This window comes from Bdellovibrionales bacterium (assembly GCA_019750295.1).
GTDB lineage: Bacteria > Bdellovibrionota > Bdellovibrionia > Bdellovibrionales > JAGQZY01 > JAIEOS01.
In genome coordinates this window covers 115,343-230,685 of sequence record JAIEOS010000008.1, presented here as the reverse complement: position 1 = coordinate 230,685, position 115,343 = coordinate 115,343, and the positions used below count along the sequence as shown (strand labels likewise).

The following is a 115,343-nucleotide window of genomic DNA, read 5'->3' as shown; positions in this document are numbered from 1 at the left end:
ATTTATTTTATTGAATGTCACTAAGACCGCCGAGCGAAGCCGATTTGACGCTGCTCACGAACTTGGTCACCTTGTGTTGCACCAACATGGCAAACCACAAGGCCGCGACGCTGAGCTAGAGGCTGACCGCTTTGCCTCAGCATTTCTAATGCCGAGGGCAAGTGTGCTTGCGCTTGGGAGCAGATTCATAACTCTCGATCAAATGATCAAAATAAAAAAGAATTGGAATGTTTCTGTGGCGGCACTCAATCACCGACTCCATTCGGTGCAAATGTTGTCAGACTGGTTGTACCGAAAGTTTTGTATTGAGATTTCAACCCGTGGGTATCGAAAGTCGGAGCCGAACGGAATTGCTCAGGAGATTCCGCAAATCTTCCCAAAGGTGTTTGCTGCCTTGAAAGAGGCCGGTATCAACAGAAACGACCTCTCTCGTGATCTCAACATCCACACCGATGAACTGAGCTCTCTGATGTTCAGCCTTTTGATGACTGCCATTCCCGGCGGACGGCCAACGGGCTCAACCAAAACACCATCGGCAAATTTACGGCTGGTCTAGTGGGCCAAGCCAAGAATCGAAAAAAAGAAATAGAAGATTTTATTTCATCGCTCTCTAGCGAAGAGCGAATCATCTTCGATCTTTCAAAGAAAGCCTACGATCGAATCATCCGTGCCCACGACTTTCAAGGGGCCTGTTACCACATGACATTTCTTCTCAAAGCGATTCTTCACCGAGAATTCAACATTGAAATCGATGCGGTGATTGGATTTGTAAATGACGGCACCGATGATCTTATGATCTCGCATGGCTGGCTTGAGTATCGAGGGCGGAAGATAGATGTCGCGCTTGCAAATCCAAATAATGGACAACTTCCTGGCCCCGTATTGATCCTTGATCAAAAATTCCAAGAGCACGGCTCCGCAAATTACACATACCATCGAGAACGCGGTGAGGCTGGTGAGCAGGCCATCTTGCGACTTCTGAATTCCGAACATCCGCAGGCTCAAATGCTGGCCCAACAAAAGGAACGCGAACATAGTTTCATGACCGAAGTTGCCAATTCTGAAGAAAAAATAATGGAATACCTGAACAATGCGCCGAATGGGGCAACCTATGAACGACTTTTTGAGCTTTTGTCTTCAGGCGAAAAGGCATGACAGCTAAGCCCCTACCACCCAAAAGAAAAGCAATGATCGATTCACTTCAGCCCACTGAGTTCAATCTTCTAATGAAGCTCTCATACTTGGCTCGCAGAGCAGATACGACAAAACAGGCAGTAACGTCACTTCAGAATGACTATCACAAGCGTGTCATTGCTCGAGCTGTTTACCTTCAAGTGGACTCCTTCATTGAGCTTGGTCGGCGGCTAAAGAACTCACTTTTCAAATCGTCGTTGATAGACAAAAAAATAAGAGACCAACTCGATGAGAAGTTTGCGCGTTTAGATGCTGACTACAGAGGCGTTTATGAATCAGTACGGGACAAGGTCTCCGCCCATCGCCAAGAAGAAACTATAGATTCTATTATCGACAACTGGAACTCTGTGGATCTCCTTAGTATCAACGTCTTTGTCGATGACATGATCGCAGTCATGTCGATTTTGTCTGGACCATTACAATTTCAATGGCAACGTCCCGATCACGCAGCGATTGATTCCGTAATTGGAGAATTTAATTCTGCTGCCAACCTCGGATCTGGTTCGCCGACTATGTCATCGGACTCTCTTGCAATCACTCGCGGCAACACACTGGGTATGCTTGCTTGTCATCCTGACCAAGAAAAGGCGATGGCGATTTTGAGCGTTATAGATTTTCTGGATATGCTCGCAGGGTTGGCTCATTACTCTCATAAAAATGATCTTTTGCACGAAATTGTTTGGTCTCTGATCGTGGTTGATTCCTTCAGTTTGCTCGACAATCTGTATGATGATTCAAGGCACGAAAGTCTTTTAACGAAATGGATGAACGGTAAATATAAGGGGCATCCCATTTTGTTGGCGGCTTCCAGCACTGTGGATCCTCAACATGAGGCCGGTGCGCGGGAGATTCGCAATAAATTTGCCGCGCATGTTGATGCAGCTCTGCCTTATCGCGATTTGAAAAAGCTAGTTTCAGACTACAACTTAACAGATTTTCTTATATATGTGGGCAGCCACATTGATTCTTTTCATCAGGCTTGTAGCCACGACATACGCACACGTCTGTTCAATCTTCGGAACGTTCCCCTAAGCGGGGTCATTGCTGTTGAAGAAAAAGCTGTGAAAAAATTTGAAGACTAATTCAGATTAGAACGGTTCGAGTTGGTTCGTCACAGTGCCAATTAAATCCCTTCCAGTGAAGATAAGAAGAACCGGATCAATTCGGCAAACCGGATTTTTCTGATGGTCGGTTCCTTTTGAGCCGATTGATCTGGCTGGAGGAGTTCGCCTGTGTCCAAGCCAACCCGAAAGAAAGTTCAAAGCCCATTCTCTAAGAATCTAAAAGCGATTCTTGAGGAGCGCGGGCTTTCTCAAAAGACAGCTGCCGACATTGCCGGAACTACCGCATCGACAATCAACGACTGGCTGGCTGGATCACAACCCGCAGACCTGCTTTGCGTTCAGAAATTGGCTCGCGCCCTAAAAACCGACTTTGAGTGGCTACTCACCGGCAATCAAAGCCAGATCAACCCAAAAGATATTTCAATGACTGAACTCTTTGAGGGCGAACCAGATCCAAGCTTCTCCGGCATCTTTGAGATTTCAGCCCGTCGACTCAAACGGAAGAATTAGGAGAAACCATGAGAGCAACTTTATTGATTATTGCAGTGTTTGCATCCGTTACCGTGACAGCCAAAGAGTCCAAAAAGAAGTATCTTGGACCAATTGAATCACCGCCCGGTGGGGCGAGAGCAGATCACGATCTTTGGAAGCAATGGGAAGGTATGGTTAAGCATCAGCACTTCCCACCGCTGCCGCACTCATCAAAGCTAGAGAAGAACGACGACAAGCTCGGCCCTCAAGTCACGCGCAAGCGATACATCATGCAAATTGCAACGGACATGGTGGATTTGAAAAATGAGATTTACGACGAGGGCTATTATTACTTTGCGTATACCGACAAAGAGCAAGGCAACCTGATGCTCGTCGTTCACCCAAAATACCGAAAGTGCTTTGATGACCTCCGCAAGAAGTTCGATTTCATGCAGGCCGTGGTTTATCAGGGGGGCGCTCTCGTAGGCCGAATTCAAGTTGTATTGGAGTATCCTCGGCAGTGTCTTGGGCAACTGAAAGATACTGGATCGAAACTGCGGGACGCAAATTAAGGGCGAATAATGCGGTCAACTCAGGACATAACCGGACACGACCGGACATTTTCAGGGGCCCCCCAATAATAGCGTGATTTAGCACATGCCGACCTTATCTAAGAGCGCCATAACTCATTGAATTTACATGAGTTCAGTTGGGCATATCAAAAAGCCAGATAGCGTGTGAAGAACGTGCCTAAAAACACCCGGGATCTCGCCCTATTCATGTCCGGTTTGATTTTAGGGAACTTGGGCGAGGGCAGCAGTTCAATCGTCGTATTCGCTCTCTCCTGCGAGCCAAAAGCACATCTCTAGTGTCTCCGATGCCTCATGAAGTGGTTCCCTTTGAACCGCTGAACCATTCCGTAAACGTTCGTTTTCAATAAACGCGGTGCCGTCCCTTCACATAACGGTGAAGATAGTAGATATGGGACAATACGTTTACGCGAGGGTAAGCACCTCAAACCAAGAAACCGACAATCAGGTCATCAATCTTCGCCGGATCTATCCCGACGCAATTTTTATTGAAGAGACCGCAGGCGGTGCTAAGGCGCGACCTGAACTTGAGAAATTGGTTCAGCAACTTCAACGTGGAGACGAACTTATCGTTTCAAGCCTTGATCGACTCGGCCGTAAAACAAGTGAAATTCTGACCTTGATTGAAAGTCTTGAAAAGCGTGGTGTGATCTTGAAGAGCCTGCGCGAAGGGCTGGATTATTCAACCATCAGCGGTCGGTTGGTAACTCAAATCCTTGTTTCAGTAAGCGAACTTGAACGGTCTCTTATCAGTCAGCGAACAAAAGCTGCTCTTGCCGCAAAAAGAGAAAAAGGGATCGTCGGTGGCAGACCAAGAATTCATAGCGAAATAAAAGTCCAAAAAGCCCGCGTTCTAAGGGCGGAAGGTAAATCACTTGCGGTGATCTCCAGAGAGACTGGTATATCGACTAGCCGTCTCCACCAATTACTGAAATAGCCCCCGGAGTGTCTTCTTTTAGGAGTCACTGAGACTGGATAGTCTCACTTTAGGCTGTCGGTAAAATTCTGTCCGGAGACCAAAAGGACATGGGGTTACGGACTAAACTTTTCGTTTAGCAAAGGGGACCTACTCGTACGATTTCTTTGATTCTCGCGAACCTGACGAGTCCACTTTTTATGCTCAAACTTATCTCGGACTTTGAATCCAAGCGATTGAAGATCTGACGCGAGATGGTTGACCAATTCAGTAGCCTTAGATTTTGAGCCAAGTAAGGTGATTAAAGAACCGTAAAGATTCTCAATCAGTTTTTCGTCCCGCTCGATTGTCTGTGCATAATGATTAATCGAGAATGAGAATTTTTCGAATGAGGTTTTTGCATCCAAGAACTGAAGATGAATTTCTTCCGGTAGTTGGGATGAATCCAGGCTATCCGACAATTTTTGAAAGCCGTTCTCAAGTTTTAGCGTTGGAGCTAAGACCTGATCTCGATCCTCTTTGGAACGCGAACCAAATGCCTTTTCAGGGTCATGTCGGCGCATCAAGTTTGAAAGTAAAATCAATTTTGCAATGAGGTCGTCGGGATCATACCCCAGGTCGTTGTTGATTCTTAGTTGAAGCCAGATACCGGTCATGCCTCGAACCAGGTCGTCCAAAAGGAAGTTGTCGGATTCGAGAGTGCCGAGTTTTTTCAGCGATTCCTGTTCAGCAACTTTTTTGATTGGGAGAAGTTGGCCGCGCGTTGTTGACATCATGTCGTCGCCAACCAGTTTCTGCACTTGAGATTCAAATCGGTCCTTGAAGTCCCTTATGTCGGATGAAGCGATAGCAGGGGGTGGAGAAATTCCCAAGAACTTCCCTAACTTCTCCAGCTCACGACTCTTGCTCACCTTGATATACATCGACAGCAATAAACAACACTTGCCGAAACTAGGCAACACGGAGGCTTACATAATGGAGAAACTAAAAGAAGCTAAACTGATGAACACCTCGGAAGCCGCGTCGTACTTGGGAGTTAAGGTATCTCGCCTTCGTACCGCCACGCGCCGACGTGAGCTGCCCTTTATGAAGGTCGGCCGGCTTGTTCGCTTCGAGAAGCAACATCTCGATGAGTGGATCGAAAGAAAGCATCACGCAGAGGTACACCATGCATAAGGCTGTGCTCTCAGACCTGGACAGGGATCAAGACGTAGTAACTTTTTTGACCAAAGAACCAAATGACCTTTTAGCGGAAGCTCAGATTCCGACCCTTCAGACGGTTCACGGCTTTATCAGTGAATACCGAAGGGTGGGTCGAGAGCTAAATGGAATCGTCGTAAAGAAGAAGATTAGTGAGCGTGATCTCGACGATTTTATCTTTGCTACAAGGGTGTCACGACAGCATGGATTCGCTCCTCACGAATACATTGAAGCAATCTCACTTTGGCATGAGCAAAAAGAGCCTGGCAAATTTGTTCCTCCCCACCAACTTCATTCCGAACACGCGCTTCAGGTGGCTATCAATACCGGACGGCGAGCCATCACTCCAGCAATCAAGGCGCAGAGACAGCTTCGTCTAAATTGCTACGTCAAGCCGGATGATGACGGTACTTACTACCGGTCTTATCAGAATCTCAAACAGGATGATTCTCCCGAAACATTCGATTTCGATCTCGAATACGTCTATCACAAACAGATTAACTTCAAGGGTGAAGCGGACACCTGGATACAAAAACTATATGAGGATTTTCAGACCCAAGCGGCGATGGCGGACTTATGAAAAATGATAAGAAGTCCGCGCCTTCACAGCCGCCAAAAGAACATCACGAGATAGAAGACCCAGTACCCAAACTTCTCCACATTTTCGTAAATCACGGGATCGGCGGATTGAAGTCACCGGCGCACAGGGTTTACGGAGCCATCTTGGAATCGTGGAACCTCGAGCTAGTGAATAGGCAGAAGCGATTCTGTTCCGTTGGGTGGGATGTCCTTTGTCTCAGAGCAAAAATGGATCGAAAGGCCCTCAAGCGTTGGGTTCGAAAATTGGCGGATGTTGGCTTGGTCAATCTTCAGTACATCATTCACCGAAAGCCCTTACGCGACGAAGGATACGACAACATTCCGCTTATCTTTTCAAAGTACGACGATGCTTCTGCGAAACTTGAAGAACTCAGAAAAGAGGGACGTGACGGCAGTCGCAATGTTGGTCCTTACATAACTTCTCCCAAGAAACTTCCTTCTCCAGAAAGTTACGGGCTCCACTTAGCAAATAACAAAGACAGGTACTACATGAGACGGATAGAGGGGCAGAACGTTCCCGGGACAGGGGTCAACATGGCTCACAAGGGGGGTCCAAATGGACCACTTCTGGGTGCAAGTGTGCTTGGGGGTGGCGGTCCAAGTGCCTCACTAAATGGAAGTAACTTAAATGAACCCGATCTCAATGATTCAAATCTCAAGGAGAACAATTCAAAAGGTACGGAGGGAATGAGTTTTATTACTACTAACGGAGAAGTAGTAGAACCAACCTCATCCCACCTGAAAATAATAAATTCCTTACCGCCGGACATTCAGCAGGTTGCCACAGAGTTTATGGCGGAGCACGTCCGTCGATTCGGCAACTTGCCCACATGCGAGGAGCTTCGGCCAATTTCGGACAGTGAAACTCAAAATAGTGTGCGCGGTCACATGACAGATTTACTTGCGGCAGGCGGTGAACTCGATGAATGGATGCAGGTTGAACACGACCGGCTACTAAAGCATAAAAACAAAAAGGGGTCCGACTTCAACCCCCCTCGCATCGAGTTCCTCGGCAATTCAGCTTCGTTCAGCAAATATATGGCGGTCCTCAAGAAACGCCTGCTTGAAAGCCAAACTCCGTTACTCGTCAAAGAGTTGGAAGACAGGGAGGTCATCGACCTACTCAACATCTCTCCCGATGCCGACCGTGCATTTGTTCGATCGCTATCGGTAATCAAGACTTACAGGGAGGCAGATGATCGAAGAGATTATAAATCAATTCGTCGGTTAATCGGTTTGGACAGAATTGATAGTCTCAAGCTGCGGCGGAACATCTTTGCTTATGCAGCATTGAAGTATCAGGTTCACGCCGACGCATTACCCGAATGGGTCTATGCCTCGGCAATGAAATTTGCGGATGAAATGTTCGACGAACTTCTTGAGGAGTCACTGCTTCCCAAACAAATGGCAGAGGCGGCTGACTACATCAAATGCAATTATCAGGAACAGTAATTTCGTTACCCCCTCAGTGGGGAGATAGATTCATCGCCCCGGTCCGACTTCTCGTCAAGGTTGGGATCGGAATGTCGTTTATTCTTGGTACAATGAACCCCACAGAAATCAATGGGTTCGAGAGCCGACAAGTCCGGTGTTCTAATGGAGCGACGTGGGATAAGATAGCCGCACCCGCAGCATTGGTGCGGCAATGCAGGCGCTGCCGTCAGCACTTTGAGCAATCTGCATTTGCAAGCAAAGGGCGTGATCGTCCGAGCGCATTCTGCAAAAGTTGCGACAACAAACGACGGCGAGCAGCCTACAACCCAAAGTTTGTCGCTCCCGACTGGGATCATGTGATTGTTCACTATGAAGTTGCAGCGGCGAGCGCGGAGCACACTGCTCCACTGCTTTGGGAGATGTTAATCGAACAACAGCTTTGGGTTGGCGCGAAAGCCAAAGAGGAAGAGACGCTTGATTCCCTGCTCAACCGGAGGAGTGCCATTGATGGAATCATAACGGAGGTTTGATATGAAAAAAGTCGGATTGATCGCCAGAGTGAGCACTGATGAGCAGGCACGAAATGAAGAGGGCTCGATTAAAAATCAACTCACCGCCTGTCGTCGTCATGTTGAAAAACTCAACAATGATCTCGGGCGATGGGGCAAAGTTGTGGATGAGTATGTGGACGAAGGTTACAGTGGCAAAGATTTGAACCGTCCCGCTCTTCGCCGACTACTTGTGGACATTAAAAAAGGTCTGATCGACACGGTCATAATGACCGAAATTTCAAGATTGAGTCGAAGCAAAAAAGACTGGCTTGATCTTCTTCAATTTTTTCAAGACCTGGGCGTTGAGTTCATCACGCTCCGACAGAAATTTGATCTTTCAACGGCAATGGGCCGAATGGTTCTGAGCTTAATGATCGAGTTCAGCCAACTTGAACGTGAGCAAATTGCAGAAAGAGTTACTGCCGGAGCTAAAGAGCGCCGTCGTCGCGGCCTATACACTGGCGGTCCAATTCCTTTCGGACTTGAAGCGACTGATCGCTCGGGTCACTTGGTCCGAAGTGAGTCCAAAGGTGTAATTGCAAATTCGATTGTCGATGTGTTGTTGAATGAAGGCGGCGGGCTCAAACAGACGTGCCGAATTATCAATGAGCGCGGGTGGCATCGAGAGGGCGACAAGCCTTGGAATTTTCAGGCGCTTGCACATTGGATTCATAATCCCCACATCGCGGGACACGTCGAGATGAATCCGAAGAACAAAGGTAAAGATCAATCAAAGCTCCAGGACAACGACCAGTATCAGCTGCTTGAAGCTGTGTGGGAGCCGGTTGTTGACCGCGACAAGTTGATGGAAGCTCGCAAACTGCTTCAAGAGAATTTCACTCGTCTCAAAGTTGCAACTTGGAAGGACCACGAATACGTGCTGACCAACCTTTTGGAATGTCATCACGGCAACAAGTTCACGGGTGGAAGTGGCAAAGGTCGGAGCGGTCAGAAATACGCGTATTACAAACACAGCAACGCCACGAAGTGTGACTGCGGAATCGGCAGAGTGCCGGCCTCAAAGATTGAGCAGCATATCTTGCGTGAGCTTGCGCGGTTTCTGAAATCTCCAAAGCTCATCGAAGAACTTTGCGATGAGGCCAATCGGCAAGCAGCGTCTACTCAACCAAACTATGACGATCTGATTCGTAACGAAAGGAAGCGCATGGACAACATCACTACCCAGCTCGACAAAATCACGGACGAGGTACTCAACTCTCAGTCAGCCGATGAAAAACAAATGTGGCGGGACAAAGCATTTCGACTACAGAACGAGCGAGCCAACATCGAAAAACAAATCGGACACCTTGAGAGCCTCAAGCGACACAAGCCTGAGCAAGTTTCGCATTCTGCGATCTTGAGTGCCTTGGACAAACTTGCTGGCGGTTTCAAAGGACTCCCCGTAGCCGCCCGGTTGCGAATCATCAAAGGTGTGTTGGCGAGCGTTCGGATCAATAAGGATTACTCGCTCACCCTGAGGGTGAAGAATCCGAACTTGTTAGATTTTAAGGAATGCGGACAATCGGTAATCAAGGGGGCGGTTGGTTTGCCCACTTTCAAAAATGGCTCAGGAGGAGGGATTCGAACCCCCGACCAAGCGGTTAACAGCCGCTTGCTCTACCACTGAGCTACTCCTGAACTCGAGAATCAGTGAACCCTAATAATTATATAAAAAACCGTCGCGAGGCAATAAAATCTCTTGGAAAGATTTTAACGCGAAGGGATGATCGCGGGAATCCAGTGTTGAATCGCGGCATTAAAAACCTCGATAGCTTTGGCTTCGTCGACCGGCTCGTCGGGGAGAAAGGTGACCAACCCATCGTTGTGTTTCATCACGGTGCGAACCACGTTGATCGGTTCGCCGGTTTCGGGATTGAGATAAAAGTGCCACTGCTCCACGATAAATAACATTCCCTCTTGATGGGTCCAAGTTTCGCTAGTGAGTGCCGATTGTCTTGGCGTGAAAAAGCCAAATTCGTTGGTGGTGCCGAGGACACTGACGTAATTGGCCACGCGAGAGACCGTGATGTCTTCAGGGACCACATGGGAAAACGATCGAACTTCGCCAATGCGCAATTCCATTTTGTTACCGTCAGCAATAATTTTTTGAACGAGTTCGGTCCATTGACCCTGAGTGATGGCTTGTGCCAATGAACTCATGAAAAGAAACGAAAGAACCAAGAATGCTTTCATAAAAACCCCTTTTTAATGAATGACCCTGGGAAAAGATGTAGCACAAAGGAGTTCAGTCCCGCGATGCAATAGCGGCGTACGGAAAATTTTATAGGAAGTTAAACTCGGCGCTCCAAGCTACAGAGCTTGGAGGTGAGTTTTATAAAAGCTTTGCTGGTTCGGGTTGGGATCGAGAGAAATACACTCTTGAAACGCCTGTTCCGCCATAACAAAAAGATGGTTCTTTTTGTACGCCATGGCGAGACTTACCCAGGCTTTGAGGAAGGACGGGCGCAGCTCTACCGCCTTTTCCAAGTGTTGGATGGCCTCTTGAGTGCTACCGGTTTTCCATAAGAGATGATTCCCTAAAAGGAATAAAGCGAAAGCATTTTTAGGATCTTTCTTAAGGAGTTCTCCTAGTTTTTCTTCGCAGCTGGCATAGAGCCCATCGCGAAGCTCATCGTGAAGCGCAAACAAATTTTGAAGTTCTGTTGCCGAAGACGCTTGAGGGTCCAAGATGAGAGCTTGTGACAACTGGCTTTCGGCCGTGTAGCCAAAACCATGAAATTCAATCAGAGCTTTAGCGTGGAGAACGAAGAGCTCTGGCGTATTTAAAAGGTCGGAATTGTTTTCGATCACACAATCGATCAAGTGCAAAACTTCGGCGGTCTGATTCTGCAAATACAAAGCTTCGATCTGTGACAAAAGATGATCTGGATTTTTGTGATTTTTGACAAACAGAGATGTCGTGCTCCCTTGTCTGTCCTCAGTGCTATTGAATAATTGACGAGCGCCTCTACTCGAACCACGTCGCGAGCTCATATATTCTCCCCCATACTTTTTCCCCGGTGCCTCCCTGAGGCAGAAGACCATTTTTAACGGTTTTCATAAGGAAATAAAGTCTAATTTCTTTATACAAAACATAAGAACATGATGGCCAAAGGAGTCATTTTCCGGTAGAAGATGCGTAGCGTTTTTATATTTGCTAGGAAATTGAACTAATTAGAATTGTATGTGGGCTTTTCCGAGGCCAATAAGCTGTGTCTTTCTGTTCGGATTGTGTAGAAAAGCATGTATTTTTTATACTCGTTGAAGGTGGGGCCCGCTGCAATTAATGCGTAGAAAACGCGACGTAAATGGTAGGAGCCGAGATGACCACATTCGAAATCATTCTCATCGCATCAGGATGGCTAGTTGCAGTGGTGATCTTGTTCTTTATGTATCGCCAAAAAGTCCGACAAATCGAAGCCGAAACTCAACGTCAAGCCGCTCTCTCCACAAACGCCGAGCTCGCACAAAAATTAAATTCTCTCGAATCGCAGAACAAAGAACTTCAACAAAAGTATTTTGAGGCCGAAGGTAAGAACCGCAACGCTCAAGAAGTCACTCAACAGATGAAGGATGCGTTTCAAGCTTTGTCTCATCAAACGCTCGAAGGGCAAACGCGACAGTTTATAGAGTTTGCCCAACAGACTTTAAGTAAACACACGGAGCTCGCTAAGGCGGATCTCGATAAACGTCACTCTTTGTTTGATGGGACATTAGCTCCGCTCAAAGCCACCTTGGACTCTTTGCAAAAGCAAACGAGTGAGATGGAAAAAGAGCGGCTTCGCTCTTATCAAGCGGTGGAAGAGGAATTGCGCCGAGTGGTTGAGGGGAGCGCACAACTCACTCAAGAAACTCGTTCCCTTAAAAATGCTCTTAAAAAGCCACATGTGCGCGGGCGTTGGGGCGAAGTGCAATTAAGAAACTGTGTGGAGCTGGCCGGAATGTCAGAGTACGCCGATGTCAACTTTCAAGATCAGAGCACAGTAGATGGGCAGATTCTGATTCCTGATATGACGGTGAAAATGCCCGGCGGTCGTATTGTGGTCGTCGACGCAAAAACGCCGATCGACGGCTTTTTAGCCGCGCTCGAAGCCACCACGGAAGAGCAAAAAAACTACGAGATGGGTCGTCACGGTCAGCAAGTGAAAGATCACATCAAAAAACTTTCTTTGCGTAAATATAATGAGTTCCTCAAAGAGTCGGCCGACTTTACCGTCATGTTTCTGCCCAACGAGTCTTTCCTTTATGCCGCTTTAGAAACGCAGCCCGATCTGGTGGAATACGCTCTTGAGAAGAAAATTCTCATCGCCACGCCTCCAACGTTTGTGGGACTTTTAAAAGTCATTCGTTTTGGCTGGAACGAAGAGCGTCTCGCGAAAAACGCCGAAAAAATTTCGGATGCAGGGAAAGAGCTCCATAAGCGTATCGTGGAGTTTGTGGAAAACTTTGTGAATATCGGTAAAAGTATTTCGAAAGCCAGCGATCAGTACGATAAAGGTTTACGGCAATTGAACTCAAAAATCATTGTGCAAGCCAAGCGTATGGAAAAACTCGGGGCTAAAAGTGTGAAAGATCTCCCCGAATTGTTAGACGCTGCCAGTGAGGCTCCTGATGAAGAGGGCCAAGAAACACCTCAACTCTCGGAAGTCTCGACGGCGCCCGAGCCGACGGATAACGACTCCGAAACCGAGGCGGAAATCTAGGATTTGATAGTGATGACTTCTGAACAACTTCGCCAACATTTAAAAGCGAACCCTTTTATCCTTGCCCCTATGGCGGGGATTACGGATCAACCGTTTCGCACTGTCATGCGCCGAATGAAGTCGGGTGTTGTGATTAGCGAATTGGTTTCGGCCAATGGACTCAAATATGGTGGCGATAAAACTTTTAAACTGATGAGCTATAATCATTCGGAACGCCCGGTAGGAATTCAGCTCTTTGGAGAGACTCCCGAAGTCTTGGCGGAAGCGGCCAAGCGCGTGCAAGATCACGGAGCGGACTTTGTCGATCTTAACTTTGGATGCCCGGTGAAAAAAGTCGTTTCTAAAGGCGCAGGAGCCGCACTTTTAAAAGATCTGATTCAGATGCGCACCGTGATTCGTACTGCAAAGTCCGCAATTACAATACCTCTCACCATTAAAATTCGAACCGGTTGGGATCAGACCCAGCGGAACGCCATGGACGTTCTTCATTTGGCGAATGACGAAGGAGTCACGTGGGTGGCCATTCATGGTCGTACGCGCAGCCAGGGATATTCAGGCCTCTCCGATTGGGACTATATTAGCGAACTGGCGCAGAAAGCTCCTCTGCCACTCATTGGAAATGGAGACATTCTCACGGCTCGCCAAGCGGTCGAACGCTTAAAGCAGAGCCAATGTGCCGGGGTGATGATTGGCCGAGGATGTCTTAAAGACCCGTGGATTTTTTGGGATGCGCTCAATTTGTGGAATGGTGTGGGAGAAATCCCAAGAAAAGACCATGTTCAGTTTTTTAAAGAGCTTTACGAGGAGCTCGTGGCCTATGGTGAGGAACGCTATATTTTAATTCAGTTAAGAAAGTTTGGAATGTGGTACTCCGCGGGTTTTCCAGACTCTTCTCAGTTCCGAAAAGAGCTATTTTCTACTCGCACAGCAGAGGAAACTTATGCTAGTATCCTCGCTTATTATTCTAAAATTGATTTAAACGTCAAACTAGACACAAGCCATGAGGAATTTCTCATGGGAGGACATGGTTAATTTATATGAACGACTTGCAGCGACCCCCCGAAAAAATCAGAAATATTGCGATTATTGCTCACGTGGATCACGGGAAAACGACCTTAGTGGATCACCTCCTTCGTCAAAGCGGAATGTACCGCGATAACGAAAAGCTCGACGAGCGAGTGATGGATTCCATGGATCTCGAAAAAGAGCGCGGGATCACTATCGCTGCCAAGAACGCTTGCGTGTTCTACAAAGACTACAAAATTAATATCGTCGATACTCCCGGGCACAGTGATTTCGGTGGAGAAGTTGAGCGTGTTCTCAACATGGTGGACGGAGCAATTCTTCTTGTGGATGCTTCCGAAGGTCCACTTCCTCAGACCCGTTTCGTTTTACAAAAAGCGATGGCTCAGGGAATTAAAGTTTTCGTATGTATGAATAAAATCGATCGTAAAGATGCTCGTATTCAAGAAGTACGAAACGAGATCTTTGATCTTTTTATCGATCTTGATGCTCCGGAAGAGCAAGCGGACTTCGACTGCATCTACGCCATCGCGCGTGAGGGTATGGCGACCGAAGATCCCGAAGTCATTCCTGAGAACAAATCTCTCGAACTTCTCTATAAGTGGATTATCGAAAAGTTACCTCCCCCCAAAGCGAAGGTGGATGGACCACTTCAAATCATGATTTCCAACATTGGCTATAACGCCTTCGTGGGTCGTTTAGGAATTGGTCGTGTTCGCCAAGGTAAAGTTCGCGTGGGCGAGGAAATTTTGATCGCCCAAGAGAACGGGAATAAAAAAATTCGCGTTACTGCTTTATTTGTGTACGACGGGATGAAGCAATCAGCAGTGGATGAAGTCTCCGCTGGCGATATCGCTGTCGTTGCCGGATTTGAGGATTTTAACATTGGCGACACCTTAACGTCTGTCGCAGAACCGTCTCCGCTTCCTCGTCTAAAAGTGGATGAGCCGACCGTGGAAATTACGATTTCTGTGAACGATGGGCCCTTTGCAGGTAAGGAAGGGAAGCATGTGACGTCTCGTAAGATCCTCGAGCGTCTTGAAAAAGAACTTCTCACCAACGTGGCGATTCGCATGATGCCCACGGATCGTCCCGAAGTTTGGCGTTTATTGGGTCGCGGAGAATTGCAGCTCGCGGTTCTTGCCGAACAAATGCGTCGTGAAGGCTTCGAATTCATTCTTGGAAAGCCTCAAGTTCTCTTTAAGAAAGATGAGAATGGAAACGTTCTCGAGCCGATGGAAAAAGTATTTATCGATACTCCTGATCAATACACAGGAATTATTTCGGAAAAACTGGGACCTCGTAAAGGTGTGATGATGAATATGAGCCCGATTTTGGGGAACCGTATGCGTCTGGAATTCTTGATCCCATCTCGTGGTCTTATTGGATACCGTTCCGAATTCCTCACGGACACAAAAGGGATGGGTTTGCTCAACCGTGAATTCGCTGGTTTTGAACCCTTTAAAGGCGAAATTGCACATCGTTTGAACGGCGCTTTGGTTTCTGATCGCATGGGCAAAACCACTCCTTACGCCATCTTCCACCTTGAAGATCGCGGTCGCTTCTTTATCAATGCGGGAATGGAAGTGTACGAAGGAATGATCGTCGGTGAGCATGCTAAGGAAAACAACCTTGTGATCAACTGTGTTCGCGAAAAGAAATTATCTAACGTTCGTTCATCAGGCGCAGACGAAGCGATTCGCTTAACGCCAGTGAAGCTTCCAACCATCGAAGAAGCGATGGAATGGATCCGCGACGGCGAGATGATCGAGATCACTCCGCTGAACGTGCGTATGAGAATGAAAAATCTAAATTCAAAACAGTAGTGAGGTTTTAATGACAGCTCTCTTCAATAAAATTTTAATTTTTGCGGGAGGGTTGTTATGGGTGAGTGGAGCTTTGGCGAATATTCGACCTGTCTATCCGCTGCCAAACACATTAGTTGAAATCTCTAAACAAGACGCCAAGGACAATAAGCTTCCTCCGCTCAATATTAAAGTGGATTACGGGGAAGCTCCTGTCACTGCCTCAAAATTTGCGAGCTCGTCGACCTACCTCAAACTGACGGGCGCTGAAACCACAATTTACAACATGGGTATGACGATTGATGCGACGACAAAGTCGGTCGAGACAGATTCGGAATTCCGCGACTACGTGAAGAGTACTTTTGTGGACGCTCGGGATTTGGAGCTGGGTGAATTAGAAACTGCGGACTTTAAGGGTAAGTCTCGTAAGATGATCGCCATTGAGCAGGGTGACACATCAACGCGAAAAACAACCTGCGTGATCCTCTACGCTCCCCAGTTTCAGCCCAATCATAGCCTTATCGTTACGTTTTCTGTAGCCAAGCAAGATCAACGGACCTGTTCGGCGGTTTTTGCCGGCGGTGCTTTTAATCCGATTATTAACTCTTTACTGATTACTCAATAGGATCGTCGCTCATTTCGTTTTCATCCGGAGCGGGCGGCTCTTGAGATTCATTTTCCTGGAAGTAAATGTCTGAAAAATTTCCGGTCTCTACGTCTTCGGGGAACTCGGGCATTGGCGTCCAAAGACCATTTTCGATCCGAGCCGACTCGTAATCAAACTCAGGCTCACTCAAGTTCCCTTGAAGTTTAAGGAGATGCAGGATTTTTTGGGATCGCTTCTTATTAAATGAACTGAGCTCTTTTTTGCTACGATAGGCACGGGAGTATTTCACCGGGCTGGGCAGGAGAGAAACTAAGTACGCACTCTCGGCGGCGCTCAGTTGAGACGGTGCCTTTTGAAAGTAATAATTCGAGGCTCTTTTAATCCCATAAATTTTTTCACCAAATTCTACGACATTTAAATACTTTTCGATAATTTGGGGTTTAGTGAGAACTTTTTCGATCTTACCCGCCACGTAGAATTCTTTAATTTTGCGGGTGAGAGTTCGATCTTTACTAAGATACAAATTTTTTGCCAGCTGTTGAGTTAAAGTAGATCCGCCGCGAACCCATCGACCAGCATCGAAGCTTTTTTGTAAACTGTCTTCGATCTCATCCCAATCGAAGCCTTTATGAAAGAAAAAGCTAGAGTCTTCGGAGGCGATCAATGCGCTGACAAGATGTTTAGGAAGTTGATTGTACTTCACATAATTTGGTCCACTAGGACAGAGTTCTACCTGGTACATGGATGTCGTAAAACAGGAATTAATATTTTCGACCGAGGGAAGATTGGCGTAAGCCACCGCCGCGGTAATTCCTAGTGATATCAGCCCTAAGAGTAAGATGAAACCGAGGGTTCTAAAAATCTTTTTTAACAGAGATGTTTTTGAGGGATTCTCAGTTGAGATAGCCATGGGTCTTCATCCATTGTACGCTTTCGTTAATTGCTGTTTGAGCTGGCGTTACATTTAAGCCGAGTTCTTTTTGTGCCTTTTGGGAAGAAAACCAATGGTACAGGGTAGAGGTCCAAGCGGTCTCTTTGCTCAAGGGTCCTTTCAGTCCAAAATTCTCGAGAACATCCCCGACGACTCCTAAAAGTTTAATCGCCGCCTTGGGAAGTCGATATTTGGGAGGCTCTACTCCAGCCGCGTTGGCAATCATGGTAAAAACATCTTTCAGCAAAAGGTTTTCGCCGGCAACGATATATCGCTCACCGGGTCGGCCGCGCAGGGGCACTTGCTCTAAGCAGTACAGCACATCATCGATATGAACCACGTTCACCCCACCCGGAGTGTAGAAGGGGAATTTCCCTTTGGCGACTTTCCGTTGAACGCTACGACTTCCTTTGGTGGCATCACCGGCCCCATAAACCGTCGATGGGTTGAGAATAAAAACATTCAGTTTGTTATGTGTAAATGCGGTTTTTACGATCTGCTCGGCCTTATGTTTCGTCTCGAAATAACCAAGATTGAGCTGGGCAATATTGTAGGGAGATTCCTCGTCTAGGACAGTCTTATCAAAGCTGGCTCCAATCGCCACAACGGAGCTCATGTAGATCACCTCAGGAGTTTTGTGGGTCACGCAGGCATCCATGACTTTTTGGGTACCTCCCACGTTGACCTTTTCCATCTCACTGCGCTCGGAGGCCTTATACGCGATTTTGCCGGCCAAATGATAAACTCGCTCTTGCCCTTCTATGGCATTAAGAAGGCTTAAAGAGTCGGTCACGTCTCCCATGCAGGAGCGAACGGGGCCGTTAAAAGTGTTGGGGGGGAGAGGGCGACGGGTGAGGACGCTCACCTGATGTCCTTGAGCCAGCAGACGGTTGACTAAATGTTGACCGATAAAACCTGTGGCTCCAGTGACAAGGACTCGCATTTAGATTACATAACAAGCCGCTCACCAGATAGCAAGCGGCGTAAAGTAAGCCGAGAGCTTACATGGCAAGCTGCTGCTTACACCACTCGATAAGTTTAGCTAAGTTGTCGATTCCTAGGACTTTTGTAAGTTCATCGACTTTCAGTTTCGCTAAAGTCTCGTCTTTAAGCTCTAATTCGCTCACGCGGGAGAGGATATCTATGGCGCTTTTTACTTTATCGAGGTCGACTTTAGACTCTGTCGCTTTCGCAGCATCTTCGACCACCATTTTTAAAACGTTCACCATCATTGTTTGAGACGCTTCAACAAGTTGTCTTCCAGAATTACTAATTTGGCTTCCTTCGGCTTCTACTGAAGTTTTGATCACAGATAATTCAGCAAGATTTAAAGAGCGCTCAACGATATCGCGGATTTCTGCTTTTTCTTGAATTGTTTTTTTATTGGCATCGAGAACTTTCGCAAGAGTCTTCATAGGCTCGATGAGGCCGGACTTCTCTAGTTTTTCGGCAAGTTTCTCGTTGATGCCTAAACCTTTAAGGGTGGAACGTAAGCCTCTTCCCGCTTCAACCACGCGAGGATTTGTTTCTGGACGATCGTTACGGCCAGGAGCTGCATTTGCAGTCATGTTTATTGCCAAGATGGATAATGCGAGTACTAGTATTTTCATAGGATCTCCTAAAAAGTTCTATTCCTTATCTATTGATTATCTTTATCGAATTTATAAAGTTCATTTAAATAAATGTAGTTGTAATAATAGCCATTCACTTCTTCAAGAAGGTTCATTAAGTGTGAAATTATTAGTAGTCCGGTATAAATTTTATATTCCTCGTCGGTAAAGGCAGAAACCTTCTCCGGAGTCGCCTCTAAGTACTTTGCTTTGTCGGCGGCATTGTTAAAACGCTCGAAACGCTTACCAAGCCAAATTGCACTGAGAACATTGATTTTTTCTCGGAGAGCCACAGATCGTTCAGTCATATGAGTTCTGGCTTGTCCAAATACGGATGTGGTTAGGTTGGCTGATAGATTCCTTAACGAGATATCACCTTTGCTCGTGAGTTCGTTCAGAGCCGACTCGATTTGGGTGTCAACCTTTGAAGAGTCGAAATCCATCTTGAGTAAACGTGTGTGCTGCGCAAACTCGAGTTCGATTCCTTTGATGGTCTCGAGGACGAGCTCGTTTTCCTGTCGTTGAGCTGTGGGCTGACTCATAAAGATCAGTTTCGCACCTTCCAGAACAACTTGCATTTCGCCAATCAGAGATTGATTGAGGGGGACCGTCCATCGACTGGACAGATAATGCAATGGATTCCAGCTGTGAGTGATGTTGGTCATCTTCCTAAACCACTCTGCAGGTTGATTAAACGGCCAAGATTTTTTAAGCAGTTCAGAGGCGGGAGAGGTGTCCACCTTTGTCATTAAATTTTCGCGGATCATTCGTTGATACGCTTTAATAAAATTTCCGTAGAATTGAATCACTTCTTTATCAACGTGAGTTTTCCACCAGGCGTTGACCTGATCTTGATGAGAGCCAACAGCCAATGGGATTTGAGGGTCTGCTAAAAGCATGAGCGGATCCACATAGTAGCCGGTGGTCGTCGGCAAAAAGCGAAGAATGCGGAACACCGGTGAGTTGTCCTTGTCGTCGATATAGTACGGGAACGGAATGGCGTAAGTTCCATAGGTCGAACAGGCTTGTGTGAGAGCAGGATCTGCTTGAGCTAATATATTAGGGAAGCGGAGTTCACTGCCCGAACCCGAAAGTATATTAGTATTCGTGGCGGTCACTTTTTTGTCGGTTCCGCAAATCATTTGCGAAAGAATTCGCCGCGCGACTTGATTTTGATTCATCGATTCAAGTGTGGCGGTATTCATTAGGAGATCTGCCACTTCGCTATGACCGATTCGGTTGGTCAAATCTTGAGGCATTTGTAGCGTTAGCATAAGAACGCGCTTCGTGAGAGGATGATAAGAGTAAGTCGGTATACGGGTAATGTGGCCGTAGGTTTTTGCGGCGTGATCCCTCAGATCCTTGAGAATATCTACCATTTCCACTTCGTTTTCACGATTGTAAGTAATGCTCTGGTCTAAATCCCGAAACTTTTTATTAAGATTAAACTTTTCAGAACGCGCTAAGATTTGATTGAGTTTGATATCAGTGGGCATGACTGGAATTGCCGCCTGCCAAGCGCGATTTAAAATGTAAAGTAAAAATGGATTGGAAACTTGCGGAGATTTACCGTCCTTCAGCAGTTTTTCTCGACTTGCAAACGACTTGTGAAGGATATCTTTTCCGATGATGTAAGATTGAATATGGGCTTGCCATTTGGCCCGGTAATTGGTGGCATAAGTTTCGAGATCGCTGATGACGACTTTCTGACGATACCGATTTCCATGTTTTAAAAGTTGAGCGAGTGCCATGGCCAGGGGTTGTTCGCGTTCGCAGCGCTCCACCATTTCCAAAGGAAAGTCCCCCATGGCATTGTACCCAATAGCCTCGCCGATATCTTTAGGCACCAGCTGGCAATTTTGTTGAGTGCGGGCACGAGTGAGCCCATTATTTTTGATGTAGGCCGCAGACTTCATGTAATTCGCTATGGCTGTACGGATATTCCCCTTATCCCAAGCGTGATAAGACCATCGAAATGAGGGAGCTCTAAAGACATGCTCCCAAGCGAGGAAAAGCACCATGTGCCCCATGGGATGACTGATAACAACCACACTTCCCCAGCGCGCTCCGATTCTCACTAGATTCGGCAATATTTTTAGACTTTTGATATCTGTGCTTCTTAAGGCTGCACCGAGTCCTTCAGTTCTAATTTTTTGATCGAGTCCTTGGGACACGAACAATGTGGTGAAGCGGTCTACGGATCTTTGCGTGGCTGTGGCGACGATCGCAGATCCAATCAATGCCGGTAAGCCTGCAGCGAAATCATTCCAAAAACGATCAGCGCTGGCAAAGTGTTCGATCATGTCTTTGCAATGCTGAGAGTCTGGCAACTCCCCACGCGACAAAGAGCCCAAACACTTTCCTGCCGTGGGAAGGTTCGCAATGTGCGAAATCACTTGAGACGCTGCGGAACCAAAAGCCATTCCGATATAACCGACAAGAGGTCTTAAAGTTCGCATGTGCGAAGGCGTAAGGCGTTGTTGTCCTGCGAGAGTATAAAAAGAAACTAAGGCGTTATTTAAATATTTTGAACTGATTCGATTGGCGACGACGAATCCAAAGAATCCGACGATTCCGGCAGGATCGGTGAGTGTTTTTATCAAATTATCAACACAAACGGGATCGGAAGCCTCAAGCCCCGCTAAACCCGAGCCAAAACAAGCCGTCATCTGAATAATGACTTGAGCCCCGGAGAACTGAATAAGATCCGCTGGAAATATTCGAACGGCATTTTTTAAAATAGTTCGGAGATTATCATTCTGGATATATACAGCCCGGATGTCTTCGGCCGTTGCGGTTTCTAAAAGAACTGGCCGATGAGAGCCTGTTTCTTTGTCGGGAATCATTAGATAGTTTTTTCCGTCGGAAATCTTTCGCATCACTCCAGGTGAGGATGTGGGCACAAACTCTAGTCCTGCCGCGGTGATAGGAATGTCGATAGAGCCTTGTGTTTCTGGTGTTCCCAGTTTTTCGGGGCCTTGTCCAAAATCAAATTCGAGCTGTTGAGGTTCACCGATGGGATTACTTTGAGCGTGCGAAAAATTAATAGCCAACAATGAAAATAATAGGCACACAAGCACGCTCAAATAGAAGGATCTGCATTTCAACATCATACGCGGGAAATACTGCAGAAAAGGTACCAATGCTTTTGGGTCATTGGCGGAGACTCAGGATGACACACAAGGTTTATCAGCTGTCTAAACTTTAGACGGCTATTTTCCTCGAATTAAACGGAGATAGGGAATGAGCGCTGGCACTCCGCTTGCTCATACCGAAGATAGAGAATCTTTTTGGGGGAATACTATGAAGCTCTTTTTTTATATTTTAACCAGCCTAGCAATAATGGTGGCGTTTCAGAATTGCGGAGAAAAGGGCTTTTCGGCGAACGGAGCGAGCGGTCTACCTTCCGATGACATTGGCCTTGATGTAGATCTTGGAGATCCTTCGGATGACCCGCTCAATTGTCCTCGGTTTGATGTGGTTTTTAAATCGGTTCATTCATCGAATCCAACTTTAAATTATGTCTTTAAATTTAATGGCGAAGTGACTCACACAAGTACGCAAGGTGTAACGACCGTTCAATTTTTACAGGATGCTTCGGGCAAACGTCTCACACAATGCTCGGGAAGCTATAACAACAGCTCAATTCTTGCTTCGATGAAGCCACTAAAAGTTGTGGAAGAATTAACGGCGAACGTCGCGATTAATCATACGGCCACATGTTCGTCGCAAGCTCGTACGACTTATATCACTATCGTTGATGGGGCGACCGGAGAACTTCTTTATGACGAAAACCAACTCCGTTCTGAGTTGGGCTGTCAATTTGAATATACTTCGACCGGCGACGCCCTCTACAATCAATTGAAAAGCTTAGCGGATGGCGTTGTGAACGCTATGGCTGCGAGCTGTAATAAATAAAGCTGTAATTTCTAAGACCGCCGTCACGACGTTCTTTATTCTTGTCGCGACGGTAGGACCAATACCGATCATCGGTCATCGTATTTCTCTCTAATAATTTGACCTGTTCTGGGCGTATTCCAAAACGAAAAAGTTGCCACAAAGTCATTAAATACAAATTGATGTGATATTTATCGTTCTTCTTGTGGATCAGTAAAGATTCTTGATATTTGGTCGTCAATTGAAACTCTTCGAACAAATTGGAGAAGTCTGTTTGCATTTGGAAAATTGAATTAGGTATGGAGTTCGATGAAAGAAGCGAGCGAGCGACATCTTCTTGAACTTCGAAACTTTGCATTAAAATATGGGGACCTACAAAAACATAGATCCCACTGGGATTCCACGACAATCGACGTAGGGTTTTAAGCGTGACTTCTTGTTCCACTCCTCGCCAACCCGCGTGAATGGCCGCAAAAGCGCCGGTGGTTGAATCCAACATAAGAATGGGTTGGCAATCGGCCGTTTTAATGATCAGCAGATGATCTTTCTCTTGCGACCAATGAGCGTCGGCGACCGAAATCTGCGACGGTGAGGCGTACACGAGCTGATCGCCATGAACTTGTTTGAGTGAGCAAATTTGTTTTCCGGTGATTTTTTGAATCTGGCTCAAATCAAGATCGCGATGGCCAAAACCAATGCGGAAGTCACCACAGGAGTACATCTCCGCGAGATGCGAAAATTCATTAGGAATCATAGGATTGTCTCATCCCGTTGGAAATGACAGAGATCAAAGAGAGCGGTGAGATCTTTGGGCCAAGGGCATTTAAACTCTAAGCGCTGATTCTTAACGGGTTGAGTGAAGCCTAATTCTTTGGCGTGAAGAGCGAATCGCGGCATTGAAAGAATTAGTTTCTTGAGCTCTTGCGAGGCGAGATTATTGGCCCGCTTTTTTCCGTTGTAGGTGTCGTCTCCAACGATCGGATGACCAATGTGAGACATATGTACGCGAATTTGATGAGTGCGACCCGTCTCTAACTTCAGTTGTACAAAAGCAAAGTGAGGTGCCTGTTGTAAAACTCTGTAGTGAGTGATGGCATGTTTCCCCAAGGATTCCTCGGTGGCCATAAATTTTTTGCGATCGCTATCACTCCGAACGATATTTGTGCGAATAGTTCCTTCCGCCTCTTTAAGATTTCCAAAGACAATGGCAAGATAAACCCGGTGTACCGTTTTTTTGATAAATTGCCGAGCGAGGCTGTTGTGTGTCTTCTCGGTTTTGGCCAAGACTAAAAGTCCGCTGGTGTCCTTATCGATGCGATGGACAAGTCCCGGGCGAAAAGCTTCTGACCCCGTTGAGAGTTTCTTTTGGTAAGCCATGAGTGCGTTGATCAAGGTGTCGTTGTAGTGCCCATGTGAAGGGTGAACGACAAGACCTGCAGGTTTGTTGACCACAATCACTTCGTCATCTTCGTAAACAATATCGAGAGGAAAATCATAAGGCTCAAGCGAAAGCTCCTGAATCTCTGGAAGTTCGACTTCGATTTGATCTCCCACCTTCAGAAGATGGGAGGGTTTTATCTTTTGTGCATTGAGAGTCACTTTATTGTCGACAAAGATTTTACGAAGTTGGGACCTCGTCGCCAATTGAGTACTTGCCAGCGCGATATCCGCACGTTGACCAGCTAGGTTTTCATCAATCTTAATTAGAAATTTTTTACTCTCGGCCATTGGCAAAGAGTTTCATAAACGATGATACAACTTTGTCAACATCGAGATCGAGAAGTTTGCAATATTGGCAAATATATCCTCGAGTGAAAACCGGCACAGGAAGTGCGGCATAGTTATTTGATTCAATCGCGTACAAATACTTTTGATTAATGCATGTTTTTTTACTGAAATCTTCGATAGAGATTTTTTTATATTTTCGAATCTTTCCTAGGAAAATTCCATCGAAGAAATCTTGCGACGAAATGACGATTTCAAAGTTTTCGTCGATGTCATAAGTGCTGAGGGGAGTAGATCCTTTCCCCTCGCGATCGATCTCTTCAGTTTTTTCTAAGACGGCTTCCACCAGCGCCTCTTTTGCACTTTCGGCTTCGGTTTTAAGTTCCGGAGCGGGGTCTTCGATTTCGATAGGTTCGGGTGGCGGGAAGGCCTCCTGGAATTTTGCATCGTAGATTTCACGCATCACTTGGTTGCCGATCGTCGCGTAAGCTTCTTCGATCATAAAGGTGAGTTGCTGAACTTCCTCGAGAGTAAAATTGGCGAAGATCTCCGGGTTTTTGAGCGAATAGGTCTTTTTAACCTTCTGATAAGACTGATAAATCTCGTGTTGTGAAGCCTTCGGGCTCACTTCGAGAATTTCGTAGAAGTTGATGATTGGTTCGCTTGTTGTTGTACCCACTCTTTAATCATAGGGCAAAAAGTACAGGGCAGGAACCTTGGAGATAGATGCGGAGCAGCAGAGATGAGATCGCGTCAGCTCTGCTGACTCAGATGATTCTGTAAGATCGATGTGTTGAGAAACTTGATAACTATTCGGAGTGAGAGTGAAGGATCTTTGGAGTTATTTGGGTTTGGGGGCCGCTTGTTTTGCAATGAGGACTTCTTCGGCGGCGGAAGCTCTGAGATAGAGAGGGAGAAGGTCTTTCCAGGTTTGTGTTGGAAATTGATCGAGGTTGTTGAGGAGATATTCGCTCATGTTTTTTGCGGAGGGGTGGTCGGCGATCTCCTGATTTCTACTCAGCTTCGATTTTGTTTCTTCGGAAAAGTAAGGAGCGTAGTGAAGATAACCATCACCTAGACAAAGGTACTGTGGGGCGGTCAGGTGTTTTTCTAGATCTGAGAGAGAGACCAGTGTGGGTTCTTGAGTGAGGACTAAGCGATTCTGTTTCCATTCGTAGGTGGCACAGAAGACGGAGTTTTTTTGCGCATCGATGATTACGGCGATGGGGAGTGAGTTGTCATGATCCAGGCTATTGATCGCGATATTAAAACAGTCATCCGGCGCAATGATAGGTAAGTTCCTGATATATGCGAGACTTTTGATAACGCTCAGACCGACACGGATACCCGTAAAACTCCCTGGACCTTTCCCGCAAATGAGGAGGTCGAGGTCGTTAAGAGAATGATGATTAAAAAAAAATGCTTCTAAGGCGGGTGTTGCTAGTTCACTGTGGGAAAGATTTTTCTCCTGATCTTTTTCCCACTCCGTCCCGCGCAAAAGTTTTTTGTTTTCGAAAAGAGCCAACGAGCCTTTGGTACTGCTAGTGTTGATAGCCAGCGAAAGCACTTACGAGGCTCCGAATAATCGAGACACATCGTTAAATAACGAGAACGCCAAAAGGGACAGCAGCAACAGTGCTCCAATTTGCTGGGCGACCTCGAGCTTCTTTAAACTTAACGGAGCCCCTTTGATGGCTTCGATCGAGAAGACCAGGATGTGTCCCCCATCTAGAACAGGAATCGGAAGCAAATTAAGAATAAATAAGTTGAGAGAAATGATCGCCATAATTCTTAAAAACGCATCGAGTCCCATTTCCCAACTCTTCTGGGCCATTTGACCGATTGAAATAAAGCCACCTAAATTTTTTGGTGAAACTTTATTTTGAGCTAACAAAACAAAACTCATGATCGTCGCATGAGTCCACTGCCACGTTTTTTTAGCTCCCCAACCCAAAGCGCCACCCAACGAGTCTGCGTGCCATGTCGCATATTCAACGTAAGGTGATTTTAGAGGAACAATTCCCATGGCAAAACGTTTTTCTGGTAAACCGATGTCGGATTTGATTTCCGTCATCTTAGGGCGAAGAGAAAAAGACTTTGTTTCACCATTACGAACGATTTCGACACTGAGTTCTGGATCCGTCTCCTTGTAGGAACTCACCACTTTGACGATGTCGTTGAAGTACTGAATTGGAGTGCCGTTAATTCTCACGATCCGATCATTAACTTGGATGCCAATAGTTTTTGCGGGAGAATCCTCGGAGACATTTCCGATAAAAGTTTCTGGAGGCAAGAAGCCGAGCTTCTTCGGAGAATCTGGAAACGGAATTTTGGCCAAGTCCCAAGTGATTGTGACGGGTTCAGGCTTTGTGTCCGGTTTGGTTCCGTAGCGTTCAATTTTAAATACTATTTCTTTATCCGAACTCTCATTGAGCAGAACGTCTTCGACGTTTCTGAACGTATTCACTTCGAAATTGTTTATTGTAACTATACGATCGCCAGTTTGAAATCCCAATTGACCGAAGATTGAAGCCGGGTCCGAAACTGCGATCAAAGAAGAATTAGAGATGAACTCAAACCCTTCAATGTCGCCCACTGTGTCACCTAATCTAAATGGGTTTTTGCTCTCGGTAGCAGTAGGTGTAGCCGTAACGGTGACCGGCTCGTCGGAGTTTTCTCTTTGGACTTTAAACGTTAGTGGCTTTGCATTACTGCCTTCGATGAAATTGTCGACATCTTCCCAGCGACCAATCGGTTGGTCGTTGATGGTTAAAATTTTATCTCCAGAACGAAAACCTGCAGAGTGAGCGGCGGTGTTTTCGGAGATATCCCCCAGCTGGGGAGCTATAACTCGCTCGCCGGTGAGACCAATGATGACGAAGAGTAAAAAGGCGAGTCCCAAATTCATGATGGGACCAGCAAGAGCGATCAGAATTTTCTGATAGATGGGTTTGTGGAGAAAGGAGCGCTTTTGCATTTCCGGGGCGACTTCTTTCCCGAGTTCGTCCCCAAACATTTTGACGTATCCACCAAAAGGGATCGCCGAGATACAATATGTGGTTTCTCCACGAACATATTTCCAAATTTTAGGACCGAATCCGAGGCTAAAGGTCTCTACCTTCACATTAAAATATTTCGCCACGAGAAAATGTCCGAGTTCGTGGATAAAAATCAACACGCCCAAAAGTACAATCATCGGAACGATAAAAGAGATAATCATTTGCGGATAATAAAGGAGTTGTGTCATAGACCTCTATTTTACGTGCGATCGCAAGTCATTGTCGAGGCCTTTAACGAGACGGATGGGGCTAGAAAAGTGAGTGGGAACCAGCAACGGTGAAAAAGAAATAAAGCAGTGCTGAGGCGAAGTAGACGCCATCGAGTCGGTCCAAAAACCCGCCGTGGCCCGGCATAAGCTGGCTCGTATCTTTTTTTCCCGACACACGTTTAATGAGGGATTCGAAAAAATCACCGAATTGTGCAAAGAAACCCAGCCCAAGGGAGAGGAGTAAAGCGAGGAGGAGACTGGCATCGGGCTTGACGCAATAAATGTAAGTTGCGCCAGAGAGAGCCGAACCCAGGAGGCCGCCGACGCCCCCGGCGATGGTTTTCTTCGGCGAAATATTAGGGAACAGTTTGGTGTTTCCAAAATATTTTCCTGCGAAAAGTGCGACGGTGTCTCCGACAAACACAGTGACGAGAAGAAACAAGAGAGGATGAGCTCCTCGTGTGAGAAGTAACCCAACGCCAAAAGCGGGGAACAATCCTGTGTAGACCACGCCCCATAGAGTCCATTGAATTTTTGCGAGAATTTGCTCAGGAGTTAAATCTTTAAAAAGTAAAATTCCAAACGCTGCCAGATTAACAAAAGAAAAAACTAAAACCGCCAGCGCCCACGCGGGAAATAATAATTGTGTGGTATAAACAAAAGAGTTGAAGCCAAGAAATATCCAGAGCCAAACATTTGTGGCGTCAAAAAGCCCAGCGTATTCAATGGCGGCAACAAGAACGATAAGGCTTGAGATAATCACTAAACCCACAGGACCAAAAAAGTAGAGCACGCTAAACAAAAGTGCGAGTCCACATAAGGCGGAGATCCAGCGATTGAGCATACTAAAGGGTTTTTGCCGCGACGACGGGAGCCGCCGCTTTGACTAAGCCGAAACGACGTTCGCGAGTGCTGTAATGTCGAATGGCAGCGTAGAGATCGTTGATGGTAAAATCGGGCCAAAGCGTCGGAGTGATATAAATTTCGCTATACACCGACTGCCAGGGTAGGAAGTTAGATAGGCGAGATTCACCGCTGGTGCGAATGATCATATCTGGGTCAGGATTAGGATACGTATTTAAATATTTATTGAACGAGTCGATGGTCAAAGAATCCACCTGAGTTTGATTTTCGATCACGTCTCGCGCAAAAGCTTTTGCGGCATTGACGATTTCCTGACGTCCACCGTAACTCAATGCAAAGGAGAGTTTCAGTCCAGTATTGTTCTGAGTAGCGGCGATCGTCTTCATGATCTCCTGTCGAGCGATCGCCGGAAGGCGATCGAGCTGACCTATACAATTAAACTGAACATTATAGTCGATGAGGTTTTGACGTTCTTTGTTGAGATATTTCGAAAGCAACGTCATTAGGAAAGACACTTCAGCTTCGGGGCGATGCCAGTTTTCGGTGCTAAAAGCGTAAAGAGTCAGGTGTGAAATTTTTAGACGTGCACATTCTTCAATGATTTTTTTAGCCACTTTGGTGCCGCGAATATGTCCAAAAAAACGGTTGTGGCCACGGTTTTGTGCCCACCGACCGTTGCCATCCATAATGATAGCAATATGCTGAGGTGTATTCGCAGACAAAGTATCGCTCATACCGTCATGATCTCTTTTTCTTTTTCAGCGGCTGCCTTATCGATGTCGGCAGTGTACTTATCTGTGACTTTTTGGATTTCGTCGAGGTACTGTTTGTTTTGGTCTTCGCTGATGAGTTTATCTTTAAGAGCCACTTTGAGTTCTTCGTTCGCATCTCGACGAGCTAAGCGCACTGCGACTTTAGCGTCTTCAACCACTTTTTTAGCATCTTTAACCAAAGCTTTTCGGCGATCTTCAGTAAGGTCAGGAAGACGTAAACGAATTCCCTTACCATCGTTAATGGGAGCCATACCAATATCGCTCTTAACGATCCCGTTTTCGATAGCCTTTAGTACAGAGGCTTCCCACGGAGTGATTAAAAAGCTACGAGCATCGGGGCAAGTGATCGAAGCCACTTGGTTGAGAGGAGAGAGATTGCCGTAGTAATCAACACGAACCGAGTCGAGCATCGAAATCTGAGCGCGACCTGTGCGAATTTTTTTAAATTCATTAGAAAGCCCTGTCAGAGCGTTCTTCATTTTGTTTTCGGCTTGGGTTTTTAAATTTTTAATATCAAACATGCTGTGACCCCTTCACAATTCTATTAGGTGATAAGTGTTCCGACCTTTTGGCCTTGAAGCACCTTTAAAATATTTCCTTGTTCCATCAGTTTAAACGTAATGATGGGAAGTTTATTGTCCATACACAAGCTAATCGCGGTGGAATCCATCACCTTAAGTCCCTCGTTGAGAGCATCACGATGAGTGAGTGTTCCGTACTTAACAGCGTCGGGATGCTTATTAGGATCTTTATCGTAGGTCCCATCCACATTTGTGGCTTTGATCAGAACCTCCGCATTAATCTCCATACCGCGAAGTGCGGCCGCAGTGTCTGTCGTAAAGAACGGATTTCCCGTACCGGCCGCAAAAATAACCACGCGACGTTTTTCCAAATGGCGCACGGCTTTTCGGCGAATGTAGGGCTCAGAAATCTGTTCCATCTTAATTGCGGATTGAACGCGCGTTTGAATCCCCAACTTTTCCAAAGCATCCTGAAGCGCCAGCGCGTTGATGCAGGTCGCGAGCATGCCCATGTAATCGGAGCTTGTTCGGTCCATACCACTGGCCGATGCAGCAACACCGCGGAAGATATTGCCGCCGCCAATCACGAGGCCGAGTTCGGCACCCGCATTGTGAGCGTCAGCGACGTCTTTTGCAATTTGTTGAATGGTCGGTAAGTGGATACCGAAGCCCTGCTGTCCCGCAAGAGCTTCGCCACTGAGTTTAAGTAAAACGCGTTTGTACTTGAGTGAACTCAAAGCTCAATCTCCTTATTGTTTCAATTGAGCTGCAACTTCGTCCGCAAAGTTTTCGGACTTCTTCTCGATACCTTCGCCAAGTTCGTAACGAACAAAGCGGCGGACAACGATGTTTTCTCCGATGGTCGCTATAATACCTTGGAGGTGATCATTTACAGTAATGTCAGGATTCATAATGAATTTCTGACTGAGGAGGCAGCTCTCAGAGAGCCACTTCTTGATCTGACCATCCACGATTTTATCAACCATTTCTGGTTTTTTGCCAGCCTCTAAATTGGTTGCGCGGAGAACCGCACGCTCTTTTTCAACGATGTCGGCGCCGATGTCCGCTTCCGAAACCGAAAGTGGGTTTGCAGCGGCAATGTGCATCGCTAAATCGCGAGTGAGTTTTTTAAAGTCTTCGTTCTTAGAAACGAAGTCTGTTTCTGAATTCACTTCGAGGAGAACACCGATACGGCCTTCTCCATGGATGTAAGCAGTCACAAGGCCTTCCGCAGCGACGCGGCCGGCTTTTTTCGCAGCTTTGCTCAACCCTTTTTGGCGAAGCCAATCGATGGATTTATCAAAGTCGCCACCATTTTCTTCTAAAGCTTTCTTGCAGTCGAGCATTCCAGCGCTAGTTCTGTCGCGGAGTTCTCGTACCATTTGTGCAGTCACAGTCATGTTCCAGTCTCCTTAGTAATTATTCTGCTGTTTCGTCGTCTTTAGGCTGAGAAGCTTCTTGCTCAACTTCTGCCATGATTTCCACTTCTTCTGCTAAGCCGGCAGCAACAAGTTTACGACCTTTGCTGGCTTTAACGACGTTAGGACCAGCAGCTTTTTCAGGAGCTGGAGCCGCCGGAGCGGCAGCACCTTTTTTAGGTGCGCGGCCTTTGCCTGCGTCTTTCATTTCTTTTTGTTCTTTTTCGACGTCAGATCTCTTATCCGTTTGAGTGCGGATTTTCTGCTCGTACTTCTTCGCGCCTTCGAGATAAGCATCGGCGACCATTTCACTGAAAAGCTTGATCGAGCGAATCGCATCGTCGTTTGCAGGAATTGGGTAGTCGATAAGGTTAGGGTTAGAGTTGGTATCACACATACCAATCACTTTTAGACCTAACTTACGAGCTTCGAGAACCGCGATGTGTTCTTTGTTGATATCGACAACGAAAAGCATTGCCGGAGCTTCTTTCATCTCGCGGATACCTTGCATGTATTCATTGAGACGAGCGTATTCTTTTTCCATGCTTGAACGCTCTTTTTTAGAGAAGAGTTCAAGTTCACCTTTTTCACGCATCTGATCGATCTTTTTGAGACGATCAATGCTCGCTTTGATGGTGATGAAGTTGGTGAGTGTTCCACCGAGCCAACGTTTTGTGACGTAGTATTGTCCACAACGAGTGGCTGCCGCCTGAACAGTTTCTTCCGCTTGTTTTTTTGTAGCTACAAAAATCATGCGATGACCTTCTGCCGCCATTTTCTCAACGTAAGCACAAGCTTCTTTCGCTTTAATTAAAGTTTTTTGTAGATCGATAATGTGGATCCCGCCGCGTGATGTGTACACGTAAGGCTTCATTTGTGGATTCCAACGTTCTTTTTGATGGCCGAAATGCACTCCCGCATCCAGCATGGACTTCATGGTAAGACTCATAATGTTCTCCTTCTGGTTAAACCGCCTTCTCGGATGCCGCAAAATTTGCGGACCAGTGGAGCCCGAGAAGTGAGTTATAGTTTTACTCATAAAAAATTAATCAATTTATGAGCAGAAACGGTGGTAACACACCTAAAAGCACCTGAGCAAATGAATTTAAATGTAGATAATTAAAGACCTTAACGCTTCGCAACTAAATCGTTGCTGGCATCTCCGTAAGCTCAACAACGTTGGGGGGAGGATTAAAGTTCATCGTTGAAAAATCCCCAGATAATCCGTGGCTTTGGCTATAGAAACGGCCTCCCAAAAGGAGTTGAGGGGTTTTGGGAAGTTGGTGGCGTTCATCGAGAATTCCGCTTTGGATCTTTCCATAAGCATTTGCCGAGACGGAAATGAACTCCTTCTCGACACTCTCTTTGAAGTTGGGATACATGCGCTTTATCTGGTGTTTCATTTCCCGCAAAATCCCTCCGAGGGCTTCGCTCTCAGCGCCGATTTCTCCGTTGGCAAAGCTCAGCCAGTGCGACATGGGCTGGCCTTTTTCTACTGAAAAACGACCGAAGCACATCTGCTCTTTGGCTCCGCTCAGCACATGCATGGCATGAGTTTCTGTGAGGGGATGTTTATGAATATAGGTTAGAGTGACTGCGGTCCAGAGATTGGTTTTTCCTAACTTTTGGATGGCCGACTTTGGAGTGGAGTGTTGGCCTTTTTGGAGGAGTTCGGAGAGCCATAGTGGATTTTCGAAGAAATAGAGATTCTGGCAAGTGATGGTGTCCGCAATATTGAGCTGAACTTTAACAACGCCGTCGACAAAATCGATACGTGTCACTTGAGATTTGAGAAGGATGTCTCCGAGAAAACGTTGTTGGAAGGCCGAGATAATATCAGCGGTGGTGATGTTGAGCACGTCACGTGTAGGGCTCGTTAAGTGCACCCCTTCGTCAATAGCATCAAAAGATGTTTCGCCAAATCCAAGGAAAGGCTGAACTTGTCCGTTTTGAAAAGTAATGGGACCGATGTCTTCGGTTTTCAGTTGAGCTTCGGGGACAAGTGCGGTGAGTAGGCCCATAAAATCTTGGGTCTCACCGGCGATGAATTCAAGATGCGAGGACAGAGTGTGTTCGCCAAAAATTAAAGGACGGAACACACCTCCCAGAAAGTCATTGGCGTCCACGACGGCGCAGGATTTCCCTTGCTGTTGAAGGTCAAAAGCGGTCAAAAGCGCGGCGGGCGAAGTGCCGATAATCAATGCATCGTAGGATTTCTTCATGCCTGTACTGTAAAATTCTTTAGCGATCTTGCAAATTGAAAAGTCGTTTTAGACACGCAGCGATTGGCGGCAAAACAGCTCTGAGTACGAATTTGGCCATGGGCGAATATTTGAGTCGAAAGGCCAAGGCCGGAGAGTAGCGGTAATAAGTGGCAATAAAAATTCGACCCGGGACCGATTTTTTTAACACTTGTGCGCGGAACTGTCGGAGTACTTTGACCGTCGGATCATTGCGATCGGGATAGGCGGCTGAGGCAATAAAACATTGGGAGCTATCCACATTGGCTGATTTGAGAAATATCTTAAAGGCCCTTGGATTTTTAGCATGTTTACTTTTGAAATGGGCCATCTTCACGACGGATGTGAAAAGGTTGGTGTAGCTGATGAACTCGCCAAGTTTATGAGCGGCTTCCTCCTGACGTCCGTAGTAGTTAGGATGAAGATCGTAGATTTCGACGAGGGCCCAGAGTGCACTAGCGACAAGTGTGACTTCGCGAGGTTTGTCTTTGAACATTCCCGGAGAGAGTTCGGCTCGTTTTTTCTCGTACACGTATTCCAATGTTTTTAAATATTTTTCGTAGTTGGCCGCGGCATCCGCGTGCTGGTGCAGCGACATTGAGTTTCGGGCCTGTCGAAAAAGAGATAAGCGAGCTTTCCAAAGATTTTTCTTAAAGTTTTCTTGAATTTGTTTTTCGGCCTGCAAGTAGGACGCGTTGGACACGGTTTTCGAAAGTGATTTGAAGCAACTGGTGCAGATGGAATCAAACTGCACGTCGATATTTTCCTTCGCGAGACGTAATTTCATACCGCTATCGATCGGATGGAGCAGCGAGGTGCTGTTTCCACATTGCGGGCAGTGTTCGACGGTCTGTTGATACGACGGCATCTCTCAAGGGTACCAGGTACCTTTTGCGGATGCGATGTATAAAAAACAGGTCTGGATTTTTACACGTCGCTTCCGCAAAAGGTACCGGGTACCTACAGGAGGTTGTGGGGGTCGACGTCGATGAGGATTTTGACTCCGGAGTATTTTTTCTCCAGATTCATTACGTATTGAGTAAAAGCGTGGAGATCTTTAAAGGACTCGGACTTCAGTAGAATCTGGTATCGAAATTTATTTCGAATTTTTAGCAAAGGGGCGGGGGCTGGTCCTAAAATGTGCAGTTGGTACTGTGGTTGTTGTTGCTGAATCTCGCGCAAAATTTTAGCGATCTCACGACTGGCGTTGAGCACTTTCTTCTGGTCTAGGCCCGACAAACGCAAGCAGGCCATTCGCGTATAGGGAGGATAAGACAGTTCCTGACGCTGCACTAACTCTTGATTTAGAAAATCTTCGGTCTGGTACTTCATGGCGTGCACGAGGCTGGGATGGTCCGGCCGATAGGTCTGGATGAGGACTCGGCCGGGTTCATGTCGCCCGGAGCGACCGCTCACCTGTGTGAGGAGTTGAAAGCTCTTTTCTCCGGCGCGAAAGTCAGGAATATTAAAGCCAATGTCTGCGAGAACAATTCCGACGAGTGTTAGTTTCTGAAAATCGAGCCCCTTCGCGATCATCTGAGTTCCTACTAAAAAATCCACTTCGAGGTTTTGCATTTTTTCAACGAACTCATCGAGTTTGGCGCGTGAATCAATCTCATCGCGATCCACCCGCAGCACCCGCGCCGAAGGGAAAAGTTTTTTAAGATCTTCCTCAACTTGTTCGGTTCCCATCCCGAGCGGCTTGATTTTATCGTCTTTACAGTCCGGGCATGTCGTCGACATCGTTTGCGAATAATCACAGTAGTGGCAAACTAAATGAGATTTTCCATGGAGCGTGAGAGAGATTTCGCAGTTGGGGCATTTATAAATAAATCCGCAGCTGGAGCAAAGAACAGTCTGGGCAATGCCGCGACGATTTAAAAATAACGCCGACTGATTGCCGCGCTGATAGTTTTCGGTGAGCGCATTGAATAATTCTTCGGAAAGCCAAAAAGGGAGTATTGGATTGGGGAATTCGGGCTTTTTTGTGAGATCAACCACCTCGATCTCGGGAAGTTCCTCGGATTTTGCACGACGAAGAAGTTTGTGCAGTTTAAATTTTCCATCCACTACATTTTTCCAAGATTCTAAACTGGGTGTCGCTGTCCCTAGAAGAATAGGGCAGTTTTCAAACTGCGCGCGCATGATCGCGGCGTCGCGGGCATGGTATTTTAACTTCTCGTCTTGCTTAAAGCTCGACTCGTGCTCCTCATCCACCACAATGAGTCCCAACTTCGGCACGGGACAAAAAAGAGCAGAGCGTGCACCGATCACCACCTTACGCTGTCCATCGACCATGGACCACCATTGATCGGTGCGTTCGCGATCGGTCAATTCCGAATGAATCACCGCCACCGTATCTCCGAGCTTTTCGCGAAATCGAGCGACGAGTTGAGGTGTGAGCGCGATCTCTGGCAGAAGTACGATAGTGGCTTCGTCTTTTTTAAGACGCTCGCGAATCAGATCAATATAGATCTCGGTTTTTCCAGACCCTGTGACTCCCCAGAGAAGATGAGTTGAAAAACTTTCTTCTGTTTTGAGAGAATCGTAAACAGCCTTTTGTTCCTCACTCAGAATGACCGATTGCAATTCATCGGGAGTTGAAAAGAGACTCCGAGGTGCGGAGCGCCCCTTTTTTGAAAGCGGCGGGAAAAAGAGATTTATCACTTCGCCGATAGGATGATGGTAATAATTGGACAACCACTTGGCCCAACTGACCTGTTCGCTGGACAGTGCAGGTCGTTCGGAACTGACTTCGACGATCTCTTTTATGGGATAATCATTGGAGGGCGCAGGATCCGTCTCGAGAATAACGCCGGCGACTGTTCGCTTCCCCAAAGGTACAGACACAGAAATACCGGGCTGAAGATTCGCCAATAGCGACGAATAGGTGAGCGGGCGATGAATGTGCGCTTCAACAGCAATTTTCCAGTACTGCAAAATACAACCTAGCGAAAACGTGAATAGAATTCTTTAATATTTTCATTGGCGGGCAAACGTGGCGTCAGCTTTTGTATTTTAAAGGCACTGGCAATTTTCCCGCTGGGAACGACGTCGACCGATGTGGTCTCGATGAGTATCGTTGCATTCTTCCAAAACACAGTTTGGAGGGCGGGTTGTTTTATTTTGTCGGAATCATAATTTTTGTAGTTTTCAAATTCGATTTCGATTTGTGAACCCATGCGAAGTTTTCGAACCAAAAAGCTATCCTGCTCTACCCATAAGCGCGGGGGCTGCTGAGTATTGTTAGAATTGTTGGCGCCCATCGCATAAACAATAGCTCCCTTGAGGCGATCCAAGGTTATAAAGTCCTGCTGTTTAGCGGAAGACGAATCGCGCTCGGAGAGTTGAGCGCTGGCCCAAGTGGGCAAAACTTGCATAGTGATGAGTTTACTTGCAAGAGCGCGGCTGCTTCTAAAATGGAAGAGAGGTTCAAAAAATTCAGAGCTGAGCGGGTAGCTTTTAGGTGTACCCTCGAGAGTAGTGGTCGTGCGTTTACCGTCTTTATAGAGAATTTCGACGTTCCAAGTGGATTGATCGGGATTGGTTCCGCTCACCTCGAGCTTCATCAAATCTGCGTGGGCCACGGTCCACACTTCCTGCCAAGAGATGTTCTCATCTTTGAGCTCCAGTTTACGTTTGATGATCAGCCCTTGAGTGGTGCCATTGTTCACGGCCATTTTATTAAGGATCGTGATCAATTTTGGAGTGTAGGCCAAAGCGCTGACTGTGGTCAGCAAAACCAGAGTGCTTATAAAATATTTTGCTAAAATTTTCACGACAGTCCCTTACAGTTTGAGCTGGCGAAGATATTTTTTAAGGGCTTCACCAATCTGTGGGTGTTTCATACCCATTTCAATATTGGCGATAACATAACCTAATTTATCGCCGGCGTCATAGCGTATCCCATCAAAGAATCGGGCCAGAAGGCCCTCGTTCTTTGCGAGCTTGACCATAGCGTCAGTCAATTGGATCTCACCATTTTTTCCAGCCGGAAGGTTTTCTAAATAGCTAAAGATTTTCGCGTCAAAAACATAGCGACCCGGTAAAGCCCAGCGACTGGGCGCGGCTTCCAGCGAGGGTTTTTCAACCACATCAGACACGCGAATGTAATCATTTTCCCTAGTCCCTGCGATCATGCCGTATTTCGACACGTCCTCAGCCGGCACTTCCATAATCGCCACGGTTGATAAACCTGTTTCTTGGTAAGTGGTGGCCAACTGTTTAGTGACGGATGGAGTTGTCGGAGTTGATGGAATCATAAGTTCATCACCAAGAAGAACGGCGAAGGGATCATCACCGACGATATGTCGACCCACATAAACCGCATGTCCTAGCCCTAACGCTTCTTTCTGACGAATGCTGATGATGTTGACCATGTTTCGGATGTCGCTCAGTTGCTTGAGCAGATCCAACTTGCCGGTTCGAGCTAATGTTTCTTCGAGTTCAACATGACGATCGAAGAAATCTTCAATGGCCGTTTTTCTTCGACCGGCAATGAGAATGACGTCTTCGATTCCAGCCATCGCTACTTCGCGAACCACATGTAAAAGCAAAGGTTCGTCGACGATCGGGAGCATTTCCTTAGGTACCGAGTTTGTAATTGGTAAAAATCTTGTACCTAGACCAGCGGTGGGGATTATGGCTTTTCGTATAGGGCGCATCGTCTCAATCTGGAACAAAAACTCATTATTATCAATCCCAAAATCCCGAGTATGCTATGATTTTATTGTTATGGCACGTTCTGGGGGATTCATGAAAAAGCGAATTTCGATGGCTCTTTTGAGCTTTCTGACATTATCGCCGCTTCTTTTATATCAAAACTGCGGGAATGAACAAACCGGGAGTTTGTATAACAAATCCAATCAATACGATTTCCCGTATCAACTCAAATTAGATCAAGTCGCTTACATGTCCTGCGCTGAGCAGAACGGAATTCCGAACGATCCCGGAGTGTTCTTTACATTTAGAGCAGGTGCCTATGGTGATACCTCTGGACTTCGCATCACCGATAAATTTAATTACGATCTCCGACGCGAAAAAAACGAAATTAAGATGATGGAGTTGCAGGACGATCTCGCGAGCCAAAACACTCGTATTCAATTCTCTCTGCGCAAGCAAGGCTCGCTACAGAGAATGTTTATTACTAATAACAGCCGAGATGGTCTCGAAGGTGAAGATTATGATTATACTTTCGGTGTGATCAGCAGCTCGGAGATGTTAGCCTCACTTTTAACACTTCCTCAACCCGGCTGGTTGAATTACTGGGCGGCGGGTGGAATTAATATCGATGCATACTTCGAGGGCACTTTGGAATTTAACGACGGTGAGAAGCTGGCTCAAGATACGAGAAACTTTCTCACAACCGGCGGGGGCGTTTTGGTCGCGGGCTTTGTCGATCCTGCAAAGCCGGAGACGTTACGAACGCCCTACAATTACACTAAAGATGAAAATGACGACGAAGATGAGCCCTCAGTCATTCCCTCGAATGTGGGTTTTGGGACCGCTTTAAGAGTCACTTTTAAGCAACCGAATCCTCTTTTGCATTCGTTTTCCGGCGTACCGCATTTAAAAGTTCCGAAAAGAATTTTGTCGACAGTTCAAGAATTTGATTTAGCCAGTCCAGCAACGGCGCAGTCGGCATGGACCTGTCCGCAGACGATGCAGTTGATGATTGTTTTTCCGGAGGACATTGGGATCATCGATTCCAACATTTGCACACTGGCCGACGACTCGGATACGGTAGCGAATCCGCCGGCTCTTCTCGAGATTGCTCGTCGCTCCTTACCCGTTTCTGACTGGTATATTAACTTACAAAAGAGATGTATTGTTCCTAAGCGTTACACCAATGGTAGCTGCTATGGAATTGACACCGCGGTGACTAAGCTCACGAATAATATTGAATATGATTTTAACAAAGAGTGTAGCCCCGACGTCCAATCCAATCGTACGAATCCCGACGGTACATTTATACGTGAACCGCCTCCAGATGGTTCACCGCCAGGCACGGTGGGTCCCGTCAGTCGTCTTAAAGTTTGTCCCCATTTTGCAAGCATCTGCTACAAAACCGAATAGTTCCAAAGGTTCCAGGTACCTCAATGACAAAAGAACCAACTGTGCAGCAGTTGGTTCTTTTGTCATTGAGGTACCTGGAACCTTCTTGTCAGTTGGGTACGGATCTTCTAACATCATTCCATGTTGAAATACTTATTATCCTTTTTGTTTTCGATAAGTTTGATCTCAGTGTCCTCGGCTCAGGTGGGTCCCACCGTTGATGCGATGGGGGGATCCGGAATCGCAGGGCGAAACCCCGTGGATGCGGCGGCTTTAAACTCGGCAGCGCTAGCGACCTTTCAGCAATACTATTTTGGTGCGGGTTACTATCGCGGTGAACTCCGCTCTTCAGAGCTGGATCAGTACGGAGTGACACTCGCGGATTCGATGCCGGGCGGGATCATGCCCGGATCTTTTAACTATAAGTACAAAAAATATGATGGAGTTGACGTTAAAGAGCACGCTTTTCGCTTAGGATTAGCCCTTCCGCTCTCCGAAAGATTTGCGGGGGGAGTGGCACTTTATAAAACCAAAACGGATTTGGGAGTAGGTCAGGACTACAGTCAGCAAAATGCGGATGTGAGTTTCCTTTGGGCCGTTTCCGACGCGTTTTCCTTTGGAGTTCTCTCGAAGGCGGTGTTCGGGTCCAAAGACGAAGCTGTCTTCTTAGAGTCTAAGATCATGCCCGCCACTGGAGTGGGGGGAGAGTTTTCTACGCAATATATCAAGCTTCGCGGCGACGCCTATTACTACTACGAAGCCAATCCCGAAGATCGCATGTCCTACCATTTTGGGGCAGAGACCATGTCCCGAGGAAGTTTTAGGCTGCGCGCCGGCTTCAGTCTGGATGATTATCGCCGCGAGAACCGTTATACGGTGGGCCTAGGCTGGGAAGGGCCCCGTTTGAGGGCGGCCTACTCCTATCAACATGAATTTCGGCAAGATATTGGGGATGCTCACTCCATTGACATATGGCTCGACCTTTGATAACTCACTGCATACTTAATTGAAGGAGATTCTCAATGGCTTCAGCTACAAAACGCACCAGCTTACGTCGCAAAAGAAAAACAGCAGCTCGCGGAGCAAAAAGAAAAGCAGCTCTTCGTAACAAAGGAACGACTCCTTCTCGCGCTCAACTTTTTGGTGACGAAAAATAATTTTTTAGAAATCGATCGTTAGATTCAGAGCCACTCTTCTTTGTGGCTCCGGATATCCAAAGTTCAATTCTCTTCGGTGATCCAAAATATTGTAGATTCCTAAAAGCGTCGACATTTTCGCGCTCCAATTGTATTCCCAGAGAATATCAGTTCCATTCCAGGCGCTTAAATTGATTCTCGTTCCAGAAAAGAAATCGTTGTCTTCAAATTCAGACCAATACGTGTGTTGCAAGTGCATCTGCCAAGAATTTTGCCGATAGCTCAGCATCGTAAAGAATTGGTGCTGAGGCGAAAACAAAATTTCGCGACCTCGGCCGACCTCGCGAGTAAGAAGTAACGAGTGATCAAAAGTCCAAGCCCATCTTTGCCATTCGCTTTTAAGCACGGAATGAATCCCCGAGGCTCTCGCTTCACCCGAATTGACTTTCGTCGAAACGCCAGGGCTCACATTAGAGGATTGGATGAGATTGCGATAGTTCGTAAAAAAGACAGACGACTTTGCGGTGATCGGTGCGTTTTCCCACGCTCCTCCGAATTCGAATTGGCGAGAGGATTCTGCACGGAGTTCGTCGTTCCCTTGGTAGTACGGAGTATTCGCGTACAGATCGATCAATGACGGAGGACGATATCCTTCGGCATAACTGGTCCACAGATGAGAGTCCTGTGAGAGATCGTACTTTACGAGGAAGTAAGCCGTACCTCGTTTGTAGCGAAAGGCGTGGCGAAAACTCGGCTCAATTGTTAAGTCCGAAGTTAATCGATATACAAAAATTTGTGCAAGATCGAATTCATTGCGATCGTAAAGTTGATTGTTGGCAAATGAGGCTTTGTAGGTGTTCCGCGAAGCTTCGATAAAAGTTTGCGACATCAGTGAATCCAGAATTGCTACAGAAAAGCTATGACTCGTCCAAATTTTATCCGAGAGCGCATCGGCGCGCGATGAATCCAAAAATTCGGACTGCATTCTCGCGTAACTCAATCGAGAGTTCCAACGCCCCCACTGCGAAATCTTTTTATCAAAGTGGGTGGCGGCGAGAAGTGCATCGGACGACTCATCGGTAACAAAAGGCGAAGGCTCAGGACCCGGAGTCGCCTTGTTTAAATGTGTGTAGAGTAAAAACTCCGAAATTTTATAATCTTCAAAGTTATGTTGTCCGTACAGAGTCCAACGATTCTGTTTGCTGCTATTATTCGTGCGAGATCTTTTTTCGTCATTGGTTCTTTCGTAGCGAAAATCTCCTCGATCGTGATCTCCGCGGCCACTGACTTGAACGTAATGCCGATCATTTTTAATGACGGGCACCACGGCGCTGACATGAGCCGTAGTGACCGGAGAAGAGGTGATGGAGCCGTCGCTGTCACTCACTCCTAAGTTGAGGCGAGGAGAATTTAATTTTTCGGGAATAAAGTGCAGAGTGCCGCCCATGGCGTTGGAGCCATAGGCCGTCGACGAAGGACCTTCGATCATTTTAACGTCGCTGATAATTTCGGTGGGAACAAAAAGGGGAGATCCTCCAAATCCATCTAAAAGATTGAGCGGTATATTATCGAGTAAAAATAAAACGCGGCCGGCCTGCGCGGAACCACGAATCGAAACTCCGGGTGAGCCCGAATTGCGAGATTGAATGGATGAAGAACGAGAAAAAATATTTTCGAATGAGGGCGAGGTTCTTTGGAAGTTATCGAGTTTGAGCTTGTGAGCGGGAGAAGAAAAAACTCTTTCGGAAAAGTCTTCGTTCCATTCGGTGCTTATAATGTTTTGCCGGGGAAGGTCTTCGCTGGATACAAAGAAGCCCACAAAAAGGAAACCGATGAATAGCATGGCCAGGATTTAGCTTAGCTCCCAGGGAACTGCAATGTTTCGCTAGCTTATTCTTCGTTAGCGCTATGAAGGTACTTTTCCACGTCCCCAGAGGCGAGAGCTTGTGAAAAATCTTTATGGTCTTTTCGATCTAGGACTTCCAGGGCTTTATCTAAAGGGAATGGATCGTAGGGAGCGACGAGATGTTTCTTTTTAAAAGCAAGGATATCAGAATAGTTTCGATCGATGAGAGAGTTAGGAATTTTCTTATCCTTGAGAGCTTTGGCGATCGCGTTTAAGGCTTTCATCGGAGAGTTAAAGTCGTTGCAATAAAGCAAGATATTCGCCCCGGCAATGAGGGCCTGCACCGGAATCACGTCCTTGGGAAAATGTTTGGCTAAAGCCTTCATATCGAGATCATCAGTAATAATTAAACCGCGATAGCGGAGAACGTCCCGAAGAATTTGCTGTAAAAATGTCGGAGAGAGCGTCACCGGCCACTGAGCATCAATCTTCGGGAAAGAAATATGCGCCGACATGACGAGCTCACAACGCGATTTAAAAATCTTTTTAAAAGGCTCGAGAGCGCGACTGTCGTCCAAAGATTTAAGAGTATCCTGTGAAACGGGTAAATCAAAGTGACTGTCGATTTCTGTTCCTCCATGACCGGGAAAATGTTTTCCGCAGGGGATCACGTCGGCTTTGATATATCCGCGAACCAGTGCTGAAGACAGCTGTGTCACAATTTCGGGGTCGGAGCTCAGGGCTCGATCACCGATCACGGTGTTCTTAGGATTTGAAAAAATATCCACGCTGGGTGCAAAATCCAAATTGATTCCAAAAGCTCGCATCTCCTCGCCCATGTTCAAGGCGAAGCGGAAGGCTAATGTGGAAGACCCTTTATCTCCGAGTCGCGCGACCGCAGGCCATTTGGTAAATGGAGCCTTTAAACGATGGACGCGTCCACCTTCCATGTCGATCGAAATAAAAAGGGGAGTTTTATCGGTAGTTCTATGGCGTAAAGCTTGAATTTCAGAAACCAGCGCATGAATTTGCGCCGGTGACTCGAGATTGCGATCAAATAAAATGACCCCACCAATATTGTACTTAACAATAAATTCTTTCTCTTCGTCCAAAAGCGTTTTGCCTTGGATTCCGATGATTAATTGTTGGCCTATTTTTTCAATCACTCAAGAACTCCAGATCTCATTATCCTATCATACCCTCATCGGCTTGCAAGGAATCGAAGGTTTTCTGGAGGTTTTGCTATTTTGCGGATTTGGGATCTAAGATATCGCGAAGTCCATCACCCAATAGATTGAATCCCAAGACAAGTAACATAATGAATAGTCCTGGGAATAAACTAAGGTGGGGGGCTTCTATCAAATATTGCCGTCCCGAATTGAGGAGGGATCCCCAAGTGGGGGTCATCGGCGAAACACCCAGGCCCAGAAAACTTAAGCTCGATTCGGTGATAATCGTGACCGCCATGCTGAACGAGACTTGGACCATGAGGGCGCCAAGGAGATTGGGCCAAATATGAATGACTAAGAGTCTCCACCAGGGAGCCCCTAAGGATTTAGCGCTAAGGACGTGTTCGCGCTCTTTCAGATGGAGAACTTCGCCGCGGACCAGTCGTGCGTAGGAAGCCCAGCCCGTGCAACTGAGAGCAATGACCATATTTTTAATCGAGGCCTCTTGCATAAACGCTACGATGGAAAGAACCAATAGGAAACCTGGGAATCCGAAGATGAGATCCACCGCACGCATGAGTAACATATCCCACCAGCCGCCCATAAAGCCGGCCACAGAGCCGATGATCATTCCGGTGATCACAGTTAAGGTGGCCACACTGATAGCAATGAGCAAACTGATTCTTGCGCCGTAAAGAATGGCGCTAAAAATATCTACTCCATTTTGATCGGTTCCGAAAAAATGAGTGGAGTTGGGTGGAACGAGTCGTCGTTGCAGATCCAATTGCTGAGGCTCAAATGGAGATAGCAGTGGAGCGACCACGGCGATCAGTATCATCGCTAGAATAATCGTGCCGCCAATTTTTAAGGAAAGGGGGAGGGCTCTCATTATTCCATCCTCATCTTTGGATTGAAGTAGGCGTAAGCGAGATCCGTCAGAAAGTTCGCTAAAAGATAAATCATCGAAACAAATAAAACGCAGCCTTGCACCAGCGGGTAGTCTCGATTTTGAATACCTTGGTAGATAAGGAGTCCTAAGCCGGGCCAGTCAAAAATGGTCTCGATGATTACGGCGCCTGTAAGAAGAGCGCCGAGCATAATTCCCACCAGTGTTAAAATGGGAATCATGGCATTCGTTAAGGCATGGACAAAATAAATTTTAAAGAAAGACAGGCCTTTCGCTCGCGCCACGCGGATATAATCTTCTCGAAGCACTTCGAGCATCGATGTTCGCGTCATTCGAATGATCAACGCGGTGACCCCCACACTGAGTGTGATCGCGGGAAGAACAATACTTAACGGTTCATCGGCTTCACCCAAAGGAAACCATCCGAGTTCGAGGGAAAAAAACCAAATGAGTAAGGGTCCGGTCCAAAACGACGGGAGCGATAAAGCAAGAACTCCCCCACCGAGCGTCATGCGATCCAACCAAGATCTTTTGTAGATGGAGGCGAGAACTCCGAGAGGTAATCCCACACAGAGCGCGATGACCAGTGCGACTCCCCCCAATTTGAGGGTCGCCGGTAGTCGGTTTAATATTTCGCGAAGAACCGGTCTTTGTGTTTGTAAAGAGCGTCCGAGATCGAGGCGAGTGAGATTGAGAACGTAGTCCTTAAACTGAGAGAGGAGAGGTTTATCTAAACCCAATTCACGCGAAAGAGCTGCTCGATCTGCGTCAGTCGCATAGTCTCCCAACATGATATCGATCGGATCACCGGGAATCATATGGATTAAAAGAAATGTCAAAGCCATCACTCCAAAAACGACAGGTAACAAGGAGAGGAGACGGCGGAGTAAATAAGCCATACTTTATTTTTTACTCAACATATTGTCGGTTCCCTTAGGGATGTCACCAAACAGTAATTTTACGCTGGTATCGTTTGATGGGAATCCTTTAGTCGCTTCTTTAGGATCTGCGACCAACTCTAAGGTAAGATCTATGTGGGGAAAGTGCGCCTTGATCGATTCCCCTTTAATGTTCATCCAGTTGACATACTCTTCGCCTTTGACTTTGTAGAGGATGCGAAAGGTATCCATGCCCTTTTCTTTGACTTGTTCCTTGACGAAGGCTTCTCCCCCCTGGAGTTTCCCATCTTCTTCCGCAAAAGCTTCGAAGGCATATTTATTACCAACTTGGATCCCTTTAGGATTTTTAAGCATCAGGTGAGAAAGAAAAGTACTTAAAAATGTTTTATCCGTGAGTGGAACTTCTCTGGAGGAAGCTTTCCCGTTTTCCACGGTTTTAATAACAAATTTATTTTTCTTTCCATCTTTTTTTGTAATCGCGTCGATGACCTTTGAATTTTTTCCCTCGAGCCGAGTGAACTGATAGGAAAGCGGCAATAGCTTGTCGTCGGCTTTTGCATTCAAACTTTCGGTGGTCGTAGAGCCATCGCTACTTTTGGTGTAGACAAAATACGTAGAAGTAAAAGTTTTGTCTTTGGCATCGAGATCATACCGTTGGATCACGTAGCCGAGCGGTGTTCCTGCCATTACCACTTTGTAGTACCCCTCAAAAAGAGCTCCGAATGCGGAGTGAGAGAGGGTCAGTAGGACGAAAGTCGTGATGATTTTTAATTTTAGGTTCAAAGTCATACCCTAGGGTGTCTTATCGGGGTGATAGCTGTCAATTAATGAGTGTCTCCTAGTGACGACACTCAAATTCGGTACTAAAATAATTCTACATGAAGCGCCGATCAATTTTTCGCTCTGAAAAAGGGCAAATGTCTATTTTTCTTGTTCTGATTTTTCAGGTGCTTTTTGTTTTGTTTGCGATGGTGATCAACATCGGTCTCGTCGTGCATGATAAAATCAATTTACAAAACAGCACAGACATCGCGGCTTACTATGCAGCTCAAAGACAAGCCGAGCTGCTCAACCAGATTGCGCACATTAATTACCAAATTCGCCAAGCTTATAAATTGTTGGTGTTTCGATTACGCGTTCCGGGATCGGCGGCCATTGGTATTCCTTTTTCCACAATGCTCACAAAGCATCCTATATTTCTTCCCCCGAATCCAGGTGAAGAGACCACGCCGTTTTTTAACCCGCCCAATGGTCGACGACCGCCAGCCGTTTGTGTGGGAAGTACGTTATGGAAAGAGTATGCAGATACCGAAGGGTCTGATACGGTTTCACTTTGCAAAGATCTCTTCCAGTTCTCCACACCAGTAGCGAATGGAACAGGTGGAGGACCATTAGCAGGGTTAGTCGGTTCTTTAAATAGTCTCTTGCAGGCGGTGTCTGCTGAGATTTCATTGAAGTGCCGACAGATTGGCGCTTTAAATTATGTCTTGCTCGCACGTTGGCTTGCGGCTTACCAATTGGAGGCGGATAAGAGAGGAGCCATGATTGATAAACTGACCGCAGAGTTGGTTAAGCCTGGCGATGAGATGGTAGATATGCGAGGTCAGTCGATTAGAACCGGTGTTGAAAAAACGTTACAAAGAAACCTCACCTACGCGCAAAAGACGAGTTATTCGATGACTCTCCAAAATTCTTTGAATGGCGAAATCGGATCTGCGGCCTGCGCTGATCCCACATTCGTTTTTCCTAAGGTCGAAATTTTTCCTCGGGCTTACTACGTCCACATGGATTTTGCGAATAATACATGTACGACTCAGGCGCGCAGTAGTGGTGACGGAAGTAATTTACCCTCAACCGCAAATCGCACTTTAGTTGCCGATTATGGCGGAATGGATGGTCAGCTAGCGAGCGTATTCTCCAATGGTGGGCCAGTGTCGATGGGTATAGAAAAAAACCCTTGGTGTATGCCCTACATGCGCGTCAGGGTGACAAGTGCACCTCGAAAAATCTTTGCGCCGTTTGGTGGAACTGTAAATCTCCAGGCGGAAGCTTTTGCAAAGCCTTTCGGGGGACGAATCGGTCCATGGTATTCCAAATCGTGGCCGAGTGGAGCCGCCACGTCTCAAGGCACTGAGCGCACAGATCCTTTACTTCCGGCACGATCCATTGCCGGTTCCATCGGCGCCGGCGATCCAGCAGGAAACGTCGTGAATCACTCGAAGTATCCTGGAGACCAGCTAGGAATGAACTCTAAATACGCGTTAGCGATCATGCATTCTCGATGGATAACTATTGCGGGAAATAATGAGGCGGCGTTAGTTCCCGGAATGGCTTTAGCTCATTACAATCATATTGGTAATCCTGCTGTTTTTGAAAGCGACGCAGATTCGCTAGTGAGAGATAACGGAAGTATTAGCGCCGAATCCATGAGACGGATGGAACAGATGGCGATTGCTCCCGATCTATTTGATCTCACTTATTATTCCATTGAAGCGCGCTATGATGACAACTACGTCAATCCCAACTTACCTAACTTTAGAACATTCATTAGCGGGAATGAGCTTTACGCGGATTTGGGATCGCAAAATCGGCAGCGCTATAATGTAGTTAATCAAATCCAAGCGGCGCAAACTGTGGCGCCTTTGTCGGGTGTGTTTTATTTGGCAGATGATCCAAGTCAATTGCTCACGGGCTGGACACAAAATAAAGCCGTCAACTATGAGTTTCCTGTTTCCACCTTTGGCCGATGTGTCGGTAGAACTGATGACGAGAGCCCCGCTCTCCCGGCCCCGGGCGGCTGTCCTGTCGGTGGACGAAGTGGATACTCGGTGAAAATCGTATCCAAAAATTATCTGCAAAATGTAAGTGCTGCCTTAGGCGGTCCCGGAGTAGTTGGCCCTATTCTTAATCCGCCCTCGGATTAGTTCTATGATCTCGCAATAGTTCCCCGCTAAATATTTTGTCTCAAAATGGGAATCTCCTAGGGTACCCGGTACCTTTTGCGGATGCGATGTGTAAGAAGGATTGCAATGCCCTCTTACACATCGCCTCCGCAAAAGGTACCGGGTACCCTGGTGTTTCAAACTGATATTCTTTTCACAAATCATTAAGGGTTTAAGTCTAGACTCCGATAGAATAAGAAGACGGGGGGACTATGAAAAAACTAATTATCATAGCCGTTTGCTTACAGTTAACTTTGCAGCCGATGGCTCAGGCCAATAATGGCTGTGAGACTGCGATCACTTGCGCGGTGACCTCGACGAATCGTGGAGATCGAGATGCGGTGAGTGCGGGCGGTGCTGTAAATACCGGAAGCACTACCACAACAACGACAACTCCAGGAAGAACGTCCTCCTCGCGCGGTGAGTCCTCTAACGGATCAACCGCTGGAACTTCTGGGCTTACCGGTAACGGAACGGGAGCTTTTCAACAGGCACAAAAAGCAAAGGATGATGCCAATACAAAAATGATCATGGGTGCTGCGATTGCGGCAATGAGTTTGCCCGGTTGTATGGCCAAACAAGTCATGTCTTGTGTAATGATGGCCGCAGGTATTGCTTTAGCTGCCTTTGCCAAAGGTAAAAAAGATGAAGCCCAAGATCTTCAGAATAATTTAGGAGTCGCGTCTACTGGAGGATCAGGCACTCCCGGTTCCACAACAACGACAAGCACATCAGGTAATGAGACCGAAGGTTCAAATGCCGAAGGCCAACTGAATACACTTCGTGGTCAACTGGCGGGTGCAGGTTATACCGTGGGCGCCGATGGCACCATCACAGGTCCCAATGGAAGCCAAGCGAATGCCTTTGGTTTAAATCCGGCAGCTCTCAAAGGAATGGGAATGAGTCAGAGTGATGCCGATCGATTCGCTAGTGAATTTGAAAAAAGAGCGGCAGAAGCTGCCAAAAAAGCACCGATCAATGTCGCATCGTCTGAAGGTGGTGGCGGCAGTGGTGGTGGAAGTGCGGCCGGTGTTGGCGGAGATCCTTCGAATGCTCCCGGCGCGAACACCGCGAAGTCCGAAAGAACTTCGATCGATCGCGATCCAGCAGCCTGGGCGGGATATTTCAAACAACATGGCGATTCATTAATTGGTGTTTCACAATCCGATATTTTTTTAATGGTTCACAATCGCGTGCAAATTGAACGTAAGGCAATGGGGCATTAGTATGAAGTTTTTATTTTTTATTATTCCTCTCACGTTACATCTCCATGCAAATGCATCGGGTCAGTGTCAACAGGCGAAGGCGACGGCGAAGAGAGATTGCTCTCCAGCCATGTTAGAGCAAGCCCGTGTCGCTTTAGATGGCGGCTCTGCAGCCATCAGTGGAACCGGGCAAGGGGCAGCGAATACAACTCAAGATTCTATCTCGAGCGTCCAGGCAGCGATGGCAAAATCAAATATTGATAGCGCCAAATGTAAGAAATCCATCGAGACCTGTAGCACCCAATGCAATCAACAAGCTCAGCAGGAAAATGCTCAAATGCAGGCTGCACTCGCGCAGCAAAGTCTAGCTGCCGCCAAGGAATGCACTCAAGGCGAACCTCAGAGAAATTTGCAGGCTGCAAAAAAGAACGAGATGGACATGAGCAAAATGCTTGCGGCATTGATGCAACTTTTAGCCGCACTGATGGGACAGGACAAAGGACAGAATCCACAAACTGCCGCTCAAGATACAAGTTGTCGCGGAACCGGAGCTGGAACTCCGGCGTGTACGCAGACGGCCAACAATACGACAAGCGATTTTACGACAGGCGGATATCGTGATGGCGAAGGCGCGGCGGGAGAGGGCGATCTTGCGATGGCAGCGAATGATCCCGCAGCGGGAACTGCAAAAGGCCTGGAGTATTCAAAAGGCTTTGGCGGTGGTGGTCCTGGGGGCGGTGGCCTCGGCGGTGCGGGCGGAATTTCTCCCTCCTCTTCCAGAGCTCGCGATGATATCGGTAAAGACAACAGCCCACGTATTAATTTTGGCGCGGGTGCCGGCGGTGGCGGAAGTGGTGGTGGTCGCGGCGGCGGAGGCGGTGGTGGTCCGATGATGGCCAATCATAACAACGCACCTTCGACGAAATCTTCCGAAGGCATCGATAAACAAGTTCAAATTGCAGCCGACAAAGCCTTACAAGCTCGTGGTTTGGCTTCCGATGGTCCTCTTGGAGGAATCACTGGTGCTCACTCACTCGATAACTTCACCAAGGTGGAGCGTCGAATTAATGCCGAACGCAACGGACTCCGAGAGCATTAAAATTCGCAAATTTGCCCGTGCAATCCATCTTTTCCACCTGTGATGGTGGAAAGGTTCACGCGGATTTTTTTATAGCGAAGGTAGGCGAGAAGCGCGAAGGCTCCGCCCTCGATCGTTTCGGCGGGCCAGCCTAGATCTGCAGACGTTTTCACATCCACTTCCGGAAGATTAATTTTTAAACGCTTCATCAAGTACGTATTGTAAACTCCTCCACCCGAGAAAAAAATGGTCTTGGGAGTTTTCGGTGTCATCTCGTAGGCCTCGGCAATGCTTTGAACCGTGAGCTCTGTTAATGTGGCCAATTGATCTTTAAGATTCAATTTCGCAAATCGAGTGCCGCCATATTTTTTGATAAAATCTAAGTTAAATTCTTCGCGTCCGCAGCTTTTAGGAAAAGGCTTTTTAAAGAAGGGGTGCGAAAGAAATTTATTAAGCATCGCACTGTCGGGCAAACCTTGATGAGCCAATACGCCGTTGCGATCCATTTTTTTCTTACCTCGAGTTTTATACTCGATCCATGCGTCGAGCAGTATTGAGGCGGGCCCAGTATCGAAGGCGATAAAATTTTTGGCGTCAAAATAAGTGATATTACTGATGCCTCCTAAATTATGAAAAGCGGCCCCGTTTTTACTAAAGGGTTTTAACAAAAATTTATGAAACACCGGCGCTAACGGAGCTCCCTGGCCACCCGAGGCGATATCTGCAGCACGGAAATTAAAGACGACGGGGCATTGAGTGACTTTCGCAAGATAAGTCGACTCCCCAATTTGCAGTGTCGCTTTCGTCCCTTGGTGAAAAATAGTTTGTCCATGGAGTCCCACCAACTGGGCTTTGTAGGTAGAGTTCGACGCTGCTTTTGCATAAAAGCGCCCGAGAGCGTGGTGAAGTTCGCCCACTTCGTGGGACGAAGCTTTGCCTATGGTGGCTTTTAATAAAGCTTTGCGAAGAGCGTTGGGAAAAGGCACATATTTATGCTTTAGAAGTTTCATCGTTACCTGAGATGTCCCTTCAGCTTTGGTCCAAACGCAATCCACGCCATCTAGGCTAGTTCCGCTCATCATTCCAAGTACGATCATAGGTTCTCCTCTCAAAATAACAATTTTTGAGTCTGCGATTCGGTCACAAGGGCCCCGGGGCTAACGATCACATTGTTTAATACAATATTTTTATGGAGTTGCGACTCGGGAGCAATAAAAACTGTATTTTCCAGACGTAGGCTTTGTACGTCCATCTGAGATGGAAACGCCGTCTGGAGTTTGTCATTAAAGATCACCTTGAAATCAAATTTCAAATTAAAGCTATCGTAGATCTTTTGGATCGGATTCGACTTCGGGGACTGAGATGCAATCTGGATGAAATCTCGGTGAGCATGGATCAAATTATTAAAATTACCAGTTTCCCACCACTGACAACTGTCCTTAAGTGTACTCACTCTCTCGCCCTTGCGTAGCGCCGGAATCACCGCATCTTTAAAGATGTGAGATTCTCCCTGCGGCAGATAATTAAAAATTCGACGATTGTAGATTTTGTATCCGGTGAAGTGAACAGGTCTAGCGTCTTTGCCCGCAGGAGGAGTTTCACCAAAACCGAGTACAAAGCCTTCGCGGTCCACCCAGATGGGTTTGAGAGTTTTGAGCAGATCGGGGTGATCCGTGACAAGAAAGGTGGCTAAAGAATTGGTGCGCAGATGATGATCTTGAAGAGAGTTGAGAATACTCTCTTGAGAAGGAATCATCACTTCATCTCCGTTAATCACTAAAAAGTTATCACTAACTTCGAGCAATGCTTTTGCGTTCCAGATCGCGCCGCCGCTTCCTAATATTTTTTCTTTTTCCCAAGAGTATTCTACAGAAAAGTCTTTGAGGGCCTGGGCCTTAAACAAGGCCTGAATTTCGTGGGGCAAATGATGGAGATTTGCGATGACGCGATAATGATTAATTTTTTTTAAAAGATAGAGACTATAGTAGACGATCGGTATCCCAAACATACAGATAGCGGGCTTGGGTTTTCGATGGGTGTAAGGGGCTAAACGAGTCCCTAAACCTGCGGTGAGAATCAGAGCCTTCATGGGAGAGTGTCGGTCGGAGGAACCTGGAGCGAATCCATAATTTTACGCAGTGTCGGATACTCATTAAACTGCGTAAGGGTCGCGTTCACCTTGCCGAGTGTTCCTGGTAAATATTTAAGATATCTTTTGTCTTTTCGTTGCTGGTAAACCGCCGAAAAGGTTCCACAAGCTTTAAAGCATCGCTGCAAAGTCTGGAGTTGGAAGAAATACATAAATTCTTTTTTATCTTTAAACAGCTTTAAACCTTCTGGAAATTTTTCGAGGTAGTAATTGATGAGATTCTGCGAGGTTTGCTCACTCAGTTGCACGTAGGAATCGTGAATCAGGCTCACCAAGTCGTACTGAGGCGGACCCAATCGTGCATCCTGAAAATCAATAAGTACAGTGTGATCACCCTTAATCATCACGTTGCGAGAGTGGAAATCTCTATGGCAGATCACTTGGGGGAGTCGAGCGAGTCTTTCGGCGATACTTTTAAATTCGGCCTGGAGCTGGGCTTCGACGTCAGCGTTGAACGTGAGTTTACAGAGACCCTGAAGCAGATTTTTAAAAGTGTAATTGAGCTCCCATAGAAATTTTTCGACATCGAATTCAATCTTATAGGCGGTACAATGATCTTGATTCTTTTCGGTGAGATAGAGTCTATGAACTTTTATAAGCTCGTCGAGCGTTGATTTGTAATAGGGAAGGATATTTTCCTGGTTATGAAATTCCCAGAATTTTCGCTCCAAGGTTAAATCACCGAGATCCTCTAAAAGAAAGTAGCCTTTACTTTCATCATACGAAAAGATCTCGGGGACAGCGATATCATTGTTCTTGAAATATGTTTGGATGGAAATGAAGGGGAAAGTCTGTGGAGAAGTGAAGGGCTCCCACTCCATAAGTACCCAACTTTGGTTTCCTTCGAGAACGCGATAGTATTTTCGCGAAGACACATCGCCCGCCAGAGGAATGATGGAAGAAGGTACTTTTTTAAGCGCGTCCTTCAAAAAGGATTCAAATTTATCTGCATTAGGTAATGCAATACTAGCGACCATTGCTTAATGGTGTCGGAAAACGACACGAAATGCAAAGGTTTAGTGGAGCAGGGTCGGTGTCGCCTTGAGTAGCGGAACAATATTATAGCTCCGAGTATAAGGAGCCTTGTCTTTCTCGTTCCGGTCCCGACTGGTCACCATTTGCACAATGGTTTCCGCGCAGAGCTGTAGAGTTGCGAAGTTTGCGCCATGAGACTCGCGTTGATCGGAAAGAACATAAAAGAAGTGGAGTTGTTTTAAAAAATCGATGATCATCTGATCTTTGATCATGTCTAAATTTAATGAATCAATGGTGGCCACGATGAGTAGGTCTTGTTCCTGATGTATTTGCGACTTTAAGGTTTGGGTGAGAGTTTTCAGCTGCTGGTCTGATAAACTTCTTATGTTTGGAATAGCAATTGTGGTTGAGTTCAGTTCAAGTATGTCTTCCTTTGAATTTAGGAGTGCCGTAGAGTTTTCATCGAGAGTCAGTAGGCTTTGATTTTTAGAGACCTCATGGAGATGAACGAAAAGCTTTTGCAGATCTCCTCTATTGCGACCAAATAAAAGAATTTCGCGATTGAGAACCTCGACCGTATCGAAAATCCCATCTTTTTCTGGCTGAAGCATTTTTGACCAGTCGAGAGTTGTGAGTGGTTTTCGATGCCTATTGAGCGGGATAATTTTGCTTGGCGTGGCTTCAATTTGCATATGTTGGAGGATGTCTGTGGTTAAATCGAGTTTTGTCATAAGATCTAAGTAGGACTGTAAAGTCACATGGACGAGGTCGTTAATATTCTCTACGGTTTCTGGAAGTGGGGAGTTGACGTCGGTGACTTTGAATGTGGCGATCACCTTTTCTTTTTTATTATCGAAGATGGGGACTAAAACTTGTTTGTCTTTGGCAATGTATCCAAAGAGGGAATTGACATTCACTTTGTCATCCGCGCTGACGAGATCGAGTTCACTTTCGAATCCGAATTGAGACTTAATCATTTTTTGTAGCTGTCCAAGAATATTTTGCATCACATTTCTCTGTTTTCTTGCGTTGGTAATGTTGCTCTTATTTACAAAACACGTGCCGCTTTTGGGCTTTTAATGCGTGTTGAGTGCCAATCGGGTTTACGTCAGGTCTGTGTGAAATTCTAAGCACTTAATGGTTGCGGTGAAATGGTTTCAGAAGTGTATATGATATGGACAGGGGGAATTCGGGGTAATTGTTACAGGAATGGAAACCAAGCTCACAATTTTATCGTTTCCCTTTTGAAAGAGGACTGCGCGGACACGGGCTCCTGCCCTCGCCCGTTTCGCCGACGGGAAGTCGGCGATCGCATCACGCTAACGGGAGGTCCTTTCAGTCCTCTTTCAAAAGGGAAACGATAAAATTGTGAGCTTGAATGTACTAACTGAAATGACCCGCCTGAAGCTTTGGGTTTTGGGGTGGGGGTGGTTATTTTTTGGGCATTGGTGGGTTTAGCGATGCGGTAGGGGTTCCTTTCTGTTGATTTTGGGTGTTAGAGTTACTAATACAACAACTTCGGATGATTTGAGACCTAGTGGGGGATTCATGAGATTTGTGGCTTTTGATTTGGAAACGACGGGTACCGTGCCCGGAGTTGATAAGATCGTTGAGATTGGGGCTGTCCGTTATTTAAATGGTCAACCCGAGGCCACGTTTTCGACATTGATCGACCCTCGCCGTTCCATTCCTCCCGGAGCTTCCGCCGTCAATGGAATCACCGATGACATGCTTGTCGGCAAACCTTTTATCGAGAACATTCTGGATGCTTTCGCTGAATTTTGTGGCGACGCTGTCATGGTGGCTCACAATGCTCCCTTTGATTCTCAGTTTCTCACCGCGGATATCAAGCGCTTCGAATCGGAAAGTCCGCGAGGAATCGTCCTCGATACCTTACCGATGGCGCGCAAAATTTTCCCAGGGTTAGCCAATTATAAGTTGGGAACTCTGGTTCAACATCTTAAGATTGATGCGGGAACTTTTCACCGCGCCGAAGAAGATGCTTCGTATTGCGGACAGCTGTTCATTAAAATTACGGAAAGAGTATTTCAATCTCATCAAGACGTCGTCGTGGATAACTTAGTGGCTCTCACCGGAAAACCACCTTTCCGCTTCCCCGTCATCGAACGCCAACCCAAACAACTCAACCTCCTCGAACTCTAAAACCGCCATCCCGACCGAACGTAAACGGTAACCCAAAATGAATCTTCTCATCCTCTCTGGGTCATCAGAGGGATTCTATAAATGGTCGAAGTCGAGGCGCGCAGAAGCGCCCCGCGGAGGCGTACGTCAGTACGCCGCACAAGGGAAGCGACTAAGCAACGAAGGATTCGACCATTTATAGAATCCCGACCCTATCGGACGTAGAAGTTGTTAGTATAGATCCACGGAATCCAACGAATCTCGCCGGGGATGGGGAACTGGACGCGAACACGCACATAGACACGGTAGTTTCCAGTTTTATCGATATCAAACGACGAGTTTGGGCTTTTGCTCGTCGCAATTTCCTGACCGTTTCGCAGCAACTTCACTTCCAAATCTTTCGACGAGATGGGAGGTACATCGATCAGTAATTTGAGAGATTTGGTTAAAGGAATTTTTTCGCCCATCAGATAGGTGGCACCATCATTGGTCGACATGTAAGCGGCGAAGCCCTTAGGATTAGCCAGCGCATCTATAGAAAAATAGGAGTGTCCGTTCATCAATGCCGACTGAACTTTTTCCGAATCAATACTCTCTACGCCCGTGAGCTCCGATTTGAGTAAAATATGATTGCTAGCAAACTTAAAAGAGTCCTCGTAGGTGGGAAAAGAAATCGAAAATAGTCCAAGACTAAAAATTTTTCCGGTGGCATGGTTTCCCAGAAAACCGACAGTTTTCCTCTTCTCATTTAAGCTATCCCATAAGATCAATTCTTGAGTAGGGGCATCGACCAGGCGGAGCAATGCCACTTTGGGATTAAAGATATAAATGAATAAACTCCAAATGAACGAAGCTTTTTTGTTATTCCATGAGGACTGCCACATGTGCCGGAGATTCATAACCTCAATACCATTGAGTCCCTCTGGATAGGGGCCTTGCCATTGAAATCCTTGCTTAAAGGGGTGGGCCAGGACAATCGTCATGTGCTCGGCTTCGGTGGGAATGCGATTGAGAAAATCGTTGCTGACGGCGTTTGCCGAACCGATGGAGTCCATCTTTTTAAAAGCCTCGTGGCCGTAAAGTAATAAATGAGAATCGAGGTAGCTTATCTTTTTGCCGGTAAATAGTAAAACATCCTGACTATATCCATGGCGTTGGTGGAGAAGGTCGAAGTCATTCAGATCGGTGATGTAGACAAAGTTGAGATCTGCTTGAGATGCAGACGTCGCGATCTCGTTGATATCTGCACTCCCCTGGGAATATTTAGAGAGAACATGTGTGGCCCCATGATAATCAAAAAAGCGGGGGTGATTTCTTAAGGAGATATCTCGACGAATAAAAACATCATAACGGCTCAGAAAAATTCCAAAAATTAATGTGGCGACGATAATACTCGTTAAACTATAAAATAAAAATTTTGATAATTTCATAGTTCCCTGATTTCAACAGCGCCACCTATTCAAAAGCCAGAGTGACTTCCTGACCCAATTCGCCGGGAATTCCCACTTTGTCATTCGCCGTTACAATATTTACTCCGCCCGCATTGTCGATTTTAAGAGAAATTTTATCGGAATAATAAAATGTGTGCTTGCGGTTGGTTTTAAGATTTATCTTTTCTTTTTTACCTGTGCTCCATTCTGCTGCGATACTTACGGTTTCGAAAGCCTCGACCACGACCATCTTAGGGGTATTAATGACGGCCTCGTCTTTAACTTCCTCTTCCTCTTCTTTTTTTTCTTCTTTTTTGTCGTCTTCTTTTTTAGCAGTTGTAGTGGCCGCTTCCTTTTTTTCCTCTTTCGGAGGTGTCGAGTTGTCGGGTTTCGACTGAACAGCTTCCACGACTTCGGGTTTTTTCTCGATCGGTGGGGCGACCAGTGTGGTCAGCTCAGCCGGGGTGGCGGTTTCGGTCTCGGCCTGGGGCTTATGATAAGTTTCTTCGGAGTAAGAGATCATTTTCACACTAAAGAAGTAGATGGCTCCGATCAAAATAACCACGGTTCCGATTCCGAGAAGAGTTACAAAGCTTGAGGAAGTTCTAAACCACAACAGGTTCGTTTTATCGCCGATGGTGTTTTGCGCTGGGTTGGAGGATTTTTGCGGAACTGCGACGGTTGCGGCCACGACAGGAGCAGGAGCGCTCGACATTTCACTATCGTAAAGAGCGATGACTTCATCGACATTCAGCTGAATGCATTTGGCGTAGTGCTTAACGAATCCACGCACGATCGTTTTGTGAGGAAGTTGTGATGATAGACCCTCTTCCATTTTTCTCAAAATAGAAACTTGGATTTTAGTCTGAGCCGAAAGTTCCTCGAGAGATAAATTTTGCTCTAATCGACTTTTCTTTAATAATTCGCCAGTTGCCTTCATACGTTGCCTTACATTTTATTGAGTTTCATCACATCGACCATATTTTTCGCGCGATCCTGATACTCGCCATCAGGGTAGAGCAAAACGGTCTCATTCATCAAAGCTATGCCCTTCATGCGGTCGCCCGCTTTATAGTAGGCCATAGCAGCATAATAGTGGGCTTCATCAAATTTTTCCCGTTTACAGAGAGGAAGAGCCGAATCAAATATCGGAAGTGCGGCTTTGTAGTCCTTCATTTCGTAGAGGGCGCGACCATAATAACTGTAGGAGATACAGTTGTCCTTGAGAAGTTTAATAGACTTCTGAAAATGAGGAACGGCCGCGAGATAATTTTGATCTTTAAAATACGAAATTCCAAAATTAAGATGGGTCTTTGCTTGGCCGACATAAGTCAAATCTTGGGCGACGAGTTGTAATTGCACGCGCGCTAACTTGGTGTTTCCGATTTCAATCAGTGAGCGCGCCAAATTGTTGCGTGCCTCAGTAAAGTTCGGATCAAGATCTATGGCGTGTTGAAAGTGCGAGATCGAATCGTTGTATCGCTCCATCATAAAATAGGTGACGCCCAACTGGTTTTGTATCATTGGATTCTTCGGATCACTCTTCTGGGCTTGTCGGAGTGATTTTAACGCGAGAGCCGGATGCCCTTGCTCTAATTGAGAAGTTCCGAGCTGGAGATAGAGATGAGCCGTTTCTTTATCGCGGGTAAAGGTATTACAAGCCGTGAGAACAAGTGGGATGAGAATGGAAAGAAACAGCTTCATGCCTGCAATTATAGACTCAATTGCCTATGACATGAAGCTGTGGTGCGCAAATTACTGCTTATTTACGAATTCAGTTTCTTTGAAGAAAAGATTGAGTTCGCGAAGTGCGCTTTCAGGGCTGTCAGATCCGTGGACAGCGTTCTCACCCATATTGTCCCCGTAAAGAGCGCGAATGGTTCCTGGAGCCGCTTTAGCGGGATCAGTAGCGCCCATGATTTCGCGATTTTTGAGAACAGCGTTTTCCCCGTAAAGAGCCATCAACATCACAGGCCCAGATGTCATAAAGCTCACCAATTCGCCAAAGAAAGGTCGTGCTTTGTGCTCGGCATAGAACTCTTCGCAAAGTTTTTTGTCGATGGTTTGAAGTTTAGCCGCTGCGATTTTAAGACCATTTTTTTCGAAAATGGCAATGATCGATCCGATTGCATTTTTCTTAACCGCGTTGGGCTTAATAATACTAAAAGTAAGTTCTTTAGACATGATTTCTCCTATTTCCTATTTAAGACTGTTTTTAAGTGTTGTTCCAAGATCGCCAGGGCTACGAGTAATACTGCAACCTGCAGACTGTAGAGCCTCGAACTTACCTTCGGCCGTATCAGAGGCACCTGTGGCGATCGCGCCCGCGTGACCCATACGTTTTCCTTTAGGTGCCGTTGCTCCCGCGATAAACGCAGTGACTGGCTTTTTGAATTCGCGTTTGATGTACTCAGCGGCATCCACTTCCGCCGTTCCACCGATCTCTCCGATCATAATGACCGCATCAGTATCTTTATCTTTATTGTAGAGTTCTAGAACATCGATAAAGTTTGTTCCGTTCACGGGATCTCCACCGATACCTACACAGGTGCTCTGACCCAGACCCAATTGAGTCAATTGGTGAACGGCTTCGTAGGTGAGCGTACCGGAGCGAGAAAGTACACCAATGCGACCTGCTCTATGAATATGACCGGGCATAATTCCGATTTTGCACTGATCCGGAGTGATCACACCCGGGCAGTTCGGTCCGACAAGGCGAGTTTTTTTGCCTTTCATAAACTGGCGAACCTTAACCATGTCATTAATTGGAATCCCTTCGGTGATACAGATCACAAGAGGAATTCCTGCGTCCACAGCTTCCATGATCGCATCGGCAGCCATGGGTGGCGGAACATAAATCACAGAAGCGTTCGCTCCCGTTTTTTCAACAGCATCGTAGCAGGAATCAAAAACCGGAAGATCGATATGTTTAGTACCGCCTTTTCCCGGAGTCACTCCACCCACCATTTTTGTTCCGTATTTGATGGCCTGTTCGGTGTGAAAAGTTCCTTGGGCGCCAGTTAAACCCTGGCAAATGACTTTTGTATTTCTGTCGATAAGAATAGCCATTAGCGACCTCCTTTTACAGCAGCAACAATTTTCTGAGCGGCATCGTTGAGATCATTGGCTGGAGTGATGTTTAAACCGCTCTCGGATAAGATTTTTTTACCGAGCTCGACATTAGTTCCTTCAAGGCGAACCACCAATGGAACTTTAAGACCTAAGTCTTTAGAAGCCGCAATAACGCCCTCGGCGATGATGTCACACTTCATGATTCCACCGAAAATATTAACTAAAATTCCCTTAACATTCTTATCTTTAAGAATGATCTTAAATGCGGCCGTTACTTTTTCTTTGTTAGCGCCACCGCCCACATCTAAGAAGTTTGCCGGAGCTCCGCCTTGAAGTTTAATAATATCCATCGTGGCCATAGCTAGGCCTGCACCATTCACCAAGCAACCGATGTTCCCGTCGAGCTTAATAAACGCAAGGTCGTACTTGCTGGCTTCCAGTTCCGAAGCATCTTCTTCGGTGTCGTCTTTCAACTCTACTAGTTTAGGATGTTTGAAAAGAGCGTTGTTATCAAACGCCACTTTCCCATCTAAAGCCATGACATCGCCTTCTTTGGTCAAAACCATGGGATTGATTTCGATCATTTCGCAATCGAGATCCATATAAATGTTGTAGAGGCCTTTAAAATAAGTCGCTGCTTTTAAAGCCGACTTTCCGGTAAATCCTAACTTAAAGGCAAGATGTCGCGCTTGAAAGTCCGTCAGCCCGGTATTGGGGTCGATGGCGATGCTTTGGATTTTATCGGGATGCTTTTCGGCCACCTCTTCGATATCCATTCCACCTTCGGTGCTGGCGACCATTCCTACTTTGCCTTCAATCCGGTTTAAAAAGAAAGCCACGTAGTATTCTTTTTGAATATTACAGCCTTGCTCGATGTAAACCTTATGAACTTTTTTGCCTTCAGGTCCAGTTTGCGGAGTGATCAACTGCATTCCGATGATTTCCGAAGCGAGTTTTTTAACTTCCTCGACAGATTTGGCGAGTTTTACTCCGCCCCCTTTACCACGTCCACCCGCGTGGATTTGCGCTTTTACCACCCAAACAGGGCCACCTAAGTTTTTCGCAGCAGCCTCTGCCTCGGCCGGTGTGTGAGCCAATTGTCCTTTAAGGACGGGCAAACCATATTCTCTAAAAATAGATTTGGCTTGATATTCGTGAATGTTCATTCTAGCTCCTAGTAGTCTAACTTTTTAAGGGCGTTAACGAGTTCTTCCACTTGCTTTCGGGAATGCTCGAGGCCCGCTTTTTCTTCATCGTTCAATTTCAATTCGAAAACTTTTTCCATACCGTCGCCACCGATCTGGCAGAGAACCCCAATAAACAATCCTTTAATACCGTATTCTCCTTCGAGAAGGGCGGCACAAGGGAGGACTCGCTTTTGATTCTTAAGGATCGCTTCGGCCATTTGCACGGCACTGGCTGATGGGGCGTAGTAGGCCGAGCCCGTTTTTAACAATTCAACGATCTCCGCTCCGCCCTTGCGCGTGCGCTCCACCAGTTGATCAATTTTTTCTTTAGGAAGCACTTCAGTGAGTGGAATTCCTCCCACGGAGCAATGGCGAGGCATTGGAACCATCGTGTCTCCATGTCCGCCGAGGACAAAAGCGTTAATATCTTTGACGCTAAAGCCAGTGGCCTCAGAAATAAATGTACGGAAGCGGGCGCCATCAAGAACTCCGGCCATACCGATAATGCGGTTGCGCGGGAAGCCCGTCACTTCTTTGGCCACAAAAGCCATCGCATCGAGCGGGTTACTAACGATAATGACCACCGAGTTCGGTGCATATTTCTTAACACCTTCGCTGGCGGCCTTAACAATTTTCGCATTAGTCGCCAAGAGGTCGTCACGGCTCATGCCCGGCTTGCGAGGCATTCCGGCGGTGATGATCACCACATCAGAATCGGCGATATCTTTATAATCCGAAGTTCCCTTGACCACAGAATCGAAGCCTTCTACGGGAGAGGCTTCGTACAAGTCAAGAGCCTTACCTTTAGCGGCCCCTTCGTTGATATCGAGAAGGACCACGTCGCCGAGCTCCTTTGTCGCCGCCCAGTGGGCGCAGGTTGAGCCGACAAAGCCGGCGCCGATAACAGATATTTTCTTACGAGTGTGTTTCATAGAATTTCTCCTGATGTACGTCATGCTTAGGCAGTGTCATCCCTCGCTTTCGCTGAGGAGGACTTCTGTCGGGCGACGACTAAATTTATATGAAGTATACTTCTCATATTTTCACTCGCAAAACAGCTAAATTTTGGAAATTTTCCGAGCGGACATTAACGCTCTGCTCAAGCCGAAGGACCCATCGACAATTTAACAAAATTCTGAATATAGTAGCTGCAAATCACGCAATAGAAAGGCTTCTATGAAAAAGATCAAAGTAGCAAACCCGGTTGTGGAGCTTGATGGCGACGAAATGACCCGTATTATTTGGCATTTCATTCGCGAAAAACTCATTCTTCCTTATCTTGAACTCGATATTAAGTACTTTGATCTCGGCATGGAAAATCGCGATAAAACCGACGATAAAGTGACCGTGGAGTCCGCCGAAGCCATCAAAAAATACAATGTCGGCATCAAATGCGCGACCATCACCCCGGATGAGGCTCGAGTTAAAGAGTTTAACCTTAAACAGATGTGGAAATCCCCCAACGGCACCATTCGTAACATTCTCGACGGGACGGTATTTCGTGAGCCCATCATTATAAAGAACATCCCTCGATTAGTTCCTCACTGGACTCAGCCCATTTGCATCGGGCGCCATGCTTTCGGTGACCAATACAGAGCGACCGACTTCGTAACTAAGGGCAAGGGGAAGCTGACGATCACTTTCGAAGGTGAGAATGGCGAAAAGATTTCTCATGAGGTCTATAAGTTTAATGGGAACGGTGTCGCTTTAGCGATGTATAATACCGACGAGTCCATCCAAGGATTCGCTCACTCCTGCTTTAATGTTGCTCTACAGAAAAAATGGCCGCTCTACTTATCGACAAAAAACACAATTCTTAAAAAATACGATGGACGTTTTAAAGATATCTTCCAAGACGTTTACGAAAAAAACTTTAAAGCTCAGTTTACTGATCTCGGCTTAACCTACGAGCATCGGTTGATCGACGACATGGTCGCATCGGCGATCAAATGGAGTGGTGGCTTTGTTTGGGCTTGTAAAAACTATGATGGCGACGTTCAATCGGACATCGTGGCTCAAGGATTCGGTTCATTAGGGCTAATGACTTCCGTTTTGGTCACTCCTGATGGAAAAACCATGGAGTCCGAAGCGGCTCACGGCACAGTGACTCGCCACTATCGTATGCATCAACAGGGAAAAGCGACCTCGACGAACCCGATCGCTTCTATTTTTGCCTGGACTCGAGGCCTAGAGCATCGTGGAAACTTGGATAAAAATTCGGAATTGATTAAATTCTGCCAAACTTTAGAGAAAGTTTGCGTTGAGACCGTAGAGTCTGGAAAAATGACCAAGGATCTCGCCGCATGTATTTATGGAGATAAAGTGACTCCCGATAAATACATGAACACCGTTCCTTTCTTAGAAGCCATCGATGCGAATCTTCAAAAAGCGTTGGGTTAATTTATTGTAAACGGTCCTCGGACTTCCGAGGACTTATACTGAGATCATTTCCTGAGGTGCAAAAGCGACCGCTCCGGGTAGGCCGTCAGCCACATCTTTGAACACTATTAAGATACTCGTTCTCCCATCTTTTCCTCCCTAACAACCCCCCAATCGCCTAGGGCGACGAAGCTCGACGGGTCCGGTAAAGACGAAAATAAATATCCAGTATCCGAACATCGTAACACTATAAATCGCAAGAACGGCCCTTTTGTAGGAGTTCCGGAATTGCAGTTGAAAAACCGCGATAAAGATAAAAAGAAGCGGGGATAGCAGAGAGAAAAAGAAAAGTGTGGCAAGTCATGGGAATATGATCTGCCTGATCTGAGAATCCAGGGAACTAGTTTATGTTTTAAAAGGTCGAGGGATTAGGAGATGGGTAGCGATGAATGAAGTGTTATAGGTGCTATAAGTAAGACAAAGATGAATTTAGGCAAAAAAAAAGCCCCTACAAGTAGGGGCTTCAGATTCAAAAGTCGAAGTACTAACTACTTCTTCTTTTTTTTAGCTGTTTTTTTCTTAGCTGTTTTCTTCTTAGCTGCTTTTTTCTTCTTAGCCATCGTTGCCTCCTTAGATGTTTTTACGTTGTTGAAGACTCTTCTTTGTAATCAGTTTACCCATGCGACTCTTTTCGTCAATAAAAAATTTAACCTTTAGCATTATTTTTGAACGATTCGCTTTTTTTGGGATGGAGAAATCAATGTTCATCGCATTTTTAATTAAAATTATCGGAATATGTTTCGGACTTCGCATTCTCGAAACGTTTTTTCGTAAAAACAATATCCCCGATTCGGTGATGACAAAAATTGTCAGCGGATTCTTGTTCTTTCAGTGCCTTCATCTGATTTTTTTGCCGAAAAATCGATGGCAATTGGTGTTTATTTTTTTGCCGATTTTAGTTTTTATCGGGCTCACAAAAATTTATTTAAAATGGCTGGAGACTCGCTTCCAGAGCGAGTTTCCTGACGTACTCACGAACATAATTTTGCAGATGAAGACGGGAAAAAGTTTTCGTGTTTCGCTCTTGCAGTCGGTACAGTCTGCACCTCCTCGATTTTGCTTTCACATGCAGCGAATTTATGAGCTTGTTGTTTTTTCACAACAAGGTAACGACAAAAAAATGGCGCTCAAAACATCATTTCTGAATCAAATTGTGCTTCAATTTTGCCAAATTGACCGCTCTTCATTCAAATCGATCGAAAAACTCGAAAATTTTCGACGCAAGCTTGTCATAATGAATCAGTTTCGACGTAAGTCTGGACAAATTCGCAATCAAGTCCGCATGCAATCGAATATTTTAATCCTGATGTATGGTCTTTGCTTTGCTTTTGTATCCTTCAATTTTGCTTTGAATGAGCTGAAACATCTCATTTTTTGTTCATTATTGATGTTTATTGCCGGTCAGTTTCTCGTTTTTTGGATGGGGAAGAGAGTTTCATGGAAGATTTAGCGCCGTCATATAATTTCGTCCTGCATTTACAAACGGAACTGAGCTCCGGAGTGTCAGTGCGAACTCTCATCGATCAATATTTGAAAGAGGCGGAGGTCAATAGCTTCACTCTACGGCTCACATTCTGGCTTCAGCAGCATTCTCACTGCACATATCCGCAATTTTGTTTAAAAAATGGGACAATGTCGGCCCATCAGCGTGTTTTGTTCGATCTTTTGTACCAATCCGTTCAGGGCAAAAGTATTTTTGAACCCATTCAATCCCTTGAACAAGAGATGCGCGAAGCGAGTATCTCTGAATTAGACGCACATTTAGGAAAACTGCCTTATAAATTGATGATACCGCTTCTTTTACTCCAGTTTCCGGCGCTCCTATTGATTATTCTCGGTCCACTCATTTTTCATTTTTTAACAGAGGTGTCTCAATGATTCTATTATTTGTTTTATCCATGGCTTTCGCAAAATCCGAACTTCAGGCCATTATCCACACCCAGTCAGTGAGCGAACTCGTATCTATAACATCGCAGGAGAGAGAGCTTCTCCAACAGCATCAACGGTGTAAGATCGAACTTGAGGATGGTTTCATTCCTGTCAGTTGCTACAAGTGGGTTCGACAGTTGAGGCGATCATTAAAGCAACGGGAATTGTTGCTCGCATGGTTGGATCAATCCTGCAAAGATTCGATCTCGCAGAATATTCGTTCCCCTGAGTATGCCCTGGGGGATCTTAAGATTTTAGGACCTGGTTGCCGTTTGGCTCTGAAGAGCTGGGGCGACGAATGGCTTTACAAAATGAGTCGTGAAGACAAACAGAGGTTTATGGCAAAAGTTTCGGAAAAGTTTGGCAAAGAAATTGTAATACCAGACAATGATGGAACACGTCCGATCGCAAACGACTACAAACTATCATCTCATAAGTCTCATCGGCGAAGGCTTAACTAGTCGTGTTTACAAAGCTATTCGTAAACACGAGGATTTAAGAGTTGAACAAATCGTGGCTCTCAAAGTTCTAAAGTCCAATAAATTAGTCCCAACATTAAAAACAGAGATCGACTTACTCACTCGGGTTCAATCCCAGCACTGTGTAAGAATGTTAGGTTGGGAGAAGCTTCCCCAGGGTTGGACTCTTGTTTTAGAGTATCTTGAGGGGGTAACTTTAGCGGATCTGTACGCGTTGGTTCGGATCGAACATCCAATCGCCATGGAGATTATAGCGCAAGTCCAACAGGGGCTTAAAGATTTAGCGAGCTACGATCTGCGACACGGGGACCTCACCCCCCAAAATATTTTTATCACGCTCAATGGATGCGTTAAGCTTTTAGACTTCGGCTTTTCCGACGTTCAAAGTCATCACGGTCAACCCCAGTTTGTATCTCCGGAATTTTGGAGAGAGCAGTCTCTCTCTCAAAAATCGGATCTGTTTTCCCTCGGTTTAATTTATAAAGATTTAAAAGATCGTAACCTTTTGACATCAAAAACAAACGAAGACTGGCGTCAGAGAGCTTTTGAAATCGATGCTGATAATTCGCTGCTCCATCAGAGTCCCGAAAAACGCAACTATCTCGAAGTGGGCTCGAATATGTTTTTTCAGAAAAAATTAGCAGAACTCGTGGCACGGGCGGTTTATATTCAAAAGCATCAAGGAAGAACTCTCAGGATCCATGAGGACAGCGAAAGGTCCTCACCCATCAAATATCTAAAGTGCTTGTCCCAAGCTGTGTGTTTTGTCGCGAGTTTATTCTTTACGAAAGATATAAAAACCACAGTCCTCAGCGCAGCGACTCAGTCCCCGGTCTATTCTAGAGAAAAATCGCCTCCGGCATTGGCATCGCCTCTCTCGCTCAGTGTCCGCAGCCGATTTTGGGCGAAAGCTGCATTGTACCAGTGCGAATCCCGTTGCGAAATCATGTTTACGGAAAAATTCACTCCTCTAGTTTGGAAGAATCTCACTCCCGGAAATTACGAAGTCCACTGGCGGCAGGGGAGAGAGATTCGGAAAATTTCCGTGCAATTACAAAAAAATCAGCTCATCCTATTAAAGAAATAACGCTAAACGTACGGGGTGAGCCAGTGGATGCATTATCTGCGATTCTTTTAGGAATTATTCAAGGAATTACCGAATTTTTACCTGTTTCGAGCGACGGACATTTAACTGTTGCGGAGTATTTTTTAGGCCTCACCGAGGGTAGTCTCGCCTACAATGTGACTCTGCACATCGGAACTCTGCTGGCCGTGATCCTTTATTTTTTTAAGAATATTCTTCGATTTGTACAGTGGCGTTTTATTAAGCTGGCGATCATCACTTCTTTACCGACCGCAGTCATTGGATTAGCGATTCAGAAGACTTTCGATTTCGATCATCCCAATATCAAAGTGGTCGGTGGATTTCTGTGGCTCACCGGAACACTTCTTTATTTTTCGACTCGAAAAATGAGGGCTCAAGATCTCATCCATGTCAGTCCCGAAACTGTGTACGCCGAGATCACGCCATTGAAGGCATTTTTAATTGGAATCGCCCAGGGGATTGCGGTTTTGCCAGGAGTGAGTCGTTCGGGATCCACCATCGCCACTGCAGTTCTGCTCAACTGTCGAGGATCTGTGGCCACGTTCTATAGCTTTGTCGTTTCGATTCCGGCCATAGCGGGAGCATGCTTATTAGAGTTACCCAAAGCGGAATTCACCTCCGAAGAATTGCCCAATATCATAATGGGGACAGGAGTTTCTTTCGTTGTGGGTTTATTATCGCTATGGGTGCTTGATCAATACTTTGTCAAAAAGGCGAAGCTCGCGGTCTTTAGTTACTACCTTTGGGTATTGTCTGCGGTGTTAATCCTATTTTATCGGTAGAGTTGCTCTCCACCGAGTGTGTTGGATTAAAAGCCATTAGCAAAATAAGAAATATTCCAGTTCTTAACACAAAACTCCTTCGCGTAGTCTCTAGCTGCGCCGTGCACTGTTCCCTTGCCATTAATGATGGACATTTTGCGAGATCTCACATCGTTCTTATATTGTGAAAGCACGCTGGTGATACGTAATTCTAAAAGCCGAGTTAATTTTGCCGTTTCTGTGGCCTTCGGATTGGATTTGGCCCACGCTTTATAATTATTGATCACACTCGAAGATAAACCGCCATTTTGGACCACAATATCAAATAGAAATAAGTAAGAGCGCATCTCTTTAAATCCGAGAGAGGTAAGATATCCCAATGCTTTTTGATGAATGGCTTCGGCCGCGGACAGTTGCTCTGAAACATAGGAGGGAGACCGAGCTAAATTTTGAAGAGATTTTTTCCACTCAGGTTTAAAAGAACTGCCGTTGTAAAGGGTGGACGTGGCCCAGTTTAAAGTGGCTTGAATCGAAGCGGAGGCCTTCATTGATGGAGCCTCGAAAACTCCTTCTTCGATCTCGACGATCGCGGGGTCATCGAGTTTTGAGAAATTACTTTCTACGAAAAGTTCGGTGTCCATGGTGGTTGCTTTAGAAGTAAAGCCAGAGGAGGATTTCCATTTGTTCAGCATATTTTCCAAGGATGCGAATTGTGCCGAATTAAAGAAGCTTTTCATGACGGTTAAATTTTTAGATTGCAGTCGAGACAAAAGCGGCTGCAAGGAACCTTGTCCTAGATTTTGATTGAACAGACCTAAACTTAACCCTTGCCCATCAAAGTTGTTTGCAATGTTCGCCCATCCATCGGAGCCCTCGAAGCTTCCAGTCAAACTCATTGCAATGGCATAAACGTTACGGTCGAAATCATCCATAGTTTTAGGCCATGCCACGCTTTTAAAATTAAGAGATGAACACACAGCTAACTTGAAATTTTCAGAGGTCGTCGTTGATCCTGTGTTGGTGTTAGAATCCGCACCGATGGATTCTAGATCCATCGCTTCTAGGGATTGCCCATTATTGCCACAGGCGGTCAGTGCAAAAGTGAAGAACATCAGTCCTGCAAAGAAGAACAATCGAATGTGATAGGACTGAGTCATGCCTTCTTTACGGCAACCCGACCTCGACTTTTGAATTAGGACTAAAGTGTTAAAATTTTTGTACCCGTTTTTTACGAGTTGAGGGATATTATCTCAGGATGAGATGGTTTTTTTGCTAAAACCAAGCCGGGGGAGTAAAAATGAAAAATATTTTATCAAATTCCACAGGTTATGCCATTGTTGGCTTAGCAATCATGGCGGGTTTATTTTATTGGATACCTGAGGGGGATCAAAAATCCTCTCTATATAATAGAGAAGCTCCGGCAGCCACCACGGAATCCGCTTCCTCAACTGGACCTAAGTCCAAGTCAGAAGATACGATTGCAGAAACAGCGTCCATGTCTTCGGAAAAAGAAGAACGTCGGAAAAAATTTGAGATCGCATTTGAGAGAGAAGCGAAAAATGTCAATTCGCTCAATAATAATTCCGAGCAAAAAGAGATCGAATTGAAAAATTGGGCGGCCACTTTTACTCAAGTCGAACTCGATGCACTCTTGCAAAAGGCGAAATTAGAGGGCTCATCTGCAAATGATCGCATCCTCGCGACCTATTTAATTACTCTTTCGGGTCAGCGGAGCTATCTCAAGGAGCTGATCAAGCAACCCATTAAAGACCGCGAAGGTAAAGTTCACTCCATGGACGAAGTGTTAAACACCCAAGATCGTGCACAGGCCATTATGTCGATTGATAAATTGCTGGAATCCCGAAAGCCTGAGGATCTGGTAGAGCTTCAGCAGTTAGCTCACGAAATTAGTGATCCTATCGTTAAAAAATATCTTCATAGTAAGCTGAATGAGCTTTCTGGTTTATAGCGCGCAACGCAATCGTTTGTCCCTTCGTCTGGTTTATCGCTAAGCTAGTACAAATCTTCTAAGGAAAGAAGAAAGGGGTTAAAATGGATTTTTCACTTCGGACCTTTTTGGGTCTGTTCGCTTTTATCGTATTCACCAGTTCATCCAATGCAGCCGATTGCATTCCTAAAGAGGAAATGAACGACATCGTCGCCACCTTCACGCAATTTAAAGACCTTGCGAATAAGGAATACTGCCACGATGGTTCACAGACATCACGCCTTCTCACGGCTCTTATGTTCATGCGCAAAACTCAGTTTGATAGCAATATGCCGGTGAGCCAAGATGAAGTTTTCTCCGGAAAATTTGCGTCGAGCTGGTGGAAGTATTTTATTGGACGTATTACTAAATTTAACGTTCAAACCAATTGCCCTAAGGGCGTTGGCGCTTACGTGATGGGATTCTTTGGTGGGAAGACCATGTATGTGTGCCCGTTGATGCTCTCAGACGCATTTGCACCTTTGGATCAAGCCAGCGTGATGATGCACGAAGCTCGTCACATCGATGGTTATCCTCATGTGACATGTAAACGTGGTCCTCGCAAAGGCATTCAAGGCGCTTGTGACACCGAAATCGCTGATGGTGGTTCTTATGCCGTCACAGTCGAAACCTATGCTCAAATTGCGAAATACGCTCCGCAGGTGCATCCCGCCTCTCGCGCTTACGCCAAAGCTTCGGCGATCATTTATGCGGATGAGGCTTTTGATGTTCCAGTGAAAATTGATCGCCAGCAAGAGTTCATGGTGATGACAACAGATCGACAATTTCATCAGATCAGTTTCGCCAATGGAGTAAAGACAACTGCATTAGGCCAATCTCCGGCTTTGGGACGAGTGCTTATGCGCGGAGAGCACAAAGTTCTTTATCCTGAGGATAAAACACTTCCTGCAAAATACGTTTTCGAAAATAACGAAGGCGATGTGGTTCAAGTCCCTGGCGCGGATGTGACGGATTATAACAGCCAAACTCCAGAGCAAAAGGCTCAGTTTGTTGATGCTCACAGTGGAACTCAGTGGGGCGCTCGCTTCTTTAAAAACAGAGTACGATACACTTGCACGGCCACTGCGACCGCAGCCACCGAGCAAAGCCTTCCATCAGCTCCGTTAGCGATTTTGTATCCCAATGGCTACAATCGCGAAATGCGTTCGGCCTTTGTGGCGATGGAGAATGGTAGTGTGATGGAATTCGCTTGCTCGGAGAGCGGAACATTTTCGCTTCAGCCAGCAAACCTTAAGTTAGATCAACCTTACAAACGAATCTACAAAGCGGATAAGGTTGTTTTAGGTTTGAATAACGAAGGACGATTATTCCAGATCAATTTAGCGAACGGGACGTCGACTCCAGTCCCAACAGCGTTTGACGGACAAGTTTACGAACTTATGCCTCATCAAGAGTACGCATTTTTTAATTTCTAGATCAACGAAAAGGCCATCACCGCAGTGGGATGGCCTTTTATCTTCGACGACCGGAGCCTTTCCCTAAGAGGGATCCCAAAACTCCACGCACCAACTCTCGACCCACACTATGAGCGATGCTTCGTGCTGTGCTGGTCGCCACTTTCTCGACTAACCCTGGTTTTCTCCCGCCGCGCGGACCCACGCTTCCAAATAGAATTTCGTTGAGTGCGCTTTTGTTGGGTTCGTTTTCTCGAGAGGAAGGAGCTTCGGAAGCTGTCTGCTGGGATCGCGCCTTTAAGATTTCGTACGCAGACTCTCGGTCGATCGCTTTTTCGTAGTGTCCCGCAACGGGGGACTGATCCATCTTCGCTTTTCGTTCATCAGCGGTGATGGGACCGATTTGGCCTTGAGGTGGCAAAATAAATCCGCGCTCCACGATCGTTGGCGAGCCCGACGCATCTAAAACCGAGATTAAAGCTTCACCAATATTTAATTGAGTAATAGTCTCTGCGGCCGAAAACTTGGGATTTGGTCGCAAAGTTTCGGCCGCTACCTTCACCGCCTTTTGATCCGAGGGCGTGAAGGCTCGGAGTGCATGTTGAACTCGATGAGATAGTTGTCCCAGGACCGATTCGGGGATATCGGATGGGCTTTGGGTGACAAAGTAAATTCCCACACCTTTTGAGCGAATGAGCCGCATCACCAGTTCAATTTTTTCTAAAAGAGCTTTTGGAGCATCTTTAAAAAGAAGATGAGCCTCATCAAAGAAGAAGACCAATTTTGGTTTGTCGAGATCTCCCACTTCCGGCAGCTGCTCAAAAAGTTCGGAAAGGAGCCAGAGAAGGAAAGTCGAGTACACCACCGGGAACTGTAAGAGTTTATCCGCCGCGAGGATATTAATGTAGCCCTGACCGGTACTGGATGTCTGTATGAGGTCCTGGATGTCGAGAGCCGGTTCTCCAAAAAAATTTTTTGTTCCTCGCTCTTCAAGGACTAATAAAGACCGTTGGATAGCGCCTAAAGATGCGGAAGAAAGATGGCCATACTGGGTTTTAAATTTTTCTAAATTTTCTAAAACCGTTTTTAAAAGCGCGTCGATATCTTTGAGATCGATCAGTAAAAGCCCCGCATCGTCTGCAATTCGGAACAAAATCTGTAGCACAGAACCTTGCGTTTCGTTGAGATCCATTAATCGCGATAGCAGTGTGGGACCAAGTTCTGTAAGTGTGGTGCGAACCGGATGCCCCGAATTTCCAAAGACATCCCAAAACATCACTGGGGCGGCAGACCAAGAAGGCTCTTCGAACTTGAGTTTATCCAGTCGCTCCTTCATTTTTGCGGAGAGTGTCCCGGCTCTGGAAACACCCGACAGGTCGCCTTTGATATCTGCCACAAAGACCGGAACGCCGATTCGACTGAACTGTTCGGCTAGAACTTGGAGGGTTACAGTTTTACCTGTCCCCGTCGTGCCGGCGATAAGGCCATGCCGATTTGCAAATTGGGAGAGGATCGCGATTTTTTTTCCGCTAAAATCTTGAGCTATATTCATTTCCATAAAGCAAACTTTCGCATGCTAAATTCGGACTGTAAATAAATCTATGGAGATTGTTATCGCGACGAGATTCACTGCTAAAAAATGGTGGTCAGAGAGGGATTTGAACCCCCGACACGAGGATTTTCAGTCCTCTGCTCTACCGACTGAGCTACCTGACCGCTGCAGTTTTAGGGAGACTATTAGCTACAAAAATCGCAGCTCGAAGTCACGCTAAAATTGAGTAAAATCAGGCCAAAGCTTGCTCTAAATCCCATAAGAGATCATCGAGATCTTCGATACCCACACTTAAACGCACTAAATTATCGGCGATCCCCAAAGCCTTGCGGTTTTCGGGAGGTACGCTGGCATGAGTCATAATTCCGGGGTGCTCAATGAGAGACTCGACGCCCCCCAAGCTCTCCGCCAATGAAAAGATTTTCACCTTTTCTAGGAAGGCGCGGGACTCGTCCATGCCGCCTTTAATATAAAAGGTGATCATGCCGCCAAAGCCCGTCATCTGCTCTTTGGCGAGTGCATGTTGCGGATGACTTTTGAGACCAGGATAGATCACTTTTTCCACGCGCGGATGTTTTTCTAGAAACTCAGCGATGGCTTGTCCATTGGTCGCATGGGCCTTCATACGAAGCGGTAAAGTTTTTAAGCTTCTCATGCAAATGAAGGAATCAAAAGTCGCCTGGATGCCACCCATGGAGTTGGTGAGGAATTGCATCCGTTCGGCTAAGTGACTGTCATTCATGATCGCCGCACCACCAACGATATCGCTGTGACCATTGATAAATTTTGTCGCGGAGTGAACAACTATGGAAGCTCCTAAATCTAATGGTTGTTGGAAGTAAGGACTCATAAAGGTGTTATCGACCACCGAAATGATGTTTTTCTTATTTGCGACCGCGCAGACTTTTTTAATATCGACGAGTTTCAACATTGGGTTGGTGGGAGTTTCGATCCACACCAATTTAGTCTCGGGAGTGAGGGCTTTTTCAAAGTTGTCGGCATTGGTTAAATCCACAAAGCTAAATTTAATGCCGTTGTGGCGAAGAACTTTATCAAACAAGCGGAAGGTGCCACCGTACATATCATCACACGCAATCACATGATCACCGGCTTTTAAAAGATGCATCACCGTTGTCGTTGCGGCACAGCCGGAAGCAAATGCAAACCCATATTTCCCATTTTCGAGACTCGCTAAGCAGTCCTCGTAAGCTTTACGAGTGGGGTTAGAGGTTCGACTATACTCATAACCTTTATGAACTCCAGGGGACTCTTGAACGTAAGTCGAAGTGAGATAAATCGGAGTCATGATAGCGCCGGTGGTAGGGTCAGGACTTTGTCCAGCGTGAATGGCGCGAGTAGAAAAACCAGTTTTGCGATCAATCGGCTTCATGAGAGCGTCTCCTTAATTCAAGTGGTGACTGATAAAATCGAGCAAATCAATTTTTGTGACGATGTGAGGTTTACCTTGGCGATCTTTGACCAGAGCGATGTAGCCTTGCTGCATGTGGAGCGACAGCTCTTCCAACGTGTCTTCGAGACCGACCCAAACAACGTTTCCTTTAATCAGGTGAATGATAGGCTCGTTGGGCTTTAATTTTCCCGTGGCTAAAGGCAGGATCAGGTCAGATTCGTCAAGAATTCCGACCAATTCTTTGTCCGAGAAAACAGGCACTTGGGAAATGTTGTGCTTCTTAAGAAGACTCACCACATCCATGGCTGTATCGCCAACATTGGCCACGATGAGATCGGCCGAGGAAGAACGTTTGTTAATCAAATCTTCCACGTCGTTGGTGCGCATGGGAGAGGGTAAGAAGCCATTGTCCTTCATCCAATCGTCATTAAATGCTTTGCTCAAATAAGCGCGACCGCTGTCCGCCATCATAATTAAAAAAGTCGAAGGCTTAGTGATTTTCTCTGCGTACTTAAATGCGGCGGCCAGCGCCATGGCACACGATGGTCCCACGCAAATTCCATCCTTCGCTACGATTTCTCGCGTGAGGGCGAAGGTCTCTTTGTCGGGAACTTGCACGAAGTCATCGATCACATCCATATGGACGTTATCCGGGAGCATATCTTCACCGACGCCTTCAACCTTGTAGGGTTGAGGCGGTGTGATCACTTTTTTGTGATAGAAAAGTTCGTAGAGAATACTGCCGACGGGATCAGGGCAAACGACTTTAAGACCAGGAATTTTCTCTTTTAAAAATCTTCCGGCACCTGAAACCGTTCCACCAGTGCCTGCACCGGCGAAGAAGTAATCAATTTTTCCATCGGTCTGGCGCAAAATTTCTGGTCCCGTTGTTTTGTAATGTTGAAGGGCATTGTCGGGATTGTGATATTGATTGGTGACGTAACTTCCCGGAGTGATTTCCGCAATTTTACGACAGACCGAAAGATAGCTGCGAGGGTCCTCAGGATCCACTGCGGTCGGAGTCACGACAACTTTGGCTCCGTAGGCGCGAAGTGCCGCTCGTTTTTCTTCGCTCACTTTATCTGGCATTACGAATATCGCCTTATAACCCTTAACGGCAGCGACTAAAGCGAGGCCCATACCTGTGTTTCCGGAGGTCGCTTCGACAATAGTTCCACCGGGTTTGAGCTCTCCGCGCTTTTCAGCGCCCTCAACAAGCGCCAGACCAATACGATCTTTTACGCTGAGTCCGGGATTAAAATATTCCAACTTGGCTAAAAAAGTATGAGGAGACTTCTTAGGAACACACTTGTTCAATTTGACGATGGGTGTGTCTCCGATGGTTTCGAGAATCGAATTATAGATCACGGGGTTCTCCTTCTTTGGAAGGGGTTATTGGGGAATAAGCGAGGACTGCAGATAAACGATCGATGCTATGATCAGTGTAATCAATACCGAGATCGTTCATGAGTGTCTTCACTAACTTTTCATCCGGCGCTTTTTTGAGTAATTCTTCGACGAGTCTTTCGTAAAGACTGATCTTTGTATTTCTTTCGAGGTCCATAGAACTCCAGGAGATTTGCTGGGAAAAAATTAACGTATCCCCTGTGGACAAGGCAAGGCTTATGCAGTCTCAACCGCCTCTACCGCTGTGCAATGAAGGCTCAGCTTTAACCTATTGGTCTGAAGTGATTTCGATCTTTTTAAGATGAATGGGTTCTTTGGGTTTGAGGAAAATATCGCGATCCACATTGGCGATTTTCTGCACGACATCCATACCCGCAACCACCTCACCAAAGAGGGTGTACTTCCCGCTGAGGCGGGGAAGTGCTTTCGTGGTGATAAAAAATTGGCTTCCCACACGATTGTCGCCGGGCATTTTAGCCATACCGACCAAACCCGGGCGATCAAAGCGAGAAGACTCGCTGGCTTCATCAGGAATAAAATAACCTGGCCAGCCACGTCCATTCCCCCAGGGACAACCGGTAAAAATACCAAGATCAGGATGAGTGCGATGAAAGATCAAACCATCGTAAAAAGGACGACCGCGCACTTTTTTTCCAGAAAGATCAGTGTAACGGATTTCGCCTTTGGCCAGTTTGACAAAATTCATCATGGTTTTTGGTACGCCCTCGTAAAGTCGAATACTAATGGCGCCATGATCGGTGATCAATTTGGCTACGGTTTCTGCCGAAGCGGATGTCGAAAAAACAAGGACCCAAACTAAAGACAAAAGTCGCATAGGTCTATTTTAAAACTCTAGGAGAGGGGGTCAAGGCCTTTAAGGAGGGAGTCTTGGTTTTTGAGAAGGGTGACGATCTGCTGGAAGAGTTCGTCGGGAGAAGTCTGTAAATGGCTCGCTAATTTCATAAAGGAGGGGGCGTTCAGTTGGAGAGAAGTCTCGGGGCTGTCGGCGATGAGGATAAGAAGCTGATGGTAAGTTCGTAAAGTCGTGTAGTTTTTGAGGATCTCTTGAGTCAAGGGAGAGTCGCCAGTGGCGGCGCTGATCATATCGGAGAAGTGACTGCTTTTCGGGAATTTTTGTTGGTCCAGAAGAGCCAATTGGAGGGTAAACTCCGTCGAGATCAGCCCCCCCCGAGTTTTTTTAAAGTCGATGGTTTCACCGACGGGCATTAATAGTTTTTGTTGAATGACCTTAAGTTCCGCTTTTTCTTCGGCGGTCATCGGGCGGGCGATAAATAGCTGTAAATCTTGGGAGGATGATAGCAAGCGTGCGCGGAGGTAGGCCTGGCGCTCCCAAATCATCGCTTTTTCGGCGAGATATTCTTTAACTTGGCTCATTTGCGAAAGAAGGGGACCCGACGATCCCGAGGGACGAAGGCGTAAATCGATCGAATAAATTTGCGGCTGCGATGGCGGTGTTTGAAGTGCGTGAACAAATCGTCGTGCGAGCTTCATGTGATCACTTCCGGGCTCGGTGTCCGTAATAAAGATAAAATCCAAATCTGATTTTAATCCCATCTCTAAACCAGCCCACTTACCCATCGTCAAAATGTCGATATGAATCTGAGGAAATTTCTTAAGGAAATAGTCGAGAGTGTTCTGGGCGATGACATCGGCCGTTCGCGAAAGATTCTCCGTTAATGCCGATAAATTCTTATTTCTTAAAAAAGCCGACGCCGCAGTCAGTTCCGCAACAAGTTTAAGGTCATAAATGGACTTAAAAAAAGAAGCATCGTCCGAGCGATCGATATCCGCCGACTTCATGATGTAACTGTCGACGAGATCGGGTCGATGGATCAGTATTTGTGACAAGTAAGGTGATGTGGAAAAGATCCACAGGATTTCTTCGATGAGTTGAGGGTGAGTGTTAAATAACGAATAAAGAGAAGTCTTTGCTCGAATATTATTGATGAAAGTGGTTAAATGTCGCAAAGCTAAACTCGCCGACTCGCCCTGCCTTTTTAACAGCAATATACTAGTTCTTAAAAAATGACGACGCTCATTTTCGTCTCTTTCGTAGGTCCGCGAGCGCACGTCGTGAGTTAAAAGTTCATCGAGAGAGTCCTGATCCAGACCTAGCTCTACTGCCATGTTCTCAGTGATCGATTTTAAGTCCTTATCGCTGACGAGACTGCTTTTCGGCTTGTGGGGGAGTAAAAAGTCGTTCAAAAGCTTTTCCACGTCCTGCGCGTAGCTTTTGAATTGATCGATTTCGCTTTGAGAGATGAGCCCCTCTTTCAGAGATAGCTCATAGGTGTGTTGGTCGCCGTGAGCGTGAACTTTATTTTCGATAGTTCGGTAATACCAGTACGCTGTGAGGAGGAGGTCGGCATCTTCCGAGGGGATCAGATTGAGTTTTTGAATCTCTTCGATCGCGGCGGTCGTTGAAACGGTTTTGAGACTGACTTTTTTACCACCGTTAATTAATTGCAGAGAATGGATAAAGAGTTCTAGATCTCGAATTCCTCCGGGCCAGTACTTGAGATTGAGAGTTTTTTCGACGATGTTCTGTTGAATGCGTTCGCGCATAAGATACAGATCATTAAACAAGCGGAGATCAATGTGTTTTCGGTAGGCAAATTTGGAGCAGAAAGATTCAACTTGGGTTCTTAAATGTTCATTGCCCCACAATACGCGAAGGCGAACCATTGCAACCCGTTCCCACGTTTCTCCGGCGTAACCGTAGTGATTAGTAAAGTGATCCCAAGAGGTCACCAAAGGAGAAGATTTTCCACCAGGACGCAGATCTAAATCCACTCGGTAACAAAATCCATATTCGGTGGCCGAAGATACAATTCGAATCCACTGCCGTACTTTTTTATTGAGCTCCGCAGAGGGCTCATCTTGACTAACAAATATTAAATCAATATCGGAGCTGAGGTTCAGTTCCTGAGCTCCAAACTTTCCCATGGCCACCAGAATGCAGTCCTCCTGATCGAGTCCGCAAGAATTCCATATTTGTTTTAGCAAGTCTTCCGAACGATCGGTCCAATTTCTGCAAATAGCGGCGCACGTCGCATTTTGATGAATTGTCGCAAGAACCGCTTCGCACCAAGAATGGTGCCGCACCTGGCGCCAACGAGAGATATCGTCCGAAGGTTTTTTTTCGAGAAGTTGGAGGTAGCGGTCCAAAGCCGGCGAAAGGTCCCGCGCGGCTTTGATCTGTTGGGGAGAATAATTCTTTATTGGAGTAAGGGCGACCATTGGGGGCGCTCATAATTGTGATTGTCATAAGTGATACGGTATTCATTTTTACCGTCGAGGCTTACAACATAAATTTGGCTTGTGCCGGTGCGATTACTTCGGAACATCACGAAGCGTCCATCAGGAGAAAAACTAGGATCTTCGCTATCCGCAGGATTTCCGTTGGAGTATTTCGAAGAAGTGAGGCGTTGTAGATTCTTGCCATCAGAATCCATGACAAAGATTTCGAAGTGCTTATTAACGGCACTCGCAAAGGCGATCTTCTTGCCATCGGGAGACCATGCTGGGGAGGCGTTGTAGTACCCAGCAAAAGTCATTCGGGTCGCGGCTCCCCCATCCACAGGCATTTTGTAAATCATGGGGCGTCCGCCGCGATCTGATGAAAAGGCAATCGTCGTCCCATCAGGGCTCACGGCCGGTTCGTAGTTAGCAGCTCCCCGTGGACCATTCGTTAGTGCTTTTTTAACGCCATCTTGGAGATTAATTTTGTAAAGATCCGAGGATCCATTGTTTGGAGACAAGCGGAAAACACCAGCTTTCATATTAGGGTAAAAGGAGAGGGTGGAGCTTGTTCCTTTGCTCGAGTGAAGTAAATTGTGGCGATCTGTTTTAAAGTCATAAACAAAAAGATCCACGTTCCGCATCTTTTTCTTGATATGGTAAGAGTACTGGGAGTACGCCACATAACGACCATCTGGCGACCAACTGGGTGACATCGCGATAGTTTGTTTATGAGTGATCGCACGGGCATTGGCGCCATCCCAATCCATCACGTAAATTTCTTTAGCGCCTCGACCGGTCACACGACTTGTGACCATTTTAGAGAGGAAGAATCCCTTTTTGCCTGTCAGTTTTTCGATCACGTCATTACAAAACTTATGACCGACTCCCCGGATGTCGCGAAGGGGAGCTGTGTATGTTTTTCCGAGAAGAAGCTCCCGCTGAGGAACGTTGTAAACATAGGCATCGAGCTGCACACGATCTCCGGTCACAGAATATCCCGTCTTTACTAGGAATTCGGTTCCCACCGCTTGCCAGCTCGAAAAATCAAATCCTTCGACATCGTTAGGAGCAGGGCGAAGTTGCCCTTTGTCGGCATTGAGTTTATCTGATTGCATTGTAAACAACGAAGAGACGGTGAGATCTTTTTCGATCACGTCTTGGAGCTCTTTTTCGAGCTTCATATAACTTTTGGCGAGCGTTGGTGTCCCTAGGAAGCGGAGAGGCGGGAGGGCCAGATTGCTCTTTTTTACGTTCGCTTGCCCGACATTGATGTAGAGGTTATCAGAACTTTGTGCGAAAGAAACATGCACGAAGAGAAATAGAGAGAGTAGAGAAAATGCGTATTTCATGGAAGCCCCTGGTAAAATTGAATTTCAACAGAATAAACTATTCTGGAAATCTTAACTCAATTCCGCGAACTTTAAAATAACTAACTAAAGATTCTGGCGGAGGTGGGAAGGGAGCCGAGTTGGTCACTGCCTCTAAGGCCTGAGTGTCGAAGGTATTATTGCCAGACGAGCGAATCAGTTTGCGATCCAGTAGAATTCCTCTTTCGTCGAACTTCACAATGAGGACTGCGGTCAAATTTTTATTGGAGAGCCACTCGGGAAGTTGCCAGTTGTTTTTGATTTGCTGGTCTAGTTTTTCCAAGTATTGATCATGCTGAAGCTTCTCTACACCGGTCAGCGAGGCACCTTGGCTTAAAACATTTCCTTTGTATTGAGTTCCTTCTGCAGCGGCTTTCTGCTCTTTGAGCTTTTTGATCTTCTCGAAAGCTTCAAGTCTTTTGACAGCGTCCGACTGCTTATCTTTGACGTTGGGTTCTTTGGATTTTTTTACCTTTTCCGAAAAAACAGGCTCTTTAGGCTCTGGCTTTTTGGGGGCTGGAGCTTCTTTGGGTGGCTCTTTGGGAGGTTCCGGCGTCTTCTCCGCAGCGCCCTGCGGGCCTTCGACGGGCTCCTTATCGGGAAGAGAAATAAAATCGACGCGCACCGAGCGTTCGTACTGCACGCGAGAGCTGGGAAACATAAAGAACTTCACGGCAAATATCAGGAAGAGCGCGACGTGAAACGCGATGGAGTAGCCTAAATATTTAGTATCTTCCGAATATTTCATTTTTAACTGGGCCCAATACTATTTTGGCAGTGTCACTAAGCCGACGTTTTGAATTCCTGCCGCTTTGATCTCTGCAATCGTTTCTGCAACAGTGCCGTAATCCACAGCTTTATCCGCTTTAATGTAAACCAACTTCTCTTTTTGATTCTTAAATCGCGCCTGAAGTTTTTCTTTGAGAGTGTTCATCGGCATGGCCGTACTGCCCACAAAAAGTTTACCGCTGGATTTAATTGTTAGAATAAAAGGCTCATCTTTTGTTTCAATACCGGCGGTGGCTGTTTTCGGTAATTGAATGTCGATCCCTTGTTGCATCATCGGCGCGGTGATCATAAACACGACAAGGAGAACCAACATCACATCCACCAAAGGGGTGACGTTGATCTCGCTCAATACCATTCTCGATTTTCTATTGCCAGAAGACATAGCCACGGGTCACCTCTAGCTTTGTTTTAAAAAGTTTCTGCGTGCGATATTTAAAAAGTCAGAGTTAAAACCATTCATTTGGTTTTCGGTTTTTTTAATCTTATTAATTAAAAAGTTGTAAGCCACAACTGCGGGAATCGCAGCAAACAGTCCAACGGCGGTTGCGAAAAGTGCTTCGGAAATCCCCGGAGCTACGACCGCCAAGCTCGCCGAACCACTTTTTGCGATATCCTGAAACGAGCTCATAATTCCGATCACCGTACCGAGAAGACCCACAAACGGAGCCGTACTACCGGTGGTGGCAAGGATCGACAACTGATTTTCCATCTGTTCGATTTCGTCATCATGAGCTTTACGAAGGGTTCGCTCAAGGTTATCAATTCCGGTGAGGAGAAGTGAGGAGTTGTGAGTGCCGACAATGCGCTCTAATTCCTGGTAGCCAGAAATAAAAACTCGCGCCGCAGGACTTTCTTTGTGCTCTTCAGCTTTGGCGAAAATTTGCTGGAGATTACTGGCCTTCCAGAAAAACTCAAAAAACTTGGCGTTGTCGTCTTGAATTTTTTCAAACTGGTTTTTCTTCTTAAAGATGATCAGCCAGTTCCATACGGACATTCCGATCATGACGAGCAACAACGCTTGAACCACAATTCCGGCGTTGAGAATTCCATGAATGAGTTGATTTTGAACAGCGACTTGTGGAGTCGAATCTTGGGCCCATGAGGTAGAAATCAATAGTTGAATCATAGTGAATAGGCTAAGAGTTTTGCGCTGTTATGGCCAGACACAGCGAGTTACGTTTGCTCGAATTTGAAGGGTGGATTTTCCGCGGACACTCCTCCGCTCAGACAGCCGCGGGAAGCGGAACTCGCGTATGAGCGTCCGCGGAAAATCCACCCTTCAAATTCGAGCAAAGCTTCACCCGATGGGTGTTGGGTAACTAGACTTTGGATGGATTGTGGAGTGGCCTCGTCATCCTGAGCGAAAGCGAAGGATCTCGGGGAAAGGACTAGTTATTTTCGCTGATAGATTTTAGGCAGCTGAGATGGGTATCCGGTATCAGATATCTTGGTATCTGATATCTGAGTTTTGTACTCAAAACTTCTGCCAGGGGGTTCTCTTGTATTCTTTGGTGAAGACGAAGTTTTCGCCGTTCCACGAGAGGCGCTTGTCGATGCGGAACTCGTCCCCTTTTTTGATGGTGTCACTTTTGGTTTTGTAAATGTTGAGTTCTTTTCCTTTTTGCGGGAACTGGAAGTATCTAAAGCACATGTCGACCGGGACAGTTTGGCCGTTAGCGGCTTTCCTGATGCTTTTGTCGCGCTTTTTGTAATCAAAGCAGTTGATCAGCTCGTGGGTGAGGCGATTTTGGGTTTGTTGATCGATCACATCTTTAAACTGCACTTCGCGAAATTGTGATGCATCTTTTTCGAAGCGGTAAAAATACAAGCGGAGATCGCAGGCCGGACCACAACCACCAGTCTCTTTCACCAAAAGATTTTGTTTGTCGCCAAGGAATAGATAATAATTGAGCAGAATTTCGCCTCGACCTTGAATATTGGCGAAGCCATTAACAATATCGGGTTGGTCTTTCGGGTACCAATACTCAGCTTCGCCTTTGGCATTCTTCCAGGATTTTTGAGGGAACACTTTTTCGATGTAGACTATGATGTTGCGTTCATTGTTCGTAGGCACCGTCGGAGTAAGGGGAGTGGAGGTCACCACTTTAGCTTCGGGTGCCGATGGGGTATGGGGTGGAGGAAGGGTTTGGCGTGTAACACAGCCCCCAAGAACCATCGCGATCACTAGCAAAGAAAATCTCATGGCCTTACTCCTCAAATACGTAAATATAGATCCACAAGTATAACTCCGTTTTGACGGTTGTCTATGGAAAGACAACCACTTCGGCCGTCCTGATAAATATTTAATTATTTGTGACCTTATATGTGCAGCCAAACGTGTAAGTGACTTTGTCTATCCCACTTTCGTCATATGCTTTATGTGTAATGGATCTGTATTTTTTAGACCGTGGCCTTGGCTTGCATAAAGCTGTACATAAAGACCGCATTGGGATCGCGTTGGACGGATTTGAGTTCTTCCTTAGCTTTATCAACAATCTCTTGAGTGACATAATTTGACTGAATCAATGGATCCATGGCGCTCATTAAAAGATCGGTCCAATATTCGATCATTTTTTTTCGATATTCGGGATGGCGATTGTCGAGATGCCACGTGATCACTTCGGTGGATACTTTTTGAAAGCCGACAGATGTGAGGAGATTTCCCAATTTAGCGCCGATAAAAGGATCACCGGCATTGTCATACTGAAAGTCATTAAAGGCCATCCAGTATTTCCAAACATTGGGTGAGTAGGGATCCAGAAAAAACGAAGAATTCATCACTTCGGTAATATAAACTTGAGATCCTGGGCGTAAAACACGACGAATCTCATTGAGGATCAGGGCTGGATTTGGAACGTGCTCTAAGATCCAACACAAAAATGCTCCATCATAAGAATCAGCCTCGAACTCCATGGCTTGAGCGTCCATGACCTTAAGGCTGTAGCGCCCTTTCGCATAATCCACTTTATCTAAATTATGTTGAGCGGTCGCTACCTGCTTGGCGCTCAGATCAATTCCGGTCAGTTTTAATTTGGGAAAGCGGCGCAAAAGAATCGAAGACTGCGCGCCAACTCCACATCCTACTTCTAAAAGATTCTTCACATGACTGAGGTCAATGTTGCGATAAACAGTGTGCTCAGCGAACTCGGCCTGACGCCAAAGACGGGCCTGTTCGTCCTCGGAAAATCCATGAAGATAAGGAAAGGGAGTTGACGACGACATCAGAAATTACTGAGCTGGAGTTTCAGTTGCAGCTTCTTCAGCTGCCGGCGCTTTTTTCTTTGCTGGCGCTTTTAACAAACCATTCGAAGTTAAAATTTCGATTTTCTTTTCGCCGTTGATGGCTTTTTTCTTTGCGTCTTTTACGCAATGACGTCCATCTCTTCTTTTGTAGATTTTGTATTCTTTGGTTTCCTTAACTACTTCCATTATTTCCTCCTGTAGGTAGATTTACTCCCAATGAGTGGCCCATAGATCTAACAAAGACCTCGAATAAAGTCCAAAGCAATTCGACCCGTGGTCGAAGGTTCATGGTGGCGATGACAAGCCCCCCGTATTTAGGTCCTGTTTCTCTTTGCCCCAACCCAAAATGGAAAACCGGGAAATTATCAACACTCAAGGAATGGAAACAAATTTAGGCGTCGCGTAAGGATGGTGCAATTTATGCAAACTCCATTTGTGTACATTACATCATGGAGGAAAAATGTCCAGGTTCCCAAAATATACTGAGCTTGCAATGACCATTCTCATCCTCGCGATGACCGTCGCGTGCTGATCTCTAAAACGGACACATTCGTTTATTTATTTCCAATGAGCATAAAGCGTTGGTATTTTTCAAGGGGAAGAGTTCCTATGAAGTGAACTTTGGAGAGGGGAGCTTGAGCTAAAAAGTTCTCCTGCGAAGTGACGCAGTTGAGATGCCCCGCTCCTTCAACATAATCATTGTTTTGCAATATCACCCAGGTGCCTTTCGGAATCTTATCAAACCATTCTCTGAATTCGAAAAGATGTTCACATGAGGTGTTGATCACCAGGTCGGGTCGATCAAACATGGATTGTTGATCGCCATTAGCTTTTGTCACGACATAATGTGTTCCTGAGTAATCGAGGCTGAGAATATCGGCGGTCGCTGCTTTGAATTGCCAATCTTGCTTCACCCAAAAGCGATGGAGGCTATCCGCGATGGGCGCGCAGCTGGGATCTTTATCAAAACTTCTAAATTTTTTAACGGGGCAAGACGATCGCTGCTTCCAGAGCGCAGCCAGAAGTCCGTACCAACCCGCGCAGATAAACGCGCAAGAGATCTCTCTCGGTAAAATAGAATCGGCCGTATGGATCAGCCACATCTTGCTTTCGATTTGGCCCGAACTCAAAGCGTCATCCCAGTCGGCCTGCGGATGAGCGCGCACGGTTCGCCATAAATCAGGTACGAGGTTGTAGTTCTCCAAGGTCATGACTATGCTCTTAGTGGAGAGAGAGGGAAAATGCAATTTTCTGTTTATAAAAGTAGTTTTCAACAGGTTTTTCCTCTTTGGCGGGAAGAACTATGGCCCGGGCGACAGAGCGAAATCCTACCAACGAGTAGCATGGTTTTTGGTGGAGGTTATGACCTCGCTTACCACAAGGCCATTCCACAGTTTTGGATGGCAAAAGACGAAGAGGGAAATCTTCTGGGCGTGAATAGTGGTTTTAAAACCGGGAAGGGCTATCGCTCTCGCGGCCTCTATGTGCGCGAGTCCTATCGTCGTCATGGAGTCGGATCGTTGCTTTTACAAAAAACCATTGCTCAGGCCCATGAAGAGGACTGTGAATTTGTTTGGAGTCTACCGAGGGAGTCTGCGTTACAAGTTTATCTCAGTGTGGGTTTTGAAATTGCGAGCGATAAAATCTCTGAGGGCGTGGAGTTTGGTCCTAACTTCTATGTTAGGCTCAAGATAAATCCAGTGGAAAACGAAATCGACGAATGATATGAGTTTCCCATGTATCATTACGGGGACATTCAAGCGCTTCATCTCGAAGTCACATCTAAGTGCAACGCTCGTTGTCCCATGTGTTTACGAACCGTTTCGGGTGGTAAGGTCAATCCGCAGTTACCTCTGACCGAATTGTCCTTGGAAGATATTAAATCTTTTTTCCCGGTCCATTTTATTCGACAACTTAAGCGCATGTATATGTGCGGGAACTATGGCGATCCCATGGTGGCCAAAGACACTTTAGAAATCTTTAAGTACTTTCGCGAGATTCATCCTCAAATTCGATTGAGCATGTTTACCAACGGATCAGGACGCTCCGAGCAGTGGTGGCAAGAGTTGGCAAAAGTGATCGACGTGTGTCGCTTCGCTATCGATGGTTTGGGAGAGACGAACGAAATTTATCGCCGTAAAACAAATTTCGAGACGATCATGAAGAGCGCGGAAGCTTTTATTGGAGCCGGTGGAACTGCGGAGTGGGACTTTATTGTTTTTAAACACAACGAGCACCAGATCGAAGAGGCCAAGGCGCTCAGTCAAAAAATGGGATTCCAACAAATTCAGTTCAAAAAAACGGCGCGCTTTTTTAGTTACTCTCAAGGTTCCACCAAAGACGCCCAAGATGTACTGAATGAAAAAGGAGACGTAGAATATCAACTGTTTCCACCGACAAATCCCCAGTTTCAGAATGTAGTATTGGCGCAAGAAGAGCTCAGAGATTCTGCTCAGTTTGTTCAACACCTCGAACAGACTCCGATCTCGTGTAAAACCCAAGCCGAAAAAAGCATATATGTGAGCGCCGAAGGGTTATTATTCCCCTGCTGTTGGACAGGTCTAAGGCTTTACCCTTGGTATTCAGGTCCCCAGGGAGATCAGATTTGGAAATGGATCAACTCTTTAGAAAACGGAAAAGATTCCTTAAGTCTCTATCATCGCTCATTGCAGCAAGTTTTAAGTGACGAGTTCTTTCAGAAAAAACTGCCGCAGGCATGGCAGAAAGGCAATCTTAAAACTCAGCGCCTCAAAGTTTGTGCAAAGACATGCGGTCAAAAATATGATCTATTTCAAAGCCAATTTATTTAAAGATATTTTTGATTGGGAGAAGGGAATCTTAGAATCAAAAAGTAAATGAATTCGTTTAATATCATTCCCCATATTCACAGCGGAGTGACGATGTTGGGTGTCCATGCGATAGACAGATCCGTCCGCCGGCATCGTGTACCATTTGGAAAAATTCTCAAATAAAAAGTAGCAACGAGAATTGGTGATCACAGGAATGTGAAACCGCTCTTCGCGATCGCGATGGAGGCTGTAGCAACGATGCGGGGGTAGCACGGCGATGCGAAAGCGTCCCACTGGGTAAGGGAAAGTTCTCCAAATTTCTTCGAGATACCCTCCCGCAAAATTAGGATTGAATGTGGTGAAATCGGATTGCTCAAAGAGCATCAATTGTTTTTGTTTATCGAACAGTTTACCTTTACCTTCGAAATTGGGATTTGAACTTCCCGGACGGCAGGCCAGCATGAGCTGATTATCGCTATCAAGTTCCACTTGCGATAATACATTTAACACCTCGGCGCGCAATCGATCAATATCGTAAGATATATTTAATTTCTCGATGGGATGCTTGCGACGAAAGGGTAATAGGTTAGCCAGCTCGATCATGCTTCTCTCATAATCGTTTCTAAAGCTTTCGACAAGCACAAGCGATTCATCGTGTGTTCGCGATGGAATTCCGGATAAAGTTTTTCGTCCAATCCAAAAATGACAGAATCCGACGGCGTCATTTGATACTCGGTACACAATTGCTTTTGAAGGGGTCGATATTTTTGGCTGAGCTCATCAAAAGGCATTTGGCTCATCAGTTTTGCTGCCACGGTGGCGGCGGCCCAGTTGGTATAGTTCCATTCTTTGGTAATAAAAAGAGGCCCTGCAGGCTGCTTCGACCAAAAAAGACCAATTCGGAATCGACCTAAGAAAAATAACTTCGAAAAAGAAAATGCAAGGCTATGAATACAATCAAATCGGAGATAAGCATGAATATCGACGCTAGCACCTAGACCTAGAAAGGCGAGGTCTAGCAGCACGGGAATTTTTTTAGCGGAGCACTCCTGAAGGAGGTCTTCGGTTTGAGGGTGAATGTTTCCCGTTCCAGAAAACGGCAATGAGAGAATGACGAAGTCCGTGGATTTTAATTCGTTGGAAGAGTAGCGACGCAAAGGTTTATCAAGAGATGCGCAGTAATCGCGATGATAGGGATATTCCCCCGGAAGCACGACGAGTTCTCTCTCAGGAAAGAGCAAGTAGTAATGATGGAAGGCGTCAGTGATGCCATTGCACATCGCTACCGAAAAATTCTTGCTGAAATTTTCGTCTTTGCGAAATGACACTCGTTGGCTCTGAGAAATCCAATTAAAAAATTGAGCTTCGAAGTTTTCCAACTGGGCTTGGTTTTGAATTCCGTGCATAATTTCTTGACCCGAAACATCTTGCAGAAGTTTAAGAAGCCTTTGGTCTTTAATGGGTCGTGCTCGTCTCAAAAAGAGATCTTTTATCATTCTACTTTTGTCTTGGTTCGAGTTGAATTCCATGCGAGGATGATCATGTTATAATATACTGGGATTGTCTACGGAGGATCCATGAAACTGAACAGAAGAAACCTACTCAAAAGCATCATGGCTGCGATACCGGCACTCATGGCTTCGGGTTATGGCTGGCAGTCGTTCCGAAGAACTCTTAAAGGCGAACAGGCCCCCGCGAGAACCGTGGACAGTCTCATGAAAAAATATCCAGTCGATCGCATTGACGAAAATATAGAATATATTCGCGGTCATAACTTTTCCCAGTGGCACCGCGAAATCCACAGTTTTTTCAAAAGAGATTTGATCGATTTATCTGTTCCCCCCACCGGACCCGTTGTCGAATTGGGAGTTTATAAAGGGCAGTCGGCCGCGCTCCTTAAAAAGATGTTCGGCCCTCTTCGCTATATGGGTGTTGATGCAGTGGCCTACAAAAACATCAAAGGTGTGATCCAAGCGGATATTCGTACAATGGCAGATCTGCCTATAAAGGCAGCATTTATTTGGAACGATATCTCCACGTGGGAAGGGTCACCTCGCAGCAGGCTTGCGGCCTTCGAGTGGTCTAAGAGAAACTTGGCGAAGGGTGCAGTCTATGTCGATGAGGGTCCAATGCAGATTCCCGTGGATCTGGATTATTCGGGTTTCGAGCTGATTACTAAGAGTGATAAGTTCACCGTCTTTAGAAAAGTCTAATTTTCTTTACACTCGCGCCGCACGGGTGTTAGCCCTTCTTTATGGCAGAGGCCTTTTGGTCGGAATACGATTTCACAAAAATTCCATTTTCGTCGGTGAGCAAAACAGGTCAACGCAGTCTCCTCTATCGCGATTTATTTACCGTCAGTTGGCTCTTGGGACGCTACTGTAATTACAAGTGCTCCTACTGCTGGCCTTATGCGCGCTCCGATGTTCGTGATCATCGCCCGAAAGAGTTGGTGATTCAAACCATCAACGAAATTAAGCGACAGGCTCGACAGCGGGGATTTAATTCTTTTCATTTTTCTTTTAGCGGGGGAGAGCCCACCCTGCATCCTGGGTATTTAGAATTTCTTAAGCACTATGCCGACGATACGGTGAATACAAACTATCAGTCACTTCATATGACCACCAACATGAGCGCCGGAGTTGCCTTTTTAGAAAAATACGCAGAAGTCACACGTCCTTTGCACCGAGTGAGCGTGACCGCAAGTTATCACAAAGAGTTTGCGGACAAGAATAAATTCACCGAAAAATTAATTTTTCTCCAGGAGCACGAAATCCAAGTGACCATCAATATGGTGATGGTGCCTGAACGTTTTGATGTTTTGTGGGAGGAAGCTTTGGAGTTTCATCATCAGGGAATCAATGTGACTTTGAAACCTCAAAGCAACACATCGGCAACGGCGGTGGTGAGTGGGTATAGCGAAGATATGCTTGTTAAACTCCAGCGCGGGATGCCTCAGCGGGATTACACAAGGGCCCGTTTACAATCCCAGCGGCGAGAATCTCAAAGACCGGTGGCCGCTGTGGAGGCCTTAACTCCTCACGCACTGAATTCAGATTCGCCCGAATTCCCAACCGCGACGATGCAAGTGGAGCTCGAAGATACTCAAGGAAACAAATGGTACATGGATCAAGCGGAACGTTTTAATTCTTTTGGGTTTAATAATTTTAAAGGATGGGTGTGCAGTGCAGGTTATCGGAGCATTATCATTCGCGAGCCCGACGGAATGATTAAACGAAGTTACAGTTGCAATGATCTTCCTTTGGGAAATATCGAAACGGGCTTTGAGTTATTTCCGTCGCCTCAACTTTGCACAACATCCAGCTGTGTGAGTAGCGCCGATAGTAAGATTCCAAAGCGTAAAAAAGATTATCCGTCACCCTTATGGAAGGGCGATCAGACTTATTGACTGACGCCTTCGCCACCCTGTCCGTTGTAAACAGAATTGACGATGGAGTTGGTAGAAAGAGGTTTACCGGTGGGTGAAAGCCAAGCTTGGGTCGAAGGAGCCGATGTTCCTCCCGCAAGGGCCATCGCCGTTACGATATTCGCAATGCCGGGGAGAGTGTTATTGGCACTCGTTCCGTTAAGATTGGTCTGATTGTAAGGATTTGTTGCGCCCGAAGCGGACATATTGGGATCAGTTGTTGTTAAACGCGCGAATGCATTTAACGAAAAAAGAATAGCCGTTGTAGCTATTAAAGATCTAACAAACACTGAGCCCCCTCATAATAAAAGTATACATCTTACCTATCGTCATAACCTCAAATTCAGTTAAAAAAAAGTGAAACTGTATCAATCTGGGACGGGCGACAGTCATCTTCATTTTAACCACGAAACACCTCCAATATAGACGGCTTGACGAGCAAAAAGGTTAATGGGGTATAAAAAGAAGTAAAGTTTTCCAAGACAAAAGTCCGATGGGTGTCTCATGATGAAAACAATCTTAATATTTGGAATCCTGATGGTGAGCTTAAATGTCTCTGCGTTGCACGTTCGCGTGACTTTTAAAAACGGTGATGTGGACGATACTTTCAGTCTCATCTATACACCGGATAAAATGATCTTAATTTCGAATACGAACCTGTCATTGTCAAATAGCCAGGTCGGCATTTCTGAATGCCGCAATTGTAAAAATTCGAGGTTTGAAATTGAGCAAACCCTAGCAGATGCGAATCCCGAAATGATTAAACCCTTAAGTGGCTCCGATGATAAGAGTGGAATGGACATATTCGTGAATGGCCGAGAAGTTCCGAGGGGATCGGGCGCCTATATTAAAATAGCGGCGTTTATTACGAACGATTCCTCATCGGAAAATTTCAGGCTCTTTAACGGTGAGAAGTTAATTCGATCGAAAGCGTTGAGTGTACGTCAACTGGATGGGACGGTTCAGTTTTATCCTGAGGCTCTCACTGTGGAGGAGTGGAACCATGGGAGGAAGCTTCCGGACAAGGTCTATTCTCCCGAAAAATTTTGCAGGAAAAATGCCTACGGAAACTACTGCATGTTTAAATCGGGGAAGGTGTACGAAAACATTTTACCGTGGGTAAATTAGTTTTCAACCCAATCTAAATTGGGATCGAGTTGCTCCTCGGAGTAGCCTCCCCAAAGAACTTTATTGTAGAGCAGATTATGGAGGCCCCATTTGTCGGTGGTGAGATTGGTTTTGTAGGGCGTCGACTTCAAGCAGTTGGATTTCATCGCTCCGCCATTGGCAGAGAGGGAGTTCCCATTTTGCCCGTACCAACAGGTGCTGTCGACACGCTTCTGGAGAGCTTTGTTGGGAGTAAATCCATCGAGGGTCACCAAGCGAAAATGCGAGGGATCTTTCGCGAGCTCGGCGATGCGATTGGAAATTGCGGCGCCAGAGCTGTGGCCGGCGATGATAAAAAACTTATCGGGATGACTATCGATATCCGCCACCGCTCTTTTAATGTTAGCAGCAGCACCGGCAACGGCAGAGCTATCACTGGAAGAGGCTTTGGGAGGATATTCGTAGCCTTCGTACTCTCGAGTGGGATCTTTCGCGCGAGCGGCTGCGGCCCAGCGATTGACTTCATCTTGTGTGGCTTTAAACCCGCCGACGAAAATGACTTTTTCGTTGCTCATGGGTGGGATGTCTTGAATCTCGGTATCGGCAGGAGTCTCTGGTGATCCAAGCTGCTCGCCCACGGGAGCGGCGTTGCTATTTCGAGAACAAGCGACAGAAAGAACAAGAATAAAAAGTAATGTATATTTCATACATCACTTCTCGGAGTTCTAAATTTTCAATTGCAGAGTCCTGATAAAAAATGGCCATTGGGCTAGCCAAGGAGAGCCGAAGCGATTTATGGAAATAGTTCCATCATTTATTCTTCACTCAAGGAATTCGATTTTTTACGACGCTCCGAAAAAAACTTTTTAAGGAGTTGAGAAGATTCATCGGCGAGTACACCTGCGTGATGTTGAACATGATGATTGTGTTGAGGAGCATCGAAAAGTTGAAACAAGGATTGCGCACCCCCTTTGGAATCCGAAGCCCCATACACCAAATCCGAAACCCGCGACTGAATAATCGCCCCAGCACACATCAAACACGGCTCCAACGAAGTGATCAAAGTACAACCGGTCAAGCGCCAGCTCCCTAGCTTCTCGCAAGCCAACTTCAAAGCCAAGATCTCCGCATGCCCCAAAACCGTCTGATCCGCCTCGCGATGATTAAACGCCTCCGAAATCAATTCTCCCTCGCGAACCACCACAGCCCCCACAGGAACCTCTCCCAAATCATAAGCCCGCCGAGCCAAAACCAAACAATGTTCCATCCACTTCAAATCATCACGCATACCCCACCTATAACCACCGAACCCCACACATAAACTACGCACCGCACAAGCAACCCCATCCCAAATATCGTTCCACCCGAGAAGCCGTCCCCCGAAAATGCCTCCCGAAAATAAAAAAAACCCGCGATTGAAATCCCCCCCCCAAACGGCGCAGCCGAACCCCTGAAGTTAACCCCCGGGGATAATTGACATTTTTGGAATGGTTTTTGATTTGCCGTTTCGCGACCGTCCCGTGCGAGCAATGCGTATCCGGGTTGCGCTCACGAAGTGACGCAATCCGAAGACGCTTTGCACCCGTCGAGGGCAGGGAGCGAAACGGCAAATCAAAAACCATTCCAAAAATCTCAAGCATTCCCCTAACTTCCAGTCGAACGACGTTTGCATTATGAAAGTCCCTTTGCTATATAAACAAGCTCCGAAGGGCAGGTGAATTTAATTATGTCATTAGTAAAACTAAGAGACGGTGAAAGCTTTGAACAAGCGTTCCGCCGTTTCAAAAAATCCTGCGAAAAATCTGGAGTTCTTTCCGAAGTTAAAAAGAGAGAACACTACGAAAAACCGGGCGTTCGTAAAAAGAAGAAATCTCTTTCTGCGCGCAAACGTGTTGTGAAGAAACAAAGAAGATTCGGAGATTACTAGTAATGTCTTTAAAGTTAAAGATTACAGAAGATACCAAAGAGGCGATGAAAGCCAAAGACATGGCGAAGGTGAGCACCCTTCGCTTTTTAACCGCAGCGGTTAAAAACAAAGAGATCGAAGTTCGTCCGAACACGATCACCGAAGACGATATCTTAAATGTAATCAAGAAATCTGTGAAGCAACGTCAAGACTCCATCGAAATGTACGAAAAAGGTGGACGTCTTGATCTCGTCGAGCAGGAAAAACTCGAGCTTAAAATTATCGAGAGCTACCTTCCTCAACAACTGGGGGCGAGCGAAGTGGAAGCGATCGTTAAAAAGATTATCGCGAGCACTGGTGCCACCTCAATCAAGGATATGGGCGCGGTGATGAAAGCCGTGCAGGCCGAAACTAAAGGTGCCGCCGATAATAAAGTGGTGAGTGAACTCGTTCGCAAAGCCCTCCAGGCATAAGGCGAAACAATTTGTTATTTTCTCAAGAATTTATTGAACAGGTCCGTGATGCCAATAATATTGTTGATATTATTGGTCAGCACACACAATTAAAAGGCCGTGGACATCAGTTCACGGGTTTGTGTCCCTATCCTGATCACAACGAGAAAAGTCCTAGTTTTTCGGTTTCAGAAAGCAAGCAACTTTATCACTGCTTCGGTTGTAAAAAGTCGGGGAATGTCTTCACCTTTTTAGAAACGTTTAGCGGGTTGTCGTTTACCGATGCTATCGAATTTTTGGCGCGTCGAGCGGGAATTGCTCTTCCGACCAATGAGCACGAAGATAAAGAAAAAACCAATAAGTCGATCCATTACCGTATTAATAAATATGCGGCGTCGTTTTTTCATCGGGCTTTGACGAGTCTTCCCGAAGATCATCCCGTGCGAAAATATTTGGTGAGTCGCGGGATCACCAACGAAGCTATTGAAACTCTTAAGCTCGGTTATGCTCCGGAGGCTTGGGATTCTTTGGCTTTGTTTTTAAAACAAAAGCAAGCTCCGGCCTCAGAGGCAGAGAGACTCGGCCTGATCCGTTCGCGCAAAGAAAAAAATGGTCACTTTGATCTTTTTAGAAACCGACTGATGTTTCCAATTATCTCTGTTCAGGAGGAAGTGGTCGGTTTTGGTGGTCGTGTTCTTAAAAAAGAAGATAAGCCCAAATATTTAAACAGCCCAGAATCTCCGGTGTTCTACAAAGGGAAAACCTTTTACGGATTAAACCTCACCGGGAAACACATTCGTCAAAAAGACACCGCCGTTGTCGTAGAAGGCTATATGGATTTCACCGCGCTTTACCTCGCCGGCGTGGACAATGCGGTGGCCACGCTGGGAACAGCAATGACCGACGATCATGTGCGTTTACTCAAAAAGTACACTTCGCGCGTGGTCCTTATGTTTGATGGAGATTTCGCCGGTCGACAGGCGGCGGAGCGCAGTTTGACGACGGTTCTTCAGCAAGGATTGTGTCCCTTGGTTGTGTTTTTGCCGGACGAGTTGGACCCCGACGATTTTGTAAAAAAAGAAGGCGCGGCCGCTTTGCAAAAGCGCATCGATGAGGCGCCGGAATTATTTATTGAACTTTTAAAAGAGTGGATGAGCGAATTTAAATTTTCGGCCCATGAAAAACTCGATCTGATGGAAAAAGTGAAGCCGATTTTAAATTCGATTAGCGATCCGAGCCTTAAAAGTTTGTACATTAAGGAAGTGGCCACTCGTCTTACAGAGGACGAAAAGTGGGTTTTGGCTCAACTTCAGGAGACCGCGAAGCCTAAAGACAAACTAACCGCTCCGGCGGCGCCAAAGTCTATACCTCAGCAAGGCAGGCCGGAAGGTGCGGAAGCATCTTGGGTGGACGGCCGCAGCCAGGCCGCTCCTCTCGGAGCGAGTACGGTGATGCCTCAGCGAGCCGATCTTTCAAAGGCCCCAAAAGAGGAACTTTTCCTCTTGGGAGCTGTGGTTAACTCGGTGGATTTACTCGAAAAAGTGGTGGAGGCGGGGGTGATCCCCGAAGTCTCTCACAGTGAGGTGCAGCGATTGCTCCAATTCGTAGTAGACAAGTATAGACATTCTCCAGAGGGCTTTGATAAGCTGGCCCCTTTGGTTGTTTCGCAATTGAAACGCCCTGAAGAACTTACAGGTTTGTTTAAACTTTGGTCCCCAAATGGGGAAGAAAACGAGTCTTCAAAGGCAGTGGACAGTTGCATAAAAAGAGTGAAAGACAGGCATTTTAAGCGCCAGAGCGCCATTATCGTCGGACAGCTAAGGGATGTGAGGGATGATGCCTCCATCGAAAAGTTGGAACAGATAATGAATATAAACAAGAATCGAATTTATCTTAATAAGAACGTTAAGGGAGAACCATGACTAAAGTGAAAAAAGAAGAGGCCCCTACGCTATCTCCAGAAGAGCAATTGAAGACCGTTAAAGAGGAACTCAAGAAGCTCTTAGAGATTTCAGCGAATAAAGGTGCCTTGACTGTTGTAGAAATCAACGAGTCATTAGTCCCTGAGCTCACTTCAGCCGCTGCTCTTGATGCGATCATGCAAGGATTAGAAGTCCAAGGCATTAGCATCATCGAACACGTCGCCGAGGAAGGCGATGATGAGGAGAGCAGTTTCCTCGAAAATCCAGATAGCGAAGAAGAAGAAGACGCGGCGGAAGAGACCGATGTCAAAGGAAACGATCCCGTCCGCATGTACTTGCGTAAAATGGGAAGCGTTTCTCTTTTAACTCGCGAAGGTGAAGTTCAGATCGCGCAAAGAATCGAAAGCGGAGAACGTCAAATCGTTCGCGCTATTTTGACAACGCCGATCGGAACTCGCGAAATCGTAAACCTTGGTGAGCGTGTGGATAAAGGTCGTCTTAAAGTGAAGGCGATCTTCCGTGGATTAGAAGACGAAGACACTCAGTACAATGAACAAGAATACATCGATAAAATTCATGAACTCATCGGCGAAGTTAAAAAATACGAAAAGAAAGTCAAAAAGCATTTTAAAACTTTGGAAGATGTGAATTCACCAGAGGCCGAAAAGAAGACGGCCGAAGCGGAAATTTCCGTAATGGTTGATGAGCTTATGGTGAAGTTTGAATCGATCAACTTTAATCGTAAAACCATCACTCGCGTTGTGATTAAGTTTAAAAACTTAGTGACACGTATGTCACAGCTCAATAGCCGCGTGAAGGAAGCCGTAACGAAGTCTTTCTCTAAAGACATTAATGGCATGAAGGAACGTTTCAAAAAAGTCGAAGCCAGCGAGAAAGAAATCTCGGCTCTCACTCGTGAGACGGGACTGACTTTTAACAAGTTCAGCACGCTTCATGCTCAAGCTGTCGATGCGCAAGATCGTTTAGAGAGACTCACGAGCGACACGCAGATGCAATTTGCGTGGATTAAAGAAACCAATACGGCCATCTGGCGCGGGGAGCGTGATGCAGACCGTGCGAAATCCGAACTCGTTGAAGCCAATCTTCGACTTGTGGTTTCAATTGCTAAAAAATACACCAACCGTGGTCTTCAGTTCTTGGATTTGATCCAAGAAGGAAACATCGGTTTGATGAAAGCGGTGGATAAGTTTGAATATCGCCGTGGATACAAATTTTCGACCTATGCCACTTGGTGGATTCGTCAGGCCATTACCCGCGCGATCGCGGATCAGGCCCGCACGATTCGTATTCCAGTGCACATGATCGAAACAATTAACAAATTAGTTCGTACATCTCGTTACCTCGTTCAGGAATTGGGGCGTGAGCCACAGCCGGAAGAGATCGCAGCGAAGATGGATATGCACGTGGATAAAGTTCGCAAGGTCTTAAAGATCGCCAAAGAGCCGATTTCTTTAGAAACCCCAGTGGGTGAAGAAGAAGATTCGCACTTGGGAGACTTTATCGAAGATAAAAAGGTGATCAATCCTGCAGAAGCGATTGTGAACCTGAACTTGGCAGAGCAAACCCGTAAGGTTCTCTCGACTCTCACCGCTCGTGAAGAAAAAGTTCTTCGCATGCGTTTTGGTATCGGAGAAGAGAGCGATCATACGTTAGAAGAGGTCGGCCAAGACTTTAACGTGACTCGCGAAAGGATTCGTCAGATCGAAGCCAAAGCGCTTCGCAAGCTCCGTCATCCTTCGCGTTCTGCGAAACTAAAAACGTTCATCGATAATTCGTGATAGTGCAAAAAAAAGCCGTTCGTAAGGATCGGCTTTTTGCATTCTACCTACGGGGGTATAGCTTAGTTGGTTAAAGCATCCGGCTCATAACCGGAGGATCCTTGGTTCAAGTCCGAGTACCCCTACCAACCTTCGAAGAAGGTTCATCGATTCTCAATTCTCCATTTTCAAAACAAATTTCACCAACTCGTACAGACCGCTTTGCGGCCATGCACTGTCGCCTACGCTTCGCTACCGGCTCGGTGCATATGCTCCGCACTCAAACGCGCCCCCGGGGCGTTTCAGCAGCGGGCACGACGAGTACCCCTACCAACCTTCGAAGAAGGTTCATCGATTTTCGATTCTCTATTTTAAAACAAAGTTCACCAACTCGGACCGATCGATGATCTGTTAGTGCTTAATACTTAATAATCTAGTTCTGCAACGTAGATAGATCTCTGGCCGGCCATCAGATCCTGTCAGCTGTCGCGGTTTATTCTTGAGGAATTAGTGGGGGAGCGCATGGGTCTTTGCTAAAATGGAATTGAGCTATTTCTTTTTGAGCTGGCTAACGCGTTCTGCGACTTTCACGTAGAAGCGCTCGCCCTGTTCCCCTTCTTCAATGAACATAAACTGTAAGTGTTGGCAGTTCGGGATACTCCAAAACTCTTTGGGCTCTTGGGCAAGTCGGAATACCTCTTTACCCATAGAGGGGTCCACAACGCGGTCATTCTCGCCATGAACGACGATTAATGGTGTCGGGGATATACGCGCGATATCCTCTTTAGGAGATTCCGAGTTATCAGCAAGAAGCCAAGCCAGGGGCTGAAACAAATAGGTGAGCACAGAGTTAGAGAACAGCGAACGTGCCTGCTGGCGGTAATCGGCAAACGTAGAATCCGCCAGCATAAGGGAAATGGGAACTTCGTTTTTAATTTGAGCGACAGACCGAAAAGCAATAGCTCCACCAAGGCTTTGCGCAAAAACGACAAGAGGCTTTTTAGGATGTTTCGAGTGCATCCATCGAATCGCGGCAACTCCATCTTGAACAACTCCTTTGGGATTGGGACTTCCCTCAGATTCTCCATAGCCTCGATAATCAAACGTAAGATATGCAAACCCGCGCGAGGGTGCTTCGTAAAGTGAAAAGAAATGGGTCGTTAAATTTTCGGCATTACCGTGGAAGTGAACTATGACTGCGGTGGGTTCTTTTTTATCGAGGGGCGGGAAGTACCAACCATGAAGTCGAGTTCCGTCTGCCGATTTAAAATATACTTCTTCAGGCTGAAGGGGCATCTTATCGCGGTACACTAGGACTCTTTTTGACGGGAAATAGTAGAAAGAGCTACATCCCCATAAACTCAAAAATAAGCAGAAACCAAGTCCAAATTTGATACAACTCCGAAGCATTTATTAAGCTTCCTTGATGAAAATCGACTTGTCTATTTTTTAAATCTGTAAAATACAGCGCAAGATAAAGATTCCAGCCTTTAATACCGATAGAAAGTAACAGGTTAATTTTATTTGAAAGGACCGTTCGATGTTAAAAATCTGCTTTACTTTTCTACTAGCAGTGCTCTTTATAACACCTAATTTGAGTTTCGCCAGAAGTTCTGGAAAAACTAAAAACGCATGGACCCAGTGTGGAATTGGCGCGGCCATTTTTCCTAACTACGGCTCTCTTGCTGCCATTTCGAATATCATTTGGGATTTAGGAACTACGGCTTCGACAAGCTCCTCTTCGACGCCCAGTCAGTGCGCCGGCAAAGGGGCATCTGTGGGTGTACTTATTTATGAAAACTATGCCAATGTTGAAGAAGAAACCGCCGTGGGCCAAGGCGAACATCTTAATGCGATGCTAAACATTCTTGGTTGTGACAATTCTATTCAATCAGATCTCATTAAAGATGTGCGTGCCGACTTTTTGAATGACGTTAAAAACAGCTCTTACATGAAAAAAACGAAGCTTGAAAAGACCGAGTCGCTATACAATAATGTTATGGACAAGGCTGGTAAGAAATACGCTAAATCTTGTGCTATGAGCTAACGATATCGATCGTTGACTCATTCATTGATGAGTCAACGGGGATAGATGATTAGACCAATACTTTTGTTTGTTTTTTTTTATCTCCTTTCGCCGTTCTAGAGACGGCGAATTCAGAGTCTGATCTTTTAAGTATTTCTCAGAATAAACAATGGTCCCATCTCCTTCATTATCGCAGATCACTTTGGGGAGGTTTTAAAAGTGAAATCAGCTCCCCTGATTTTTTCCTCAGCCCTAACGGTTCCTCCAGCTTACTCGATGAGCTCTTAGCTTCGCTCAAAGCCATGTCAGAACCCGCCGGCGTTAACACCAATCTTCATGCTCAGTGCCGCTTCCCCGCAAGGTACAAGTTGTTGAAGCGGATGCTTTACGAAAAATCATCCTCGTGGCCCCAAGTCTTGTGTCCCGACTACTTAACATTTTCACACCGAGGACAAATCGAATCGATCAGTTTGATTTTCGCGACGGGATATCTGTCCAATCCGGCTTCGTATTTTGGCCATCCTCTGATAAAATTTAATCTACCTGCATCGAAAATGCCGAGTTCCTTGCTGGATGTCTCTGTCAATTTCGGTGCTGTCACGCCTCCTGATGAGAATGGTTTTGTTTATGCCGCTAAAGGACTCTTTGGGGGTTACGATGCGACGTTTTCACATCGTAAATTCTATTACAACAATCACGCCTATGGAGAGGTGGAGTTAAGAGACATGTGGGAATATCGTCTGAATCTTAATTCGGATGAGGTGGAACTTTTTTATTCCCACATATGGGAGCTCCTAGGAAAGAAGTTCCCTTATTTCTTCTTTACGGAGAACTGCGCCTCTGCGGCCGCAGCCATCTTAGAGCAAATTACCGGTGAAAAAGTGCTGCCTTCCTATTTGCCCTACGCATTGCCGTATATTCTTTTCGATGGGCTAGCTTATGCTCAAAGATCCAATGGAGAACCACTCGTTCGTTCCATTTCATTAATCCCATCGCGCCAGACAAGATTGATCGCTCGCTATAAAGATTTAAGTTCTGATCAGAAAAAGTCCGTTCAAATGATATCAAATGGGGCGCCAGTCTCTCCGATTTTAGAATCTTTGCCTCCGCAGACACGCGCGGCACCTATCGAAACTTTATTGGATTATTACTCTTTTCTGGCAGTTAAGGATAAAAATTTTGAGGAAAAGAACGAGGCGTTTTCGAAGCGGAGGCAGGAACTGCTCGTCGAGCGCTTAGAGTTACCGTCTTCTACCCCGACCGAAATGAACTATAATCTTAATCCGCCCAGTAAAGGCCCTCGTCCCTTTTTGTTAAGAGCGGGAGTGATCAATAGCTCAAAGTTTCGCACGGGTGGAGAGTTTCAATTGAGAACCACCTATTACGACTTTTTATCTCTCGATTTTGGAAGGCCGAAATTTTCAGAGGTAAAGACATTAGATGCTACATTCAACTATTTCGACAATTCGATTTGGATGCGAAAGTTGGATCTCATTGCAATTTCGACACTTAACTTATCGCAAACGGGTTTGCCGGACGAGGGGGGGTGGGCTTGGCGATTTTCGACAGGCGTCGAAAACTTAAATTTAGCATGTAAGTACTGCGACTTGTTTAAAGTAGAGGTGGGTTTTGGTAAAGGTTTTCTGATACTAGATCGCCAGGCGATCTTCGTTCTCGTAGACGTCCGCGCTCAAACACGTACAGAAAATTCTGGAACTCTTGCAAGTACACCGATGTTGGGTGCACTGATTGACTGGTTTCCGTCGGGACTTTTCAAAACAGAACTCAATTTTGGTTATAGGGCGTATCTCGAAAAAGATGATGCCGATGCCACGATGATTAAAATTGATAACAGATTAGGCTTAAGTCGAGACTGGGATTTACGCATATCTTATGAAAAACACGTCGACGAATGGATTCGATTATCAATTTCGTGGTATCTTTAATAAGGGAGGTATTCAAATGATTCTAAATAAAATTAAATTTATGTTTTTATCTTTAGCTTTAGCATGCACGTCTTGCGTAAGTCATAAGCCACAGTATACCTCGATCCATGATGGAATTCGTTGTCCGCAACCCCATCAGAGTTTAGCATCGAAGGACACTCAAATTAAAAGAAGTCCGTCTTCCGAGAAAGCGCATGTCTGTGACCAGCTTTTTGTAAAATAACATCTGCTTATAGATTGCGCGTTGCCATTCCAATATTGATTGAGAAGAAACTTCCGTCATCAGCTTTATAATTTTCGGGAGGTTCGCCAATGGTACGATCTTGATCGTTCGATCCGGCTTTTCGAGATGCGGTTGAGTATCTAGTGGTTATAAAAAAGTCCCTGTAATTAATTTCTAAACCGACAAAATTAAATTGAGTCGCAAGATACCCAGTGTATCTAGCCGACGGAGAGCTTATTCCCTCATCTTTAACTTTGTGAAGAAAGTGGTATTGCGAACCCCAGCCTGAACCTAATAGGAGATAGGCTGAGGCATTTCTTGTTTTTATAAATTTATACTTTAGAACACTTTGTGCTGCACCTGATGGGAATATAAGTCCCAAAGTACCCATGTACAATACATCGGCTTGAAGCTGAAAACGTTCCGTTTTAACTATGAGCCAATCTATTTGTGCGCCCATCGGCAGGAAGATATCGAAAGGTACTAATTGCATAATAAAGGATGCAGAAAAGGAATCATTTAAGCGAAGCCATGCGCCGACTGAACCATTGAACTTGGACTCTTCGTCGACACGAGTTCCATCTGAAAGAGTGATACTTTGGTTTCCCTGATGAGCTTCGCTCGTAATAAATGCTCCATTATTCAAATCGAAAACCGAAGCGGGCATTAGTATCGGCAACGGACGCCTTTTTTCGTAGGATTTTTTATCTGGCGGTGAAGCGAAAGAGAGACTTCCGGCAAGTGTGATCGAAATGAGCGCCAGTATCTTCGCGGGCGAGCCGGCGAAAATGATACAAAAAGTTTCTATGATTTTAATCACTCAACAAATTTAGCATTGGTATTTCAATTTTCCACCTAAAATCAAATGGCCCGGACTTTTACAACAACCTAAAATCAATTCTTTCTGAGGACAGCGGCGTAAAAGCCGTCGGTGTTGTGCTGGTGGGGCCATAGTCTATGCTCTGCGAGCAGCGTCCAGTTTTTTCCATTGGGGGAATTGAGGAACTCTTTCACCTGATCTTCGTTCTCACGCTTGAGAATACTGCAAGTGGCATAAACCATAATTCCAAGGGATTTACACATTTTTGAGTATCGATGGAGGATGTCCCTTTGAGTTTGGCAGAGCTCGTCGATTTGCTCGGGCGTCATCTTCCATTTGGTGTCGGGATTTCGGCGTAGAACTCCAAGGCCTGAACAGGGGGAGTCGATGAGCACACGATCAAATTTATTTTCTAAGCTTTGGATGATCTTGGGAGATTGTATCAGTTTCGTCTCTATGATTTTTGCTCCGGCGCGCGCGGCCCGCTGTTTGAGATCCTGGAGCTTCATCTCATGGATATCCATGGCGACAATTTTCCCTTTGTTCTGCATCAGAGCGGCCAAATGCAGAGTTTTGCCTCCGGAGCCTGCACAGGCATCCACGACAGTTTGGCCAGGTTCTACTTGTAAAAGTGGAGCTATGGATTGCGAGCCGGCGTCTTGCATTTCGTAATCGCCGTTTTTAAAAGAGTTCGTGGCGAAAACGTTTTTACGTTCTTTGAGATACAGGCTCTCGAGGGGAAAGAGGGAACCTGGCACCTTGAGAGCGGTGATTTTTTCTTTTTTTAGATCTTGGATGAGTTTTTCGGTATTTGTTTTTAACGTGTTGGTGCGGAGGTAGATCAGGGGATCTTTATTGAGTCCTTGGAGGATGGTGGGCCACTGGGCGGAGAATTCTTTTTGACCAACTTCGTTGAGCCAGTCGGGAATGGAATGCTCTATGGCCAAAGGCTTTTTGAGGCTCATCCGGCTTTTGACTTTGCCGGGATCTATTTTGCTCAGCTCGGGACGTGCGACAGGTTTTAAGTTTTGGGTCACGAGGTATGCGGCAATGATCGACCAGAGCTCTTCCGACTCCGCGAGGAATTCGAGATATCTTTTTTGGCGTATGATTCCGTAGACCGCTTCAGCATAGAAACTTCGATCTTCGGGTGTCCAGTTTTTATTCGCTCGCAGATATTTGTCGATCATGCGATCGGCATGTTTTCCCTTTTCAAACACTTCGATCAGGGCTTGAGAGACGGTATTTAGAATATGAAATTGGATAGCTTTGCTCAACTGGGTATTCTCTACTGTTAGGTCATTGGAGCTTGTCATTACTCCACTCTCACCCTAAGGTGAAGTTCAACTATAGGTAACTTATGAATGATCATCTGTCCATCGTTGGCGAAATGCAAACCTGGCTCGAAAAGTCGGTGATTGGGCTTAATTTGTGCCCATTTGCAAAGGCCGTCCATCTTAAAAAGCAGATTCGCTATCATGTCAGCTCCGCGTCCACCGGGGAGGAACTGCTGCGAGATTTAATATCCGAGTTACAGCTTCTAGAAAACACCGACCCCATCGAAATCGATACGGTTTTGTTGATTCATCCCGATGTTCTCAGTGATTTTCTCGACTACAACGATTTTTTAGAGGTCGCTGATGCTGCATTATTAGAGCTCGGATTGGAGGGAATCTTTCAAATCGCGAGCTTTCATCCGCAGTATCAATTTGCAGGAAGCTCCGTCGATGACATCAGCAATTATACCAATCGTTCTCCCTATCCAGCGCTCCATATCTTGCGCGAGGCGAGTGTAACGAAAGCTGTCGATTCGTATCCTGACGTCGAGGGTATTCCTGAGCGCAATATTCAAACTCTTAAGGGTTTAGGCTTAGACGGTTGGAACAGACTCGGTGTTGGCCGGCGTTGAGAAGCGAGTCTGCAACTCCTGGAGTCCGACCTCTTCTAGAATTTGATGAAGTCGGTCACTAGCGCGTTTCCTTGGTCCTTCGATCTTTGTCGCAACGATAAGTTCGTTCTTCATCGAGTGCTCATGGCCGACGAGTTCAGTCACGGTCACTTTATATCCATGAGCCTCTAAGCGTAAGCACCTTAAGACGTTCGTGAGATGACTCCCAAATTCACGAGTGTGAATCGGATGTCGCCAAATCTCTGTGAGAGGGTTCGCCAATTGCCGAGGTTTGTTTTGCTTTAAAGTTTTGGCCACTTCTGCTTGGCAACAAGGAACCAGAAAAATATGTTTTGTATTTTTGCGAAGAGCAAAATCAATGGCGTCATCAGTGGCGGTGTCGCAGGCATGAAGTGCGGTCACGATGTCAATTTTTTCGGGAAGCTGTTGGGATTCAATGGAATCATTGACCGAAACGTTAAGAAACGACATATTTTTGAAGCCAAATTTCTTTTGCAGTTCACTGGATTTTTTCACCAGCTCATCTCGCGTTTCCACGCCGTAGACATGACCTTTTGCTAAATCCTTAAAGAAGAGATCATAAATAATAAAGCCCAGGTAGGATTTGCCAGCCCCGTGATCGACGAGATTTAGATCGGCGTTGGTTTGAAGAAGGTCCTTTAAAAGGGGCTCCACAAAACCATAAAGATGATAAACCTGTTTGAGTTTACGTCGACTATCCTGATTGATTTTTCCGTCGCGGGTAAGGATGTGAAGCTCTTTAAGGAGTTCAATGGATTGACCATCCCGCATTTCTTCCAGGGGCTTTTTCATGCCCTGGATGTATCGCAAAAAACACAAAAGATACAGTTTTTGAGTCGTTTAGTTCCCAGTTGCAAATTAGAAGGTTTTAGCGGGTCCTGCGCCCCAGTTTTTCGTGCAAAACTAACCATAAAGTTCGTTAATTATTGACCCTAAGGCGTTTATTCTCCAGTATGGCCCAAACTTAACAAGGACCACATGATGAGAGCAATGGGCGAATTTCCGGGACATATTCTTCTTAAAGGGATCGAGGCGAAAAAAGCTTTAATGGCTGAAGGCAAAACAGAAGAAGAGATCTCAACTTCTATCGGCGAAACTTTTAAATATGCAGACGCCAAACTTAAGAACTTTATAACGGCAGTAGGACTTGCGGAGCCTAAGACCGAAAATCTCTATCGTGTTCGTATTTTTTCTTTTAACGAAGGCGAACAAGTCCCAGAGAACGCAACAAAGATCGAAGAGCTTCATTTTATTACCGAATACTTTGGCGACAAGCCGGCTCCAAAGCCTGTGACAGAAAAAGTAGATCCTCGCAATCGCGGTGGTGGGAAAAAAGATCGTCCTAAAGGACCTAAATCGTCCCCTTGGGGTCTTTCTCCTGAAGAATTAAACGCGAAGAAAGAAGCCAGCGCTCGCGCCGCTGCGGCGAAGACAAAAGCTCCTTAGATGGATTAGCGTCTATGAGGTACGGTCGTCTTAATTGTGGGATCGTACCCAACTTCTCGAAGCTGCTGTTGAGCGGCTTTGATTTTCTCTTCGGGATTTTTCCAATCTCGAGCCATAATCCATAAATATTTTTGGCTAGGTACACCGATCGCGGTCCACGAATAGTCATCGGCCAAAGCCACAATTAGGTAGTCAAATTGAAGAGGCCACCACGGCTGAACCGTCCACGTCGATTTCGTTTGCTTATTTTGCACCCAGCCCCGCTGAGGAATGGATTTCTTTTCCCCGTCGAACGAACCTTTGTTGTAGGTAAAACTAATTTTAATATGATCTTCATCCGGGTCGAGCTCGTAGCTTTCGATCCCATTATGGGCATCCACTTCGAAAGACGTAAAGCGTCCTCCTAAGACATACCAGGGTCCCATAAATTTAGGGATATCGACCTTGGGGACTGTTTGCACCGGAGGGGTGGACGAACACCCTGTGATAAATGCCATGAGGGTAGAAACCAGAGTCCATTGAGAGCGGGCCATGTGACCTCCTTTGATCGAAACTAGATTCGGATAGATCTGAAATTAAGGCAAGTGACGAAAATCTGAGTTGCATATTTTTTGTGCTACATAGGCCAATGGCCTCGGGGATTCTTTCGATTTTTGAGCCCATGATAGCTTAAGTCTATCGATTGATTTGTTTTTATACTTTTACTCGTGAACAAAATTTGTATAGGCTCAACCTACACACAGGAGAATAAAAAAATGCAAAAATTAGTCAACATAGGCTTACTTGTTTTTTTTGGATTTCACAGCTTAACTTTCGCTGCGACAGTCACACAAAACACGAAAAGTCTTGATCGTTCAAATATTTCAAACCAGTTTTGGTGGCCCGAGCGTTTAGATCTAGCGCCACTTCGTCAGCACTCGATGGAGTCCAATCCGCTGACGGCAAAGTTTAATTATGCCGAAGAATTTAAAAAATTGGATCTCGCGGCTGTTAAAAAAGAAATCGCACAATTAATGACGACACCTCAAGATTGGTGGCCACCGGATTACGGTCACTATGGTCCTTTCTTTATCCGTATGGCTTGGCACAGTGCTGGGACCTATCGTGTAATGGATGGCCGCGGTGGCGCCGGCGGTGGACAACAGCGTTTTGAGCCTCTCAATAGCTGGCCCGACAATGCCAACTTAGATAAAGCTCGTCGTCTTTTATGGCCCATCAAAAAGAAATACGGAAACAGTCTGTCTTGGGCGGACCTTATGGTTCTTACAGGAAACGTCGCTCTCGAATCCATGGGATTTAAATCGTTCGGTTTTGCCGGTGGACGAACTGACGATTGGGAAGCCGATCTCGTTTACTGGGGTCCTGAGAAGAAATTTTTAGACGACAAACGTTACTCTCAAGGTCGCAAATTGCAGAAACCATTAGCCGCGGTCCAGATGGGTTTAATTTATGTGAATCCAGAAGGACCTAACGGGAAGCCCGATCCATTGGCTGCGGCTAAAGACATTCGCGAAACTTTTGGTCGTATGGCGATGAACGACGAAGAAACCGTGGCTCTTATTGCCGGTGGACACACCTTCGGGAAAGCCCACGGTAAAGGGAGCGCTAAAAAATGTTTAGAAGCCGCACCCGCTGGCGCAGGCCTTGAAGAGCAAGGATTTGGTTGGAAGAACAAATGCGGTACCGGAAAAGGGATCGATGCTCATACCAGCGGTCTCGAGGGAGCTTGGTCTGTAAAGCCGACCGAATGGACGATGCAATATCTTGATAACCTCTATGCCTTCGAATGGGTTCAAACAAAAAGTCCTGCAGGAGCTATTCAGTGGATTCCCAAGGATGGCAAAGCGGCGAATCTGGTTCCTGATGCTCATGATAAAAACAAACGTCATGCGCCGATCATGTTCACTACAGATATCGCGCTGAAGATGGATCCAGAGTATCAGAAGATCACGAAGAGATTTAAAGACAATCCTAAGGAATTCGAATTGGCTTTCGCCAAAGCATGGTTCAAGCTCACTCACCGTGATATGGGACCGCGCACTCGTTACCTCGGCAAAGAAGTTCCTCAAGAGACTCTTATCTGGCAAGATCCGATCCCGGCTCAAGAGGGTCGAGTGATCAGTGATAGCGACGTATCTTCCCTTAAGAGTAAAATTCTTAAAAGTGGTTTGACTGTTTCCGAATTAGTTCGCGTCGCTTGGGCGGCAGCGGGATCTTTCCGTGGAACTGATCTTCGAGGTGGTGCTAACGGTGGCCGACTTCGCTTAGAGCCTCAGAAAAACTGGGCCGTGAATGACCCAGCGGAAGTGGCAAAAGTTTTGGGCAAACTCGAAGAGATTCAAAAGGGATTTAATGGATCTTCTAAAAAAGTGTCCATGGCTGATTTGATCGTATTAGGTGGAGTTGCTGCCATTGAGCAAGCGGCAAAAGCCGCGGGACAATCGGTGAAAGTTCCATTTACTCCGGGACGTATGGACGCCAGCCAAGAGCAGACAGATGTGTCTTCCTTTGCGTATCTTGAGCCTAAGGCCGATGCTTTCCGTAACTATTACAGTTCCCAGAGCCCAATGTCTCCGGCAGAAATGCTCGTAGATCGCGCGAACCTTCTCACTTTGACCGTGCCTGAGATGACAGTTTTGATCGGTGGAATGAGAGCGTTAGGAGCCAACACGCAAAAAACTAAACACGGAGTCCTCACGGATAAACCAGAGACTTTGGACAATAGCTTTTTTGTAAATCTATTGGATATGTCGACTCAGTGGAGAAAATCTTCGAAGCCGGATCTCTACGAAGGCGTCGATAGAAAAACGGGTGCCGTAAAGTGGACTGCTACTCCGGTCGATCTTATCTTTGGATCTCATTCAGAGCTCCGTGCCGTGGCCGAGATTTATGCAGCTGAAGATGGCAAAGCGAAATTTGTTAACGATTTCGTCAACGCCTGGAACAAAGTGATGATGTTAGATCGCTTTGACGTCAAACGATAGAACGTTAAAACAGATTCCCCTTAAGTCTTAAGGGGAATCCCATCCCCTAAACACTTATTTTATTCTTCGAGCGGCGCGAATTCCAGAAGCGAAGGCGCCCTCGATATAACTTTGATTATCGTCTTCGGTGTGTTCGCCAGCAAATTGCAATCGACCTTTAAGTTCAACTTCCGCCGCTGATCCTTGAATCGTGAAGTAGTGTCCTACGAGTGGACAAGAATAAGATCCCTGCGCCGTCGGAGTTCGTCCCCAGTTTTTTACGGCTAGCGCTCCATCGAAGCAGTCGGCGCTGGGTCCATAAACTTGTTTAAGAATCTCGATGTTCTTTTCCACATAACCCATTTGCTGAGCGTAGCTGAGATCGACTAAATCATATCCCGCTCGGCCACCGATGAAATTCGTCAAGATTCCGCTTTGACCGGGTTGAAGTCGACTGGTCTCCCAAAGAGTTTGTATAGGATTTTCTGTATACAGCGAGCCCGTGCTCTTTTCGGCGAGACTGTTTTCGGCGCGCCAGAATCGACTTTGAAAACCCATCATCACTTTCGTATTCGTCCCATAACCCAGTTGTTCGATGGCTTTCTTTTTGACCGGTGAGAGAGGGAGAGACATTACCCCATCGATCTGCCGCAATACCGAGAACGGAATTGTGCAGATGACTCGAGAAAACTTTTGGGATTTGGTCGTTCCATTTTCACTTTGAGAATAGCAATGGAAGTGACTCCCATCGTAAGTCAGTTTTCGCAAGTGGGTATTGAGTAAGATCGAATCGTCTGAGAGGAAATGGTCTTCAATCTTGGAAAAAAGAGCGCGGACAATAGATTCACTTCCGCCTTGGATTCGATAGCCTTCGTCGCTCGGACCAAACATTTGGAAACCATTTTTAATGTTCGTGTCCATCAAGTTAATTAAATTTAAAGAGGATTGAAGGTCTGTGTCTAATCCAAATTCACCGGTATATGCGACCGTAATGAGATTCTTAATCCACGCTTCGGTGTTAGGAGAGTGTTTCTCTAAAAATTCGCTCAAAGGCATTTTGTCACAGACCTGCGCGAACTTAGGGAGCTTATCTTTGTTTTTGTAAATGAGCGGTAATTCGCTATCGCCCCATACTTTATCCGCAGTTTTCGATAGATCTTTAACGAAGTTGCGAATGCCTTTGAAGAGTTCTTGGTCGGTATAAGTTTGCCCTTTGAAGTGATAAAGCGTTGATGCGTAGCCGACGTTCGCCGCCGCTAAATGTTCAATCTTGAGACCGAGCTCGGCACACAAGGCGAAAGTTGTTTTGTGAGAGGCATCAATAAGTTCTCCACCCAGCTCACAAAACTGCTGATCGTGATTAAAATTGTATTGCGTTTGAATACGACCACCCGGTCGACCGGTGGCTTCGATCAAGCTAAAAGGGATGTTTTTTCTTTTAAGAGTGTAAGCTGCCGCCAAACCCGCTGCACCCGCACCCAGAATGAGAACTCGCTCGGTTGTCGCTCGATGAAATAATTTTTGAGGAGCAAGATTCGCGGCGGAAGCGGCGATAAGGCCGCGATGGACAAAATCACGTCGCGACGGAATTGATGGCTCTCGTGGATCCGAGGCTTCGACGATCAGTTTTTTAATTTTTTGAAATAAACGGCTTCGTGCCATGGAATCGAGATACCAGGAAATAGATCGGGGAGATATGGCAGAATACTCGAGCCCGGCTTATAACTAATTGCGCCATAATTTCGAGATTAAAAATCATTGAACCACAGGCACCAATCATATTGAGGTTGAAGGTCCGCGCCATCTTAAAAACCTATAATTTTTACTGTCACTTTAAATTTTAATGTGCGGATTTAAGGGGTTGTGTAGGTTTTCGGCTTGGGTGTCATTTACAATTTATGGGGTTAATGATGAAAACAGTTTTGGGTGTTTTTGTATTAGGGGTTATTTTTTCTTTTTCTATAACAGTGCACGCGCAGGGGCAACTTCCAGCCGTTGTTCCGACGACAGATGCGGAGTACTCGAACGAGGAATCGCTTTCTTTTTTATATCCCGACGAAAAAAAATTAAATCCAACGATATTGAACCATCGAAAATTTCTCGAAGAGAATCGGCAAGAGATCGAAAGCCTAGAGAACACCGGCATGGTGATGGCCATCAATCCCCAAGAGATTGAAAATATCGAACTTCCCAAAGATCCCGAGGTCCTCAAAAATTTAAGAAAAGCGGCGCAGGCGCTCCTGATGCGGGAGTCCGGGAACGTCCTTCTCGTCGGCGCCCCCGGAGTGGGCAAATCCCATAGTCTGAACCTTGTATTGGCCTATCTCAACGAAGCTAAAATTCCGGAGTTCCAGCGACGAATTTATATGCGAGGTGAGGCCTCGGCCTTTGCGGCGCGAAAAGACGGGCACGCCGGTGACACCGAACAAAAAGTTCAAAAGCTCATTGATGTCGCTAAAATTGTTCCGATCACGATCCTGATGGACGAGATCGCGACGATTCAAGGTGCGGGATCTCACAGAAATAGCAGTATTGATGTGATGGATCGCCTTAAAGAAGTTCTCGCGTCGGGGCAATTAAAAATTATCGGCGCCACGACCGATTACGAATTTGAACTTTACTTTGGATCTCGTCCCCCTTTGGTTCAGCGATTTGTTAAAGTCGAGATCAAATCTCCCGACGAGGCCACTCTCGTTAAGATTTTACAAAAACGCTACAAAGAGGACACCGGTCGCGAGATGACTCCAGAAATGATTAACGGAATTCTAAAGATTAGCCGAGTTTTTGGTGGAGCTTCCGCAGAGCCGCGCCGCTCGATCAAGCTTTTGGATTATTTAACAAGTTCCGAAAAGCTCGACAGCACTCAATTTAAAACCGAAGCCCAGCTGATTGAAAAAGCCTCCGAGTATTACAATTTCAATTTACAGTTATTTCTCGATGCCGAGATCAATGAGAAATATGTACGGCAGGCCGAAGAATCCAGTAACAAAAAACTTTTAGGTCTTGGCGAAAGCATCGGCGAATTTTATAAGGCGCTTCGCTTTTGGACGAGCAAAAGCGAAAGAGACAAGCCGCTTTCGGTGATGATCTTCGGTGGGAAAGGCTTAGGGAAAACGGTGTTCTCGAGTTCCGTCGCCGAACACCTGGGGTATAAGTTTTTAAAAATTCCGATGATGGACATTTCTGGGCCTGAGCTCATGTCGCGAATTTCGACTCAGCTCGAAATGTATCCCTTCACCATATTCTTACTTGATGAACCTGATAAGTCGCAGATTCGCACGCAAAGATCACTTCTAAGTGTGCTCGACAGTGCAACGGTCACCGAGAGAAAGACTTCTCCTACGGGCGAGCCCGGCCCCGTCGTTTCTGTCAGTACCAAAAATGCGATTTTTATTTTCGCCACGAATTCGGGAGAGTCTCTTTCATCCCGAGGAATGTCTATCGACGAAATCAAAGAGGCGATTGCTAAAGAAGAGAAGATCGACACGTATCTTTTAGATCGTGTGAACAAAGTCATTCGTTTTAACTCTCCCGATGCCGCGGCATTAAAAGCGATCGTGCGGATGCGCTGGGAAAAAGTCGCTAAGGACTTCCTTGCCGACGCCGAAGCTCGCGGAGTGAATGCCGACACTCTCTACGACATGATCCTCAGCCGCCACCTCGAAAAAGCGGAATTGGCGCGACCTGTTTTTGGTTTTACTCGCTCTCAACAGGACGACACGCGAGCCGTGGACGAACTCTCTAAGATGTCGATTCGTAACGTTGAAAACATCATCGAATCGGCCGCCGAAGAGATGTTGACCCGAGTCCGTACTGAAAAGGCCGGAGGCGCCTCAGCCGTGGTTCCCCGCTGTATGGGTATCTTTTCTAAGGGATAACTGGCCGCTTTTTAAGGCGAATCTACGATATAATCCATCTAATGCCAGGCGGGACTCGTCTGGCGATTTCCAGATGATTTTTATGCCATTTTAGACTAGCTTAGGTCCCATGACTTTAACTCTTGTCGGCCTTTTTTTGATCATCGCTTTTGTGATCGGATCTATGATCTACGTCTTCAAATTTCGCGGTCAAACTCGCTTTGAAAATCTCACCGAATATTTGCGAAAGGGTTGGCCTCTCTTTGCGCCTTTGAACTGCATCCTCTATATCTTTACTCAACAGCGCGCCAATTCCGCCATTATCGATGTCGAAAAGTTTCCAGAGCTCAAAGCCATTCAAGACAACTGGCAAACGATTCGTGATGAAGCTATTCAACTCTACGAGGCCAGTCACTTTGATAACACCAGTAAGCCTGGATCGGCGGCCTACTATGACGTCGGATTCCGCACTTTTTATAAGTATGGTTGGAGCAAGTTCTACTTGAAGTGGTACGGCACGACACATAACTCCGCTCAAAAACTTTGTCCCAAGACGGTCGACATTCTTAAGGATATTCCAACGGTCAACGGCGCCATGTTTTCGATTCTTCCTGTGGGATCCCAATTGACTCGTCACTTAGATCCGGTGGCCTGCTCTCTTCGATACCATTTGGGCCTGTCGACGCCCAATTCAGACAACTGCTTTATCAATGTGGACAGCAATCACTACTCTTGGCGTGACGGTAAGGCGTTTATGTTTGATGAAACTTATCTGCACTACGCAAAAAACAATGCCGACCGCTATCGCATTATTCTGATGTGCGATGTGGAACGCCCTATGTTCCTTTTGGGAAGTTTAATTAATTTTGTATTTAAGGCCCTGATGCGGACCACGGTGGTTCCGAATATGGACGGGGATCAGCGCGGTCTTGCGAATAAGATCTTCTCCAGTTTGTCGCCGATTCTCCAAAAATCTAAAAATTTAAAACAAACGAATCGTCCGGCCTATATAGCCCTTAAGTATACCGTCAATGCGACCCTCATTTTAATAGCTGTAGCTTTGACAGCAGGTTTGCTCAGCCTTTTAAGTGGCTTAGCGCAGTATCTTTTCTCGTAATTATTACGCTGCGAGTTAAGCTCTCAACGCAAAATAACTGAATCACGATTAACATATCCGTTTCTTAACATGGGATTTGATGGTGTCAATTTGACACCATTTCTACCTGAGGTAAGGTGGGGGCATCTCATTTATGGGAGGGAGAATTATGAAAACTATCGTATCACTATTTGTATTGTTATTTGCATTCAACGTATTCGCCGTGGAAGATTTTTCTTTCAGCTGTGATATTGAAGGAACTGCCGTTGTCAGTAAACCTGGAATTCAACAAGCTCCAGACAATCCCGTTGTCGGCTTAGAAATTAAGGTTTTGAACAAACAAGTTCCTTTGTACGTCATCAAAGCGACTTTTGCGGGTGTAGAAAAAGACCTCTTTGCAACGGATTGGACGAAGACCGATAATCTGAGCCAAAAAGGAAAAGATCTTTTGTCGCTTCTTGAACTCTTCTACGGAATCGACGCGGCAAACGTTGATGTTTTAAGAGCAGGAATTCCGGCCAACATCCTCGAAGACTTCGCTTACCTCGAGCTTAAAGATAAGTCCGGCACTCTCACCAAGCTCGGCTTTAAAGGCATCAACCCCACCGAGTGCAAATAGATCTGAGGGTACCCGGTACCTTTTGCGGATGCGATGTGTAAGAAGGCAAGTAATGCCTTCTTGCACATCGCATCCGCAAAAGGTACCGGGTACCATCTGAAGCATGTCTCATTCTGAGATTGTGCAAAACTCCTCTGTAAATATCCTAGACAGCTGAATTAGAAACTTCGCTTTTGGCCCTTTTTTGGCTCGTAGAATCGATATGGCGGGCATAAGGCTTGCTGTATCAGAGGGTATGGGGAATGGGTTTAAATCTGTGATTTTAATAGTGACATTGATGTCACTTGCGAAC

114 protein-coding genes, 3 tRNA genes and 1 pseudogene (2 of these 118 running past the window's edge) are annotated in these 115,343 nt (G+C 46.1%); 50 read left to right on the top strand and 68 right to left on the bottom strand.

Annotated elements, in window-relative coordinates; genetic code table 11:
* The 6 genes from K2Q26_02760 to K2Q26_02735 form a co-directional block, all read left to right on the top strand.
* On the top strand, positions 1-556 hold the 3' portion of the coding sequence (locus tag K2Q26_02760; GenBank protein MBY0314411.1) for an ImmA/IrrE family metallo-endopeptidase. 527 nt of this gene lie to the left of the window's left edge; 556 of the gene's 1,083 nt are visible here — the last part of the coding sequence; its start codon lies beyond the left edge, outside the window; the stop codon is at positions 554-556.
* Complete coding sequence (locus tag K2Q26_02755; GenBank protein ID MBY0314410.1) at positions 556-1,155, top strand: hypothetical protein; 600 nt, start codon at positions 556-558, stop codon at positions 1,153-1,155. The genes K2Q26_02760 and K2Q26_02755 overlap by 1 nt, the downstream gene beginning before the upstream one ends.
* Positions 1,152-2,276: a hypothetical protein gene (locus tag K2Q26_02750; GenBank protein ID MBY0314409.1), complete on the top strand. Its 1,125-nt coding sequence runs from the start codon at positions 1,152-1,154 to the stop codon at positions 2,274-2,276. The genes K2Q26_02755 and K2Q26_02750 overlap by 4 nt, the downstream gene beginning before the upstream one ends.
* 150 nt (positions 2,277-2,426) lie before the next feature.
* Positions 2,427-2,768 carry a helix-turn-helix transcriptional regulator gene (locus K2Q26_02745; GenBank protein ID MBY0314408.1) on the top strand — a complete coding sequence of 114 codons (342 nt, stop codon included), beginning with the start codon at positions 2,427-2,429 and terminating at the stop codon, positions 2,766-2,768.
* Positions 2,769-2,776: 8 nt separating this feature from the next.
* Entirely contained in the window at positions 2,777-3,301 is a 525-nt protein-coding gene (locus K2Q26_02740) for a hypothetical protein (GenBank protein ID MBY0314407.1), read from the top strand.
* A gap of 409 nt (positions 3,302-3,710) precedes the next feature.
* Positions 3,711-4,256 (top strand): recombinase family protein, encoded by a 546-nt coding sequence (locus K2Q26_02735; protein MBY0314406.1) that lies wholly within the window; start codon positions 3,711-3,713, stop codon positions 4,254-4,256.
* Between the two features lie 95 nt (positions 4,257-4,351).
* On the opposite strand, the gene K2Q26_02730 is transcribed toward K2Q26_02735, so the two are convergent.
* Positions 4,352-5,011 (bottom strand): hypothetical protein, encoded by a 660-nt coding sequence (locus tag K2Q26_02730; GenBank protein ID MBY0314405.1) that lies wholly within the window; start codon positions 5,009-5,011, stop codon positions 4,352-4,354.
* Between the two features lie 55 nt (positions 5,012-5,066).
* Between K2Q26_02730 and K2Q26_02725 the strand changes: the two genes are divergently transcribed.
* From K2Q26_02725 to K2Q26_02705, 5 genes and pseudogenes are all read left to right on the top strand, one after another.
* The gene (locus K2Q26_02725; GenBank protein ID MBY0314404.1) at positions 5,067-5,411 is read left to right on the top strand and encodes a helix-turn-helix domain-containing protein; all 345 of its coding nucleotides are present in this window, start codon (positions 5,067-5,069) and stop codon (positions 5,409-5,411) included.
* A gap of 46 nt (positions 5,412-5,457) precedes the next feature.
* Complete coding sequence (locus K2Q26_02720; protein ID MBY0314403.1) at positions 5,458-6,015, top strand: hypothetical protein; 558 nt, start codon at positions 5,458-5,460, stop codon at positions 6,013-6,015.
* Complete coding sequence (locus tag K2Q26_02715; GenBank protein MBY0314402.1) at positions 6,012-7,487, top strand: hypothetical protein; 1,476 nt, start codon at positions 6,012-6,014, stop codon at positions 7,485-7,487. Before K2Q26_02720 ends, K2Q26_02715 begins: the two co-directional genes overlap by 4 nt.
* 71 nt (positions 7,488-7,558) lie before the next feature.
* Entirely contained in the window at positions 7,559-7,999 is a 441-nt protein-coding gene (locus K2Q26_02710; GenBank protein ID MBY0314401.1) for a hypothetical protein, read from the top strand.
* Between the two features lies 1 nt (position 8,000).
* Positions 8,001-8,471, top strand: a pseudogene (locus tag K2Q26_02705) (recombinase family protein).
* Here the strand turns inward: K2Q26_02705 and K2Q26_02700 are convergent.
* The 4 genes from K2Q26_02700 to K2Q26_02685 all read right to left on the bottom strand — a co-directional run bounded on the left by K2Q26_02700 (position 8,472) and on the right by K2Q26_02685 (position 11,014).
* The gene (locus K2Q26_02700) at positions 8,472-8,750 is read right to left on the bottom strand and encodes a hypothetical protein (protein ID MBY0314400.1); all 279 of its coding nucleotides are present in this window, start codon (positions 8,748-8,750) and stop codon (positions 8,472-8,474) included.
* An 833-nt stretch (positions 8,751-9,583) separates the two neighbouring features.
* Positions 9,584-9,658 (bottom strand) — tRNA-Asn (locus K2Q26_02695).
* Positions 9,659-9,730: 72 nt separating this feature from the next.
* On the bottom strand, positions 9,731-10,213 hold the full coding sequence (locus K2Q26_02690; protein ID MBY0314399.1) for a hypothetical protein: 483 nt from the start codon (positions 10,211-10,213) through the stop codon (positions 9,731-9,733).
* A gap of 117 nt (positions 10,214-10,330) precedes the next feature.
* Positions 10,331-11,014, bottom strand: a complete 684-nt coding sequence (locus K2Q26_02685) for a hypothetical protein (GenBank protein MBY0314398.1) — start codon at positions 11,012-11,014, stop codon at positions 10,331-10,333.
* A gap of 329 nt (positions 11,015-11,343) precedes the next feature.
* Between K2Q26_02685 and rmuC the strand changes: the two genes are divergently transcribed.
* From rmuC to K2Q26_02665, 4 genes are read left to right on the top strand one after another with little or no spacing between them, the layout of a single operon-like run.
* Positions 11,344-12,723 carry a DNA recombination protein RmuC gene (rmuC, locus tag K2Q26_02680; GenBank protein MBY0314397.1) on the top strand — a complete coding sequence of 460 codons (1,380 nt, stop codon included), beginning with the start codon at positions 11,344-11,346 and terminating at the stop codon, positions 12,721-12,723.
* Between the two features lie 12 nt (positions 12,724-12,735).
* A complete protein-coding gene (dusB, locus tag K2Q26_02675) occupies positions 12,736-13,755 on the top strand; it encodes a tRNA dihydrouridine synthase DusB (protein MBY0314396.1) in 1,020 nt (339 codons plus the stop codon).
* A gap of 14 nt (positions 13,756-13,769) precedes the next feature.
* Positions 13,770-15,572 carry a translational GTPase TypA gene (typA, locus tag K2Q26_02670; GenBank protein ID MBY0314395.1) on the top strand — a complete coding sequence of 601 codons (1,803 nt, stop codon included), beginning with the start codon at positions 13,770-13,772 and terminating at the stop codon, positions 15,570-15,572.
* Positions 15,573-15,582: 10 nt separating this feature from the next.
* Positions 15,583-16,176 (top strand): hypothetical protein, encoded by a 594-nt coding sequence (locus K2Q26_02665; GenBank protein MBY0314394.1) that lies wholly within the window; start codon positions 15,583-15,585, stop codon positions 16,174-16,176.
* Here K2Q26_02665 and K2Q26_02660 read toward each other — a convergent pair.
* The 4 genes from K2Q26_02660 to K2Q26_02645 are packed head-to-tail and all read right to left on the bottom strand — an operon-like array spanning position 16,166 to position 21,773.
* The gene (locus tag K2Q26_02660; protein MBY0314393.1) at positions 16,166-17,068 is read right to left on the bottom strand and encodes a transglycosylase domain-containing protein; all 903 of its coding nucleotides are present in this window, start codon (positions 17,066-17,068) and stop codon (positions 16,166-16,168) included. The two genes, K2Q26_02665 and K2Q26_02660, sit on opposite strands and share 11 nt — an antisense overlap.
* Positions 17,052-18,032 carry an NAD-dependent epimerase/dehydratase family protein gene (locus K2Q26_02655; GenBank protein MBY0314392.1) on the bottom strand — a complete coding sequence of 327 codons (981 nt, stop codon included), beginning with the start codon at positions 18,030-18,032 and terminating at the stop codon, positions 17,052-17,054. Before K2Q26_02655 ends, K2Q26_02660 begins: the two co-directional genes overlap by 17 nt.
* Before the next feature lie 58 nt (positions 18,033-18,090).
* Positions 18,091-18,699, bottom strand: coding sequence for a hypothetical protein (locus K2Q26_02650; protein ID MBY0314391.1), 609 nt, complete (start codon positions 18,697-18,699; stop codon positions 18,091-18,093).
* Positions 18,700-18,728: 29 nt separating this feature from the next.
* Positions 18,729-21,773 (bottom strand): hypothetical protein, encoded by a 3,045-nt coding sequence (locus tag K2Q26_02645; protein MBY0314390.1) that lies wholly within the window; start codon positions 21,771-21,773, stop codon positions 18,729-18,731.
* A 229-nt stretch (positions 21,774-22,002) separates the two neighbouring features.
* On the opposite strand from K2Q26_02645, the gene K2Q26_02640 reads away from it, so the two are divergent.
* Positions 22,003-22,617, top strand: coding sequence for a hypothetical protein (locus K2Q26_02640; protein ID MBY0314389.1), 615 nt, complete (start codon positions 22,003-22,005; stop codon positions 22,615-22,617).
* On the opposite strand, the gene K2Q26_02635 is transcribed toward K2Q26_02640, so the two are convergent.
* From K2Q26_02635 to K2Q26_02560, 16 genes are all read right to left on the bottom strand, one after another.
* Positions 22,592-23,350, bottom strand: a complete 759-nt coding sequence (locus K2Q26_02635) for a polyphenol oxidase family protein (protein MBY0314388.1) — start codon at positions 23,348-23,350, stop codon at positions 22,592-22,594. The genes K2Q26_02640 and K2Q26_02635 overlap by 26 nt on opposite strands.
* The gene (locus K2Q26_02630; protein MBY0314387.1) at positions 23,347-24,324 is read right to left on the bottom strand and encodes an RluA family pseudouridine synthase; all 978 of its coding nucleotides are present in this window, start codon (positions 24,322-24,324) and stop codon (positions 23,347-23,349) included. Before K2Q26_02630 ends, K2Q26_02635 begins: the two co-directional genes overlap by 4 nt.
* Positions 24,311-25,000: a helix-turn-helix domain-containing protein gene (locus K2Q26_02625; GenBank protein MBY0314386.1), complete on the bottom strand. Its 690-nt coding sequence runs from the start codon at positions 24,998-25,000 to the stop codon at positions 24,311-24,313. Before K2Q26_02625 ends, K2Q26_02630 begins: the two co-directional genes overlap by 14 nt.
* Positions 25,001-25,162: 162 nt before the next feature.
* Positions 25,163-25,888 (bottom strand): tRNA (adenosine(37)-N6)-threonylcarbamoyltransferase complex dimerization subunit type 1 TsaB, encoded by a 726-nt coding sequence (gene tsaB / locus K2Q26_02620; protein ID MBY0314385.1) that lies wholly within the window; start codon positions 25,886-25,888, stop codon positions 25,163-25,165.
* Positions 25,889-27,568: an RIP metalloprotease RseP gene (gene rseP / locus K2Q26_02615; protein MBY0314384.1), complete on the bottom strand. Its 1,680-nt coding sequence runs from the start codon at positions 27,566-27,568 to the stop codon at positions 25,889-25,891.
* Positions 27,569-27,629: 61 nt separating this feature from the next.
* On the bottom strand, positions 27,630-28,433 hold the full coding sequence (locus K2Q26_02610; GenBank protein ID MBY0314383.1) for a phosphatidate cytidylyltransferase: 804 nt from the start codon (positions 28,431-28,433) through the stop codon (positions 27,630-27,632).
* A gap of 1 nt (position 28,434) precedes the next feature.
* Complete coding sequence (locus K2Q26_02605) at positions 28,435-29,187, bottom strand: isoprenyl transferase (GenBank protein ID MBY0314382.1); 753 nt, start codon at positions 29,185-29,187, stop codon at positions 28,435-28,437.
* Complete coding sequence (gene frr / locus K2Q26_02600; GenBank protein MBY0314381.1) at positions 29,184-29,747, bottom strand: ribosome recycling factor; 564 nt, start codon at positions 29,745-29,747, stop codon at positions 29,184-29,186. The genes K2Q26_02605 and frr overlap by 4 nt, the downstream gene beginning before the upstream one ends.
* A 23-nt stretch (positions 29,748-29,770) precedes the next feature.
* Positions 29,771-30,484, bottom strand: coding sequence for a UMP kinase (gene pyrH, locus K2Q26_02595; protein ID MBY0314380.1), 714 nt, complete (start codon positions 30,482-30,484; stop codon positions 29,771-29,773).
* 12 nt (positions 30,485-30,496) lie between these two features.
* Positions 30,497-31,147 carry a translation elongation factor Ts gene (tsf, locus tag K2Q26_02590; GenBank protein MBY0314379.1) on the bottom strand — a complete coding sequence of 217 codons (651 nt, stop codon included), beginning with the start codon at positions 31,145-31,147 and terminating at the stop codon, positions 30,497-30,499.
* A gap of 19 nt (positions 31,148-31,166) precedes the next feature.
* Complete coding sequence (gene rpsB / locus K2Q26_02585) at positions 31,167-32,117, bottom strand: 30S ribosomal protein S2 (GenBank protein ID MBY0314378.1); 951 nt, start codon at positions 32,115-32,117, stop codon at positions 31,167-31,169.
* Positions 32,118-32,307: 190 nt separating this feature from the next.
* Positions 32,308-33,387 carry a hypothetical protein gene (locus K2Q26_02580; protein ID MBY0314377.1) on the bottom strand — a complete coding sequence of 360 codons (1,080 nt, stop codon included), beginning with the start codon at positions 33,385-33,387 and terminating at the stop codon, positions 32,308-32,310.
* A gap of 19 nt (positions 33,388-33,406) precedes the next feature.
* Positions 33,407-34,192, bottom strand: a complete 786-nt coding sequence (locus K2Q26_02575) for a hypothetical protein (GenBank protein ID MBY0314376.1) — start codon at positions 34,190-34,192, stop codon at positions 33,407-33,409.
* Between the two features lie 173 nt (positions 34,193-34,365).
* Positions 34,366-36,348: a primosomal protein N' gene (gene priA, locus K2Q26_02570; protein MBY0314375.1), complete on the bottom strand. Its 1,983-nt coding sequence runs from the start codon at positions 36,346-36,348 to the stop codon at positions 34,366-34,368.
* A gap of 5 nt (positions 36,349-36,353) precedes the next feature.
* On the bottom strand, positions 36,354-37,184 hold the full coding sequence (locus K2Q26_02565; protein ID MBY0314374.1) for a hypothetical protein: 831 nt from the start codon (positions 37,182-37,184) through the stop codon (positions 36,354-36,356).
* Between the two features lie 9 nt (positions 37,185-37,193).
* Positions 37,194-38,069, bottom strand: a complete 876-nt coding sequence (locus tag K2Q26_02560; protein MBY0314373.1) for a UTP--glucose-1-phosphate uridylyltransferase — start codon at positions 38,067-38,069, stop codon at positions 37,194-37,196.
* Positions 38,070-38,160: 91 nt separating this feature from the next.
* Between K2Q26_02560 and K2Q26_02555 the strand changes: the two genes are divergently transcribed.
* Together K2Q26_02555 and K2Q26_02550 are read left to right on the top strand one after the other, a co-directional pair.
* Positions 38,161-39,480, top strand: a complete 1,320-nt coding sequence (locus K2Q26_02555) for a hypothetical protein (protein MBY0314372.1) — start codon at positions 38,161-38,163, stop codon at positions 39,478-39,480.
* Positions 39,481-39,639: 159 nt separating this feature from the next.
* Positions 39,640-40,446: a hypothetical protein gene (locus K2Q26_02550; protein MBY0314371.1), complete on the top strand. Its 807-nt coding sequence runs from the start codon at positions 39,640-39,642 to the stop codon at positions 40,444-40,446.
* A gap of 174 nt (positions 40,447-40,620) precedes the next feature.
* Here the strand turns inward: K2Q26_02550 and K2Q26_02545 are convergent, their stop codons facing one another.
* The 5 genes from K2Q26_02545 to K2Q26_02525 all read right to left on the bottom strand — a co-directional run bounded on the left by K2Q26_02545 (position 40,621) and on the right by K2Q26_02525 (position 46,199).
* On the bottom strand, positions 40,621-42,438 hold the full coding sequence (locus K2Q26_02545; GenBank protein ID MBY0314370.1) for a TonB-dependent receptor: 1,818 nt from the start codon (positions 42,436-42,438) through the stop codon (positions 40,621-40,623).
* 47 nt (positions 42,439-42,485) lie between these two features.
* Positions 42,486-43,607, bottom strand: coding sequence for a beta-N-acetylhexosaminidase (gene nagZ, locus K2Q26_02540; protein MBY0314369.1), 1,122 nt, complete (start codon positions 43,605-43,607; stop codon positions 42,486-42,488).
* 76 nt (positions 43,608-43,683) lie between these two features.
* Positions 43,684-44,499 (bottom strand): ABC transporter permease, encoded by an 816-nt coding sequence (locus tag K2Q26_02535; GenBank protein MBY0314368.1) that lies wholly within the window; start codon positions 44,497-44,499, stop codon positions 43,684-43,686.
* Complete coding sequence (locus tag K2Q26_02530; GenBank protein ID MBY0314367.1) at positions 44,499-45,416, bottom strand: ABC transporter permease; 918 nt, start codon at positions 45,414-45,416, stop codon at positions 44,499-44,501. The genes K2Q26_02535 and K2Q26_02530 overlap by 1 nt, the downstream gene beginning before the upstream one ends.
* 3 nt (positions 45,417-45,419) lie before the next feature.
* Entirely contained in the window at positions 45,420-46,199 is a 780-nt protein-coding gene (locus K2Q26_02525; protein ID MBY0314366.1) for a hypothetical protein, read from the bottom strand.
* A gap of 134 nt (positions 46,200-46,333) precedes the next feature.
* On the opposite strand from K2Q26_02525, the gene K2Q26_02520 reads away from it, so the two are divergent.
* From K2Q26_02520 to K2Q26_02510, 3 genes are all read left to right on the top strand, one after another.
* The gene (locus tag K2Q26_02520; GenBank protein ID MBY0314365.1) at positions 46,334-48,340 is read left to right on the top strand and encodes a hypothetical protein; all 2,007 of its coding nucleotides are present in this window, start codon (positions 46,334-46,336) and stop codon (positions 48,338-48,340) included.
* 230 nt (positions 48,341-48,570) lie between these two features.
* Complete coding sequence (locus K2Q26_02515; protein MBY0314364.1) at positions 48,571-49,584, top strand: hypothetical protein; 1,014 nt, start codon at positions 48,571-48,573, stop codon at positions 49,582-49,584.
* Position 49,585: 1 nt separating this feature from the next.
* The gene (locus K2Q26_02510) at positions 49,586-50,662 is read left to right on the top strand and encodes a hypothetical protein (protein MBY0314363.1); all 1,077 of its coding nucleotides are present in this window, start codon (positions 49,586-49,588) and stop codon (positions 50,660-50,662) included.
* Here the strand turns inward: K2Q26_02510 and K2Q26_02505 are convergent.
* Genes K2Q26_02505 through K2Q26_02490 form a run of 4 tightly spaced genes read right to left on the bottom strand, consistent with a single transcriptional unit; the run spans position 50,659 to position 54,772 of the window.
* Positions 50,659-51,738: an anhydro-N-acetylmuramic acid kinase gene (locus tag K2Q26_02505; GenBank protein MBY0314362.1), complete on the bottom strand. Its 1,080-nt coding sequence runs from the start codon at positions 51,736-51,738 to the stop codon at positions 50,659-50,661. The two genes, K2Q26_02510 and K2Q26_02505, sit on opposite strands and share 4 nt — an antisense overlap.
* Positions 51,739-51,749: 11 nt before the next feature.
* Positions 51,750-52,730 carry an NDP-sugar synthase gene (locus tag K2Q26_02500; protein MBY0314361.1) on the bottom strand — a complete coding sequence of 327 codons (981 nt, stop codon included), beginning with the start codon at positions 52,728-52,730 and terminating at the stop codon, positions 51,750-51,752.
* Complete coding sequence (locus K2Q26_02495) at positions 52,727-53,767, bottom strand: phosphotransferase (GenBank protein MBY0314360.1); 1,041 nt, start codon at positions 53,765-53,767, stop codon at positions 52,727-52,729. The genes K2Q26_02500 and K2Q26_02495 overlap by 4 nt, the downstream gene beginning before the upstream one ends.
* Before the next feature lie 39 nt (positions 53,768-53,806).
* The gene (locus K2Q26_02490; GenBank protein MBY0314359.1) at positions 53,807-54,772 is read right to left on the bottom strand and encodes a hypothetical protein; all 966 of its coding nucleotides are present in this window, start codon (positions 54,770-54,772) and stop codon (positions 53,807-53,809) included.
* A gap of 541 nt (positions 54,773-55,313) precedes the next feature.
* Between K2Q26_02490 and K2Q26_02485 the strand changes: the two genes are divergently transcribed.
* The gene (locus tag K2Q26_02485; GenBank protein ID MBY0314358.1) at positions 55,314-55,928 is read left to right on the top strand and encodes a 3'-5' exonuclease; all 615 of its coding nucleotides are present in this window, start codon (positions 55,314-55,316) and stop codon (positions 55,926-55,928) included.
* A 191-nt stretch (positions 55,929-56,119) separates the two neighbouring features.
* Here K2Q26_02485 and K2Q26_02480 read toward each other — a convergent pair whose 3' ends face one another.
* Genes K2Q26_02480 through mdh form a run of 7 tightly spaced genes read right to left on the bottom strand, consistent with a single transcriptional unit; the run spans position 56,120 to position 62,528 of the window.
* Positions 56,120-57,337, bottom strand: coding sequence for a hypothetical protein (locus K2Q26_02480; GenBank protein ID MBY0314357.1), 1,218 nt, complete (start codon positions 57,335-57,337; stop codon positions 56,120-56,122).
* A 25-nt stretch (positions 57,338-57,362) separates the two neighbouring features.
* Positions 57,363-58,277, bottom strand: coding sequence for a helix-turn-helix domain-containing protein (locus K2Q26_02475; GenBank protein ID MBY0314356.1), 915 nt, complete (start codon positions 58,275-58,277; stop codon positions 57,363-57,365).
* 8 nt (positions 58,278-58,285) lie between these two features.
* Positions 58,286-59,041 (bottom strand): tetratricopeptide repeat protein, encoded by a 756-nt coding sequence (locus K2Q26_02470; protein MBY0314355.1) that lies wholly within the window; start codon positions 59,039-59,041, stop codon positions 58,286-58,288.
* A gap of 51 nt (positions 59,042-59,092) precedes the next feature.
* On the bottom strand, positions 59,093-59,521 hold the full coding sequence (gene ndk / locus K2Q26_02465; protein MBY0314354.1) for a nucleoside-diphosphate kinase: 429 nt from the start codon (positions 59,519-59,521) through the stop codon (positions 59,093-59,095).
* Positions 59,522-59,536: 15 nt separating this feature from the next.
* A complete protein-coding gene (gene sucD, locus K2Q26_02460; protein ID MBY0314353.1) occupies positions 59,537-60,406 on the bottom strand; it encodes a succinate--CoA ligase subunit alpha in 870 nt (289 codons plus the stop codon).
* Entirely contained in the window at positions 60,406-61,575 is a 1,170-nt protein-coding gene (gene sucC / locus K2Q26_02455; protein ID MBY0314352.1) for an ADP-forming succinate--CoA ligase subunit beta, read from the bottom strand. The genes sucD and sucC overlap by 1 nt, the downstream gene beginning before the upstream one ends.
* Before the next feature lie 8 nt (positions 61,576-61,583).
* Entirely contained in the window at positions 61,584-62,528 is a 945-nt protein-coding gene (mdh, locus tag K2Q26_02450) for a malate dehydrogenase (protein MBY0314351.1), read from the bottom strand.
* 244 nt (positions 62,529-62,772) lie between these two features.
* Between mdh and K2Q26_02445 the strand changes: the two genes are divergently transcribed.
* The 6 genes from K2Q26_02445 (at position 62,773) to K2Q26_02420 (ending at position 68,330) form a co-directional block, all read left to right on the top strand.
* Positions 62,773-63,996, top strand: a complete 1,224-nt coding sequence (locus tag K2Q26_02445; GenBank protein ID MBY0314350.1) for an isocitrate dehydrogenase (NADP(+)) — start codon at positions 62,773-62,775, stop codon at positions 63,994-63,996.
* Between the two features lie 739 nt (positions 63,997-64,735).
* Positions 64,736-65,485 carry a hypothetical protein gene (locus tag K2Q26_02440; GenBank protein ID MBY0314349.1) on the top strand — a complete coding sequence of 250 codons (750 nt, stop codon included), beginning with the start codon at positions 64,736-64,738 and terminating at the stop codon, positions 65,483-65,485.
* Complete coding sequence (locus K2Q26_02435; protein MBY0314348.1) at positions 65,473-65,913, top strand: hypothetical protein; 441 nt, start codon at positions 65,473-65,475, stop codon at positions 65,911-65,913. Before K2Q26_02440 ends, K2Q26_02435 begins: the two co-directional genes overlap by 13 nt.
* Positions 65,910-66,425 carry a hypothetical protein gene (locus tag K2Q26_02430; protein MBY0314347.1) on the top strand — a complete coding sequence of 172 codons (516 nt, stop codon included), beginning with the start codon at positions 65,910-65,912 and terminating at the stop codon, positions 66,423-66,425. Before K2Q26_02435 ends, K2Q26_02430 begins: the two co-directional genes overlap by 4 nt.
* Positions 66,352-67,530, top strand: a complete 1,179-nt coding sequence (locus K2Q26_02425; GenBank protein ID MBY0314346.1) for a protein kinase — start codon at positions 66,352-66,354, stop codon at positions 67,528-67,530. Before K2Q26_02430 ends, K2Q26_02425 begins: the two co-directional genes overlap by 74 nt.
* A 23-nt stretch (positions 67,531-67,553) precedes the next feature.
* Positions 67,554-68,330, top strand: a complete 777-nt coding sequence (locus tag K2Q26_02420; protein ID MBY0314345.1) for an undecaprenyl-diphosphate phosphatase — start codon at positions 67,554-67,556, stop codon at positions 68,328-68,330.
* Positions 68,331-68,356: 26 nt separating this feature from the next.
* On the opposite strand, the gene K2Q26_02415 is transcribed toward K2Q26_02420, so the two are convergent.
* Positions 68,357-69,466, bottom strand: coding sequence for a hypothetical protein (locus K2Q26_02415; protein MBY0314344.1), 1,110 nt, complete (start codon positions 69,464-69,466; stop codon positions 68,357-68,359).
* Positions 69,467-69,606: 140 nt separating this feature from the next.
* Here K2Q26_02415 and K2Q26_02410 point away from each other — a divergent pair, with 140 nt between their 5' ends.
* Complete coding sequence (locus K2Q26_02410; protein MBY0314343.1) at positions 69,607-70,278, top strand: hypothetical protein; 672 nt, start codon at positions 69,607-69,609, stop codon at positions 70,276-70,278.
* A gap of 83 nt (positions 70,279-70,361) precedes the next feature.
* Positions 70,362-71,732, top strand: coding sequence for a hypothetical protein (locus K2Q26_02405; GenBank protein MBY0314342.1), 1,371 nt, complete (start codon positions 70,362-70,364; stop codon positions 71,730-71,732).
* 37 nt (positions 71,733-71,769) lie between these two features.
* On the opposite strand, the gene K2Q26_02400 is transcribed toward K2Q26_02405, so the two are convergent.
* The 15 genes from K2Q26_02400 to K2Q26_02330 all read right to left on the bottom strand — a co-directional run bounded on the left by K2Q26_02400 (position 71,770) and on the right by K2Q26_02330 (position 85,955).
* Positions 71,770-73,269, bottom strand: coding sequence for a DUF853 domain-containing protein (locus K2Q26_02400; GenBank protein ID MBY0314341.1), 1,500 nt, complete (start codon positions 73,267-73,269; stop codon positions 71,770-71,772).
* An 82-nt stretch (positions 73,270-73,351) separates the two neighbouring features.
* Positions 73,352-73,427 (bottom strand) — tRNA-Phe (locus tag K2Q26_02395).
* 68 nt (positions 73,428-73,495) lie between these two features.
* Complete coding sequence (locus K2Q26_02390; protein ID MBY0314340.1) at positions 73,496-74,653, bottom strand: cystathionine gamma-synthase; 1,158 nt, start codon at positions 74,651-74,653, stop codon at positions 73,496-73,498.
* Positions 74,654-74,665: 12 nt separating this feature from the next.
* Positions 74,666-76,042 (bottom strand): pyridoxal-phosphate dependent enzyme, encoded by a 1,377-nt coding sequence (locus K2Q26_02385; protein ID MBY0314339.1) that lies wholly within the window; start codon positions 76,040-76,042, stop codon positions 74,666-74,668.
* Complete coding sequence (locus K2Q26_02380) at positions 76,032-76,238, bottom strand: hypothetical protein (GenBank protein MBY0314338.1); 207 nt, start codon at positions 76,236-76,238, stop codon at positions 76,032-76,034. Before K2Q26_02380 ends, K2Q26_02385 begins: the two co-directional genes overlap by 11 nt.
* Before the next feature lie 111 nt (positions 76,239-76,349).
* Positions 76,350-76,916, bottom strand: coding sequence for a peptidylprolyl isomerase (locus K2Q26_02375; GenBank protein ID MBY0314337.1), 567 nt, complete (start codon positions 76,914-76,916; stop codon positions 76,350-76,352).
* 17 nt (positions 76,917-76,933) lie between these two features.
* The gene (locus tag K2Q26_02370; protein MBY0314336.1) at positions 76,934-79,342 is read right to left on the bottom strand and encodes a hypothetical protein; all 2,409 of its coding nucleotides are present in this window, start codon (positions 79,340-79,342) and stop codon (positions 76,934-76,936) included.
* Entirely contained in the window at positions 79,321-80,694 is a 1,374-nt protein-coding gene (locus K2Q26_02365; GenBank protein ID MBY0314335.1) for a translocation protein TolB, read from the bottom strand. The genes K2Q26_02370 and K2Q26_02365 overlap by 22 nt, the downstream gene beginning before the upstream one ends.
* Positions 80,695-80,731: 37 nt before the next feature.
* Positions 80,732-81,460: a cell envelope integrity protein TolA gene (locus K2Q26_02360; GenBank protein MBY0314334.1), complete on the bottom strand. Its 729-nt coding sequence runs from the start codon at positions 81,458-81,460 to the stop codon at positions 80,732-80,734.
* 18 nt (positions 81,461-81,478) lie between these two features.
* The gene (locus K2Q26_02355; protein MBY0314333.1) at positions 81,479-81,889 is read right to left on the bottom strand and encodes a biopolymer transporter ExbD; all 411 of its coding nucleotides are present in this window, start codon (positions 81,887-81,889) and stop codon (positions 81,479-81,481) included.
* A 9-nt stretch (positions 81,890-81,898) separates the two neighbouring features.
* On the bottom strand, positions 81,899-82,627 hold the full coding sequence (gene tolQ, locus K2Q26_02350) for a protein TolQ (protein MBY0314332.1): 729 nt from the start codon (positions 82,625-82,627) through the stop codon (positions 81,899-81,901).
* A 348-nt stretch (positions 82,628-82,975) separates the two neighbouring features.
* On the bottom strand, positions 82,976-83,704 hold the full coding sequence (locus K2Q26_02345; GenBank protein MBY0314331.1) for a hypothetical protein: 729 nt from the start codon (positions 83,702-83,704) through the stop codon (positions 82,976-82,978).
* 197 nt (positions 83,705-83,901) lie between these two features.
* Positions 83,902-84,723, bottom strand: a complete 822-nt coding sequence (locus K2Q26_02340) for a methyltransferase domain-containing protein (protein ID MBY0314330.1) — start codon at positions 84,721-84,723, stop codon at positions 83,902-83,904.
* Between the two features lie 6 nt (positions 84,724-84,729).
* Positions 84,730-84,930 (bottom strand): hypothetical protein, encoded by a 201-nt coding sequence (locus K2Q26_02335; protein MBY0314329.1) that lies wholly within the window; start codon positions 84,928-84,930, stop codon positions 84,730-84,732.
* A gap of 368 nt (positions 84,931-85,298) precedes the next feature.
* Positions 85,299-85,955, bottom strand: a complete 657-nt coding sequence (locus tag K2Q26_02330; protein MBY0314328.1) for a hypothetical protein — start codon at positions 85,953-85,955, stop codon at positions 85,299-85,301.
* A gap of 30 nt (positions 85,956-85,985) precedes the next feature.
* Between K2Q26_02330 and K2Q26_02325 the strand changes: the two genes are divergently transcribed.
* Positions 85,986-86,468: a GNAT family N-acetyltransferase gene (locus tag K2Q26_02325; protein MBY0314327.1), complete on the top strand. Its 483-nt coding sequence runs from the start codon at positions 85,986-85,988 to the stop codon at positions 86,466-86,468.
* A 12-nt stretch (positions 86,469-86,480) separates the two neighbouring features.
* Positions 86,481-87,554 carry a radical SAM protein gene (locus K2Q26_02320; protein ID MBY0314326.1) on the top strand — a complete coding sequence of 358 codons (1,074 nt, stop codon included), beginning with the start codon at positions 86,481-86,483 and terminating at the stop codon, positions 87,552-87,554.
* Here the strand turns inward: K2Q26_02320 and K2Q26_02315 are convergent.
* A complete protein-coding gene (locus K2Q26_02315; protein ID MBY0314325.1) occupies positions 87,531-88,136 on the bottom strand; it encodes an aspartyl/asparaginyl beta-hydroxylase domain-containing protein in 606 nt (201 codons plus the stop codon). The genes K2Q26_02320 and K2Q26_02315 overlap by 24 nt on opposite strands.
* Entirely contained in the window at positions 88,133-89,011 is an 879-nt protein-coding gene (locus tag K2Q26_02310) for a hypothetical protein (protein MBY0314324.1), read from the bottom strand. Before K2Q26_02310 ends, K2Q26_02315 begins: the two co-directional genes overlap by 4 nt.
* Positions 89,012-89,110: 99 nt before the next feature.
* Here K2Q26_02310 and K2Q26_02305 point away from each other — a divergent pair, with 99 nt between their 5' ends.
* Both K2Q26_02305 and K2Q26_02300 read left to right on the top strand, forming a co-directional pair.
* Positions 89,111-89,746: a hypothetical protein gene (locus K2Q26_02305; GenBank protein MBY0314323.1), complete on the top strand. Its 636-nt coding sequence runs from the start codon at positions 89,111-89,113 to the stop codon at positions 89,744-89,746.
* A 41-nt stretch (positions 89,747-89,787) separates the two neighbouring features.
* Positions 89,788-90,942, top strand: a complete 1,155-nt coding sequence (locus K2Q26_02300; protein MBY0314322.1) for a radical SAM protein — start codon at positions 89,788-89,790, stop codon at positions 90,940-90,942.
* On the opposite strand, the gene K2Q26_02295 is transcribed toward K2Q26_02300, so the two are convergent.
* Complete coding sequence (locus K2Q26_02295; protein ID MBY0314321.1) at positions 90,936-91,250, bottom strand: hypothetical protein; 315 nt, start codon at positions 91,248-91,250, stop codon at positions 90,936-90,938. The genes K2Q26_02300 and K2Q26_02295 overlap by 7 nt on opposite strands.
* A gap of 214 nt (positions 91,251-91,464) precedes the next feature.
* Between K2Q26_02295 and K2Q26_02290 the strand changes: the two genes are divergently transcribed.
* Positions 91,465-92,088: a hypothetical protein gene (locus K2Q26_02290; protein ID MBY0314320.1), complete on the top strand. Its 624-nt coding sequence runs from the start codon at positions 91,465-91,467 to the stop codon at positions 92,086-92,088.
* On the opposite strand, the gene K2Q26_02285 is transcribed toward K2Q26_02290, so the two are convergent.
* Complete coding sequence (locus K2Q26_02285) at positions 92,085-92,774, bottom strand: hypothetical protein (protein MBY0314319.1); 690 nt, start codon at positions 92,772-92,774, stop codon at positions 92,085-92,087. The two genes, K2Q26_02290 and K2Q26_02285, sit on opposite strands and share 4 nt — an antisense overlap.
* Positions 92,775-92,881: 107 nt before the next feature.
* Positions 92,882-93,355 (bottom strand): tRNA adenosine(34) deaminase TadA, encoded by a 474-nt coding sequence (gene tadA, locus K2Q26_02280; protein ID MBY0314318.1) that lies wholly within the window; start codon positions 93,353-93,355, stop codon positions 92,882-92,884.
* A 438-nt stretch (positions 93,356-93,793) separates the two neighbouring features.
* Between tadA and rpsU the strand changes: the two genes are divergently transcribed.
* The 5 genes from rpsU to K2Q26_02255 all read left to right on the top strand — a co-directional run bounded on the left by rpsU (position 93,794) and on the right by K2Q26_02255 (position 98,274).
* Positions 93,794-93,994, top strand: a complete 201-nt coding sequence (gene rpsU, locus K2Q26_02275; GenBank protein MBY0314317.1) for a 30S ribosomal protein S21 — start codon at positions 93,794-93,796, stop codon at positions 93,992-93,994.
* A 2-nt stretch (positions 93,995-93,996) separates the two neighbouring features.
* The gene (locus K2Q26_02270; GenBank protein MBY0314316.1) at positions 93,997-94,446 is read left to right on the top strand and encodes a GatB/YqeY domain-containing protein; all 450 of its coding nucleotides are present in this window, start codon (positions 93,997-93,999) and stop codon (positions 94,444-94,446) included.
* An 11-nt stretch (positions 94,447-94,457) separates the two neighbouring features.
* Positions 94,458-96,347: a DNA primase gene (gene dnaG / locus K2Q26_02265; GenBank protein MBY0314315.1), complete on the top strand. Its 1,890-nt coding sequence runs from the start codon at positions 94,458-94,460 to the stop codon at positions 96,345-96,347.
* Positions 96,344-98,146 (top strand): RNA polymerase sigma factor RpoD, encoded by a 1,803-nt coding sequence (gene rpoD, locus K2Q26_02260; protein MBY0314314.1) that lies wholly within the window; start codon positions 96,344-96,346, stop codon positions 98,144-98,146. Before dnaG ends, rpoD begins: the two co-directional genes overlap by 4 nt.
* A gap of 51 nt (positions 98,147-98,197) precedes the next feature.
* Positions 98,198-98,274, top strand: a tRNA-Met gene (locus K2Q26_02255).
* Between the two features lie 400 nt (positions 98,275-98,674).
* Here the strand turns inward: K2Q26_02255 and K2Q26_02250 are convergent.
* Positions 98,675-99,436, bottom strand: a complete 762-nt coding sequence (locus K2Q26_02250) for an alpha/beta hydrolase (GenBank protein MBY0314313.1) — start codon at positions 99,434-99,436, stop codon at positions 98,675-98,677.
* A 229-nt stretch (positions 99,437-99,665) separates the two neighbouring features.
* Here K2Q26_02250 and K2Q26_02245 point away from each other — a divergent pair, with 229 nt between their 5' ends.
* The 3 genes from K2Q26_02245 (at position 99,666) to K2Q26_02235 (ending at position 102,320) form a co-directional block, all read left to right on the top strand.
* Complete coding sequence (locus K2Q26_02245; protein ID MBY0314312.1) at positions 99,666-100,172, top strand: DUF3015 domain-containing protein; 507 nt, start codon at positions 99,666-99,668, stop codon at positions 100,170-100,172.
* 281 nt (positions 100,173-100,453) lie between these two features.
* Complete coding sequence (locus K2Q26_02240) at positions 100,454-102,097, top strand: DUF4105 domain-containing protein (protein MBY0314311.1); 1,644 nt, start codon at positions 100,454-100,456, stop codon at positions 102,095-102,097.
* A 16-nt stretch (positions 102,098-102,113) separates the two neighbouring features.
* Positions 102,114-102,320 (top strand): hypothetical protein, encoded by a 207-nt coding sequence (locus K2Q26_02235; protein ID MBY0314310.1) that lies wholly within the window; start codon positions 102,114-102,116, stop codon positions 102,318-102,320.
* Positions 102,321-102,327: 7 nt separating this feature from the next.
* On the opposite strand, the gene K2Q26_02230 is transcribed toward K2Q26_02235, so the two are convergent.
* Entirely contained in the window at positions 102,328-103,140 is an 813-nt protein-coding gene (locus K2Q26_02230) for a hypothetical protein (GenBank protein MBY0314309.1), read from the bottom strand.
* A gap of 74 nt (positions 103,141-103,214) precedes the next feature.
* Positions 103,215-104,417 (bottom strand): methyltransferase domain-containing protein, encoded by a 1,203-nt coding sequence (locus K2Q26_02225; protein MBY0314308.1) that lies wholly within the window; start codon positions 104,415-104,417, stop codon positions 103,215-103,217.
* A gap of 83 nt (positions 104,418-104,500) precedes the next feature.
* On the opposite strand from K2Q26_02225, the gene K2Q26_02220 reads away from it, so the two are divergent.
* Positions 104,501-105,049 (top strand): DUF1415 domain-containing protein, encoded by a 549-nt coding sequence (locus tag K2Q26_02220; protein ID MBY0314307.1) that lies wholly within the window; start codon positions 104,501-104,503, stop codon positions 105,047-105,049.
* Here the strand turns inward: K2Q26_02220 and K2Q26_02215 are convergent.
* Entirely contained in the window at positions 105,011-105,850 is an 840-nt protein-coding gene (locus K2Q26_02215) for an SAM-dependent methyltransferase (GenBank protein MBY0314306.1), read from the bottom strand. The genes K2Q26_02220 and K2Q26_02215 overlap by 39 nt on opposite strands.
* A 198-nt stretch (positions 105,851-106,048) precedes the next feature.
* Here K2Q26_02215 and K2Q26_02210 point away from each other — a divergent pair, with 198 nt between their 5' ends.
* Complete coding sequence (locus tag K2Q26_02210; protein MBY0314305.1) at positions 106,049-106,516, top strand: hypothetical protein; 468 nt, start codon at positions 106,049-106,051, stop codon at positions 106,514-106,516.
* Between the two features lie 5 nt (positions 106,517-106,521).
* Here the strand turns inward: K2Q26_02210 and K2Q26_02205 are convergent, their stop codons facing one another.
* The gene (locus K2Q26_02205; protein ID MBY0314304.1) at positions 106,522-107,049 is read right to left on the bottom strand and encodes a lipocalin family protein; all 528 of its coding nucleotides are present in this window, start codon (positions 107,047-107,049) and stop codon (positions 106,522-106,524) included.
* Between the two features lie 222 nt (positions 107,050-107,271).
* On the opposite strand from K2Q26_02205, the gene katG reads away from it, so the two are divergent.
* On the top strand, positions 107,272-109,500 hold the full coding sequence (katG, locus tag K2Q26_02200; GenBank protein MBY0314303.1) for a catalase/peroxidase HPI: 2,229 nt from the start codon (positions 107,272-107,274) through the stop codon (positions 109,498-109,500).
* Between the two features lie 54 nt (positions 109,501-109,554).
* Here katG and K2Q26_02195 read toward each other — a convergent pair whose 3' ends face one another.
* Positions 109,555-111,141 (bottom strand): FAD-dependent oxidoreductase, encoded by a 1,587-nt coding sequence (locus K2Q26_02195; protein MBY0314302.1) that lies wholly within the window; start codon positions 111,139-111,141, stop codon positions 109,555-109,557.
* A gap of 245 nt (positions 111,142-111,386) precedes the next feature.
* Here K2Q26_02195 and K2Q26_02190 point away from each other — a divergent pair, with 245 nt between their 5' ends.
* The 4 genes from K2Q26_02190 to K2Q26_02175 form a co-directional block, all read left to right on the top strand.
* Positions 111,387-113,357 (top strand): AAA family ATPase, encoded by a 1,971-nt coding sequence (locus K2Q26_02190; GenBank protein MBY0314301.1) that lies wholly within the window; start codon positions 111,387-111,389, stop codon positions 113,355-113,357.
* A 109-nt stretch (positions 113,358-113,466) separates the two neighbouring features.
* Positions 113,467-114,453, top strand: coding sequence for an aspartyl/asparaginyl beta-hydroxylase domain-containing protein (locus K2Q26_02185; protein MBY0314300.1), 987 nt, complete (start codon positions 113,467-113,469; stop codon positions 114,451-114,453).
* 148 nt (positions 114,454-114,601) lie between these two features.
* A complete protein-coding gene (locus K2Q26_02180; protein MBY0314299.1) occupies positions 114,602-115,051 on the top strand; it encodes a hypothetical protein in 450 nt (149 codons plus the stop codon).
* A gap of 235 nt (positions 115,052-115,286) precedes the next feature.
* Positions 115,287-115,343, top strand: partial view of a transglycosylase SLT domain-containing protein gene (locus K2Q26_02175; GenBank protein ID MBY0314298.1) — the beginning only. Its footprint extends 1,035 nt past the window's final position; 57 of the gene's 1,092 nt are visible here — the first part of the coding sequence; its start codon is at positions 115,287-115,289; its stop codon lies off the right edge, out of view.

What these genes read in the sequence shown, in the direction of transcription:
- K2Q26_02750 (MBY0314409.1), top strand. Translation starts at nt 1,152, where the DNA reads ATGACAGCTAAGCCCCTACCACCCAAAAGAAAAGCAATGATCGATTCA.
- K2Q26_02740 (MBY0314407.1), top strand. Translation starts at nt 2,777, where the DNA reads ATGAGAGCAACTTTATTGATTATTGCAGTGTTTGCATCCGTTACCGTG.
- K2Q26_02735 (MBY0314406.1), top strand. Translation starts at nt 3,711, where the DNA reads ATGGGACAATACGTTTACGCGAGGGTAAGCACCTCAAACCAAGAAACC.
- K2Q26_02730 (MBY0314405.1), bottom strand. Translation starts at nt 5,011, where the DNA reads ATGATGTCAACAACGCGCGGCCAACTTCTCCCAATCAAAAAAGTTGCT.
- K2Q26_02725 (MBY0314404.1), top strand. Translation starts at nt 5,067, where the DNA reads ATGTCGGATGAAGCGATAGCAGGGGGTGGAGAAATTCCCAAGAACTTC.
- K2Q26_02715 (MBY0314402.1), top strand. Translation starts at nt 6,012, where the DNA reads ATGAAAAATGATAAGAAGTCCGCGCCTTCACAGCCGCCAAAAGAACAT.
- K2Q26_02710 (MBY0314401.1), top strand. Translation starts at nt 7,559, where the DNA reads ATGTCGTTTATTCTTGGTACAATGAACCCCACAGAAATCAATGGGTTC.
- K2Q26_02690 (MBY0314399.1), bottom strand. Translation starts at nt 10,213, where the DNA reads ATGAAAGCATTCTTGGTTCTTTCGTTTCTTTTCATGAGTTCATTGGCA.
- K2Q26_02685 (MBY0314398.1), bottom strand. Translation starts at nt 11,014, where the DNA reads ATGAGCTCGCGACGTGGTTCGAGTAGAGGCGCTCGTCAATTATTCAAT.
- rmuC (MBY0314397.1), top strand. Translation starts at nt 11,344, where the DNA reads ATGACCACATTCGAAATCATTCTCATCGCATCAGGATGGCTAGTTGCA.
- dusB (MBY0314396.1), top strand. Translation starts at nt 12,736, where the DNA reads ATGACTTCTGAACAACTTCGCCAACATTTAAAAGCGAACCCTTTTATC.
- K2Q26_02665 (MBY0314394.1), top strand. Translation starts at nt 15,583, where the DNA reads ATGACAGCTCTCTTCAATAAAATTTTAATTTTTGCGGGAGGGTTGTTA.
- K2Q26_02660 (MBY0314393.1), bottom strand. Translation starts at nt 17,068, where the DNA reads ATGGCTATCTCAACTGAGAATCCCTCAAAAACATCTCTGTTAAAAAAG.
- K2Q26_02655 (MBY0314392.1), bottom strand. Translation starts at nt 18,032, where the DNA reads ATGCGAGTCCTTGTCACTGGAGCCACAGGTTTTATCGGTCAACATTTA.
- K2Q26_02650 (MBY0314391.1), bottom strand. Translation starts at nt 18,699, where the DNA reads ATGAAAATACTAGTACTCGCATTATCCATCTTGGCAATAAACATGACT.
- K2Q26_02640 (MBY0314389.1), top strand. Translation starts at nt 22,003, where the DNA reads ATGAAGCTCTTTTTTTATATTTTAACCAGCCTAGCAATAATGGTGGCG.
- K2Q26_02635 (MBY0314388.1), bottom strand. Translation starts at nt 23,350, where the DNA reads ATGATTCCTAATGAATTTTCGCATCTCGCGGAGATGTACTCCTGTGGT.
- K2Q26_02630 (MBY0314387.1), bottom strand. Translation starts at nt 24,324, where the DNA reads ATGGCCGAGAGTAAAAAATTTCTAATTAAGATTGATGAAAACCTAGCT.
- rseP (MBY0314384.1), bottom strand. Translation starts at nt 27,568, where the DNA reads ATGACACAACTCCTTTATTATCCGCAAATGATTATCTCTTTTATCGTT.
- K2Q26_02610 (MBY0314383.1), bottom strand. Translation starts at nt 28,433, where the DNA reads ATGCTCAATCGCTGGATCTCCGCCTTATGTGGACTCGCACTTTTGTTT.
- K2Q26_02605 (MBY0314382.1), bottom strand. Translation starts at nt 29,187, where the DNA reads ATGAGCGATACTTTGTCTGCGAATACACCTCAGCATATTGCTATCATT.
- frr (MBY0314381.1), bottom strand. Translation starts at nt 29,747, where the DNA reads ATGTTTGATATTAAAAATTTAAAAACCCAAGCCGAAAACAAAATGAAG.
- tsf (MBY0314379.1), bottom strand. Translation starts at nt 31,147, where the DNA reads ATGACTGTGACTGCACAAATGGTACGAGAACTCCGCGACAGAACTAGC.
- K2Q26_02580 (MBY0314377.1), bottom strand. Translation starts at nt 33,387, where the DNA reads ATGAAGAAATCCTACGATGCATTGATTATCGGCACTTCGCCCGCCGCG.
- K2Q26_02575 (MBY0314376.1), bottom strand. Translation starts at nt 34,192, where the DNA reads ATGAAATTACGTCTCGCGAAGGAAAATATCGACGTGCAGTTTGATTCC.
- K2Q26_02560 (MBY0314373.1), bottom strand. Translation starts at nt 38,069, where the DNA reads ATGCGCCCTATACGAAAAGCCATAATCCCCACCGCTGGTCTAGGTACA.
- K2Q26_02555 (MBY0314372.1), top strand. Translation starts at nt 38,161, where the DNA reads ATGAAAAAGCGAATTTCGATGGCTCTTTTGAGCTTTCTGACATTATCG.
- K2Q26_02545 (MBY0314370.1), bottom strand. Translation starts at nt 42,438, where the DNA reads ATGCTATTCATCGGTTTCCTTTTTGTGGGCTTCTTTGTATCCAGCGAA.
- K2Q26_02535 (MBY0314368.1), bottom strand. Translation starts at nt 44,499, where the DNA reads ATGAGAGCCCTCCCCCTTTCCTTAAAAATTGGCGGCACGATTATTCTA.
- K2Q26_02530 (MBY0314367.1), bottom strand. Translation starts at nt 45,416, where the DNA reads ATGGCTTATTTACTCCGCCGTCTCCTCTCCTTGTTACCTGTCGTTTTT.
- K2Q26_02520 (MBY0314365.1), top strand. Translation starts at nt 46,334, where the DNA reads ATGTCTATTTTTCTTGTTCTGATTTTTCAGGTGCTTTTTGTTTTGTTT.
- K2Q26_02515 (MBY0314364.1), top strand. Translation starts at nt 48,571, where the DNA reads ATGAAAAAACTAATTATCATAGCCGTTTGCTTACAGTTAACTTTGCAG.
- K2Q26_02510 (MBY0314363.1), top strand. Translation starts at nt 49,586, where the DNA reads ATGAAGTTTTTATTTTTTATTATTCCTCTCACGTTACATCTCCATGCA.
- K2Q26_02505 (MBY0314362.1), bottom strand. Translation starts at nt 51,738, where the DNA reads ATGATCGTACTTGGAATGATGAGCGGAACTAGCCTAGATGGCGTGGAT.
- K2Q26_02500 (MBY0314361.1), bottom strand. Translation starts at nt 52,730, where the DNA reads ATGAAGGCTCTGATTCTCACCGCAGGTTTAGGGACTCGTTTAGCCCCT.
- K2Q26_02495 (MBY0314360.1), bottom strand. Translation starts at nt 53,767, where the DNA reads ATGGTCGCTAGTATTGCATTACCTAATGCAGATAAATTTGAATCCTTT.
- K2Q26_02490 (MBY0314359.1), bottom strand. Translation starts at nt 54,772, where the DNA reads ATGCAAAATATTCTTGGACAGCTACAAAAAATGATTAAGTCTCAATTC.
- K2Q26_02485 (MBY0314358.1), top strand. Translation starts at nt 55,314, where the DNA reads ATGAGATTTGTGGCTTTTGATTTGGAAACGACGGGTACCGTGCCCGGA.
- K2Q26_02480 (MBY0314357.1), bottom strand. Translation starts at nt 57,337, where the DNA reads ATGAAATTATCAAAATTTTTATTTTATAGTTTAACGAGTATTATCGTC.
- K2Q26_02475 (MBY0314356.1), bottom strand. Translation starts at nt 58,277, where the DNA reads ATGAAGGCAACTGGCGAATTATTAAAGAAAAGTCGATTAGAGCAAAAT.
- K2Q26_02470 (MBY0314355.1), bottom strand. Translation starts at nt 59,041, where the DNA reads ATGAAGCTGTTTCTTTCCATTCTCATCCCACTTGTTCTCACGGCTTGT.
- ndk (MBY0314354.1), bottom strand. Translation starts at nt 59,521, where the DNA reads ATGTCTAAAGAACTTACTTTTAGTATTATTAAGCCCAACGCGGTTAAG.
- sucD (MBY0314353.1), bottom strand. Translation starts at nt 60,406, where the DNA reads ATGGCTATTCTTATCGACAGAAATACAAAAGTCATTTGCCAGGGTTTA.
- sucC (MBY0314352.1), bottom strand. Translation starts at nt 61,575, where the DNA reads ATGAACATTCACGAATATCAAGCCAAATCTATTTTTAGAGAATATGGT.
- mdh (MBY0314351.1), bottom strand. Translation starts at nt 62,528, where the DNA reads ATGAAACACACTCGTAAGAAAATATCTGTTATCGGCGCCGGCTTTGTC.
- K2Q26_02445 (MBY0314350.1), top strand. Translation starts at nt 62,773, where the DNA reads ATGAAAAAGATCAAAGTAGCAAACCCGGTTGTGGAGCTTGATGGCGAC.
- K2Q26_02440 (MBY0314349.1), top strand. Translation starts at nt 64,736, where the DNA reads ATGTTCATCGCATTTTTAATTAAAATTATCGGAATATGTTTCGGACTT.
- K2Q26_02435 (MBY0314348.1), top strand. Translation starts at nt 65,473, where the DNA reads ATGGAAGATTTAGCGCCGTCATATAATTTCGTCCTGCATTTACAAACG.
- K2Q26_02430 (MBY0314347.1), top strand. Translation starts at nt 65,910, where the DNA reads ATGATTCTATTATTTGTTTTATCCATGGCTTTCGCAAAATCCGAACTT.
- K2Q26_02425 (MBY0314346.1), top strand. Translation starts at nt 66,352, where the DNA reads ATGATGGAACACGTCCGATCGCAAACGACTACAAACTATCATCTCATA.
- K2Q26_02415 (MBY0314344.1), bottom strand. Translation starts at nt 69,466, where the DNA reads ATGACTCAGTCCTATCACATTCGATTGTTCTTCTTTGCAGGACTGATG.
- K2Q26_02410 (MBY0314343.1), top strand. Translation starts at nt 69,607, where the DNA reads ATGAAAAATATTTTATCAAATTCCACAGGTTATGCCATTGTTGGCTTA.
- K2Q26_02405 (MBY0314342.1), top strand. Translation starts at nt 70,362, where the DNA reads ATGGATTTTTCACTTCGGACCTTTTTGGGTCTGTTCGCTTTTATCGTA.
- K2Q26_02400 (MBY0314341.1), bottom strand. Translation starts at nt 73,269, where the DNA reads ATGGAAATGAATATAGCTCAAGATTTTAGCGGAAAAAAAATCGCGATC.
- K2Q26_02390 (MBY0314340.1), bottom strand. Translation starts at nt 74,653, where the DNA reads ATGAAGCCGATTGATCGCAAAACTGGTTTTTCTACTCGCGCCATTCAC.
- K2Q26_02380 (MBY0314338.1), bottom strand. Translation starts at nt 76,238, where the DNA reads ATGGACCTCGAAAGAAATACAAAGATCAGTCTTTACGAAAGACTCGTC.
- K2Q26_02375 (MBY0314337.1), bottom strand. Translation starts at nt 76,916, where the DNA reads ATGCGACTTTTGTCTTTAGTTTGGGTCCTTGTTTTTTCGACATCCGCT.
- K2Q26_02370 (MBY0314336.1), bottom strand. Translation starts at nt 79,342, where the DNA reads ATGGTCGCCCTTACTCCAATAAAGAATTATTCTCCCCAACAGATCAAA.
- K2Q26_02365 (MBY0314335.1), bottom strand. Translation starts at nt 80,694, where the DNA reads ATGAAATACGCATTTTCTCTACTCTCTCTATTTCTCTTCGTGCATGTT.
- K2Q26_02360 (MBY0314334.1), bottom strand. Translation starts at nt 81,460, where the DNA reads ATGAAATATTCGGAAGATACTAAATATTTAGGCTACTCCATCGCGTTT.
- tolQ (MBY0314332.1), bottom strand. Translation starts at nt 82,627, where the DNA reads ATGATTCAACTATTGATTTCTACCTCATGGGCCCAAGATTCGACTCCA.
- K2Q26_02345 (MBY0314331.1), bottom strand. Translation starts at nt 83,704, where the DNA reads ATGAGATTTTCTTTGCTAGTGATCGCGATGGTTCTTGGGGGCTGTGTT.
- K2Q26_02340 (MBY0314330.1), bottom strand. Translation starts at nt 84,723, where the DNA reads ATGTCGTCGTCAACTCCCTTTCCTTATCTTCATGGATTTTCCGAGGAC.
- K2Q26_02335 (MBY0314329.1), bottom strand. Translation starts at nt 84,930, where the DNA reads ATGGAAGTAGTTAAGGAAACCAAAGAATACAAAATCTACAAAAGAAGA.
- K2Q26_02330 (MBY0314328.1), bottom strand. Translation starts at nt 85,955, where the DNA reads ATGACCTTGGAGAACTACAACCTCGTACCTGATTTATGGCGAACCGTG.
- K2Q26_02325 (MBY0314327.1), top strand. Translation starts at nt 85,986, where the DNA reads ATGCAATTTTCTGTTTATAAAAGTAGTTTTCAACAGGTTTTTCCTCTT.
- K2Q26_02320 (MBY0314326.1), top strand. Translation starts at nt 86,481, where the DNA reads ATGTATCATTACGGGGACATTCAAGCGCTTCATCTCGAAGTCACATCT.
- K2Q26_02315 (MBY0314325.1), bottom strand. Translation starts at nt 88,136, where the DNA reads ATGATCGAGCTGGCTAACCTATTACCCTTTCGTCGCAAGCATCCCATC.
- K2Q26_02305 (MBY0314323.1), top strand. Translation starts at nt 89,111, where the DNA reads ATGAAACTGAACAGAAGAAACCTACTCAAAAGCATCATGGCTGCGATA.
- K2Q26_02300 (MBY0314322.1), top strand. Translation starts at nt 89,788, where the DNA reads ATGGCAGAGGCCTTTTGGTCGGAATACGATTTCACAAAAATTCCATTT.
- K2Q26_02290 (MBY0314320.1), top strand. Translation starts at nt 91,465, where the DNA reads ATGATGAAAACAATCTTAATATTTGGAATCCTGATGGTGAGCTTAAAT.
- K2Q26_02285 (MBY0314319.1), bottom strand. Translation starts at nt 92,774, where the DNA reads ATGAAATATACATTACTTTTTATTCTTGTTCTTTCTGTCGCTTGTTCT.
- tadA (MBY0314318.1), bottom strand. Translation starts at nt 93,355, where the DNA reads ATGCGTGATGATTTGAAGTGGATGGAACATTGTTTGGTTTTGGCTCGG.
- rpsU (MBY0314317.1), top strand. Translation starts at nt 93,794, where the DNA reads ATGTCATTAGTAAAACTAAGAGACGGTGAAAGCTTTGAACAAGCGTTC.
- K2Q26_02270 (MBY0314316.1), top strand. Translation starts at nt 93,997, where the DNA reads ATGTCTTTAAAGTTAAAGATTACAGAAGATACCAAAGAGGCGATGAAA.
- rpoD (MBY0314314.1), top strand. Translation starts at nt 96,344, where the DNA reads ATGACTAAAGTGAAAAAAGAAGAGGCCCCTACGCTATCTCCAGAAGAG.
- K2Q26_02245 (MBY0314312.1), top strand. Translation starts at nt 99,666, where the DNA reads ATGTTAAAAATCTGCTTTACTTTTCTACTAGCAGTGCTCTTTATAACA.
- K2Q26_02240 (MBY0314311.1), top strand. Translation starts at nt 100,454, where the DNA reads ATGTCAGAACCCGCCGGCGTTAACACCAATCTTCATGCTCAGTGCCGC.
- K2Q26_02235 (MBY0314310.1), top strand. Translation starts at nt 102,114, where the DNA reads ATGATTCTAAATAAAATTAAATTTATGTTTTTATCTTTAGCTTTAGCA.
- K2Q26_02220 (MBY0314307.1), top strand. Translation starts at nt 104,501, where the DNA reads ATGAATGATCATCTGTCCATCGTTGGCGAAATGCAAACCTGGCTCGAA.
- K2Q26_02210 (MBY0314305.1), top strand. Translation starts at nt 106,049, where the DNA reads ATGATGAGAGCAATGGGCGAATTTCCGGGACATATTCTTCTTAAAGGG.
- K2Q26_02205 (MBY0314304.1), bottom strand. Translation starts at nt 107,049, where the DNA reads ATGGCCCGCTCTCAATGGACTCTGGTTTCTACCCTCATGGCATTTATC.
- katG (MBY0314303.1), top strand. Translation starts at nt 107,272, where the DNA reads ATGCAAAAATTAGTCAACATAGGCTTACTTGTTTTTTTTGGATTTCAC.
- K2Q26_02195 (MBY0314302.1), bottom strand. Translation starts at nt 111,141, where the DNA reads ATGGCACGAAGCCGTTTATTTCAAAAAATTAAAAAACTGATCGTCGAA.
- K2Q26_02190 (MBY0314301.1), top strand. Translation starts at nt 111,387, where the DNA reads ATGATGAAAACAGTTTTGGGTGTTTTTGTATTAGGGGTTATTTTTTCT.
- K2Q26_02185 (MBY0314300.1), top strand. Translation starts at nt 113,467, where the DNA reads ATGACTTTAACTCTTGTCGGCCTTTTTTTGATCATCGCTTTTGTGATC.
- K2Q26_02180 (MBY0314299.1), top strand. Translation starts at nt 114,602, where the DNA reads ATGAAAACTATCGTATCACTATTTGTATTGTTATTTGCATTCAACGTA.